At 53.6% G+C, this 115343-nt stretch carries 96 protein-coding genes and 1 other annotated feature (2 of these 97 cut by a window edge); of the genes, 63 read left to right on the plus strand and 33 right to left on the minus strand.

Annotated elements, in window-relative coordinates; translation table 11 throughout:
• From gshB to metK, 5 genes are all read right to left on the minus strand, one after another.
• Positions 1-353, minus strand: partial view of a glutathione synthase gene (gene gshB, locus J5069_RS14025; RefSeq protein WP_264644466.1) — the start only. It extends 607 nt beyond the left edge of the window; the window shows 353 of its 960 coding nt (coding positions 1-353); the start codon lies at positions 351-353; its stop codon lies off the left edge, out of view.
• A 12-nt stretch (positions 354-365) separates the two neighbouring features.
• A complete protein-coding gene (gene rsmE / locus J5069_RS14030) occupies positions 366-1100 on the minus strand; it encodes a 16S rRNA (uracil(1498)-N(3))-methyltransferase (protein ID WP_264644467.1) in 735 nt (244 codons plus the stop codon).
• A 120-nt stretch (positions 1101-1220) separates the two neighbouring features.
• Positions 1221-1919 (minus strand): deoxyribonuclease I, encoded by a 699-nt coding sequence (gene endA / locus J5069_RS14035; protein WP_264644468.1) that lies wholly within the window; start codon positions 1917-1919, stop codon positions 1221-1223.
• A 102-nt stretch (positions 1920-2021) separates the two neighbouring features.
• Positions 2022-2534 carry a SprT family zinc-dependent metalloprotease gene (locus tag J5069_RS14040; RefSeq protein WP_264644766.1) on the minus strand — a complete coding sequence of 171 codons (513 nt, stop codon included), beginning with the start codon at positions 2532-2534 and terminating at the stop codon, positions 2022-2024.
• 90 nt (positions 2535-2624) lie between these two features.
• The gene (gene metK / locus J5069_RS14045; RefSeq protein WP_264644469.1) at positions 2625-3776 is read right to left on the minus strand and encodes a methionine adenosyltransferase; all 1152 of its coding nucleotides are present in this window, start codon (positions 3774-3776) and stop codon (positions 2625-2627) included.
• A 791-nt stretch (positions 3777-4567) separates the two neighbouring features.
• Between metK and speA the strand changes: the two genes are divergently transcribed.
• Positions 4568-6544 carry a biosynthetic arginine decarboxylase gene (gene speA, locus J5069_RS14050; RefSeq protein WP_264644470.1) on the plus strand — a complete coding sequence of 659 codons (1977 nt, stop codon included), beginning with the start codon at positions 4568-4570 and terminating at the stop codon, positions 6542-6544.
• A 66-nt stretch (positions 6545-6610) separates the two neighbouring features.
• Here the strand turns inward: speA and J5069_RS14055 are convergent, their stop codons facing one another.
• Together J5069_RS14055 and J5069_RS14060 are read right to left on the minus strand one after the other, a co-directional pair.
• The gene (locus J5069_RS14055; RefSeq protein ID WP_264644471.1) at positions 6611-7198 is read right to left on the minus strand and encodes a helix-turn-helix transcriptional regulator; all 588 of its coding nucleotides are present in this window, start codon (positions 7196-7198) and stop codon (positions 6611-6613) included.
• Between the two features lie 565 nt (positions 7199-7763).
• Complete coding sequence (locus J5069_RS14060) at positions 7764-8516, minus strand: M48 family metallopeptidase (protein ID WP_264644472.1); 753 nt, start codon at positions 8514-8516, stop codon at positions 7764-7766.
• A 370-nt stretch (positions 8517-8886) separates the two neighbouring features.
• On the opposite strand from J5069_RS14060, the gene tkt reads away from it, so the two are divergent.
• On the plus strand, positions 8887-10881 hold the full coding sequence (gene tkt / locus J5069_RS14065) for a transketolase (protein WP_264644473.1): 1995 nt from the start codon (positions 8887-8889) through the stop codon (positions 10879-10881).
• 59 nt (positions 10882-10940) lie between these two features.
• Here the strand turns inward: tkt and J5069_RS14070 are convergent, their stop codons facing one another.
• Positions 10941-11804 carry an IclR family transcriptional regulator gene (locus J5069_RS14070; RefSeq protein WP_264644474.1) on the minus strand — a complete coding sequence of 288 codons (864 nt, stop codon included), beginning with the start codon at positions 11802-11804 and terminating at the stop codon, positions 10941-10943.
• A 241-nt stretch (positions 11805-12045) separates the two neighbouring features.
• Between J5069_RS14070 and J5069_RS14075 the strand changes: the two genes are divergently transcribed.
• The 15 genes from J5069_RS14075 to J5069_RS14145 all read left to right on the plus strand — a co-directional run bounded on the left by J5069_RS14075 (position 12046) and on the right by J5069_RS14145 (position 29561).
• Positions 12046-13338, plus strand: a complete 1293-nt coding sequence (locus J5069_RS14075) for a Gfo/Idh/MocA family protein (protein ID WP_264644475.1) — start codon at positions 12046-12048, stop codon at positions 13336-13338.
• Positions 13339-13679: 341 nt separating this feature from the next.
• Positions 13680-14957: an ABC transporter substrate-binding protein gene (locus J5069_RS14080; protein ID WP_264644767.1), complete on the plus strand. Its 1278-nt coding sequence runs from the start codon at positions 13680-13682 to the stop codon at positions 14955-14957.
• Positions 14958-15175: 218 nt separating this feature from the next.
• Positions 15176-16066: a carbohydrate ABC transporter permease gene (locus J5069_RS14085; RefSeq protein ID WP_264623797.1), complete on the plus strand. Its 891-nt coding sequence runs from the start codon at positions 15176-15178 to the stop codon at positions 16064-16066.
• Entirely contained in the window at positions 16059-16973 is a 915-nt protein-coding gene (locus tag J5069_RS14090; protein WP_264644476.1) for a carbohydrate ABC transporter permease, read from the plus strand. Before J5069_RS14085 ends, J5069_RS14090 begins: the two co-directional genes overlap by 8 nt.
• Positions 16974-16986: 13 nt before the next feature.
• Positions 16987-18117: an ABC transporter ATP-binding protein gene (locus J5069_RS14095; RefSeq protein ID WP_264644477.1), complete on the plus strand. Its 1131-nt coding sequence runs from the start codon at positions 16987-16989 to the stop codon at positions 18115-18117.
• Between the two features lie 113 nt (positions 18118-18230).
• Positions 18231-20210, plus strand: a complete 1980-nt coding sequence (locus J5069_RS14100; RefSeq protein WP_264644478.1) for a YjhG/YagF family D-xylonate dehydratase — start codon at positions 18231-18233, stop codon at positions 20208-20210.
• Between the two features lie 91 nt (positions 20211-20301).
• Positions 20302-21213, plus strand: a complete 912-nt coding sequence (locus J5069_RS14105) for a dihydrodipicolinate synthase family protein (protein WP_264644479.1) — start codon at positions 20302-20304, stop codon at positions 21211-21213.
• A 67-nt stretch (positions 21214-21280) separates the two neighbouring features.
• Entirely contained in the window at positions 21281-22375 is a 1095-nt protein-coding gene (locus J5069_RS14110; RefSeq protein WP_264644480.1) for a glycoside hydrolase family 105 protein, read from the plus strand.
• Positions 22376-22691: 316 nt separating this feature from the next.
• Entirely contained in the window at positions 22692-23708 is a 1017-nt protein-coding gene (epd, locus tag J5069_RS14115) for an erythrose-4-phosphate dehydrogenase (protein ID WP_264644481.1), read from the plus strand.
• A 76-nt stretch (positions 23709-23784) separates the two neighbouring features.
• A complete protein-coding gene (gene pgk, locus J5069_RS14120; RefSeq protein ID WP_264644482.1) occupies positions 23785-24948 on the plus strand; it encodes a phosphoglycerate kinase in 1164 nt (387 codons plus the stop codon).
• Positions 24949-25084: 136 nt separating this feature from the next.
• Complete coding sequence (fbaA, locus tag J5069_RS14125) at positions 25085-26161, plus strand: class II fructose-bisphosphate aldolase (RefSeq protein WP_264644483.1); 1077 nt, start codon at positions 25085-25087, stop codon at positions 26159-26161.
• Between the two features lie 149 nt (positions 26162-26310).
• Positions 26311-27174 (plus strand): small-conductance mechanosensitive channel MscS, encoded by an 864-nt coding sequence (mscS, locus tag J5069_RS14130; protein ID WP_264644484.1) that lies wholly within the window; start codon positions 26311-26313, stop codon positions 27172-27174.
• Between the two features lie 131 nt (positions 27175-27305).
• The gene (locus J5069_RS14135) at positions 27306-27953 is read left to right on the plus strand and encodes a hypothetical protein (protein ID WP_264644485.1); all 648 of its coding nucleotides are present in this window, start codon (positions 27306-27308) and stop codon (positions 27951-27953) included.
• A gap of 95 nt (positions 27954-28048) precedes the next feature.
• Positions 28049-28663: an arginine exporter ArgO gene (argO, locus tag J5069_RS14140; protein ID WP_264644486.1), complete on the plus strand. Its 615-nt coding sequence runs from the start codon at positions 28049-28051 to the stop codon at positions 28661-28663.
• Positions 28664-28835: 172 nt separating this feature from the next.
• Positions 28836-29561, plus strand: coding sequence for an oxidative stress defense protein (locus tag J5069_RS14145; RefSeq protein ID WP_264644487.1), 726 nt, complete (start codon positions 28836-28838; stop codon positions 29559-29561).
• Positions 29562-29578: 17 nt separating this feature from the next.
• Here J5069_RS14145 and J5069_RS14150 read toward each other — a convergent pair whose 3' ends face one another.
• Positions 29579-30472 carry a LysR family transcriptional regulator ArgP gene (locus tag J5069_RS14150; protein ID WP_264623785.1) on the minus strand — a complete coding sequence of 298 codons (894 nt, stop codon included), beginning with the start codon at positions 30470-30472 and terminating at the stop codon, positions 29579-29581.
• A gap of 204 nt (positions 30473-30676) precedes the next feature.
• Between J5069_RS14150 and rpiA the strand changes: the two genes are divergently transcribed.
• Complete coding sequence (gene rpiA / locus J5069_RS14155) at positions 30677-31333, plus strand: ribose-5-phosphate isomerase RpiA (RefSeq protein ID WP_264644488.1); 657 nt, start codon at positions 30677-30679, stop codon at positions 31331-31333.
• 308 nt (positions 31334-31641) lie between these two features.
• Entirely contained in the window at positions 31642-32871 is a 1230-nt protein-coding gene (serA, locus tag J5069_RS14160) for a phosphoglycerate dehydrogenase (RefSeq protein ID WP_264644489.1), read from the plus strand.
• Between the two features lie 194 nt (positions 32872-33065).
• Here the strand turns inward: serA and J5069_RS14165 are convergent, their stop codons facing one another.
• Positions 33066-34067, minus strand: a complete 1002-nt coding sequence (locus J5069_RS14165) for a zinc-binding alcohol dehydrogenase family protein (RefSeq protein ID WP_264644490.1) — start codon at positions 34065-34067, stop codon at positions 33066-33068.
• 116 nt (positions 34068-34183) lie between these two features.
• Here J5069_RS14165 and J5069_RS14170 point away from each other — a divergent pair, with 116 nt between their 5' ends.
• Positions 34184-35095 carry a LysR family transcriptional regulator gene (locus tag J5069_RS14170; protein ID WP_264644768.1) on the plus strand — a complete coding sequence of 304 codons (912 nt, stop codon included), beginning with the start codon at positions 34184-34186 and terminating at the stop codon, positions 35093-35095.
• Between the two features lie 225 nt (positions 35096-35320).
• The gene (locus J5069_RS14175; protein ID WP_264644491.1) at positions 35321-37030 is read left to right on the plus strand and encodes a methyl-accepting chemotaxis protein; all 1710 of its coding nucleotides are present in this window, start codon (positions 35321-35323) and stop codon (positions 37028-37030) included.
• Positions 37031-37219: 189 nt separating this feature from the next.
• Here J5069_RS14175 and ettA read toward each other — a convergent pair whose 3' ends face one another.
• Entirely contained in the window at positions 37220-38887 is a 1668-nt protein-coding gene (ettA, locus tag J5069_RS14180; RefSeq protein ID WP_264644492.1) for an energy-dependent translational throttle protein EttA, read from the minus strand.
• 457 nt (positions 38888-39344) lie between these two features.
• Here ettA and sltY point away from each other — a divergent pair, with 457 nt between their 5' ends.
• Positions 39345-41258 (plus strand): murein transglycosylase, encoded by a 1914-nt coding sequence (sltY, locus tag J5069_RS14185; RefSeq protein WP_264644769.1) that lies wholly within the window; start codon positions 39345-39347, stop codon positions 41256-41258.
• A gap of 98 nt (positions 41259-41356) precedes the next feature.
• Positions 41357-41686: a trp operon repressor gene (gene trpR, locus J5069_RS14190; RefSeq protein ID WP_264644493.1), complete on the plus strand. Its 330-nt coding sequence runs from the start codon at positions 41357-41359 to the stop codon at positions 41684-41686.
• Between the two features lie 49 nt (positions 41687-41735).
• Here the strand turns inward: trpR and yjjX are convergent, their stop codons facing one another.
• On the minus strand, positions 41736-42260 hold the full coding sequence (gene yjjX, locus J5069_RS14195; RefSeq protein WP_222158267.1) for an inosine/xanthosine triphosphatase: 525 nt from the start codon (positions 42258-42260) through the stop codon (positions 41736-41738).
• Between the two features lie 51 nt (positions 42261-42311).
• On the opposite strand from yjjX, the gene gpmB reads away from it, so the two are divergent.
• Positions 42312-42962 carry a 2,3-diphosphoglycerate-dependent phosphoglycerate mutase GpmB gene (gene gpmB / locus J5069_RS14200; protein WP_264644494.1) on the plus strand — a complete coding sequence of 217 codons (651 nt, stop codon included), beginning with the start codon at positions 42312-42314 and terminating at the stop codon, positions 42960-42962.
• Positions 42963-42974: 12 nt separating this feature from the next.
• Here the strand turns inward: gpmB and robA are convergent, their stop codons facing one another.
• Complete coding sequence (gene robA, locus J5069_RS14205) at positions 42975-43841, minus strand: MDR efflux pump AcrAB transcriptional activator RobA (RefSeq protein ID WP_264644495.1); 867 nt, start codon at positions 43839-43841, stop codon at positions 42975-42977.
• A 226-nt stretch (positions 43842-44067) separates the two neighbouring features.
• On the opposite strand from robA, the gene creA reads away from it, so the two are divergent.
• Together creA and J5069_RS14215 are read left to right on the plus strand one after the other, a co-directional pair.
• Positions 44068-44532: a protein CreA gene (gene creA, locus J5069_RS14210; protein ID WP_413542244.1), complete on the plus strand. Its 465-nt coding sequence runs from the start codon at positions 44068-44070 to the stop codon at positions 44530-44532.
• A 147-nt stretch (positions 44533-44679) separates the two neighbouring features.
• Positions 44680-45327: a Qnr family pentapeptide repeat protein gene (locus tag J5069_RS14215; protein ID WP_264628311.1), complete on the plus strand. Its 648-nt coding sequence runs from the start codon at positions 44680-44682 to the stop codon at positions 45325-45327.
• Between the two features lie 149 nt (positions 45328-45476).
• Here the strand turns inward: J5069_RS14215 and arcA are convergent, their stop codons facing one another.
• Positions 45477-46193 carry a two-component system response regulator ArcA gene (gene arcA / locus J5069_RS14220; protein WP_195311984.1) on the minus strand — a complete coding sequence of 239 codons (717 nt, stop codon included), beginning with the start codon at positions 46191-46193 and terminating at the stop codon, positions 45477-45479.
• 771 nt (positions 46194-46964) lie between these two features.
• Here arcA and J5069_RS14225 point away from each other — a divergent pair.
• The 5 genes from J5069_RS14225 to thrC all read left to right on the plus strand — a co-directional run bounded on the left by J5069_RS14225 (position 46965) and on the right by thrC (position 52645).
• On the plus strand, positions 46965-47648 hold the full coding sequence (locus tag J5069_RS14225; RefSeq protein ID WP_264644496.1) for a tRNA/rRNA methyltransferase: 684 nt from the start codon (positions 46965-46967) through the stop codon (positions 47646-47648).
• A 90-nt stretch (positions 47649-47738) separates the two neighbouring features.
• A complete protein-coding gene (gene thrL / locus J5069_RS24280) occupies positions 47739-47807 on the plus strand; it encodes a thr operon leader peptide (RefSeq protein ID WP_369076105.1) in 69 nt (22 codons plus the stop codon).
• Positions 47746-47862: a sequence feature (Thr leader region), on the plus strand. It overlaps the preceding gene by 62 nt.
• Positions 47863-47960: 98 nt before the next feature.
• A complete protein-coding gene (gene thrA, locus J5069_RS14230) occupies positions 47961-50420 on the plus strand; it encodes a bifunctional aspartate kinase/homoserine dehydrogenase I (protein WP_264644497.1) in 2460 nt (819 codons plus the stop codon).
• Between the two features lie 2 nt (positions 50421-50422).
• Positions 50423-51352 carry a homoserine kinase gene (gene thrB, locus J5069_RS14235; protein WP_264644498.1) on the plus strand — a complete coding sequence of 310 codons (930 nt, stop codon included), beginning with the start codon at positions 50423-50425 and terminating at the stop codon, positions 51350-51352.
• Between the two features lie 3 nt (positions 51353-51355).
• On the plus strand, positions 51356-52645 hold the full coding sequence (gene thrC, locus J5069_RS14240) for a threonine synthase (RefSeq protein WP_264644499.1): 1290 nt from the start codon (positions 51356-51358) through the stop codon (positions 52643-52645).
• 46 nt (positions 52646-52691) lie between these two features.
• On the opposite strand, the gene yaaA is transcribed toward thrC, so the two are convergent.
• Complete coding sequence (gene yaaA, locus J5069_RS14245; RefSeq protein WP_264644500.1) at positions 52692-53465, minus strand: peroxide stress protein YaaA; 774 nt, start codon at positions 53463-53465, stop codon at positions 52692-52694.
• Between the two features lie 179 nt (positions 53466-53644).
• Here yaaA and tal point away from each other — a divergent pair, with 179 nt between their 5' ends.
• Entirely contained in the window at positions 53645-54598 is a 954-nt protein-coding gene (gene tal / locus J5069_RS14250) for a transaldolase (protein WP_264644501.1), read from the plus strand.
• Positions 54599-54662: 64 nt separating this feature from the next.
• Here the strand turns inward: tal and J5069_RS14255 are convergent, their stop codons facing one another.
• Positions 54663-55754 (minus strand): GGDEF domain-containing protein, encoded by a 1092-nt coding sequence (locus tag J5069_RS14255; RefSeq protein ID WP_264644502.1) that lies wholly within the window; start codon positions 55752-55754, stop codon positions 54663-54665.
• 232 nt (positions 55755-55986) lie between these two features.
• On the opposite strand from J5069_RS14255, the gene mog reads away from it, so the two are divergent.
• Both mog and J5069_RS14265 read left to right on the plus strand, forming a co-directional pair.
• Entirely contained in the window at positions 55987-56574 is a 588-nt protein-coding gene (gene mog, locus J5069_RS14260; protein WP_264644503.1) for a molybdopterin adenylyltransferase, read from the plus strand.
• A gap of 127 nt (positions 56575-56701) precedes the next feature.
• Complete coding sequence (locus tag J5069_RS14265) at positions 56702-58078, plus strand: MFS transporter (protein ID WP_264644504.1); 1377 nt, start codon at positions 56702-56704, stop codon at positions 58076-58078.
• Between the two features lie 114 nt (positions 58079-58192).
• On the opposite strand, the gene satP is transcribed toward J5069_RS14265, so the two are convergent.
• On the minus strand, positions 58193-58768 hold the full coding sequence (gene satP, locus J5069_RS14270) for an acetate uptake transporter (RefSeq protein ID WP_264644505.1): 576 nt from the start codon (positions 58766-58768) through the stop codon (positions 58193-58195).
• 522 nt (positions 58769-59290) lie between these two features.
• Here satP and dnaK point away from each other — a divergent pair.
• The 3 genes from dnaK (at position 59291) to J5069_RS14285 (ending at position 63868) form a co-directional block, all read left to right on the plus strand.
• Entirely contained in the window at positions 59291-61198 is a 1908-nt protein-coding gene (gene dnaK, locus J5069_RS14275; protein WP_264644506.1) for a molecular chaperone DnaK, read from the plus strand.
• 108 nt (positions 61199-61306) lie between these two features.
• A complete protein-coding gene (gene dnaJ / locus J5069_RS14280; RefSeq protein WP_264644507.1) occupies positions 61307-62443 on the plus strand; it encodes a molecular chaperone DnaJ in 1137 nt (378 codons plus the stop codon).
• Positions 62444-62608: 165 nt separating this feature from the next.
• The gene (locus J5069_RS14285; protein WP_264644508.1) at positions 62609-63868 is read left to right on the plus strand and encodes a lysozyme inhibitor LprI family protein; all 1260 of its coding nucleotides are present in this window, start codon (positions 62609-62611) and stop codon (positions 63866-63868) included.
• Between the two features lie 78 nt (positions 63869-63946).
• Here J5069_RS14285 and J5069_RS14290 read toward each other — a convergent pair whose 3' ends face one another.
• Complete coding sequence (locus J5069_RS14290) at positions 63947-64543, minus strand: hypothetical protein (RefSeq protein WP_264644509.1); 597 nt, start codon at positions 64541-64543, stop codon at positions 63947-63949.
• 95 nt (positions 64544-64638) lie between these two features.
• On the minus strand, positions 64639-66021 hold the full coding sequence (locus tag J5069_RS14295) for a hypothetical protein (protein WP_264644510.1): 1383 nt from the start codon (positions 66019-66021) through the stop codon (positions 64639-64641).
• A 34-nt stretch (positions 66022-66055) separates the two neighbouring features.
• On the opposite strand from J5069_RS14295, the gene J5069_RS14300 reads away from it, so the two are divergent.
• A complete protein-coding gene (locus J5069_RS14300) occupies positions 66056-66211 on the plus strand; it encodes a hypothetical protein (protein ID WP_264629121.1) in 156 nt (51 codons plus the stop codon).
• Positions 66212-66499: 288 nt separating this feature from the next.
• Here J5069_RS14300 and rpsT read toward each other — a convergent pair whose 3' ends face one another.
• Complete coding sequence (gene rpsT / locus J5069_RS14305; RefSeq protein WP_264644511.1) at positions 66500-66763, minus strand: 30S ribosomal protein S20; 264 nt, start codon at positions 66761-66763, stop codon at positions 66500-66502.
• Positions 66764-67153: 390 nt separating this feature from the next.
• On the opposite strand from rpsT, the gene ribF reads away from it, so the two are divergent.
• The 9 genes from ribF to J5069_RS14350 all read left to right on the plus strand — a co-directional run bounded on the left by ribF (position 67154) and on the right by J5069_RS14350 (position 82199).
• Entirely contained in the window at positions 67154-68095 is a 942-nt protein-coding gene (gene ribF / locus J5069_RS14310; RefSeq protein ID WP_264644512.1) for a bifunctional riboflavin kinase/FAD synthetase, read from the plus strand.
• 43 nt (positions 68096-68138) lie between these two features.
• Positions 68139-70952, plus strand: coding sequence for an isoleucine--tRNA ligase (gene ileS, locus J5069_RS14315; RefSeq protein ID WP_264644513.1), 2814 nt, complete (start codon positions 68139-68141; stop codon positions 70950-70952).
• A complete protein-coding gene (lspA, locus tag J5069_RS14320) occupies positions 70952-71464 on the plus strand; it encodes a signal peptidase II (protein ID WP_264644514.1) in 513 nt (170 codons plus the stop codon). Before ileS ends, lspA begins: the two co-directional genes overlap by 1 nt.
• Positions 71461-71934 carry an FKBP-type peptidyl-prolyl cis-trans isomerase gene (fkpB, locus tag J5069_RS14325; protein WP_264644515.1) on the plus strand — a complete coding sequence of 158 codons (474 nt, stop codon included), beginning with the start codon at positions 71461-71463 and terminating at the stop codon, positions 71932-71934. Before lspA ends, fkpB begins: the two co-directional genes overlap by 4 nt.
• Positions 71915-72865 (plus strand): 4-hydroxy-3-methylbut-2-enyl diphosphate reductase, encoded by a 951-nt coding sequence (ispH, locus tag J5069_RS14330; RefSeq protein WP_264644516.1) that lies wholly within the window; start codon positions 71915-71917, stop codon positions 72863-72865. The genes fkpB and ispH overlap by 20 nt, the downstream gene beginning before the upstream one ends.
• A gap of 504 nt (positions 72866-73369) precedes the next feature.
• The gene (gene dapB / locus J5069_RS14335; protein WP_264644517.1) at positions 73370-74188 is read left to right on the plus strand and encodes a 4-hydroxy-tetrahydrodipicolinate reductase; all 819 of its coding nucleotides are present in this window, start codon (positions 73370-73372) and stop codon (positions 74186-74188) included.
• 447 nt (positions 74189-74635) lie between these two features.
• Positions 74636-75784, plus strand: coding sequence for a glutamine-hydrolyzing carbamoyl-phosphate synthase small subunit (gene carA, locus J5069_RS14340; RefSeq protein WP_264644518.1), 1149 nt, complete (start codon positions 74636-74638; stop codon positions 75782-75784).
• 14 nt (positions 75785-75798) lie between these two features.
• The gene (carB, locus tag J5069_RS14345) at positions 75799-79023 is read left to right on the plus strand and encodes a carbamoyl-phosphate synthase large subunit (RefSeq protein ID WP_264644519.1); all 3225 of its coding nucleotides are present in this window, start codon (positions 75799-75801) and stop codon (positions 79021-79023) included.
• Between the two features lie 212 nt (positions 79024-79235).
• Complete coding sequence (locus J5069_RS14350; protein ID WP_264644520.1) at positions 79236-82199, plus strand: serine/threonine-protein kinase; 2964 nt, start codon at positions 79236-79238, stop codon at positions 82197-82199.
• Positions 82200-82276: 77 nt separating this feature from the next.
• Here the strand turns inward: J5069_RS14350 and J5069_RS14355 are convergent, their stop codons facing one another.
• Positions 82277-82891 (minus strand): LysE family translocator, encoded by a 615-nt coding sequence (locus J5069_RS14355; protein ID WP_264644521.1) that lies wholly within the window; start codon positions 82889-82891, stop codon positions 82277-82279.
• 216 nt (positions 82892-83107) lie between these two features.
• On the opposite strand from J5069_RS14355, the gene J5069_RS14360 reads away from it, so the two are divergent.
• The 3 genes from J5069_RS14360 (at position 83108) to folA (ending at position 84933) form a co-directional block, all read left to right on the plus strand.
• The gene (locus tag J5069_RS14360) at positions 83108-83884 is read left to right on the plus strand and encodes a threonine/serine exporter family protein (protein ID WP_264644522.1); all 777 of its coding nucleotides are present in this window, start codon (positions 83108-83110) and stop codon (positions 83882-83884) included.
• Positions 83875-84345, plus strand: coding sequence for a threonine/serine exporter (locus J5069_RS14365; RefSeq protein WP_264644523.1), 471 nt, complete (start codon positions 83875-83877; stop codon positions 84343-84345). Before J5069_RS14360 ends, J5069_RS14365 begins: the two co-directional genes overlap by 10 nt.
• Positions 84346-84453: 108 nt before the next feature.
• Positions 84454-84933, plus strand: coding sequence for a type 3 dihydrofolate reductase (gene folA, locus J5069_RS14370; protein WP_264644770.1), 480 nt, complete (start codon positions 84454-84456; stop codon positions 84931-84933).
• Between the two features lie 45 nt (positions 84934-84978).
• Here folA and apaH read toward each other — a convergent pair whose 3' ends face one another.
• The 6 genes from apaH to lptD all read right to left on the minus strand — a co-directional run bounded on the left by apaH (position 84979) and on the right by lptD (position 91796).
• Positions 84979-85836 (minus strand): bis(5'-nucleosyl)-tetraphosphatase (symmetrical) ApaH, encoded by an 858-nt coding sequence (apaH, locus tag J5069_RS14375; RefSeq protein ID WP_264644524.1) that lies wholly within the window; start codon positions 85834-85836, stop codon positions 84979-84981.
• A gap of 2 nt (positions 85837-85838) precedes the next feature.
• The gene (gene apaG, locus J5069_RS14380; RefSeq protein WP_264644525.1) at positions 85839-86216 is read right to left on the minus strand and encodes a Co2+/Mg2+ efflux protein ApaG; all 378 of its coding nucleotides are present in this window, start codon (positions 86214-86216) and stop codon (positions 85839-85841) included.
• 14 nt (positions 86217-86230) lie between these two features.
• The gene (rsmA, locus tag J5069_RS14385; protein ID WP_264644526.1) at positions 86231-87049 is read right to left on the minus strand and encodes a 16S rRNA (adenine(1518)-N(6)/adenine(1519)-N(6))-dimethyltransferase RsmA; all 819 of its coding nucleotides are present in this window, start codon (positions 87047-87049) and stop codon (positions 86231-86233) included.
• Complete coding sequence (gene pdxA / locus J5069_RS14390; RefSeq protein WP_264644527.1) at positions 87049-88050, minus strand: 4-hydroxythreonine-4-phosphate dehydrogenase PdxA; 1002 nt, start codon at positions 88048-88050, stop codon at positions 87049-87051. The genes rsmA and pdxA overlap by 1 nt, the downstream gene beginning before the upstream one ends.
• Positions 88047-89354: a peptidylprolyl isomerase SurA gene (surA, locus tag J5069_RS14395; protein ID WP_264644528.1), complete on the minus strand. Its 1308-nt coding sequence runs from the start codon at positions 89352-89354 to the stop codon at positions 88047-88049. The genes pdxA and surA overlap by 4 nt, the downstream gene beginning before the upstream one ends.
• A gap of 78 nt (positions 89355-89432) precedes the next feature.
• A complete protein-coding gene (gene lptD / locus J5069_RS14400; RefSeq protein ID WP_264644529.1) occupies positions 89433-91796 on the minus strand; it encodes an LPS assembly protein LptD in 2364 nt (787 codons plus the stop codon).
• Between the two features lie 185 nt (positions 91797-91981).
• Between lptD and djlA the strand changes: the two genes are divergently transcribed.
• Positions 91982-92887, plus strand: a complete 906-nt coding sequence (djlA, locus tag J5069_RS14405; RefSeq protein ID WP_264644530.1) for a co-chaperone DjlA — start codon at positions 91982-91984, stop codon at positions 92885-92887.
• A 47-nt stretch (positions 92888-92934) separates the two neighbouring features.
• Here the strand turns inward: djlA and rluA are convergent, their stop codons facing one another.
• From rluA to J5069_RS14425, 4 genes are all read right to left on the minus strand, one after another.
• Entirely contained in the window at positions 92935-93588 is a 654-nt protein-coding gene (gene rluA / locus J5069_RS14410) for a bifunctional tRNA pseudouridine(32) synthase/23S rRNA pseudouridine(746) synthase RluA (RefSeq protein WP_264644531.1), read from the minus strand.
• A gap of 49 nt (positions 93589-93637) precedes the next feature.
• Complete coding sequence (rapA, locus tag J5069_RS14415; RefSeq protein ID WP_264644532.1) at positions 93638-96541, minus strand: RNA polymerase-associated protein RapA; 2904 nt, start codon at positions 96539-96541, stop codon at positions 93638-93640.
• Positions 96542-96749: 208 nt separating this feature from the next.
• Positions 96750-99137 (minus strand): DNA polymerase II, encoded by a 2388-nt coding sequence (locus J5069_RS14420; RefSeq protein WP_264644533.1) that lies wholly within the window; start codon positions 99135-99137, stop codon positions 96750-96752.
• An 85-nt stretch (positions 99138-99222) separates the two neighbouring features.
• Entirely contained in the window at positions 99223-100797 is a 1575-nt protein-coding gene (locus J5069_RS14425; protein ID WP_264651521.1) for a sensor domain-containing diguanylate cyclase, read from the minus strand.
• Between the two features lie 488 nt (positions 100798-101285).
• On the opposite strand from J5069_RS14425, the gene J5069_RS14430 reads away from it, so the two are divergent.
• The 12 genes from J5069_RS14430 (at position 101286) to J5069_RS14485 (ending at position 114270) form a co-directional block, all read left to right on the plus strand.
• A complete protein-coding gene (locus J5069_RS14430; protein WP_264644535.1) occupies positions 101286-102212 on the plus strand; it encodes an aminoimidazole riboside kinase in 927 nt (308 codons plus the stop codon).
• 163 nt (positions 102213-102375) lie between these two features.
• Complete coding sequence (locus J5069_RS14435) at positions 102376-103890, plus strand: carbohydrate porin (protein ID WP_264644536.1); 1515 nt, start codon at positions 102376-102378, stop codon at positions 103888-103890.
• Between the two features lie 73 nt (positions 103891-103963).
• Positions 103964-105334 carry a sucrose-specific PTS transporter subunit IIBC gene (locus J5069_RS14440; protein WP_264644537.1) on the plus strand — a complete coding sequence of 457 codons (1371 nt, stop codon included), beginning with the start codon at positions 103964-103966 and terminating at the stop codon, positions 105332-105334.
• Positions 105334-106743 (plus strand): sucrose-6-phosphate hydrolase, encoded by a 1410-nt coding sequence (locus J5069_RS14445; RefSeq protein ID WP_264644538.1) that lies wholly within the window; start codon positions 105334-105336, stop codon positions 106741-106743. Before J5069_RS14440 ends, J5069_RS14445 begins: the two co-directional genes overlap by 1 nt.
• 29 nt (positions 106744-106772) lie before the next feature.
• Complete coding sequence (locus tag J5069_RS14450; RefSeq protein ID WP_264644539.1) at positions 106773-107801, plus strand: substrate-binding domain-containing protein; 1029 nt, start codon at positions 106773-106775, stop codon at positions 107799-107801.
• 504 nt (positions 107802-108305) lie between these two features.
• Positions 108306-109388, plus strand: coding sequence for an ABC transporter substrate-binding protein (locus tag J5069_RS14455; protein WP_413542245.1), 1083 nt, complete (start codon positions 108306-108308; stop codon positions 109386-109388).
• A gap of 24 nt (positions 109389-109412) precedes the next feature.
• Positions 109413-110312, plus strand: coding sequence for a branched-chain amino acid ABC transporter permease (locus tag J5069_RS14460; RefSeq protein ID WP_264623732.1), 900 nt, complete (start codon positions 109413-109415; stop codon positions 110310-110312).
• Positions 110312-111355, plus strand: coding sequence for a branched-chain amino acid ABC transporter permease (locus J5069_RS14465; RefSeq protein WP_264644541.1), 1044 nt, complete (start codon positions 110312-110314; stop codon positions 111353-111355). The genes J5069_RS14460 and J5069_RS14465 overlap by 1 nt, the downstream gene beginning before the upstream one ends.
• Positions 111345-112124 carry an ABC transporter ATP-binding protein gene (locus J5069_RS14470; RefSeq protein ID WP_264644542.1) on the plus strand — a complete coding sequence of 260 codons (780 nt, stop codon included), beginning with the start codon at positions 111345-111347 and terminating at the stop codon, positions 112122-112124. Before J5069_RS14465 ends, J5069_RS14470 begins: the two co-directional genes overlap by 11 nt.
• Positions 112117-112812: an ABC transporter ATP-binding protein gene (locus J5069_RS14475; RefSeq protein WP_264644543.1), complete on the plus strand. Its 696-nt coding sequence runs from the start codon at positions 112117-112119 to the stop codon at positions 112810-112812. Before J5069_RS14470 ends, J5069_RS14475 begins: the two co-directional genes overlap by 8 nt.
• Before the next feature lie 200 nt (positions 112813-113012).
• Entirely contained in the window at positions 113013-113786 is a 774-nt protein-coding gene (locus tag J5069_RS14480) for a DedA family protein (RefSeq protein WP_264644544.1), read from the plus strand.
• 133 nt (positions 113787-113919) lie between these two features.
• Positions 113920-114270, plus strand: coding sequence for a YebY family protein (locus tag J5069_RS14485; RefSeq protein WP_264644545.1), 351 nt, complete (start codon positions 113920-113922; stop codon positions 114268-114270).
• A 64-nt stretch (positions 114271-114334) separates the two neighbouring features.
• Here the strand turns inward: J5069_RS14485 and ilvN are convergent, their stop codons facing one another.
• Positions 114335-114628 (minus strand): acetolactate synthase small subunit, encoded by a 294-nt coding sequence (gene ilvN, locus J5069_RS14490; RefSeq protein ID WP_264644546.1) that lies wholly within the window; start codon positions 114626-114628, stop codon positions 114335-114337.
• Between the two features lie 4 nt (positions 114629-114632).
• On the minus strand, positions 114633-115343 hold the final stretch of the coding sequence (ilvB, locus tag J5069_RS14495; RefSeq protein ID WP_264644547.1) for an acetolactate synthase large subunit. Its footprint extends 954 nt past the window's final position; only the last 711 of its 1665 coding nucleotides appear in the window; the start codon falls outside the window, past its right edge; the stop codon is at positions 114633-114635.

A 115343-nucleotide genomic window follows, 5' to 3' on the forward strand; every position in this document is an offset into this window, starting at 1 on the left:
CTTTGCGGCTTGTTGACGATCAGCGTGCCTTTTTCTTCCGCCCGCTCCAGGATATAGGTGGCATAGATGAATTCGGTATCGAACGGCGGATCCTTACGCATCAGGACCGCATCCAGTTCGTGCAGGGCGATATCCTGCTCGCCGTGGAAATCGTACCAGCCATCATAGTCGTACTGTACGCTGAGGCGACGCGTGGTGGCACGGGCTTCACCAGCATGAAGATAGAGGTCGTTCATCTCCATGTAATGCAGCTCATAACCGCGGCGTTGCGCTTCCAGCAGCATGGCAAAGCTGGTGTCTTTCTTGATGTTGATGGAATCGATGGGATCCATCACGATGCCGAGCTTGATCATGGTTTTTCTCCTTTACCCCACATCGCCGAAACGCACCTGTAAGGCGGTGATGGCGGTAAGTGCAGTCGTTTCAGTACGTAAAACGCGCGGCCCCAACAGAATGTCGGTGAAATGGTGCTGGGCCGTCATGGCTATTTCATCGGCAGACAGGCCCCCTTCGGGACCAATGAGTAACCGAACGCGCGCAAGCGGTACAGGCAGCGTGTTGATGCTGTGCGTCGCGCGCGGGTGTAAATTCAGTTTCAGGGCTTCATCGTGCTCGGCGCACCAATCCTCAAGCGTCATGGCGGGCCGGATTTCGGGAATACGGTTACGGCCACACTGCTCACAGGCGGCGATAGCGATTTTTTGCCACTGCGCGATTTTTTTCTCCAATCGCTCACCGTCCAGTTTCACGCCGCAACGCTCAGAAAACAGCGGTGTGATGACATTGACCCCGAGTTCAATGGATTTTTGCACGGTGAACTCCATCTTCTCGCCGCGCGACATCACCTGACCCAGGTGCAGATGGAGCGGTGACTCTTTGTCTTCCCCAACGCCGGGTTGCGTGCGGACGATAAGCTGCTTTTTACTGACCGACAGGATCTCGGCTGCAAAAACGTGGTTGCTGCCGTCAAAAAGCTGCAACGCGTCGCCCGGATTCATGCGCAGCACGCGGCCCACATGGTTGGCGGCATCCTCACTCAATTCGATGTCACCCCCCGTGAGCGGCACGGTCTCGGGGTGAAAAATACGCGGTATTCGCATAGGTCTATCTTGGCCTTTGGTGATTCACAAGCGCGTGTCCGGCGGCGATGTTTACGGTATCGCCGCAGTACATGTCGTGATCAGCGGCGTTGGTTGAACGCTCTATAGTAGGTAGTGGAACTAGCGCTGGCAAGCCTGCTGAACGTAAGGATTATGATTCCCCTGCTGCTCGGCAATGCGCTGGTCACGGGTGCATTCCCAGGAAGTCACGGGGTAGAGCTTGTCCCATGCGGTAAACAGCTGGGTTTGCTGGCTGGAAAGCTGCAGTTGGTAGCGATCGCGCATGTAAAAATAGGTCCGGGCGATGGCACCGCGTGCCCGCTCGGGCGGTTCTGCCAGCTTGTTTTTGAAATCAATCTTCATCGCGCATTGGCCGTACTGGCCTTCACCGCCGTTCCATTGACCATACATGAAGTTGCCGCGATCGCCATTCACCTCACCAATGCTGGGTTGCAGGTTGTGCAGATCGGTTTCCATGTCGCGATACACCTCATCGCCTGTGCAGTTTTTTCTGCCGCCGTCTTGCCAGCATTGACGTTGATGGCCGAACTGCCAGGCAGGCACCACGTGTTCCCACTCAATGCGCTGTGCGCGATCGGCGTTTTTGCGCACGGTATAACCGCAGGAGGCGAGATCGGGGGTGCCTTTTTTGCCTTCCCAGGAGATACGGCATCCGCAATAGAAGGAGCCGGGTGCATCCTGATGAATACGCACGGCAACGGCTTTGGCCTGAGTGAAATTATTGATGGTTTGCGCTGCGGCAAACGCCGAAAACAGTGCACCACTCAGTGTGGAAATAACAAGAATGTTGCGAAGCATATTCCAAATTTACCCCTTGGCGTAAAACGCGCAGAGTAGCGAACGTCGACGTATCGCGCAAATGGATACTGTACGTTTTATCGCGCCGTGAGGAGGAACGGCTTAGGTCTGTGGCGCGGCGTCGAGCTGTAGCGGCGTACCGCACTTCAGACAGCGATAAGTGGCATCGCCGCGTTGGGCCCGATAGTGGCGACGCACGCTCAACTGGTGCTGCTGGCAGGCGCAACGATAAGGATAGGTTTTGCCCTGCACGGAGGCAGTGGCGAAACGGTGGGTGCGTTTCGCCGGGGTTTGCAGAATCTGTTCCATCATCCAGCGCCACTCTTTGCCATGGGGCGCAACGCGGCCGAAGCGGGCATACACCAGCAGATGAGCCAGTTCGTGGGGAACCACCTCATCGATGAACGCTTGTTGGTTTTCCAGCAACAGCACCGGGTTCAGACGGATTTCCCATTGCTGTAGCCAGGCGGTCCCGGCGGTTGCACCGCGCTGCTGATAGCTGACGCTGGGCTCCGAGTACTGGCTGCCTAAGGCTTGATTAGCAAATTGCAGGCGTTCACGCAGACAGTGCATGACAGCGTGATGGAGAGCGATAGGAATGCGAGGCGTGTTCATGGCGTTGAGGATAGAACGAGGCAAAACGGGATGCAACTGAAAGGCGCATTCCTCTCCCGCCTTTGACCGGAGAGGAATGCCCTGTGGTGGTTACAGACCGGCAGACGCGCGCAGTTGTGCGGCCTTGTCGGTTTTCTCCCACGGGAAATGCTCGCGGCCAAAGTGGCCATAAGCGGCAGTTTCCTGATAAATTGGGTGCAGCAGGTCGAGCATCTGAATCAATCCGTAAGGACGCAGATCGAAGAACTCGCGTACCAACTGAGTGAGGCGCTCTGCCGGGATTTTTTCTGTGCCAAAGGTTTCGATCATGATTGAGGTCGGTTCGGCCACGCCGATGGCGTAGGACACCTGGATCTCACAGCGATCGGCCAAACCCGCAGCGACGATGTTTTTCGCCACGTAGCGCGCGGCATAGGCCGCAGAGCGGTCAACCTTGGACGGGTCTTTACCGGAAAACGCACCGCCGCCGTGACGCGCGGCACCGCCGTAGGTATCCACGATAATCTTGCGACCGGTCAAACCGCAGTCACCCATCGGGCCGCCGATAACGAAACGGCCTGTCGGGTTGATAAAGAATTTGGTGCTGGCAGAGAGCCATTCAGACGGCAGAACCGGCTTGATGATCTCTTCCATCACTGCTTCATGCAAATCGCTTTGCGCAATATCTTCTGCGTGCTGTGTCGACAGGACCACCGCGTCAATACCGACGATCTTGCCGTCATCATATTGGAAAGTGACCTGGCTTTTTGCATCCGGGCGCAGCCATGGCAGCGTGCCGTTCTTGCGCACTTCAGCCTGACGCTGTACCAAACGGTGAGCGTAGGTGATGGGAGCTGGCATCAGCACGTCGGTTTCATTGGTGGCATAACCGAACATCAGACCCTGGTCGCCCGCGCCTTGTTCCAGGGGATTGCTGCGATCGACGCCCTGATTGATATCCGGCGACTGTTTACCGATGGCGCTTAACACAGCGCATGAGTTGGCATCAAACCCCATCTCAGAGTTGACGTAGCCAATCTCACGTACCGTACGACGCGTGATTTCTTCAATATCTACCCAGGCGCTGGTGGTGATCTCACCGCCCACTAACACCATACCGGTTTTCACGTAAGTCTCACAGGCGACGCGCGCCTTGGGATCTTGTTCCAAAATGGCGTCAAGAACCGCATCAGAGATCTGGTCTGCAATCTTGTCCGGATGCCCTTCAGAAACGGATTCCGACGTAAAAAGGTGTTTAGCCATGCGTTTTATACCTTCAAAGCAAATGCTGTAGTAGTCGCGGTGTGTCAGTAAAACAGTATAGATGGATTAACATCTGGATGGCTATTCTAGGTCACTTGGCGGACGGATTACCAGCAGTTTTTTGTTTTTGAACGGCTATCATCGAAATTTTGTATTACCGTTTTTTTTCCGTTTAGCCGGTTGAAAAGTGATTTTCATTTTGCTTTTACCCCCACATATCGGTATAAACGGCGAGCGGTTGCAGTGTCCCGTAACGCGTAGCGGAAAGCGTATATGCTCCCTGTTTTGACCCATAGCCTGACCGCAATCCTTGCGGCGGCACGGAGGTGATAGGTTTAATGATCCACGGTTTGCCGAGTCCGTTGCATTTGCAACAGGTTTCTTTTGACGTATCGGCGTCAAATACTCAGCCTTTCTTTTTTTCTTCTCACTCTGCTGTTTCCCGAAGTCGCGTGTCCACGAGCTTAACGCAGGACTCCCGGGCAGGCTGATACGCCTATGTTCAGGGTTTTTGCCGCGTTTGCGTGCGTTGTCTTTCTACTATTTTTTAGCTGTGTAACCCAACGCGTGTGCTGCCGCCTTTGTTGCGCAGGCACGGATTGTTACGTTTTCTTTCGCGGGTGCGACGGAGTCTGATAGCGTGTTTTACTACACTAATAAAGGTCACATAACGGCGGCATACTGCATGCAGCCAGTTTTTTCACCGCTGTCGCCATCAACGTGGGTGGAAGTGACACAGCGTTTTGGGACAGGTCGTAATGTGATGAGTGGAATGAATAAAGAGGTGCGTTATGTCTGACGATATGATTGAAAATGGCTCGTCAGCGACGGGTAAACGTGAACATTTACGCTCTATGCAAGAGGTGGCCATGAATGACCGCAATGCCAGCGAGATGCTACGGACGTACAACATTGCCTGGTGGGGCAACAACTATTACGACGTGAACGAGTTGGGGCATATCAGCGTTTGCCCGGATCCGGACGTGCCGGAAGCCCGCGTTGATTTGGCGCGGCTGGTGAAAGAGATGCAGCAGGACCACCAGCGTTTGCCTGCGCTGTTCTGTTTTCCGCAAATCCTGCAACACCGTTTGCGTTCGATTAACGCCGCGTTTCGTCGTGCGCGGGAGTCCTTCGGCTACGAAGGCGGCTATTTCCTGGTGTACCCCATCAAGGTTAACCAGCATCGGCGCGTGATTGAATCGCTGGTGAATTCGGGTGAACCGCTGGGGCTGGAGGCGGGCTCAAAAGCTGAATTGATGGCGGTGCTGGGACACGCGGGTATGACGCGCACCGTGATCGTGTGTAACGGTTACAAGGATCGCGAATACATCCGTCTGGCGCTGATCGGCGAGAAATTGGGGCACAAGGTGTATCTGGTCATCGAGAAGATGTCCGAGATTAAACTGGTGCTGGAAGAAGCTGAGCAGCTCAACGTGGTGCCGCGCCTTGGCGTGCGTGCGCGTCTGGCCTCGCAGGGCTCAGGCAAGTGGCAATCCAGCGGCGGTGAAAAATCCAAGTTTGGTCTGGCTGCGGTGCAGGTTCTGCAACTGGTCGAGATGCTGCGCGAAGCGGGGCGTTTGGACAGCCTGCAACTGTTGCACTTCCATCTCGGCTCCCAGTTGGCCAATATTCGCGATATTGCCACTGGCGTGCGCGAATCCGCCCGTTTCTATGTGGAACTGCACAAGCTGGGCGTCAATATTCAGTGTTTCGACGTCGGCGGTGGGCTGGGCGTCGATTATGAGGGCACCCGCTCTCAATCTGACTGTTCGGTCAACTATGGCCTGAATGAATACGCGAATAACGTGATTTGGGGCATTGGCGATGCCTGTAATGAACACGGTCTGCCGCACCCGATGGTGATCACCGAATCCGGGCGTGCGGTTACCGCACACCACACGGTGCTGGTGTCCAACATTATCGGGGTGGAGCGCAACGAGTTCAGCGAGCCGATGCCGCCGGAAGAGGACGATCCCCGCGCGCTGGAAAGCCTGTGGTCAACCTGGCAGGAAATCAAAATGCCGGGAACGCGGCGTTCCTTGCGTGAATGGTTGCACGACAGCCAGATGGACTTGCATGATGTGCATACCCAATATACGCACGGGATGTTAAATCTGACGCAGCGTGCGAAAGCGGAGCAGCTCTATCTCAGCATCTGCCAGCAGATTCAGCAGCAGCTTGATCCTAGCAACCGCGCGCACCGTCCGATTATTGACGAGTTGCAGGAACGCATGGCGGATAAATTGTATGTGAATTTTTCGTTGTTCCAGTCGATGCCGGATGCCTGGGGGATCGATCAGCTGTTCCCGGTGATGCCGCTGGAAGGTTTGGACAAACTGCCTGAGCGCCGTGCCGTGCTGCTGGATATTACCTGTGACTCGGACGGAACCATCGACCATTACATCGATGGTGATGGTATCGCGACCACCATGCCGATGCCGCCTTATGACCCGGAAAATCCGCCGCTGCTGGGCTTCTTTATGATTGGGGCCTATCAGGAGATCCTGGGCAACATGCATAACCTGTTTGGCGATACGGCGACGGTGGATGTTTACGTGTTCCAGGACGGCTCCATCGAACTGGAAGAGTCTGATGAAGGCAATACGGTGGCAGACATGCTGGAGTACGTGCAACTGGATCCCGAAGTCCTGATGTCGCGTTTCCGCGATCAGGTGAAAGAGACCAACCTGCCTGCTGATATTCAGTCGCAGTTTTTGGATGAGTTCGAAAGCGGCCTGTATGGCTACACTTACCTGGAAGATGCCTAGTCTGAAGGCATAAAAAAGGGAGGCAATAGCCTCCCTTTTTATCTCTGTTTAATACAGGCAACACGCTTAAGGCGCATTGGCGCTGCCTTCACCCAGTTTAATGATTTGTCGTTTAAACAGAATGGTGGCAATCAGCAGCAGGGAATTCTTGTCGTGCACGCCGTATTTGTTTAACAGCCTTGCTTTGCTGTTCAGTACTGACTTTTTATTAATCCCCACCCGTTCGGCGATCACTTCCGGCGAATACCCCTCGCTCCAGTACCGAAATACCGCATGCTCGGATTTGGAGAGTTTAACCGGCTGGGCGGCACCACTTTCATGAATCTCTTCTATATTCAATATGTTAGAGAAGTATCCGATCGGCGTTGATTTAGGGATAAGCACCGTTTTTTCATCAATGCAAACGGGTTCGTGGTTTGAGTTATTAATAATGATGAAAACGGAAACAATGTCATAAAAGTGACATTTTATCGACGCGTAGTATTCCTCGAAGCCTTCACTCGCGCCATCGATGATAAAAATGCATTTTTTTCTTCCCTGGGGTATCAATGTAAATCGATTTGCAGACTTTACATGCAACGCGGGGACACGTGAAAAAATTTCACGTAAGCCGACAAGCGTAAAGTTGCATTTGCTAAAAATTCTCACATCCATGGTGTTTTGACTTTATGAGTTTATTCAAAAAAAACATATCTCAAATATTGTTGTCAATATTGCGCTCGTCGGGTTAGTCGTCCAAAAACCACTTTGAAATAATTTGAAATATTTATCTGTCTTACGAATCCGCTATCTCAAAAATAGGACTAACGAAAATAATTAGTCTATCTCAATGATAAAATTGACAAATTTTTACAACTCTCGCGTGACTATCATATCAAATTTAGGGAATTTTCCTATTAAAAAATATAATGTATTGAAAATACATGGTGTTACGCTATCGAATTAATAGGTATTAGCGAGAAGGTTAATTACTATAATTGATTGAAATTATGTAATTAATTACTTTTATTTATTTAAGTGATAACGGAACATGGATGAAGGCGAAAAACTTTTATTTATCGTGCCATCAGAGGGTGCGCCATCGTTATTATAAATTATCCATACAAATAAAATGACTTCTCTGTTAAGGGAAGATTAATAGCGTGGGGTAATTCCTTTAGCCGATAATTACAGCGACGTACCGATTCGATACATCGCTGCGGTGAGGGTATCTGTCGGGTTACTTGCCTGCGGCGATACGATCGCGAATATGTTGCGCGCGTTCTTCTGCGGCAGGGTGTGAATCAAACATGCTGCTTTGTCGGCCCGCATCCAGTTTGGCCAGTTTCTCAAAGCTGCTGGCTAATCCTTGTTGATCGATACCGCGCCGTTTTAGCAAGTCGAAAGAGTAGTCGTCGGCCTGACGCTCTTGCGTCTGCGAAAACTGGGCATTCACCAGTTTTTCTCCCATATCCGCCAATTGGGATTGTGATAATGAGGTCGCCACGCCGCCCGCCGAGGCGACGGCAGTGCGGGCCGCGCTGGTGGCATAGGCTACCTGCATCGCCTTACGGCTATGACCCAAGGCCACATGCCCCATTTCATGCCCCAATACGCCTTCGACTTCATTGTCCGTCATGATATCCATTAACCCGCTGTAGACGCGGATGCAGCCATTGGCCATGGCCCAGGCATTCACGTCTTTGGTCAGGTACACCTTGTAGTTGGCGGGGGTGCCATTGATATCGTGGCCGAGCGCATCGGCGATGTTGTTCAGCCGTTTTGTATAGCTGCTGTCGGCGGGCGCGATTTTGGCCTCTTTATCCATTTGTGCACAAGACTGTTCGCTGAGCGTTTTTACCTGCGCGTCGCTCAGCGTCGCCGCCTGAAACGCTTGCACCCCTGATTGCATCAAGGTGTTGTTATCCAGATTTTGACAGCCGCTCAGCAGGCTGGTGATAGTCAGAGCTAACAGCGGTGTTCTGATCCTCATACCCTTATCTTCCTCACTGGTTTTCAGGCTCATGCAGATTCTGCTCACGGTTAGGCAGAAATGATGTTCCTTTTTATCGACCACTATGATGAAACCCGGTTTCAAAATAGAGGAAAGCGAATGGTCTTAATATCGGAAAACGGCGAATTCACTCGCACTTTCAGCAGGCTTTGCTGCATGTAGGATAGCTAAAATCCTGTTTGGCGCAAAATAGCCATGAAATCCTGTTATTTCGCCAATGGTTCCATGTGCAATCGCCAGCATTTTCATGTACATTTATAGCCATCTCTCTTTGGTCTTCCTGGCTAACGTATTGATTATTAAACGTATGTTTGGCAAGACATCTGTTCAATCCGATCTGGAGTAAAGCATGTCCTCTCGTAAAGAACTTGCCAACGCTATCCGCGCACTCAGCATGGACGGCGTGCAAAAAGCCAAATCCGGTCACCCGGGCGCACCCATGGGTATGGCAGATATCGCCGAAGTCCTGTGGCGCGATTACCTTAATCACAACCCGGCTAACCCGCACTGGGCCAACCGCGACCGTTTTGTGCTCTCCAACGGTCACGCTTCCATGCTCATCTACAGCCTGCTGCACCTCACCGGCTACAACCTGCCGATTGAAGAGCTCAAGAACTTCCGCCAGTTGCATTCCAAAACCCCGGGTCACCCGGAGTACGGCTACACTGACGGCGTGGAAACCACCACTGGCCCGCTCGGGCAGGGCATCGCCAACGCGGTCGGCATGGCGCTGGCAGAACGCACGCTGGCGGCCCAGTTCAACCGCCCGGGTCACGATATCGTTGACCACTTCACCTACGCCTTTATGGGTGATGGCTGCATGATGGAAGGCATCTCCCACGAGGTGTGTTCACTGGCCGGGACCCTGAAGCTGGGCAAGCTGGTGGCATTCTATGATGACAACGGCATCTCGATTGACGGTCACGTGGAAGGCTGGTTTACCGATGACACCGCGGCACGCTTTGAAGCCTACGGCTGGCACGTAGTGCGTGGCGTCGACGGTCATGACGCCGATGCCATCACCCGCGCTATCGAACAGGCGCGCGCCGTGACGGACAAACCGTCGCTGCTGATGTGCAAAACCGTGATTGGTTTCGGTTCACCGAACAAGGCCGGTACTCACGATTCCCACGGTGCACCGCTGGGCGACGCCGAAGTGGCCGCGTCACGCGAACAACTGGGCTGGAAATACCCGCCGTTTGACATTCCGGCCGACATCTATGCCGCCTGGGATGCCAAAGCCGCGGGTGCGCAAAAAGAGAGCGCCTGGAGCGAGGCGTTTGCCGCCTATGCCAAAGCCTATCCGGAACTGGCTGCCGAATTCAAACGCCGTACCGTCGGCGACCTGCCGGCCAACTGGCAGGCCGATGCCCAGAAATTCATTGACGATTTGCAGGCCAACCCGGCGAAAATTGCCAGCCGCAAAGCCTCGCAGAACGCGCTGGAAGCCTACGGCAAGCTGCTGCCGGAATTCCTCGGCGGCTCTGCCGACCTGGCACCGAGCAACCTGACCATCTGGTCCGGCTCGGTCTCACTGGATAAAGACCCGGCGGGCAACTACATCCACTACGGGGTGCGTGAGTTCGGCATGACCGCCATCGCCAACGGTCTGGCGCTGTACGGCGGCTTCCTGCCGTATACCGCGACCTTCCTGATGTTTGTGGAATATGCCCGTAACGCGGTGCGCATGGCTGCGCTGATGAAAATCCGCAGCATCTACGTCTATACCCATGACTCCATCGGTCTGGGTGAAGACGGCCCGACGCACCAGCCGGTAGAGCAAATGGCGAGCCTGCGCGTGACGCCAAACATGAGCACCTGGCGTCCGGCGGATCAGGTAGAAACCGCGGTGGCATGGAAATACGCCATCGAACGCAAGGATGGCCCGACGGCGCTGATCCTGTCGCGTCAAAACCTGGCGCAGCAGACACGCACCGCGCAGCAACTGGCGGACGTGGCGAAAGGCGCTTACGTGTTGAAAGACAGTGACGGCCAGCCGGACCTGATCCTGATTGCCACCGGCTCAGAAGTGGAGCTGGCGGTAGCGGCCTACGACGTGCTGAGCGCGCAGGGCCACAAGGTACGCGTGGTCTCCATGCCGTCTACCGATGCGTTCGACAAGCAGGATGCGGCCTACCGTGAAGCAGTGCTGCCGAAAGCGGTGAGCGCCCGCGTGGCGATCGAAGCGGGCATCGCAGACTACTGGTATAAGTATGTCGGCCTGAACGGCGCGATTGTGGGCATGACCAGCTTTGGCGAATCGGCTCCGGCGGAAAAACTGTTCGAGGTGTTTGGCTTTACGGTGGATAACGTGGTGGCAAAAGCCAGTGCGCTGCTGAAATAAGCCTTAGCGTTTAATCGTACAAAACGGCGTCTAACAGACGCCGTTTTTTTATGCCTGATTTACTTCCCCAGTTGCTGGGAGATATGGGCGGCGGTACGGCACAGCGGATCGATAATCCACTGTAGCTTTGCTGGGTCGATATCTAATACCGTGCCAACCGCGCTGATGGCGGCAATGACCTGCCCGCTGCTGTCGGTTATCGGTGCGGCAAGGCAGCGAATATTGATGATATCTTCTTCGTTATCAAACGCCCATCCCTGCTGACGTACACTGATGAGATGCTGGCGATAGGCTTCTGGCGAGGTGAGTGTGCTGGCGGTTTTCGTTTGCCAGCCGATATGGCTGAGCTTTTTTTCTAAAGCCTGTTCCGGTAACCAGGCAAGCAACACCTTGCCCAGCGAGGAACTGTGCAGTGAAAGACGTTTTCCAACCCAGGTGTTGACCTGGATGCTGCTGTTGCCCTCAACCTTCAAGAGATAAACCGCTTCGCTTCCTTCCATCACGCCCAGATGGCACGTCAACTGAAGTTCCTGCGCTAAGGCCTTCAACGCGGGCAGGACAAATTCTTCAATACGTCGTTGATTTGCTGCGATGGTGCCCAGTTCAAACAGCTTCAGCCCCAGAATATATCCCCCCTGTACCGGTTGCTGCTGTAAAGCACCCAGTTGGCACAGCGTGGTTACCAGATGGTGGCAACTGCTGCTGGGGAGTCCCAGTCGGTCTTTTATCGCCGTCAGATTGAGCCCCGGTTCCTTGGCAATCAGGTTGAGTATCGCAAACCCTTTGGTTAACGCTGGTGCGGTGGATTTTGTTGCGAGAGAAAGGGCGTCGCTAGCGTCAACAGGTGCATTTACTTCTGGGTTATCAGCGGCGTTTTTCTCAACGATTTGAGACGTCACGCAGGTTTCTGGCTTTTTTTTCATCTTGTGCACCTTATTGTTGACCACTATACTGACTTTAAATTCCATATATAAAAAACTATTTCCATATGTGGAAAATATAGCGAGCGGATAGGATGCTGTCAACACATTAGATAGCGCTTGTTACACGCTGTCAGCCCTTCGCTACAGAAAGTGATATCGGGATACCGTTTTTTTTTAGATCCAAGGTGATGCTCAGCCAGGGTTCACACCAGTGAAAGCAGTTAATAACTACGGAGTCGTTATGAAAAAGTATGCCTTAGTGGGGACGGGGGGCCGCTCCGGTCTGTTCCTGACCGCAATAGCGCGTGATTACCGCCAGGAAGGTCGTCTGGTCGCCTTTTGCGACAGCAACCAAACGCGAATGGATTATGCCAACGCCATGATCGGCGAGTTTGAGCATCAGTCCGTGCCAACGTACAAGGCGGATGAATTCGATAAAATGATCGCGGAAACGCGTCCTGATTTTGTCATCGTCACCTCCATTGACCGCACGCACCATCACTATATTGTGCGCGCCATGGAACTGGGCTGTGATGTTATCAGTGAAAAGCCCATGACCATTGATGAAGAGAAGTGTCAGGAAATTATCGATGCCGTCGCGCGCACCGGGCGCAGCCTGCGCGTTACCTTTAATTACCGTTATGCACCACACCACAGCAAAATTCGCGAGCTGATTGCCGCCAACATTATCGGCGAAGTCTATTCTGTGCATTTTGAATGGCTGCTGAACACCGAGCACGGCGCAGATTATTTCCGTCGCTGGCACCGCGACAAACGCAACAGCGGCGGCCTGTTAGTCCATAAATCCACGCACCATTTCGATCTGGTTAATTTCTGGCTCAACTCTGAACCGGAAACCGTCTACGCACAGGGCGATCTGCGTTTCTATGGCAAAGCCAATGCGGAAGAACGCGGCGTGACCGAGTTTTATAACCGTTCCCATGGTAGCGAGGCGGCGGCCAACGATCCCTTTGCGTTGCACATGAAAGACAGCAAGCAACTGACGTCGCTGTATCTCAACGCTGAGCATGAAGATGGGTATTACCGCGATAAGAGCGTGTTTGACGATGGCATTAATATCGAAGATACGCTTGGCGTGATCGTGCGCTACAAAAGCAAAGCCATCATGACCTACTCGCTCAATGCTTATCTGCCGTGGGAAGGGTTGAACGTGGTGTTTAACGGCAGTCGTGGTCGTATCGAGATGAAGCTGGTCGAGAAATCTTACGTTAACGGCGGCGGCAAAAAATCAGACGAAGGCGCACTGCGCGGTTGTGAAATCAAAGTGTTCCCGATGTTTGACGAGCCGTACGTGGTGCCCGTGGTGCAAGGCGTTGGCGGACACGGCGGCGGTGATGATGTGATGCTGCGCGACTTGTTTGGTATCTCGGAACCCGATCCGCTGAACCGCGCTGCGGATTATCAGGATGGCGCACTTTCCATTCTGACCGGTATCGCGGCCAACCGCTCTTTGCGTACTGAATTACCGGTGCGGATTAAGGATCTGGCGGTAAAACTGCCACCGCGTAAATAGGTGGTTATTTAACATGATTGGCCGTCTGTCTGGATGGCCAATATTACACTGGGGGATATATCGGAGGAAATGGATAGCCAATTATACCCGTCATACTTCAAGTTGCATGCGCGTTGGCTGCACTCGCTTACCCGAATCACTTACTTATGTAAGCTCATCGGGATTCGCTCCCTTGCCGCCTTCCTGCAACTCGAATTATTTAGGGTATAGCGATTTTAAGAACAGATCTTTATCCGCACCCTACACGCAGTGAGTCCTAATACGTCTTCATCATATGACTCTGCGGATAAATGCCTGACATTGCCTATACGTATCAATGATGGAGAATGATATAAATGAAAATGAAAAAGCTCCTGCGTTATTCCGCTTTATTGATGATGCTGTCGCCAGCGCTAAGCCATGCTGACACTGAAATGCGTTTTTCATGGTGGGGAGGGAACCAACGCCATGAAGCGACGCGTGCAACCATCGATCAGTACAAAGTACAACATCCTACCGTCACGATAAAAGCAGAGCCAAGCGGGTGGGATGGCTATCTTTCCCGCGTCAGTACTCAGCTCGCGGGCTCAACCGAGCCTGATGTGATGCAGATTAACTGGAACTGGTTAGAACTTTTCTCCAAAAATGGTGAAGGGTTTTACGATCTGAATAAATTGTCTCAGCACATTGACCTGAGCCAGTTTACCGAGCAGGGGAAAAATCTGGTCACGCGCGGCGGAAAACTGAACGGTATTCCTATCGCGCTAACCGCCCGTTTAATGTATTACAACGCCAACGTCTGGCAGCAGGCCGGGTTAGAATATCCGCAAACCTGGGATGATATTCTGAAAGCCGGTCCGGTATTTAAAAGCAAACTGGGGGATGACTATTATCCGTTCTTCCTCGGTGCGGTGGATACCTCGATTCTGACCTTCCTCAATTCGTACATGGTGCAGAAATACAATATCGCCATGATCGATGAAGAGAAAAAGCAATTTAATTACACCCCGGAACAGTGGCTGGAATTCTTTGGCTTGTATAAAAAGCTGGTGGATAACCACGTTATTCCTTCCATGAAGTATTTTACCGCCTTCGGTAAAGCCAACGCCTGGGAAATCCGCCCGTGGCTGGAAGGCAAACTGGGCGGAACCTACATCTGGACCACGGAAGGCACCTACGCCGACAGTCTCAAAGCACCGTCGAAGCTGGTGCTGGGGCCGTACCCGATGCTGCCAGGGGCGAAAGATTCCGGTTTGTTCTTTAAACCTTCACAGATTTTCTCTATCGGGAATAGCGCCAAAAACCCAGAAGAAGCGGCCAAGTTCATTAACTACATGCTTAACGATCCTGCCGGCATCAAAACCATGGGGCTGCAACGCGGTATTCCGCTGAGCAAAATCGCTGTAGCGACGTTGGAAAAAGAGGGCATCTTGAAAAGCGGTGATATTCAGGCTCAGTCATTGGAGCAAGTGAATAAGCTGTCTGGCGATGTGAAAGTCTCTTCCTATTTTGAGAACCAAAAACTGCTGTCGGTATTCCTGGATTATCTCCAGCAATATGATTACGGAAAACTGTCTATCGAAGACGTTGCGACCGGTTTCCCGAAAGCAGGTGAACGTGTGCTGAAAAGAATCATCTGATGGTCTTTGATAAAATCTGACAGAAAACACTGATTTTCTGCAAAAAAATAACGCCGGGTGTAGGCAGTAATTTCACCCGGCGACAAGAGTACTTTTTTTAATTTATTACGCAGGTTCCCGCTGATATGAGTCAATCAGCGGGGATATTCAACACCAGGGCTTTTATTTGTGGCAGGGTAAATAACATTACCCTGTTACATCTCAACAGGTAAGTACCCATGAATGAAAACAAGCTATTGGGTCTGGCCTATGTCTCACCCTATATTATAGGGCTGTTGATATTTACGGCATTCCCTTTTGTCTCATCGTTTGTACTGAGCTTTACTGAATATGATTTAATGAATCCGCCGGTATTTAACGGGGTGGAAAATTACCGTTATATGCTGACGGAAGACGCCTTGTTCTGGAAATCCATGGGTGTGACCTTTGCCTATGTTTTTCTGACCATTCCGTTGAAACTGGCGTTTGCATTAGGCATTGCGTTTGTTCTTAACTTCAAACTGCGCGGCATCGGTTTTTTCCGTACCGCCTATTATATTCCGTCGATTCTCGGCAGCAGCGTGGCGATTGCCGTGCTGTGGCGCGCCCTGTTTGCTATTGATGGACTGTTGAACAGCTTCCTTGGCATTCTCGGCATTGAGGCGGTGAACTGGCTGGGCGAACCGTCGTTGGCGCTGATGTCGGTGACCTTACTGCGCGTCTGGCAGTTTGGCTCTGCGATGGTGATTTTTCTGGCCGCATTGCAAAACGTGCCGCAATCGCAGTATGAGGCCGCGATGATTGACGGTGCCACCAAATGGCAGATGTTCATCAAAGTGACCGTGCCGCTGATTACGCCGGTGATCTTCTTTAACTTTATTATGCAGACCACTCAGGCGTTCCAGGAGTTTACCGCACCCTATGTGATAACCGGCGGTGGGCCAACCCACTATACCTACCTGTTCTCGCTCTATATCTATGATACCGCGTTTAAATATTTTGATATGGGCTATGGCGCGGCATTGGCGTGGGTACTGTTCCTGGTTGTCGCTATCTTTGCGTCGGTGGCGTTTAAATCATCGAAATACTGGGTGTTCTACTCTGCCGATAAAGGGGGCAAAAATGGCTGATTTACCTCAGGGCCACGCGGGCGTGTCGTCCGCCGAAGCGATTGCCGCGGCAGAAGTGCGCCGGACGTTACGTCGTGAAAAATTCAATGCCAGCATCCGTTACACCATCCTGCTGATTGTCGGTCTGTTGATGCTCTATCCGCTGGTATGGATGTTCTCGGCCTCCTTTAAACCGAACCACGAGATCTTTACCACGCTGGGACTGTGGCCGGAAAATCCCACCAGTGACGGTTTTGTGCGCGGGTGGAAAACGGGGACGGAATACAATTTCGGCCATTACATGCTGAATACCTTCAAGTATGTGATCCCGAAAGTGATACTGACCATTATTTCCTCCACCATCGTGGCCTACGGTTTCGCCCGCTTTGAAATTCCGTGGAAGAACTTCTGGTTTGCCACGCTGATCACCACCATGTTGCTGCCCAGCACCGTGTTGTTGATTCCGCAATACATTATGTTCCGTGAAATGGGCATGCTGAACAGCTACATGCCGCTCTATATTCCGCTGGCCTTTGCCACGCAGGGATTCTTTGTCTTCATGCTGATCCAGTTCCTGCGCGGTGTGCCGCGTGATATGGAAGAAGCCGCCCAGATCGATGGCTGTAACTCCTTTCAGGTGCTGTGGTATGTGGTAGTACCGATCCTCAAACCGGCCATTATTTCTGTGGCGCTGTTCCAGTTCATGTGGTCGATGAACGACTTTATCGGCCCGCTGATCTACGTCTATAGCGTGGATAAGTACCCGATTGCACTGGCGCTGAAAATGTCCATCGACGTGACGGAAGGTGCGCCGTGGAATGAAATTCTGGCGATGGCGAGTATCTCTATTCTGCCGTCCATCATTATTTTCTTCTTTGCTCAACGCTACTTCGTACAGGGCGTTACCAGCAGCGGAATTAAAGGTTAATTGAGGATTTATCATGGCTGAAGTTACGTTTAATAAACTGGAGAAAGTGTACTCCAACGGTTTCAAAGCGGTGCACGGCATCGACCTGACCATCAAAGACGGTGAATTCATGGTGATTGTCGGACCGTCTGGCTGTGCCAAATCCACGACCTTGCGCATGCTGGCGGGTTTGGAAACCATCAGCGGCGGTGAAGTGCGTATCGGCGAGCGCATCGTGAATAATCTGGTGCCGAAAGATCGCGGTATTGCGATGGTGTTCCAGAACTATGCGCTCTATCCGCATATGACGGTGCGTGAGAACCTGGCATTCGGTCTGAAATTGGCGAAATTACCCAAAGAGAAGATCGACGAACAGGTTAACGAAGCGGCCAAAATCCTTGAGTTGGAAGATCTGATGGATCGTTTGCCGCGCCAACTGTCCGGTGGGCAGGCACAGCGCGTTGCCGTCGGTCGCGCTATCGTGAAAAAACCGGATGTGTTCCTGTTTGACGAACCGTTATCCAACCTGGATGCCAAGCTGCGTGCCTCGATGCGTATCCGCATTTCTGACCTGCACAAGCAGTTAAAGAAAAGCGGCAAGCCAGCAACCAGCGTCTATGTTACCCACGATCAGACCGAAGCCATGACCATGGGTGACCGTATCTGCGTGATGAAACTGGGCCATATCATGCAGGTCGATACGCCGGACAACCTGTACCACTACCCGAAGAACATGTTCGTGGCGGGGTTTATCGGTGCGCCGGAAATGAACATCAAGCCGAGCAAGCTGGTGGAACGGGACGGGCAGGTGGCATTGACCGTCGGAAATTCCACGCTGGCGCTCAATGCCTCGCAGCAGGAGAGGGTCAAAGCCTATCTTGGTCAGGATGTGTTTTTTGGCGTGCGTCCGGAATACGTCAGCGTCTCATTAACCCCGTTTGTCGAAAGCCACTCTCAGGGGGAATTGATCCGCGTGGAAAATATGGGCCACGAATTCTTTATGTATCTGAAGGTAGATAATTTCGAACTGACCTGTCGTATGCCTTCCGAGCAGGCCAGAGTGATTATCGCCAGCGCGATGCATAAGACGGTCTATTTCCAGTTTGATAGGGATAAGTGCCATATCTTTGATGCAAAAACGGAGCGAAATATTTCGCTGGCGTAGATCTCTTGCACCAAGTGCCGATGGCTTAACAGCCAGAAAACGCCATCGGCAGGATAATGGATTTTCAGTTGTATTTTTGGGTAAGGCATACGGGCCATTAAGGAGTTCCCATCATGTCGCTTAACGTTATCTTTAATAGCGCAGACCCCGGCATCTACAATATCAAAACGCACGCGGAAGGCCCGGCTGGGGCGCTGCCGTTAACACCAGAAATGCTGGTGGATTCACCCAGCGGCAATATTTTTGGTTTAACGCTGAATGCAGGAATGGGGTGGGACCCAAACCGTCTGCTCGGTACCGAAGTGCTGATCCTCGGTACGCAAGGGGGGATTCGCGCTGAGGATGGTCGTCCGATTGCGTTGGGATATCATACCGGGCACTGGGAAATCGGCTTGCAGATGCGCGCCGCCGCTGAAACCATCGCCAAAGAGAATGGCGTGCCGTTTGCCGCTTATGTCAGCGATCCCTGCGATGGCCGTTCGCAGGGGACCACCGGCATGTTTGACTCCTTGCCGTATCGCAATGACGCCGCCATGGTGTTTCGGCGGTTGATTCGCTCCTTGCCCACCCGTAAAGCGGTGATTGGCGTAGCCACCTGTGACAAAGGCTTGCCCGCGATGATGATTGCGCTGGCGGCGACGCACCATTTACCGACCATTATCGTGCCCGGCGGCGCAACGTTGCCGCCGACGCACGGAGAGGATGCCGGTAAAATCCAGACGATTGGTGCACGCTTTGCCAATCAGGAACTGAGCCTGAAAGAGGCTGCCGAATTGGGCTGCCGGGCGTGCGCTTCTCCGGGGGGCGGCTGTCAGTTCCTCGGCACGGCCGGTACCTCGCAGGTGGTGGCCGAAGGGTTAGGGATGGCGCTACCCCATTCTGCACTGGCGCCCTCCGGGCAGGAAGTGTGGCTGGATATCGCCAGACAGTCCGCGCGTGCGGCGCTGCTGATGCAGCTCAAAGGGTTGACCACCAAGGATATTATCACTGACAAAGCCATTGAGAATGCGATGATGGTACACGCCGCGTTTGGTGGCTCGACCAACCTGTTACTGCATATTCCTGCGATTGCCTATGCGGCGGGCTGCAAAGCGCCGACCGTTGAGCAGTGGATGGCAATTAACCGCAAAGTGCCGCGCTTGGTGAGCGTGTTGCCGAATGGACCGGACTATCATCCCACCGTCCGCGCCTTTATGGCCGGTGGCGTACCGGAAGTGATGCTGCATCTGCGTAAACTCGGGTTATTGCATGAAGATGTGCTCACGGTGACCGGCGAAACCCTGGGCGAGAATCTTGACGTGTGGGAACGCTCGAAGCGTCGACGCCGTTTCCGCGAGTTGCTGGTGGAGTGCGACGGTGTTCAGCCAGATGAAGTGATCATGAGCCCCGAGCAGGCCAAGGCGCGCGGTTTGACCTCCACCATTACCTTCCCCTCCGGCAACATTGCGCCGGAAGGATCCGTGATTAAATCGACGGCGATCGATGCCTCGGTGGTGGATGAGCAGGGTATTTACCGCCATACCGGCAAGGCCAAGGTGTTCACTTCGGAAAAAGCGGGGATCAGCGCCATCAAGCAGGGGGCGATTCAGGCGGGTGACATGATGGTGGTGATCGGCGGCGGGCCGTCGGGCACCGGGATGGAAGAAACCTACCAGCTTACGTCCGCGCTGAAACATCTCTCCTATGGCAAGTTCGTTTCGCTGTTGACCGATGCGCGTTTCTCTGGCGTATCAACCGGTGCCTGTATCGGTCATATCGGGCCGGAAGCCTTGGCGGGCGGGCCGATCGGCAAGCTACGCGATGGTGACATCATCGAAATGATCATCGACCGGAATCAACTGGTCGGCTCGATTAATTTTATCGGTACAGAAGGGCATCCGCTGTCGCCCGAAGAAGGGGCCGCCGTGCTGGCGAGTCGTCCGGTACATCCTGAATTACGAGCGCATCCCGACTTACCCGATGATACGCGTTTGTGGGCGGCGTTGCAGGCGGTCAGTGGCGGTACCTGGGCGGGCTGTATTTATGATACCGACAAGATCCTTAACGTTATCAATGCCGGTCTGAAAGCGTTAAAAGAGAATAACGGCGATTAATTTTTAGTTTTAATTCGGGCGGCCAACTGCGCGCCCACCCTCATTATAGCAATGATATTTATTTTCCACATACGGAAAAAGGTGGTGACTTATGTTTAAAACACTTGCGGGTGTTATTCCTCCGGTTCCAACGATTCTTGATGCCAAAGGTCAATTTGATCCGGAAGGCATGGGCGTATTAATTGAAAGATTAATTGACTCTGCCGTAAACGGTTTTTTATTTTTGGGGAGTGCGGGAGAGTTTGCCAATTTCTCCCAGCAGCAACGCAAAGCGATTGCTGAATTTTGCGTAGCGAAAGTGAATGGGCGCAAACCGGTGATTATCGGCACCGCATCCTGCTCCACGGCGGAGGCGATTGCATTAACGCAACACGCATCAGATATTGGCGCTGATGCGGTAATGATTGTGAATCCCTATTATGCGCTGATGTCCGATGAGCGCCTTTATAATCACTACAAATCTATTGCTGATGCGGTGGCAATTCCGCAATTATTATATAACTTCCCGGCATTGACCGGGCAAAACCTGTCCGTTGAATTAATTGGTCGTCTGGCAGACAGTTGCGCCAATATTGTCGGCATTAAAGATACCGTTGATTGCATGAGCCATATCCGCCAGGTGATCACGGAAGTGAAAGGCCGTCATCCTAATTTTCTGGTGTTCTGCGGCTTTGATGAATATGCCCTTGATACGCTGCTGCTCGGCGGCGACGGCGTGATCCCCGCCACCTCGAATTTTGCGCCGGAAATCACCTGCGGCATCTATCAGGCCTTTTTGGATAAGGATATGGTCGCGGTGCAAGCGCTGCTGCGCCGTCTGGCCGTGTTGTCGAAGATCTATACCCTGGAAGTGCCGTTTACCGGCCTGATAAAAGAAGCGATTCGTCTCACCGGTTCGTCAATTTCTGCCGCCGTGTCCGCGCCTGCGACGCCGCCCAGCCCGGAAATGAAACAGCACCTAATCGCGCTGCTGCGTGAGGCTAATATCGCCATTGGGGAATAACCTCCCCACGTTACAGAGACGCTGCCGCTGAGCGCGTCTCTGTAGCCCAACCTTCAGGAAGAAACCCATGCTGGATAAATCAGTCATTACCACAAAACTCGCCGCGTTGTATCAGGAGATCGTTGCCATCCGTGAGGATGATGCCTATCTCAAATCCATCGGTGCTTACGGTTCGGATATGTCTATCGAACTGTGGGACTGGTCGCAAGGCGTCGGGTTGTATGGCATTTGGCGCTTATATGAAGCGACCGGCGATCAGACCTATGTTGACTACCTGAGCGCCTGGTTTGAACGCCATCGGGCAGAGGCGGCAGTAAAAAATGTCAACCACGTCGCGCCGATGCTGACGCTGGTGTCGCTGCTGGAGCAACAGGAAAATGTGCAATGGCGCGCGCTGGTGAATGAATACGGCGAGTGGATTGAGCAGGGGTTGTTGCGTACCGAAATGGGCGGGTTCGCCCACACCACGGCTACGCGCAATAACGAAGGGCAATTGTGGGTCGATACCCTGTTTATGAGCGGTCTGTTCCACGTTAAGGCCGGACAACTGCTTAACAAGCCTGCCTATTGCGAAGAAGTCATCTATCAGTTCTTGTTGCATACGCAATTTTTAAGCGATCCGGTCAGCGGCCTGTGGCGGCACGGCTGGCATTTCACGGAAAAACACCACTTTGCCGGTGCGTTGTGGGGCCGGGGTAATGGCTGGGCGGCGATAACGGCGGTTGAACTGCTGGAATTGACGCGAGCAAGCCACTCTGCGTCCTCTCGCTTTATTGAGCAGAATTTTCTGCGCCAGAGTGAAGCATTGTTAAACGCTCAGGCTGATAACGGCATGTGGCACACGCTGCTCAACGATCCGCACAGCTATCAGGAGTCGTCAGCCACGGCGGCGATCGCCTACGCCTTTCTGAAAGGGTATCGGCTCGGTATTCTCGATAGCCGCTTTGCCGATGCTGGCGTTAATGCCATTGCTGCGCTGCTGGCGCGCATCGATCAACAAGGACAACTGGCGGAAGTCTCTTCCGGTACACCGGTGTTTATGACATTGCCAGAATATACCGATGTGCCGATTCGCCAGCGCTCTTATGGACAATCATTGGCGATGCTGGCGTTGGCAGAAATGTTACGCCATCCCGATCTCCTGCACACTAAGCCCGTCTGATACACCATGCTGGCATGGCAAGACGCCGTTTCTTGCCATGCCAATACCGCCTTTTCTTTGAACTGCGTCACTGTTCTGCAAGCGCTCTGGTTGAGATATTTCCTTTGCTGAAAATTTGCATTATGCTAGCTGAAGCGTTTCAGTTGGCGTAATTAGGGCGATTGATCCCGAACAGCGGCGAATTATCTCGCAGGTGGATCGTCAAGGGCAGGTGTGTTGTCCAAGAATAGTCTTACTTAACAGTTTATTCCGGTGTTGGTACTGATTATTCTATACCCTACATAATTCGAGTGTTCAGCTTGATACAGAGAATGCGATGACAATTCGTATTGCGATAAACGGTTTTGGTCGTATTGGCCGCAGCGTGTTACGGGCACTGTACGAATCCGGACGTCGGGCCGATATTAGCGTGGTGGCGATCAACGAACTGGCGAGCGCGGAAGGTATGGCGCATCTGCTGAAGTATGATACCAGCCATGGGCGTTTTGCCTGGGATGTGCGCCAGGAGTGCGACCAGCTCTACGTCGGTGATGACGCCATTCTGCTATTGCATCAGCGTGAGATTGAGGGGTTACCCTGGCGAGAGCTGGGCGTTGACGTGGTGCTCGATTGCAGCGGCGTGTACGGCAGCCGCGCGCACGGCGAAGCGCATCTGGCCGCCGGTGCCAAGAAGGTGCTGTTTTCTCACCCCGGTGCCAACGATATCGATACCACTATTGTGTTTGGCGTCAACCATGAGACGTTGCAGCCAGAACACCACATTGTGTCTAACGCCTCCTGTACCACCAACTGCATTATCCCCATTATTAAATTGCTGGATGAATCGTTCGGTATTGAAAGCGGCACGGTCACCACCATTCACTCTTCGATGAACGATCAGCCGGTGATCGATGCTTACCATAGCGATTTGCGCCGCACCCGCGCGGCCAGCCAGTCCATCATTCCGGTGGATACCAAACTGGCGGCAGGCATTACGCGTATCTTCCCGCAGTTTACTGACCGTTTTGAGGCGATTTCAGTGCGCGTGCCAACGATCAATGTCACTGCCATCGATTTGAGCGTAACGGTAAGGCAAGCGGTAAATGTTAATGAAATCAATGCGCTTTTTCAAAAATCAGCGCATGGGGCATTTCGTGGTATAGTTGACTATACGGAATTACCTTTAGTTTCAGCTGATTTTAATCACGATCCGCACAGTGCCATTGTCGACGGTACGCAGACGCGGGTCAGTGGGTCGCACCTGATAAAAACGCTGGTCTGGTGCGACAACGAATGGGGCTTCGCCAATCGCATGCTGGATACGACACGCGCGATGGCAGCCTGCGGTTTTTAGTTATATGTAACTGAATTGTCAGGGATTTTAATCTCGATCACACAACTTTATAAGAGAATCAACAAGAGGATTCACCATGTCTGTAATTAAGATGACCGATCTGGATCTGGCGGGTAAACGCGTATTGATCCGTGCGGATCTGAACGTGCCGGTTAAAGAAGGTAAAGTGACGTCTGATGCGCGTATCCGTGCATCGTTGCCGACCATTGAGAACGCACTGAAACAAGGTGCGCGTGTCATGGTGACTTCCCACCTGGGACGCCCGACCGAAGGGGAATACAACGAAGAATTCTCCCTGCTGCCGGTTGTTAACTATCTGAAAGATAAAATTTCTTCTCCGGTTCGTCTGGCGAAGGATTATCTGGATGGCGTTGATGTTGCCGAAGGTGAGTTGGTGGTTCTGGAAAACGTTCGCTTCAACAAAGGCGAGAAGAAAGACGACGAAGAGCTGTCGAAGAAATACGCGGCGCTGTGCGACGTGTTCGTGATGGACGCCTTTGGTACGGCACACCGTGCGCAGGCCTCTACCCACGGCGTGGGCAAGTTTGCTGATATCGCCTGTGCAGGCCCGCTGCTGGCAGACGAACTGGAAGCGCTGGGTAAAGCGCTGAGCAACCCGGCGCGCCCGATGGTAGCGATCGTCGGCGGTTCTAAAGTGTCTACCAAGCTGACCGTGCTGGGCTCATTGTCCAAGATTGCTGACCAACTGATCGTGGGCGGCGGTATTGCCAACACCTTCGTAGCGGCACAAGGCCACAACGTGGGCAAATCGCTGTACGAAGCGGATCTGATCCCTGAAGCGAAAAAACTGCTGGAAACCTGCGACATTCCAGTGCCGAGCGACGTGCGCGTAGCGACGGAATTCTCTGAAACTGCAACCGCAACCTTGAAGTCAGTGACTGCCATCAAAGATGATGAACAGATTCTGGACCTGGGTGATGTGTCCGCTGAGCGTCTGGCCGATATTCTGAAAAATGCCAAGACCATCCTGTGGAACGGCCCGGTTGGCGTGTTCGAATTCCCGAACTTCCGTAAGGGAACCGAAATCATCGCTCAGGCGATTGCAGACAGCGACGCGTTCTCTATCGCCGGTGGTGGCGATACGCTGGCCGCGATTGACCTGTTCGGCATTTCAGACAAGATTTCTTATATTTCTACCGGCGGCGGTGCCTTCCTGGAGTTCGTGGAAGGGAAAAAACTGCCTGCGGTAGTCATGCTGGAAGAGCGTGCTAAGCAGTAATGCCGCTTTGCCGGGGGTGTCACCCGGCAACCCGTTGCTCCCTCCTCGAGTGGGCAACGGTGGGTTCGGACGCTGTGCGTCCGGCCCGTAGTCAATTATCTCAACCCTCCACGGCCAACGAGACGGGACACGTAACATGTCTAAAATTTTTGATTTCGTAAAACCTGGTGTCATCACTGGCGATGACGTTCAGAAAGTTTTCGCAGTAGCAAAGGAAAATGGCTTTGCTCTGCCCGCAGTCAACTGCGTCGGTACTGACTCCGTCAATGCGGTGCTGGAAGCGGCAGCGAAAGTTCGCGCACCGGTTATCGTTCAGTTCTCTAACGGGGGGGCCGTGTTTACCGCAGGTAAAGGCCTGAAAGCGGAAGGCCAGAAATCCGCCATCCTCGGTGCCATCTCTGGCGCACAACACGTTCACCTGATGGCTGAACACTACGGCATTCCTGTTATCCTGCACACTGACCACTGCGCCAAAAAACTGCTGCCTTGGTTGGACGGCCTGCTGGATGCCGGTGAAAAACACTTTGCCGCGACCGGTAAACCGCTGTTCTCCTCCCACATGATCGACCTGTCGGAAGAGCCGTTGGAAGAGAACATCGAGATTTGCAGCGAATACCTCAAGCGCATGGCAAAAATCAACATGACGCTGGAAATCGAACTGGGTTGCACCGGCGGTGAAGAAGATGGCGTGGACAACAGCCACCTTGATAACTCCGCACTCTACACCCAGCCGGAAGACGTGGCTTACGCCTACGAAAAACTGCATGCCATCAGCCCGCGTTTCACCATCGCGGCGTCGTTCGGCAACGTGCATGGCGTATACAAACCGGGTAACGTGCAACTGACGCCGAAAATCCTGCACAACTCGCAGGAATACGTCTCCAAGAAATTCAACCTGCCGCACAACAGCCTGGACTTCGTGTTCCACGGCGGCTCCGGCTCCACGGCAGAAGAGATCGCCGAAGCGGTGAGCTACGGTGTGATCAAAATGAACATCGACACCGACACCCAATGGGCAACCTGGGAAGGCGTGTTGGCATACTACAAGAAGAACGAAGGCTACCTGCAAGGGCAGTTGGGTAACCCGGAAGGCGCAGACAAGCCGAACAAGAAGTACTACGATCCGCGCGTTTGGCTGCGTGCTGGCCAGGCAACCATGGTTGCACGCTTAGAAAAAGCGTTTAAAGAACTGAACGCGATCGACGTACTGTAATCTATATTAATAAGTGCATTGATAAACAATGCATGAAAATAAGAGGCTCCTTTTATCAGGAGCCTTAATTTTTTCTGGCCTGCTTTGCGGCCATTTTGGGTGTGAACCATCCCTTTCAAAGGGTGAAATGCAAAAATGGGAGAGTGCCAATGGAAGAACTGGATGTAACCGAAAGCCTGAGCCGTATGGGGCAATGGGTCGTCAATAATGAGGCTCTGCTGATCCAGTATGCGGTGAACGTGGTGGCCGCCATTATCATTTTGCTCATCGGCCTGCTGGTGGCGCGTGTGGTCTCGAAGGGCATCAGCAGAGTGATGGTGGCGCGGGGGATTGACACCACCGTAGCGGATTTTCTTGCCGCACTGGTGCGTTACGGCATTATTGCCTTTACGCTGATTGCGGTATTGAGCCGCATTGGGGTGCAAACCGCATCGGTGATTGCGGTGATGGGTGCTGCTGGCTTGGCGGTGGGTTTGGCGCTGCAAGGCTCGCTGTCAAACTTCGCGGCGGGCGTGCTGCTGGTGATGTTCCGCCCGTTCCGTACCGGTGAGTTTGTCGATTTGGGCGGGGTTTCTGGCACGGTGACACAGGTGCAGATATTCTCCACCACGATGCGCACGCCAGATGGCAAAATCATCGTCGTTCCCAACGGGAAAATCATTGCTGGAAACATCATTAACAGCAGCCGTGAACCGGACCGACGCACCGAAATTATCGTTGGTGTGGCCTATGACGCGGATATCGATCGGGTCAAAACGGTGCTTGGGGATATCGTCGCGGCAGATAAGCGCATTCAGCATGAACGTGGCGTCACCATTCGTCTCAATGAAATGGCAGCGTCTTCACTGAATTTTGTCGTATGGGTCTGGACGACCAACGGTGATGCCATGGCGGTGAAATGGGATCTGTTAGAAAGTTTTAAACGGGCGCTGGATGAACACCAGATCGGCATTCCCTATCCGCAAATGGATGTGCATTTGCATCAAACCCCGACAACATCAACCAACACGTAATTTTCGTTAGTCCTCTTTAGGCATCCGGTGCTAAGCGCACGGATGCCTAAACGCTTTCACTCGAAAAGTAAAAACACGGCTCCCCTATCGACCTACCCTAACCGCTGTTACTGGTTGATATGTGTTGTGTTATGAAATTTGATAAAACCCTGTATCCCCACACCGTGGCGATCGCAATTTTTGCCGCCTCGCTGCTTTACACTGGAAATAGACTCTTCTCCGCGCAAAGCCAGGCGGTGCTGGCGATTGAGACGTTTCAATCACTATGGCTGCTGTTTGGTGCGCTGTTCACCTGGTGCTACATCAGGCCGCTGCGACGTGAGACTGCGGCGAAGTTCTTCTGGCTCTGGAGTATCAGTTGGTGGATGTTATTGTTTGGTCGGGGAATCAGTTGGGGGCGGGATTACTTCCCTGATGAGCCAAAGCTTTACTTTCGCATTATTTCCATCGTGTTGATTGGGATGACGGCCTGTGCGCTGTTGTTGCCCGTGATTCGTCGAGAGATTATTCGCCGTTTCCGGCAAGAAAGCCTGCCCGTGTGGGATATCCTGTTGTTGGTGCTCTATTTCGTTATCGTCGATACCATCGAACACCATCGCTTCTTGGCGTTTCTCTTTGTCTACGACACATCGCGTACCGATTTGCTGGAAGAGTTGTTTGAACTGCCGTTTATGTTTTCGCTGTTTGCCGTTGCTTTCCTACTGCAACGTAATGAAAAGCAGGTTGGAGCCAAAACGCTGCCGGTTTCACCTTCGGTATTGCACGATATTCGAAATTAGATTCTCTAATGAATAATTAGAATCTTCAATTTCAATTAATGGAAAAACCGCCTTACACTCCCTCGAATTGTTCATCCGGGAGAGTGTAGAGAACCATGTTTGGCATGTATTGGCAGGGATTTTTTCTGGGCGCGGCGATGATTTTGCCACTGGGACCGCAAAACGCTTACGTGATGAATCAGGGGATTCGGCGTCAGTATCATCTGATGATTGCCCTGCTGTGTGCATTGAGCGATGTCATCTTGATCTGTGCGGGTATCTTTGGCGGTAGCGCGTTGCTGAGTCAGTCATCGCTGTTGCTGTCACTGATCACCTGGGGAGGCGTTGCGTTTCTGCTGTGGTATGGCTGGGGCGCGTTCAAGGTGGTTTTCAACCGCCAGCTTGAAGTCGTCAGTGTGGATATCGCACGGCAAAGCCGCTGGCGCGTTATCGCTAGCGTATTGGCAGTCACCTGGCTGAATCCGCATGTCTATCTGGATACTTTCGTGGTGCAAGGCAGCATTGGTGGGCAGATGGCACCCGACGCGCGCAGTTGGTTTGCCTTGGGTTCCATTACGGCTTCTTTCCTGTGGTTCTTTGCATTGGCGTTGCTGGCGTCCTGGTTGGCACCGTGGTTAAACACGCCAAAAGCGCAGCGCGTGATTAATGCCTTTGTTGGCATCATCATGTGGAGTATTGCGCTGCAACTAGCACATTCTGGTCTGCAATAGTGTTGTAAGTTGACGTTTTTTTACGGTATTCCGGAATTCACCTATAGTTAAGCCAAGCCAGCCTGTGCACTATATTTACCTATAGCCGTAGGCATAGTCATAGCACAGGCGCGCAGCCGTCATCGTGGCCTGCAACGGCGCACTATTACATGGAATCAGGAGAAACGACACTGTGAAGCTAAAAGCACTGGCGATAGCCGCCCTGTTAGGATTAAGCACGCTTCCACTGTCCGGTCAGGCCGCTGAATTGCCGAACGGACCGCACATCGTGACATCGGGCAAAGCGAGCGTGGATGCCACGCCGGACATTGCAAATTTGGCGATTGAGGTCAGCGTTTCATCGAAAGACGTGGCTGATGCTAAAAAGCAGGTGGACGACCGCGTGGCGCAATATTTTGCCTATCTGGAAAAGCACGGCATTGAAAGAAAAGACATCAGCGCCGCCAACCTGCGCACCCATCCTGAATACGATTTTCTCAAAGATGGTCGCTCTGAACTGAAAGGGTATCGCGCGGTGCGTCAGGTGGCGGTAACGGTACGCCAACTGGATCAGCTAAACGCCTTGCTGGACGGTGCGCTGCGCGCGGGGTTAACGGAAATCCGCGGCGTGGAGCTGGGGGTTGCCAACCCGGAAGCCTATCGCGATCAGGCTCGTCAGCGGGCAATAGAAACGGCGACCAGCCAGGCGAAAGCACTGGCAACCGGATTCAACGCCAAGCTGGGGCCGATTTACAGCATCCGCTATCAGGTAGCCAACTATCAGCCGGTTCCGATGGCCCGGATGTTTAAAGCGGCGGGTGTCGCGGCAGAGGCCGATGTAGCACAGACTTACGAGCAGCAAAGCATCCAGTTTGACGATCAGGTTGACGTAGTATTCGAGCTGCAACCTAATCAGTAACGCCTGCTTAACGCGCGTCAGGACTGGCGCAATACGCGATGCCCGTGCGAAAGCAGGGCATCCGTCACCTTTCTCATCATCCGACTCTCTGGCGCGAAGCGGTGCCAATAGAGCATCCGGCGCTGAAACAGGCCCGGCGTCAGATCGACCAGTTCGCTGTTTGCCAATTCTCTCTCGATTTGCAGGTGCGGGATCATACAACAGGTGGTGCCTTGTCGCGCCAATTGTACGAACGCTTCTGACGAGTTAACGATATGGCAGGGAACGCTACCGGGCGAGAGATCAAAATTTTGCTGCAAAAACGCCTGATGCATGTCGTCCAGATGGTCGAAGGCAACCGCAGGAGCGCGTAACAAGGCAGAGCGGGTCACACCGTTCGGGAAGTAGCGTGCGGCAAAATCTGGTGAGGCGACAAACAGATAGTCTAACGCACCGAGCTTATCCACCAGACAACTCGGCAACGGTTGTGGCTGGATACTGACGGCGCCGACCACTTCACCACGGCGCAAGCGTTCTTGGGTGCGGGTTTCATCTTCCACTTGCAGATTAAGACGGATAGGGGAATCGACCAGCACCGGTTGCAGTGCGGGTAACAGCCATGTAGCCAGACTGTCGGCGTTGACCGCCAGCGACAGTAACAGCGGGATATCGCTGCTGGCATCGTTGCCCAGCCACTCTTCTTCCAGCAACTCCACTTGATGCAACAGCGCCAGCAGTTTTTGCCCTTGTTCTGTGGGACGCGGTGGGATGGTTCTGACCAACAGCGGTTGTCCGAACAGGTTTTCCAACTGCTTGATGCGTTGTGAAACGGCGGATTGCGTGATGCACAATTTTTGCGCGGCGCGTTCAAATCCGCGCTCACGGATGACGGCATCCAGGGCCTGAAGTGTGCGATAGTCCGGTCGTTTCATGAAGGTGCCATTTCCTATGGATAAAACTTGGTCTTTGCACTATGCCACATTTTTCTGACGGAACACGCTAAAAATCTGTCCCATTTCACACCGATGGCCGAAAATAATCGGAGGACGCGCGGCGATTGGCGTCGTTTCCAGTGGCGCTTGCTCTATAATAACGCCTCTCTCTTCTCACTGTAATTTGCAGGCACGATACAGACCATGACACAAGATGAACTGAAAAAGGCAGTCGGCTGGGCCGCGTTGGATTATGTTCGCCCGGATACCATTGTTGGAGTGGGGACGGGCTCAACGGCCGCGCACTTCATTGACGCGCTGGGTTCCATCAAACACCAGATTAAAGGCGCGGTATCCAGCTCCGTAGCGTCGACCGAGAAGCTGAAAAGCTTAGGCATTACAGTATTCGACAGCAACGAGGTTGATGAACTGGATATCTATGTGGACGGTGCCGATGAGATCAACCCGCATATGCAAATGATCAAAGGCGGTGGCGCTGCGCTGACGCGTGAGAAGATCATTGCCGCCATTGCGCGTCAGTTTATCTGTATTGTCGATGCCTCCAAGCAGGTGGATATTCTGGGCACATTCCCGCTACCGGTAGAAGTGATCCCGATGGCGCGCGCTTACGTGGCGCGTGAGCTGGTGAAACTGGGCGGTCAGCCAGTCTATCGTCAGGGTGTGGTCACCGACAACGGCAACGTCATTCTGGATGTGCACAATCTCGATATCTCAGATGCCATTGCAGTAGAAAACCGTATCAATGGGATTGCGGGCGTGGTGACCGTCGGTCTGTTTGCCAACCGTGGCGCTGACGTTGCGCTGGTCGGTACCGCTGACGGGGTGAAAACCCTGAAGTAATTTCTCTCCTGCACATCGGGCGTTGGCATGAAGAGGCTAACGTCCGATTTTTTTTGCTTAAAAACCCCACCATTGTTAAAGTCTCACTTTTGGTACTTAATATCACTTTTTCTTATTTTGTTCCCTGCACATCTGGCGAGGCGACGCGTTGTCCTTATTTTTTACTGTAAAAGGGCGTTTGTGACGCCGTTGGCAGCATCGGGGAAGCAATCGATTGTCTTGCTGCTGGCGTAATTTTTGTTATGTTGGCAGAGGCTGTTTGGCAAATGGGTTCATTGGCATCTGAAGTCTGAATATAAGGTCGGGAAATGGCAAAGGTATCACTGGAAAAAGACAAGATTAAATTCCTCCTGGTGGAAGGGGTTCACCAGAGCGCGTTGGAAAACCTGCGCGCAGCGGGTTACACCAACATTGAATACCATAAAGGTGCGTTGGATACGGAAGCGTTGAAAGCCTCCATTCGTGACGCGCATTTCGTCGGTTTGCGTTCCCGTACTCATCTGACGGAAGAAGTGTTTGCTGCCGCAGAAAAGCTGGTTGCCGTGGGCTGTTTTTGCATCGGTACCAATCAGGTAGAACTGCCTTCCGCCACCAAACGCGGTATCCCGGTATTCAACGCGCCGTTTTCCAATACCCGCAGCGTAGCGGAGTTGGTGATTGGTGAAATGCTGCTGCTGCTGCGCGGCGTTCCGGCAGCCAACGCCAAAGCGCATCGCGGCGTGTGGCATAAACTGGCTGTGGGCTCGTTTGAAGCGCGCGGCAAAAAACTGGGCATCATTGGCTACGGTCACATCGGCACCCAGTTGGGTATCCTGGCGGAAAGCCTGGGGATGCACGTCTACTTTTACGACATCGAGAGCAAGTTGCCGTTAGGCAATGCTCAGCAGGTGCGTCATCTGTCCGAATTGCTGAACATGAGCGACGTGGTCAGCCTGCACGTGCCTGAAACCTTGAGCACCCAGAATATGATGGGCGCAGAAGAGTTGGCGCTGATGAAACCGGGTTCTATCCTGATCAATGCCTCACGCGGCACGGTTGTCGATATCCCTGCATTGTGCGAAGTGCTGCGCAGCCAACACATTGCGGGTGCCGCGATTGACGTATTCCCGCAAGAACCAGCAACCAACAGCGACCCGTTTGTTTCTCCGCTGCTGGAGTTCGACAACGTGCTGCTGACGCCGCACATTGGCGGTTCCACGCAGGAAGCACAGGAAAACATCGGTACGGAAGTGGCCGGTAAACTGGCAAAATACTCTGATAACGGTTCGACGCTGTCTGCGGTTAACTTCCCGGAAGTTTCCCTGCCAGTACAGAGCGATCGCGCACGTTTGCTGCACATTCACGAAAATCGCCCAGGCGTACTGACGGCCATCAACACCATTTTTGCCGAGCAAGGTATCAACATTGCTGCCCAGTATCTGCAAACCAGCGCGGATATCGGCTATGTGGTGATCGACGTGGAAACAGATGCGGCGAATACCGCACTGCAACTAATGAAGGCGATTCCCGGCACCATTCGTGCCCGCCTGTTGTTCTAAGTGCTCGTCGAACGGGGCTGTCAGATCGATGACAATGTCCGTTATTAGGTGAAGTGCGGCGATGGGGTCGTAGCGGCGTAAGCCGCCGGAGTGCCCCTCGTCGCGATTCGCCGAGAAACACGGACGTGGTTAACAGCACAATCTAACAGCCCCTTTGTGGGGCTGTTTGCTTAACGATATGACAACGTTAGCGTTTATAACGCGATAGTCACCTTGCCGCGCATATGCCCTTCCTGCACCTTGGCATGAGCCTGTTGCAGCGTTTCGATGCTTAACCCGTTCAACACTTCACTGGCAGTGCCTTGCAGCTTGCCCGCATCCACCAGATGCGCCACCTCTTGCAGAATTTTCCCTTGCTGTTCCATATCCGGCGTTTGGTACATGCTGCGGGTAAACATAAATTCCCAATGCAGCGAGGCACTTTTACGCTTCAGCTCGTTCTGATCCAACGGACGTTCGTTTTCCACGATGGTGCAAATTTTGCCCTGCGGTGCAATCAACGAGCCTATCGCGCCCCAGTGTCCGTCGGTGTCGTTCAGGCAGAAAATATAATCCACCTGGGTGATGCCCGCTTTTTTCAGCTCACCGACCAAATCGCGATAATCAACCACCAGATCCGCACCGCGCTGGCGGCACCATTCTGCCGAATCAGGACGGGATGCCGTGGCGATAACCTTGACCTCACTGCGCAGTGCCGCCAGTGAGATAGCCAGAGAACCGACGCCGCCCGCGCCGCCGATAATCAGCAGATTTTTCCCCGCATCCGCGTCCTGAATCTCAAGGTGCTCAAACAGTCCTTCCCAGGCGGTAAGTGCGGTCAGCGGCAGGGCAGCGGCGGCAGCCCAGTCGAGAGAGACGGGTTTGTGCGACACAATACGTGCATCAATGAGCTGGTGCGAGCTGTTGCTGCCAGCGCGCGTGATATCGCCCGCATACCACACTTCATCTCCCACTTGAAAACCACTGACGCGATCGCCAATGGCAAGCACGGTGCCACTGGCATCCCAGCCTAACACGCGCGGTTCAGCCAACCCGTTTTTACGCAACCCGGCATGGACTTTGGTATCGACGGGGTTGATGGATATCGCTTTTACCTCAACCAGCAGATCGTGCGGACCCGGCTGCGGCTGCTCTTGGGTAATGGCGATAAAACGTTCGGGATGTTGTGGGTCAACGGCAATAGCCTGTACGGTCATGATGGGTTCCTCATTGTTTCGATAAGAAAAGTGTAGAACGAACTCATCGCGCTGATAAGATGGACAATCATTAACGAAGTGTTTGTCACAGGCGAACAATTATGTTTAAACCCTCCATGTTCAGGCAGTGGCAGGATATGGCGCTGTTTGCGCTGGTGGCCGAATGCGGCAGTGTGACACAGGCCGCGCTCAAGGCTGGCATGGCCAAATCCAGCCTCAGCTTGCGTATCAGCCAACTCGAACAACAGCTTGGATTGCGGCTGCTAAACCGCACTACGCGCAAGATCAGCCTGACGTTCGCTGGCGAGCGCTATCTGATCCACTGTCAGGAGATGATGCAGGCCAGTGAACGCGCCGATCTCGCTATTCAACATTTGCGTGATAACCCGAGCGGGCGGCTTCGCATCACCAGCCCTGCCGGTTTTGGTGCCACGCTGCTGGCGCGCTTGACCACCGAGTTTCAGCGCCGCTTTCCCGCCGTGTCTCTCGAAATTGCCATCTCTGACACGCTGGTGGATCTAGTCGATGAAGGGTTTGACGTGGCATTTCGCACCGGTAAGCCGCTGGATTCTTCACTGATTGGCAGACCGTTGGGCGTTACGCCGCGCTATCTGGTGGCCTCGCCGCACTATCTGGCGCGTCACCCTGCGTTGGTGCATCCGCAGCAACTTCAATCTCATCAATGTATTGCCCATCGTGCCTGGGCGGAGTGGGCATTGCAACGCGGGAGCGAGGACTATCGCTGGTTGCTTCCGCTGACGCACACCACGGACAATCTGCTCTATGCCCGTGAATGCGCGATGGCGGGCGCAGGCATCACCCTGCTGCCGGCGTTTCTGGTCGATGGCGTCGATCTGCCCCAGCCTCTGGTGCGCGTGCTGCCTGAATGGCGTGCAGAGCCCAATGAACTTTATTTGGTTTATCCCAGCAGGAAGCTCAATTCTCCCGCAATGGCCTGCTTTATTGAATTTGTGCTGCAACATGATGCGCTGGCGGAATATGTCACGCCGACGCCATTTTCATCCTGATAGCGTAACGTATTATATAATGTGAAAATACATTTCTTATTTTTAGAAATATAATACCACTTTATTTGAAATGTGATTATGATCACGGCATCAGGGTGGATGTTTTCACGCCATTGCCGATAAAACATGAATCCGACGATGTTTTTTTAGTAACGCCGATGCTGTTTGTGATGCGTTGCGGAAGGGATATCCATACCAGCCGTTGTCGAAGTGAGAATAACAGTCATGTCCGAGATAAAAGGAAATTCAGGTTATATCAATAACATCAGACTTGTTACGCTATTTATTAGTCTGTTAACGATTATTTTATTGCTGTTCGCTATCTCCATCGGTACGGCGAGTTATTTTCTCAAACAGAGTAACGATGCATTAGACCGGGCCAATCTGGTCTCTGATGTGCGAGCTGGCATCAGCAGCAGCATGGATCAGTTGCGCGTTGCTCGCCAACTGTTGGTTCAGGCGGCCGCGACGCAACGCGTAGGTGATGCCGAGGGCTATAAAAGCGCACTGACGCAGGCAGAGAGTCGTGTAAAAAGCTCACAAAAACGCTTTGATGAATATCTGGCTCGGCCGGATAAATTCAACGCGCCCGCTGGACTGGATGATGAACTTGCTGCCAATTACGCGACCTACCGCGATAAAGCGATCAAGCTGATTGTTGAAGCGGCGAAAAGGGGCGAATTTGAAGAAGTGATTTCGCTGGAAAGCGATGAAGCACGCAAACTGGACGAAGACTACGCACTCTCGGTGCGGAAAGCGGTGCGTTATCTGACGGATAACGCCACGCAAATCAACCAGCATGCTGAGGCCAACTCTCGTCGCGGCTTTATGCTGATGGCGCTCTCCTTTGTGGCCTCCATTGTGATGGCAGTAATCATCTATGTGATTATCCGCAATGCGCTATTGGCTCCGCTGGATCGGTTGGTGACGCGCATTCAACGTATTGCCGCCGGGGATTTAACCCAGCGCGCCAGTGAGATGGGGCGTAACGAAATCGGTATTCTGGGGCAGAACGTCCAGAACATGCAGGCCGCATTGGCAGAAACGGTTAGCGTGGTGCGCGAAGGGGCAACGGCGATTCATCAGGGTTCCACGGAAATTTCCGCCGGTAACGTCGATCTCTCCTCTCGCACGGAGCAGCAGGCAGCCGCGCTGGAAGAGACGGCTGCCAGCATGGAACAACTGACGGCCACGGTAAAGCAAAACTCGGACAACGCCCACCATGCCAGCCAACTGGCGAAAAATGCTTCGACCAAAGCGGAGCAGGGCGGTGATATCGTGAATAACGTGGTGACCACCATGAGCGATATCTCTACCAGTTCACGCAAGATTGCCGACATTACCTCCGTGATTAACGGCATCGCCTTCCAGACCAACATTCTGGCGCTGAATGCCGCCGTTGAAGCCGCCCGTGCCGGTGAGCAAGGGCGCGGGTTTGCCGTGGTGGCCGGTGAAGTGCGCAGTCTGGCACAGCGCAGCGCACAGGCGGCAAAAGAGATTGAATCCTTGATCGGTGAGTCAGGTCGCCTGGTTGATACCGGCGCGCAACTGGTGTCGCAGGCGGGAGAAACCATGGGTGAGATCGTTCAGGCGGTCACCAGCGTGACCGACATCATGGGAGAAATCGCCTCTGCGTCCGATGAACAGAGTCGAGGAATCAGTCAGGTAAGCCAGGCGGTATCGGAAATGGATAGCGCAGTGCAGCAGAATGCGGCGTTGGTACAGGAAGCCTCTGCGGCAGCGGTATCGCTGGAGGAGCAGGCCGGGCGTTTAACGCAGGCGGTTGCGGTGTTCCAGATAGTCCCTTCAGCGCCTACGCGTGCGCTGGCAGGCGCGGCCGCTGCGTCAACGCCGGTGCGCAGCAACCCTGCGTTGCCTGCGGCAGGCACAAAACGGGTCAAGCCGGATGACAATCAGAACTGGGAAACCTTTTGATCGCGATTGATCGGTGAACGCCGTAAAAAAAACGCTCCGACGTCATTCCCGCGAAGACGGGAATCTCTTGCCGAAGAAACGCGTTTCTTCTTATAGAGATCCCCGGCCTACGCCGAGGATGACGAAGGGGAGAGGCCGAGGATGACGAAGCGATAACGTGACTTTGTCATCCTCGACGCTATCAGCACATTACTTCGCGATACGTTTGTACTTGATGCGGTGAGGTTCCAGCGCATCGGCACCCAGCGTGCGTTTCTTGTACTCTTCGTATTCGGTGAAGTTACCTTCGAAGAACTCCACCTTGCCTTCATCCTGATAATCCAGAATGTGAGTCGCAATACGGTCAAGGAACCAACGGTCGTGGGAAATAACCATGGCGCAGCCGGGGAACTCCAGCAGGGCGTTTTCCAGTGCGCGCAGGGTTTCAATATCCAGGTCGTTGGTCGGTTCATCGAGCAGCAGCACGTTGCCGCCGACTTGCAGCAGCTTCGCCAGATGCAGACGACCGCGTTCACCACCGGACAGTTCGCCGACGCGTTTGCCCTGATCTGTGCCTTTAAAGTTAAAGCGACCAACATAGGCGCGACTCGGCATCTCGGTAGTACCAACACGCATGATGTCCAGCCCGCCGGAAACTTCTTCCCACACGGTTTTGCTGTTGTTCATGCTGTCGCGGAACTGATCGACCGACGCCAGTTTTACCGTTTCACCCAGTTCGATAGTGCCGCCATCGGGCTGCTCCTGGCCGGACATCATACGGAACAGCGTTGATTTACCGGCACCGTTCGGGCCGATAATCCCAACAATCGCCCCCTTGGGCACCGCAAACGACAGGCCGTCGATCAGTTGGCGCTCGCCGTAGGCTTTGCTCAGGTTGGTGACTTCCACCACTTTGTCGCCCAGGCGTGGACCCGGTGGAATAAACAGTTCGTTGGTTTCGTTACGTTTCTGGTATTCGGTGCTGTTAAGCTCTTCAAAGCGAGCCAGACGGGCTTTGCCTTTGGCCTGACGACCTTTGGCTCCCTGACGCACCCACTCCAGCTCTTTCTCAATGGATTTACGGCGAGCCGCTTCCTGAGAGGCTTCCTGCGCCAGACGTTGGTCTTTTTGCTCCAGCCAGGAAGAGTAGTTACCTTCCCACGGAATGCCTTCGCCGCGGTCCAGTTCCAGAATCCAGCCAGCGACGTTATCGAGGAAGTAACGGTCGTGGGTAATGGCGACCACGGTGCCTTCGAAGTCGTGCAGGAAGCGTTCCAGCCAGGCCACGGATTCCGCATCCAGGTGGTTGGTCGGTTCGTCGAGCAGCAGCATGTCTGGTTTTTCCAACAGCAGACGACACAGCGCCACGCGACGGCGTTCGCCCCCGGACAGCTTGGCGATTTTCGCATCCCATTCCGGCAGGCGCAGCGCATCGGCAGCACGTTCCAACTGGTTATCCAGATTATGGCCGTCGTGCGCCTGAATGATCTCTTCCAGCTTGCCTTGCTCAGCCGCCAGCTTGTCGAAATCGGCATCCGGATCGGCGTACAGTGCATACACTTCATCCAGACGTTTCAGCGCACCGACCACTTCCGATACCGCTTCTTCGACGGATTCACGTACCGTGTGTTCCGGGTTGAGCTGCGGCTCCTGCGGCAAATAGCCGATTTTGATGCCAGGTTGCGGGCGCGCTTCCCCTTCGATGTCTGTATCAATCCCTGCCATGATGCGCAGCAGGGTGGATTTCCCTGCGCCGTTCAGACCCAGCACGCCAATTTTTGCGCCCGGGAAGAAGCTAAGGGAGATATTTTTTAAGATATGGCGCTTCGGCGGAACCACTTTGCCGACGCGGTGCATGGTATAGACGTATTGAGCCACGTTGCGACTTCGCCTCTCTATAGGTTAAAGGATGCAGTGCGTAGCCCGCGCTGCATCGAGGTTAACGATGAAGGTGGGGCGTCGCCCTCTTCGATTTATCGTTATACTGATGCGGAGTGTAGCTGGTTTCGCCGTGCGATCCCAGCCATCAGCCCTTACAGTCTGTCACTCTGTGAAATGGCTCCAAGGGCTGTGTTATCACGCCCCGCACCCAACCCGGAATTTCTAAACGGTTATCCTTACGTTGCTTGACATTTTATTCCCTTTTGCGACATATCGCAGCCGCGCATCCTGTGCCACACTGGAGGGCAGCAAATGTCGTCTGGATGATGCAAATTTTGCTGATGCAAACCTCGTGTTTGCACTGATGGCGGCATTCTGCGGCGAAATTTATCAGTGATGTGCACATTGCATGTCGATAACCGTTTGGGATGAGGTGGTTTGGATGAAGGGTAACATGGGGCGCTGGGCGCGCATTGCCATCCTGTGTCTGGCGGGGGTGACCAGCGCCGCCATGGCGGATTCGCTGGATGCCCAACGCCAGCGCTATCAGCAGGTTAAACAGGCGTGGGACAGTAATCAGATGGATACCGTGCAGGCGTTAATGCCAACCCTGCGCGATTACCCGCTTTATCCTTACCTGGAATACCGCGCGTTAACGCAATCGCTGGGGCAGGTGAGCAGCAGCGACGTCAGTGCATTTTCGGCGCGTTATCCAACGCTACCGCCAGCACGTAACCTGAAATCTCTGTTTGTGAATGAGCTGGCGCGCCGCGAGGACTGGGCGGGCCTGCTGGCATTTGCGCCAACCTCGCCCAAACCGGTTGCAGCGCACTGTAATCACCTCTATGCGCGCTGGGCGACGGGACAGCGTCAGGGCGTATGGGATGAAGCAAAGGCTATCTGGCTGACCGGACGTTCGCTGCCCACCACCTGCGATAAGCTGTTTGCCGTGTGGGAAGACGCCGGTGAGAAAACGCCGATCGCCGTACTGGAGCGCATTCGGCTGGCGATGAATGAAGGCAGCACCGGGTTGGTGAACTATCTGGTGAAACAGCTTCCGCCTGATTACCGCACCATCAGCGATGCGCTGATGAAATTGCAAAACGACCCCAAAACCGTAGAGCGCTTTGCTCGCAGCGTGGGGCCAACGGATTTTACGCGCAATGCCACGCTGGTCGCCTTCCGCCAACTGGCGCGACAGGATGAAGAGAGCGCCCGTGCGCTTATCAGCACATTGGTTCGGCTGCAAAAAATGAGCGAGGCCGATCGCCGCGAGATGGAAGAAGCGGTGGCCTGGCGTTGGATGGGAACCGGTGCGACGCCCGAACAGGCCGCCTGGCGTGATGCCGTGGCGCAGCGCAGCCAATCAACCAGCCTGATTGAACGCAGGGTGCGCATGACGCTCGGGGAAGGGGATAAAGCGGGGCTGCGCTTCTGGCTCGCGAAACTTCCGGCTGAGGCGCTACAGAAAGAAGAATGGCGCTATTGGCAGGCGATGTTGCTGTTAGATAACGGCCAGCGTCAGGATGGTGAAGCGATACTGCGACAGCTGATGCAGGCGCGGGGGTTCTACCCGATGGTCGCCGCGCAGAAGTTGGGTATCCCCTATTCCTTGACCATTGCGTCGTCCACCCCGGATAAAACCCTGGCACAACGGCCGGAAATTGCGCGTGTGCGCGAACTGATGTACTGGAACATGGACAATCTGGCGCGCAGCGAATGGGGAGAACTGGTGGCGAACAGCGATAAGCCGCGTCAGGGGGCGTTAGCGCGTTACGCGTTGGATCAAGGGTGGGCCGATCTCAGCGTGCAGGCGACCATTGTGGCCAAGCTGTGGGACAATCTGGAAGAACGTTTCCCGCTGGCATGGCGTGATACCTTCCAGCGAATGACGCAAGGGCGCGCCATTCAACAGAGCTATGCGATGGCGATCGCCCGTCAGGAAAGCGCCTGGAACCCTCAGGCGCGCTCGCCGGTGGGGGCGTCCGGCCTGATGCAACTGATGCCTGCCACCGCGCAGCATACCGCGAAGAAGGGCAACCTGAACGGCTATGTTAACAGCAGCCAGCTGTTTGATCCCGAAACCAATATTCTGTTGGGCACTACCTATCTGGATGATGTCTATCAGACGTTCAATAACAACCGCATTCTTGCCAGCGCGGCCTATAATGCCGGGCCTTCGCGCGTGAACACCTGGCTGAAAAACAGCGCAGGGCGTATCGATCCGGTTGCCTTTATTGAAAGTATTCCGTTTACCGAAACGCGTGGCTATGTGAAAAACGTGCTGGCCTACGATGCCTTCTATCGCTATTTTCTGCATCAGAATGACAGCGTATTGACGTCAGCAGAATGGGGGCAGCGTTATTAGGTCTTGCGTCGCCGATGGGATTTTTCACGCACGATATCGGTGATTTCCCAGTGATTATGCTATGCTGCTGTACTCGCTAACGAGTATGGCAGCCCGCTATGACCCCTTTATCACATACCGATCCTGCGCTTTCCGAACACGGCAATGAAGATTGGCTCAAGTTTGTCGAGCTATTGAAGCTTTCTGTGACGGAAGATCTGCATCACCCTCTGTTGCAACTGTTGTTGACGCCGGACGAACGCACGGCGCTTGCGACGCGTGTGCGCATTATTCAGGAGTTGATGCGAGGAGAGATGAGCCAGCGTGAATTGAAAAACGAACTGGGAGCCGGTATTGCTACCATTACGCGCGGTTCCAACAGTTTAAAAGCGGCACCGCCAGCGCTGAAACAGTGGCTGGAAACACAACTGCTGCCTGAGGGCAAATAGGACAGTGGGACGTCGCAGAGGTTAAGGGGCATCGCGCCCCTTAAACGGGTTAGCTTGGCTGGCTGTAAATCGGGTTGTGGAAAGGTACCAACGCCAACAACAGTGCCTGATAGTAGACGCTGGTGCGTGTCAGTTTACCGTCGGTGAACACCCCAATCGCACCGCCCTGATGTTTAATGTCCTGAATGCCGGTCAAACGTGCCATTTCGTCTCCCAGCTCTCTTCCTTCCTTGATTCCTTGTAATATACTTTCCGGCAGCACCAGGCTGGCGGAGCGTGATTCACCACGCAGATGTGGGTTTTCAATCACCATCCAGGCGAACGTCATGCTCTCTTCAATGCCAGCTTCAACGCCGACCCAGAAATTGGCCTCGGGCCGAACCTGACGGGCGCGCATAACGCGGTTGCGGGCTCCGGTACGTGTTTCGGTGGAACCCAAGGGCTGATGAGAAACGCCGCTGTCGACATCAACACCTTCGATGCGACAGTTTTCTTCGCCAAAGACATCCGTGAATGCGAGTGTAATAGCCTTAATTTTTGCCGGGTTGGTAGTGGCAGCGACAACATGGTACATAACGGTTCATACTCTTTTAGTTAATTTGACGCAGTATAATGGAAAAAAGCGATGTTACAGGTATATCTTGTTCGCCACGGTGAAACGGAATGGAACGTGGCTCGGCGTATTCAGGGACAATCTGACAGCCCGTTGACCGCGCAAGGCGAACAGCAGGCCTATCAGGTTGCGAACCGTGTTAAAACGCTAGGCATTACGCATATCTTTACCAGCGATTTAGGGAGGACGCGCCGCACTACGGAGATTATTGCGCAGTCTTGCCATCACTGTGAAGTGGTTGAAGACCCTAATTTGCGTGAGCTGAATATGGGCGTGCTGGAAATGCGCGACATAGACACGCTCAGCCCGCAAGAGGAAACCTGGCGCAAGCAACTGGTGGACGGTACGCCGGATGGCCGCATTCCCGAAGGGGAATCCATGGCGGAGATGGCAACGCGTATGCATCAGGTGCTCGATCGCTGTCTGGCGCTGCCGCCCGGCAGCCGTCCGCTGCTGGTCAGTCATGGTATGGCCCTCGGCTGCTTGTTAAGCACCATCCTTGGGCTGCCCGCCAGTGCAGAACGCCGTTTGCGGTTGCGTAACTGCTCGGTCTCCCGCATCGATTATCAGCAGAGCCCGTGGTTGGCGTCCGGTTGGGTCGTGGAAACCGCCGGGGATGTTTCTCATCTTGATACCCCGGCATTGGATGAACTCCAGCGTTAACGGTGTGCGCGCTTAGCGACGGATAGGGATCAGGTATTCGCAGCGGATCACTTTCGGTGGTCCGTCTTCTTTCGTCCCGTTCGGGGTGAAACGTTCTGCGTCACAGCCGTCGCGACGCGTTAGCTCGAAGGTGGGCAGGCAGGTATCGTACAGGCTGATAATGAAATCCTGTAGCGCATCAGTGGGGCCTTCATAGACGAACAACGCGTACTCGCCGCCGGGAAGCGTAATCGGCTCGCCGGGGTGAACCCCTTCCGGAACGTGTTCTGGCTCCACGGCAGTGGTATAGAGCACATCATGTTCGTCTTCTTTATCCTTGCTCGGGCGGGCGTGATGCAGACCATACAGCAAAGGGGGAATGCATTTGGCTTCGCCCAGGTATTGCCGCCAGAAATGCACGCGCATTTCCGTGCGGAAATTACAGATTTGTTCCAAAGAGCAGTTGCAGTTTTGCGTGACGCCCACCAGTTGCGTATCCGGCAGCGTGACAAACTCAGGTTGCGGCAGTGTGAATTCACCTAAACGCAACGGAGGGCGAATACCGTAGGTATTCCATTCTTCAGCACGACGGTAAGAGGCTGGCGTCTGAGCAAACTGTTTTTTGAACGCGCGCGTGAACGTTTGCTGCGAATCGAAGCGGTATTGCAGCGCGATATCGAGGATTGGCCTGCCGGTCATACACAGTGCCATCGCGGCTTTGGTCAACCGGCGTGCGCGAATATACGCGCCAATGGCGTGCCCAGTGACATCTTTGAACATACGTTGCAGGTGCCATTTGGAGTAGCCGGCTTTTGCTGCCACGTTATCCAGCGACAGTGGCTGGTCAAGATGGTTTTCCAGCCAATTGAGCAGGTCACGTATGATACTGGCTTGATCCATAGAACATCCTCGATAGAACACACAAAGCACGAAGCGCATAGAGATCAGGCATCATAGCAACTTTTTGCTGTTGTCACCGCTTAAGATTTTTGAATAATTTATACAAACAATCAGGTGAAATTTTCATACTTTAGCCCTATATCTAGTAGCGGCATCGTCAGCGGGGGAAAAACCCCTGTAACTTGTTTCCAGACAGAGAGAAATATCGATGAAAAACGCATTAATCATGGGAGCCTGTATGGCGCTGCTGAGCGTGGGCAGCGTCGCCAGGGCGGAACAGATTGGTTCTGTAGATACGGTTTTCAAACTGCTGGGGCCAGACCATAAAATTGTGGTGGAAGCCTTTGACGATCCAGACGTTGCGAACGTTACCTGCTATTTAAGCCGTGCTAAAACCGGCGGCATCAAAGGGGGGTTAGGCCTGGCAGAGGATACCTCCGATGCGGCCATTTCCTGCCAGCAGGTTGGGCCGATTACGCTGTCGGATAAGATAAAGAAAAGTGATGATAGTGGCACGGTGGTGTTCCAAAAGCGCACGTCACTGGTGTTCAAAAAACTTCAGGTGGTCCGTTTCTATGATGAGAAACGCAACGCGCTGGTCTACCTGACTTACTCCGATCGTTTGGTCGATGGCTCACCCAAAAACGCCTTGAGCGCGGTGCCGATCATCCCCTGGGGCAAGAGCGAGTAGTGTGTTAGGGAATACGTGCCGAGACAGAAAAAGCCATTTTCCCCTCGTCATCCTGAGGGGGGGGGGCGTAAATGGACATTGTCAGACTATGCGGCGACTGATATGCCTCGTTAACGCACATAAGGCATAACCATCAGGGGTTAAACGATGAATTCAACGATCTGCACAGAACAACAATTCGTGGGTAGTGCACTGACAGGGAATACCATTAGCGAATGTCGGTTCATCAATTGCGATTTCTCACGTGCAGACCTGACAGAAACCGTGTTCAATAATTGCCATTTCTATGATGATGAAAGCCAGACGGGATGTGATTTTTCGCATTCGGTACTCAAGGAAGCGAGATTTATTGGGTGCGATTTGAGCCTGTGCAATTTCCGGTACGCAGACGCGTTTGGCATTGAGATCAGAGAGTGCCGCGCGCAGGGGGCCGATTTCCGTAGCGCCAGTTTCATGAACAAAATTACAGAGCGAGTTTGGTTTTGCAGTGCTTTCATTATTAAATCAAATCTGAGCTATACCAACTTCTCAAAAACCGTATTAGAGAAATGTGAACTATGGGAAAACCGCTGGACGGCGGCAAATGTACTTGGTGCTTCCTTTGTTGGATCAGATCTCTCTGGCGGTGAATTTAACGAGTTTGACTGGCGTTCAGCTAATTTTACATTTTGTGACCTCACGGGCGCTGCATTGGGGAACCTCACTATCAGGGATACCGAGCTCGACGGTGTGAAGCTTGATATGAATCAGGCGGGTCAACTTCTGATGGATTTAGGGATTATTTTACAAGGTTAGAATGGGGTTGATGCTTTGTCGCTGAACGCAACGCGCTGGGCACGGATGAAAACAGGCATTAAAGCGATTGGCGAGAGCGGAGCCTGAGTTAAAAATAAAAGGCCGAAACCAGAGGGTTTCGGCCTGTCATGAGTCACTGAAAGCGCGTGTTAGTCTTCCAGATCGCCGCAGAAACGGTAACCTTCGCCGTGAATGGTGGCGATGATTTCTGGCGTATCGGCAGTGGATTCGAAATGCTTACGGATGCGGCGAATCGTCACGTCCACGGTGCGGTCGTGCGGTTTCAGCTCGCGGCCGGTCATTTTCTTCAATAGCTCGGCACGGGTCTGAATTTTGCCGGGGTTCTCGCAGAAGTGCAGCATGGCGCGGAACTCGCTGCGCGGCAGCTTGTACTGCTCGCCTGCCGGGCTAATCAGCGAACGGCTGTTGATGTCCAGCTCCCAACCATTGAAGCGGTAGCTTTCTACCAGACGACGCTCTTCGCTCACACCGCCCAAATTCATGGTACGGGACAGCAAATTGCGCGCACGGATAGTCAACTCACGTGGGTTAAACGGTTTGGTGATGTAATCATCCGCACCGATTTCCAGGCCGAGGATCTTATCCACTTCGTTATCACGTCCGGTCAGGAACATCAGCGCGACGCTGGCCTGTTCACGCAGTTCGCGTGCCAACAGCAGGCCGTTTTTGCCGGGCAGATTGATGTCCATGATAACCAGATTGATATCATGTTCGGACAGGATATGGTGCATCTCAGCGCCGTCAGTGGCTTCGTGAACGACATATCCTTCAGCCTCAAAGATGCTCTTGAGGGTGTTGCGAGTTACCAACTCGTCTTCGACAATAAGAATGTGCGGGGTCTGCATGTTTGCTACCTAAAATTGCCAACTAATTATAGAATTCGGAAGTACAGAAGTCGCCATCGGTCTTTTCGTGCCCGCACGCGCGGTGCGAGGTTATAGGGCTCTTACCGGAGTTTGGGGCGCAAAGGGCACGCTCACACTCGCAATGTAGACTAAAGTACGCAAATACGTTCCTGGTGCATGCCTGACTTCACCCGATGCGGCACGTTGCTACAGCAACGACATCTCCGCATATCGGTTGCCTGACGCTGACAAAATTCCGCGTGAATCAGTTGCGCGGGCAGCGCCAGTGCTTTCTACGTGATAACCGGCGATATCAGATGATAATCAGGCTAACTCAACTACGCCTAAAGTGGTGCATAGTTTAACCTTATTAACAGCAACATAACAGTAAGCGCCGATTTTGATCGCTCACAAATCTACGGTTCCGTTGACATATATCAAATTTCATTGTAGCACGTTAACTATTTTGTGAAAAATACTTATAAGATTGCCAGCTTAAGTCACAATCTGCCTGATTTGGATACGATTCAGCAGCGCAAGCGACCGCAACGAATACGGAACGCCATCTTGCGATGGTCATTATATAATGCATTGATATTAAAGCATATGTAATGATTTTTTTGGTTTTTATTCCTTTTTAAGCCTGACCCGCATTTTTTACCGTAAGGTAACGCTCGAATGTTTCATTTTTGTTAATGTAATCCAGGCTGGCGGGACGAGGCGTACCGGGTATTGCATGTCCGCCAGCCACTTTCTCTCTTTGGAGGTTTTGTGCAGTTTTTTATTGTGCTGGTCGCGCCAGCCCGCCCAGAGAACGTGGGGGCGGCAGCCAGAGCCATGAAAACCATGGGATTTCATTCACTGCGTATCGTTGACAGTCAGGCGCACCTTGAGCCCGGTGCACGTCGGGTGGCGCACGGGGCCGGTGATATTCTGGATAATGTGACTTGCTACCCTTCGCTCGCTGACGCGCTGGCCGATGTGGATTTTACCGTTGCGACCACGGCGCGCTCGCGCGCAAAATTCCACTATTACTGCACGCCCAGCGCGTTACTCGACCTGATGCAGGAGAAACAGCAGTGGGTAGGTTCTGCCGCACTGGTGTTTGGTCGTGAAGATTCTGGTCTCACCAACGAGGAGTTGGCGCTGGCGGATATCCTGACGGGGGTGCCGATGCAGGCAGACTATCCGTCACTGAATTTAGGGCAGGCCGTCATGGTCTATTGTTACCAGTTGGCGCAACTGATGCAGGTGCAGGCAGAGACCGCCGAAGCCGCGCAGGCGGGGCAGTTGGTGGCGTTGCGCCATCGGTTGGATAAGCTGTTGGTGACGTTGCAGGTAGACGATGACGAGAAACTGCGTGACTGGCTAATGCAGCGTATCGGGCTGTTACAGCAACGCGATACCGCCATGCTGCATACGTTGCTGCACGATATTGAGAAGGCACTGAAGTGAGATGAAAAAAAGAAATCCATTGACTTCATGTCGCGATTGCCTTAACTAATAGAGGATAGAAACCGATTTATTGATCGAGAATCCTTACGCATGCGTCATATCAGCCTGACCACCACCATTATTACCACCACCATTACTACCAGTAACGGTGCGGGCTGACGCGTAGAAAAGAATCTGAAAAAGCCCGCACCTAAACAGTGCGGGCTTTTTTTTTACGGCGAAGAGCAGGCTACGCCGACCCGGGCCGCCAGCAGCGGCAGCCAAAAGCGCACAGCGTGTTTTGGTGACTGAAACTCAGGAGAAGAGATAAAAATGCGAGTGTTGAAATTTGGCGGGACTTCCGTGGCGAATGCGGCGCGTTTTGCGCGCGTTGCCGATATCATCGAGAGCAATGCGCGTCAGGGACAGGTTGCCACCGTGCTGTCTGCCCCGGCGAAAATCACCAACCACCTGGTGGCGATGATTGATAAAACCGTTGCGGGCCAAGACATTCTGCCGCATATCAACGATGCCGAAACTATCTTTTCTTCTCTGTTAAAAGGGTTGGCGGAATCCCAGCCGGGTTTTCCGTATGAGCGCTTGTCCACGTTGGTACAACAAGAGCTGGGTCAGCTGAAACAGGTTCTGCACGGCATTTCACTGCTGGGGCAGTGCCCGGACAGCGTCAACGCCAGCATCATCTGCCGTGGCGAGAAACTCTCCATCGCCATCATGGAAGCGGTATTTCAGGCGCGTGGTTATAAAGTATCGGTTATCGATCCGGTAAAACGTTTGCTGGCGCAGGGCCATTATCTGGAATCTACCGTGGATATCGCTGAATCCACGCGCCGTATCGCCGAGCAAGGCATCCCTGCCGATCACGTGATTCTGATGGCGGGATTCACCGCGGGTAATGATAAAGGAGAACTGGTGGTACTGGGCCGTAACGGCTCTGATTACTCTGCCGCCGTGTTGGCTGCCTGTTTACGCGCCGACTGTTGTGAAATCTGGACTGACGTGGACGGTGTCTACACCTGCGACCCGCGTCAGGTACCTGATGCGAGACTGCTGAAGTCGATGTCGTATCAGGAAGCGATGGAGCTCTCCTACTTCGGCGCCAAAGTGCTTCACCCCCGTACCATCGCTCCCATCGCCCAGTTCCAAATTCCCTGCCTGATTAAAAATACCGAAAACCCCCAAGCGCCCGGCACACTGATTGGTCTGGACAGCTCTGATACCCAATATCCGGTAAAAGGCATCACCAACCTGAACAACATGGCGATGTTCAACGTTTCCGGCCCCGGCATGAAAGGCATGGTGGGGATGGCGGCGCGCGTGTTTGCGGCAATGTCCCGTGCGGGCATCTCCGTGGTGCTGATCACGCAGTCCTCTTCCGAGTACAGCATCAGCTTCTGCGTGTCGCAAAGCGAGCTGGCCCGTTCCAAGAAAACGCTGGAAGATGAATTCTATCTGGAACTGAAAGACGGCGTGCTGGAACCGCTGGATATCACTGAGCGTCTGGCGATCATTTCCGTGGTGGGTGACGGTATGCGCACGCTGCGCGGCCTTTCCGCCCGCCTGTTCTCCGCGTTGGCCAGCGCCAATATCAATATTATCGCGATTGCGCAGGGCTCTTCTGAGCGCTCCATCTCGGTGGTGGTGGATAACGATGTGGCAGTCACTGGCGTGCGTGTCGCACACCAGATGCTGTTTAACACCGATCAGGTGATCGACGTGTTCGTTATCGGCGTAGGCGGCGTAGGCGGTGCCTTGCTGGAGCAGATTCATCGCCAGCAGCCGTGGCTGAAACAGAAGCATATCGATCTGCGCGTCTGTGGTATTGCCAACTCCAAAGCGTTGCTGACCAATATCAACGGCATTGCGCTGGATTCCTGGCGTGAAGCGCTGAATGAGGCGCGCGAACCCTTCAATCTGGGTCGCCTGATTCGTCTGGTGAAAGAGTACCACCTGCTTAACCCGGTTATCGTGGACTGTACCTCCAATCAGGCGGTGGCCGATCAGTATGCCGATTTCCTGGCCGATGGCTTCCACGTGGTCACGCCAAACAAAAAGGCCAACACCGGCTCCATGAGCTACTACCAGCAACTGCGCAGCGTTGCCGCTAAATCACGCCGCAAGTTCCTGTATGACACCAACGTCGGTGCCGGGCTTCCGGTGATTGAAAACCTGCAAAACCTGTTGAATGCCGGGGATGAGCTGCTGCGTTTCACCGGGATTCTCTCGGGGTCGCTCTCCTTTATCTTCGGTAAGCTGGATGAAGGCATGAGCTTGTCGCAGGCCACGTTGCAGGCGAAAGCCAATGGCTACACCGAGCCCGATCCGCGTGACGATCTGTCTGGCATGGATGTGGCGCGCAAATTGCTGATTCTGGCACGTGAAGCGGGCTATAAGCTGGAACTGGCCGATATCGAGGTGGAGTCGGTGCTGCCGCCGTCCTTTGATGCCTCGGGCGATGTCGACACCTTTATGGCGCGTTTACCCGAGCTGGACGCGCAATTCAGTGAAAAAGTGGCGCAGGCGCGGGAAGCAGGTAAAGTGTTGCGTTATGTCGGCGTGATTGAAGAAGGGCGCTGCAAAGTGCAAATTAGCGCAGTGGGCGGTAACGATCCGCTGTTCAAAGTGAAAGACGGTGAGAATGCGCTGGCGTTCTATAGCCAGTATTACCAGCCATTGCCGCTGGTGCTGCGCGGTTATGGCGCGGGTAATGATGTGACAGCGGCCGGTGTGTTTGCCGATCTGTTGCGCACGCTGTCATGGAAGTCAGGAGTATAATAATGGTTAAAATTTATGCGCCCGCGTCGATCGGCAACGTCAGCGTTGGGTTTGATGTGCTGGGCGCGGCGGTTACGCCGGTTGATGGCTCACTGTTGGGCGATTGCGTGACCGTAACGGCGGCGGAGAGTTTCAGCCTGCGCAATGAAGGCCGTTTTGTCGGCAAACTGCCGAGTGAGCCGAAAGAGAACATTGTCTACCAGTGTTGGGAACGGTTTTGTCAGGAAGTGGGGAAAACCATTCCTGTCGCCATGACGCTGGAAAAGAACATGCCGATCGGCTCGGGTCTGGGTTCCAGCGCCTGTTCCGTGGTCGCCGGTCTGATGGCGATGAACGAATTTTGTGGCAAACCGCTGGATGATACGCGTTTGCTGGCGCTGATGGGCGAGCTGGAAGGGCGTATTTCCGGCAGCGTGCACTACGATAATGTCGCGCCGTGCTTCCTGGGCGGTATTCAACTGATGATCGAGCAAAACGGCATCATCAGCCAGTCGGTACCTGCGTTTGACGATTGGCTGTGGGTGATGGCCTATCCGGGGATCAAAGTGTCGACCGCGGAAGCGCGCGCCATTCTGCCTGCGCAGTATCGCCGTCAGGATTGCATCAGCCATGGCCGTTATCTGGCGGGCTTTATTCACGCTTGTCACACCCGCCAGCCTGCGCTGGCGGCGGCGTTGATGCAGGATGTGATCGCCGAGCCGTACCGTACACGCCTGCTGCCCGGCTTTGCCAACGCGCGTCAGGCGGCAAAAGATATTGGCGCGCTGGCGTGCGGTATCTCCGGTTCAGGGCCGACGCTGTTTTCCGTGTGCGACGATATGGAAAAGGCGCAGCGTCTGGCCAGTTGGCTGCAAGATAACTATTTGCAGAACGATGAAGGGTTTGTTCATATTTGCCGTCTGGATACGACAGGCGCACGTCAATTGGGATAAGGCATGAAACTTTACAACTTAAAAGACCACAACGAGCAGGTCAGCTTCTCGCAGGCGATCAAACAAGGGCTTGGACGCCAGCAAGGGCTGTTCTTCCCGCTGGACCTGCCTGAGTTCAGTTCGACGGAAATCGATGACCTGCTGGAACTGGATCTGGTTACGCGCAGCAGCCGCATTCTTTCTGCCTATCTGGGTGATGAAATTGCTCCAGAAACGGTGTATCAACGTATTAAAGCGGCGTTTACCTTCCCGGCTCCGGTTGCCACGGTTTCTGAAGATATTGCCTCTCTGGAGCTGTTCCACGGCCCGACGCTGGCGTTTAAGGACTTTGGCGGGCGCTTTATGGCGCAGATGCTGGCACAGGTCTCCAACGGGGAAAAAGTCACCATTTTGACGGCAACCTCCGGTGATACCGGTGCGGCGGTCGCGCACGCGTTTTACGGTCTGGAAAACGTGCGTGTGGTTATCTTGTATCCGCGCGGCAAAATCAGCCCGTTGCAGGAGAAGCTGTTCTGTACGCTGGGCGGCAACATCCATACCATCGCGATCGACAGCGATTTCGATGCGTGCCAGGCGCTGGTGAAGCAAGCGTTTGACGATGAAGAGTTGAAGCAGACTATCGGTCTGAACTCTGCCAACTCGATCAATATCAGCCGTTTGCTGGCACAAATCTGCTATTACTTTGAAGCGGTAGCGCAGTTGCCTGCCGCCGCGCGTCAGCAACTGGTGGTGTCGGTGCCGAGTGGTAACTTCGGTGATTTGACCGCCGGTCTGTTGGCAAAATCCCTCGGCTTGCCGATCAAGCGCTTTATCGCCGCTACCAATGCCAATGACACCGTGCCGCGTTATCTCAGCAACGGCGAATGGGCCCCCAATCCGACAGTGGCAACGCTGTCTAACGCGATGGATGTTAGCCAGCCGAACAACTGGCCGCGCGTAGAGGAGTTGTTCCGTCGTAAAAATTGGGCGCTGCCAACGCTGGGATTTGGTGCGGTGAGTGATGATGTGACCAAAGCGACCATGCATGAACTGGAAGCGCTGGGCTACACCTCCGAACCGCATGCGGCCATTGCTTATCGTCTGCTGCGCGACCAACTCCAGCCGGGCGAGTTCGGCTTGTTCCTGGGAACAGCGCATCCGGCGAAATTCAAAGAGAGCGTAGAAGCCATTCTGGGTAAAACGCTGGATCTGCCAGACGCATTGGCGCAGCGCGCGGATCTGGAATTGCTCTCGCACAACTTTGCGCCCGATTTCGCGCAGTTGCGTCAGTTCCTGATGGCGTTGCCGGAATAAGTTATGCTGTTTACCGTTCCCCGCACCGTGCGGGGAACGGTAACCCTCACTGTGCGTGGCGCTTAAAGACAAGCTCCTGCTCGGTCGCGCCATATTCCGCAAAGCAGTAACCTTCCAGATTGAAATCTTGCAGTTGCTCAACCTGCGTCAGCCGGTTTTTGATAATAAAACGGCTCATCAAGCCACGCGCCTTTTTGGCGTAGAAACTGATCACCTTGAACGTGCCGTTTTTCTCATCCAGAAACACCGGTTTTATCAGCGTAGCATTGAGCTTTTTGACATTGACGGATTTGAAGTATTCATCTGACGCCAGATTGACGAGGATGTCATCTCCCTGTGCCTGTAGCGCCTGATTGAGGTGCTGCGTGATGGTATCACCCCAGAAGTGATAAAGATCCTTGCCGGCCTGGTTCTCCAGTCGCGTACCCATTTCCAGACGATAGGGCCGCATCAAGTCCAGCGGGCGCAGTACGCCATACAGCCCGGACAACATGCGCAGATGCTGCTGGGCAAAATCGAAATCTGCTTCGCTGAAATCTTCTGCGGCAAGCCCGGTATAGACGTCGCCTTTAAAGGCCAACAGGGCCTGGCGCGCATTGTCGGGAGTGAAATGGGGCTGCCATTCGCTAAAACGCCCGGCGTTGAGATCCGCCAGTTTGTCACTGATGCTCATCAACGAGGCTATTTGTGCCGGTGTGAGCCGTTTACACAAGGCGATCAGTTCGCTGGCGTGGTCCAGCAACGCGGGCTGCGTGTAGCGCTCGGTGGCTAACGGGCTGGTGTAATCCAGCGTTTTCGCTGGCGAAATGGTGATCAACATGGCATGGCTCCCCTGTTTTTGTTGCAGGTACTGTAGCAAAAAACACAGAAAAAAGGGGCGATGGCTGTAACAGGAAAAGGCTGTCTTGCACGGGGGGCGGTGCGTGTTATTATCGAAACATAAGCGATCAGTAAGAAACACAAGACGACGTTCATATACCCACAACGAGATATGCCAACATGACGGATAAACTGACTTCCTTACGCCAATTGACCACGGTCGTGGCTGATACCGGCGATATCGCCGCGATGAAGCTCTACAAACCGCAGGATGCTACCACCAACCCTTCCCTGATTCTGAACGCGGCGCAAATTCCTGAATACCGCTCTTTGATTGAAGACGCGGTGAAATGGGCGCGTGAGCAGAGCAGCAAACGGGAACAGCAGCTTGTCGATGCCACGGACAAACTGGCCGTCAATATTGGTCTGGAAATCCTGAAACTGATCCCGGGTCGTATCTCCACGGAAGTGGATGCTCGCCTCTCTTATGATACTGAAGCGAGCGTTGCCAAAGCCAAGCATCTGATCAAGCTCTATAACGATGCGGGCATCAGCAACGATCGCATCCTGATCAAACTGGCTTCAACCTGGCAGGGCATCCGCGCCGCCGAGCAGTTGGAAAAAGAAGGCATCAACTGTAACCTGACGCTACTGTTCTCTTTTGCACAAGCGCGCGCCTGTGCGGAAGCGGGTGTCTTCCTGATCTCCCCGTTTGTGGGCCGTATTCTGGACTGGTACAAAGCCAACACCGACAAGAAAGAGTATGCACCGCAGGAAGATCCGGGTGTTGTTTCCGTTACTGAAATTTACGAGTACTACAAAGCGCACGGTTATGAAACCGTGGTGATGGGTGCCAGCTTCCGCAACAGCGGCGAAATTCTTGAGCTGGCGGGCTGCGATCGCCTGACCATTGCGCCAGCGTTGCTGAAAGAATTGTCCGAGTCCACCGGCGATGTGCCGCGCAAACTGGCTTACAGCGGTGAGATTAAAGCGCGCCTAGCGAAAATGACCGAAGCCGAGTTCTACTGGCAGCACAATCAGGACCCGATGGCCGTTGATAAACTGGCGGACGGTATCCGCAAGTTTGCTATCGACCAGGGCAAGCTGGAAAAAATGATTGAAGACCTGCTGTAATCAACGCAGAAAACGCACAAGGCCGGGTTTTCCCGGCCTTTTTTGTTATTGCTGTTTGGGCTGGCTATAGCGCAACGCGGTTACGCTCACGTTTCGCCAGATAGAGTTTCTCATCGGCACGCTTCATCACCTGGGTAAGATCTTCCTGCGCGATATGATACTCCACCAGACCAATACTGACGGAGAGCTTCATCTTCTGGCCCGAAGACGAGGCGCTGGTGGCGTTGCTCACCGCCACTCTGGCCCGTTCAGCCACCCAGTAAGCGTCATCCAGCGCGATATTCGGCAGAACGATGGCAAATTCATCCCCGCCTAAACGGCCAAAGATCTCCTCTTTGCGAAACGAATGTTTCAGGATGGACGCTACCGTTTTCAGCGCGTCATCGCCGCCGTCGTGACCCAAGGTGTCGTTCACGTTTTTAAAGTGATCGATATCGATCAGGATCACGCAGGTGGGGCGTCGGGTCACATTGGCGATTTGCAGCACCTTGTTGGCCGCATGGTAAAAGGCATCGCGGCGCAGGTAGCCCGTCAAATCGTCGTAGCGGGCGGTGGTGGGCAATTCGATCAGGTATTTTTTGGCAAACAGCGAGAGCACGCTACCCAGCATGGCAGCGAGTAGCGCCATAAACGCGGCAATCAGCAGAGACGAAAACGACCTCACAGTTTTATACAGCGTCGGTTCACTCAGTACGCCTGTGGTGCGGATGATAACGCCGTGCAACTCGTCGAGCGGCGACATCAGTGGAAAGATGGTGGTGTAGGTTCCTTTGCCAGCGTACTCTCCCATGGCGGGCAGCTTGTCTTTACACAAGCGCAGGACAGTCATGTCATTGAAGGTCAAATCCAATTGTGACAGGTGGGTGATGCATTCCGACTGTGTGTCACGCGTGTTGAAGCCCAACGTCCTGACACGCACCTGCGTAAAATCGCCCGTCAAAAAGCGCATATCGCTGTCTTTAACTTCACCACCGGTGTTATAGGATTGATAAATATTAATGATGCTATCAAGGTTGTGTCGCTGAGTATTCCACTCAGCCTGACGATCGTGGTAGATAACGAACAGAGCGGCAGAAAAAACCACGGAACCAAAGAAAAAGAAGGCGGATACCGGATGAGAGATGAGTTTGAGTAATTGATATTTCAGACCGGCCATGAACGTTTCCTTGGTACTCGCGCGTACAGTTGCCGCCAGCAATGCGCTAACATACTCAGTGTCGGCGCTAAGTGGCCGTGACTTTAAATATAAACGCAATCTTTTTTCTATGAGGGTCTAAAAAGCTACTTATCTCACATTATTACCGATCGCGCTGATTGTTAAACGATGTGCAGGCCTCATGCGTTAAAAAGATTGTTAAAATCAGATTTTAACTGACAGAGACGTTGTTATGAATGAATTGCGAATTGGCCTGTTATCCGTCTCCGACCGCGCCTCGAGTGGGGTATATCAGGATAAGGGCATCCCAGCGTTGCAGGAGTGGCTTGCTGCTGCGTTGACGACGCCCTTTGTCGTGGAATCTCGCCTCATTCCCGATGAGCAGCCGTTAATTGAACAGGCGTTGTGTGAGCTGGTGGATGAACGTCAGTGTCATCTGGTGCTGACCACCGGTGGTACGGGACCAGCACGGCGCGATGTCACGCCGGATGCCACGCTGGCGGTGGCCGATCGAGAAATGCCGGGCTTTGGTGAACAGATGCGCCAGATCAGCTTGCGCTTTGTGCCTACGGCAATTTTATCGCGTCAGGTGGGGGTTATTCGTAAACAGGCATTGATCCTGAACCTGCCGGGGCAACCCAAATCCATCAAAGAGACGCTGGAAGGGCTGAAAGACGATGCGGGAAACGTGGTACTGCCAGGGATTTTTGCCAGTGTACCGTATTGTATACAGCTGCTGGAAGGACCTTATGTCGAAACAAATCCGCAAGTGGTAGCAGCATTTCGCCCAAAGAGTGCGATCCGCGACACAAAAAGCTAACGTTAGTCCATTTTAAGCATAAGCTACAGCTTTGCTGGAGTGTAAAATTTTAGTCGTTATAGTAATCTTAGCTTTACACAAAGACGGCGAATTATTTTTCTCTCACTCTGGCCTTATTCGGTAACTTATGAACGGTGATAACGCTCCATCACAATCATTTTCAGCACAACAATCGTCAGCGCGACCATTGCCGCAATCACCACAACACCAGCGCCAACTGAACGGGCAGGACTACAAAACGCTCTCCCTGGCGGCGCTGGGTGGCGCGTTGGAGTTCTACGATTTCATTATTTTCGTGTTTTTCGCCGCGGTGATTGGCGAGCTGTTTTTCCCGCCTGATATTCCCGAGTGGCTGCGCCAACTGCAAACCTTCGGCATCTTTGCCGCAGGTTATCTGGCCCGCCCGTTGGGGGGCATCATCATGGCCCACTTTGGCGATCTGGTGGGCCGTAAAAAGATGTTCAGCCTGAGCATTTTCCTGATGGCGGTGCCTACGCTGGCCATGGGGATGTTGCCCACCTATGAAAGCATGGGGATTGCTGCGCCGGTACTGTTGCTGTTGATGCGTATTTTACAAGGTGCTGCGATTGGCGGCGAAGTGCCGGGAGCCTGGGTGTTTGTCTCTGAGCATGTGCCACGTTCCCGCATTGGGCTGGCGTGTGGCATTCTGACGGCGGGGCTGACGCTCGGTATTCTGCTCGGTTCTGCCATTGCGACACTGCTCAATAGCACGTTAACCCCGCAGCAGATTATCGGCGGCGGCTGGCGTATTCCGTTCTTCCTTGGAGGTATCTTTGGTTTCTTTGCCATGTATTTGCGTCGCTGGCTGCAAGAGACACCGGTGTTTATGGAGATGCAGGCGCACAAGCGTCTGGCGGATGAATTACCGCTTAAATCGGTAGTGATGAAACATAAAACGGCTGTCGTGGTATCGATGTTGCTGACCTGGCTGCTCTCTGCCTGCATCGTGGTGGTGATCCTGATGGCACCGACCTATTTGCAAAAAGCGCACGGTATCCCCGCTTCTATGGCGTTGCAGGCCAACTGTCTGGCGACCATCACCCTGATGATTGGCTGTGTGGCCGTCGGGCTGATCGTCGATCGCGTGGGCGCTGGCAAGACGTTTATTTTTGGCAGCATTGTGCTGGCGGCGGGCTGCGCTTTCTTCTATCTGGTGGCCGCGCGCGATCCTTCGCTGCTGTTCTTAGGGTATGCGGTTGCGGGATTATGCGTTGGCGTAGTCGGTGCGGTGCCTTATGTGATGGTGCAAGCGTTCCCGCCAGAAGTGCGTTTCTCGGGCATCTCTTTTTCTTACAACGTCTCTTATGCGATTTTCGGCGGCCTGACGCCGATAAGCGTCACGCTGATGATGCAGATTACCCCTATCGCACCCGCCGTTTATGTGCTGGCGTTGTCCGGGCTTGGCTTGCTGCTGGGGCTTTATCTCTATCAGACACAGTCGCGTCGTCGCGTGGCGCTGACTGAGTCGGCACAGAGCCTGTAGCGTTCCGGTGACAACACAATAAAAAAGCCCGGCGCATGCGCCGGGCTTTTTATTGCAGGCTTTTTATTGCAGGCTTTTGATTGCGGGCTTTTTATTGCAAGTAATGCGAGGCGCTTAGTGTGCCGCGCCGCGTGCACCAATCGGCAGTACCGTACGGCCAAACTGCCCGTTCAGCACTTCAGCCATCGCCAGGTAGATGGCGCTGGCACCGCAAATAATGCCTTCGTAGCCCGCGATGGTCAGCAGACCGTGGTTACCGGTGAAATTACCGATAGCCAGCAAAGCAAACAGCAGCGTCAGGCTGGCAAATACGAACTGCAATGCGCGGTTAGCGCACAGCGTGCCGAAGAACATAAACAGGGTGAAAACACCCCACAGACCGAGGAATACCCCGAGAAACTGTGCGTCGCTGGCTTCTGCCAGACCCATTTTCGGCAGCATCAGAATGCCGACCAGCGTCAGCCAGAATGCACCGTAAGAGGTGAATGCGGTCACGCCAAAGGTGTTGCCTTTCTTGTATTCCAACAGCCCTGCGATGATCTGGGCGATGCCGCCGTAGAAAATCCCCATGCTGAGAATGATGGAAGAAAGTGGGAAAAAGCCTGCGTTATGCAGGTTAAGAAGAATGGTGGTCATCCCGAAGCCCATCAGTCCTAACGGACCGGGATTCGCCAGCGAGTTCGTTTGCATAAATCCTCAGAATACAATAGTGGAGTTGTGTAGCTTGCTCGATGCCGCGCTCTGTCGGTATTTCCTGATCTCTGGCGAGCTGTCCTTGCTCGTCGTCCCGATAGACCCTTGCGATTTAACTGTGAAAGCTCGGTAACAGTAAAAACAACGCAACGGTGAAATTTTCAAAAAAATGTAAATTGCGGCGCGGCATAATAGCGGGACGATTGCGCGGATACAACAAGGCGCAAGAGGAATAGTTTGATCATAAAGGGGATCGCCTGCATTTTTTTTTCGCTCCCCCCCTTGATGAGGAAATTGTTGTCCCCATCTTATTTCCAACCGAAACGGTTTGACCTCTTGTAACGGGATGTGCTGGGCAGCGTGAGTTTGCCGAGGCATCGAAGAACGCCGTGTGGATGAGGAGACCTCGTGAGGGCAAAAATTGAATAATTGCACCTTGTTGAGTTGAAAATCCCCTTTTCGCCCGCATAGTAGGTTGAACGACCACACCGAATACGACTTTTTAGTGGAGATGTTTAGATGGGTAAGATTATTGGTATCGACCTGGGTACAACCAACTCTTGTGTAGCGATTATGGACGGTACGCAGGTTAAAGTACTGGAAAACAGCGAGGGCGATCGCACAACGCCTTCTATTATTGCTTATACGCAAGATGGTGAAATTCTGGTTGGCCAGCCCGCTAAACGTCAGGCTGTGACTAACCCGAAAAATACCCTGTTTGCTATCAAGCGTCTGATTGGCCGTCGCTTCAAAGATGAAGAAGTGCAGCGTGATAGCAATATCATGCCGTACAACATCGTTGCGGCAGATAACGGCGACGCTTGGCTGGAAGTGAAAGATCAGAAAATGGCACCGCCGCAGATCTCTGCTGAAGTGCTGAAAAAAATGAAGAAAACGGCAGAAGACTACCTTGGTGAAACCATCACCGAAGCGGTTATCACTGTGCCGGCGTATTTTAACGATGCGCAACGTCAGGCGACCAAAGATGCGGGCCGCATTGCGGGTCTGGAAGTAAAACGTATCATCAACGAACCGACAGCGGCTGCGCTGGCCTATGGTCTTGATAAAGAAGTCGGCAACCGCACCATTGCGGTTTATGACCTGGGCGGCGGTACGTTTGATATTTCCATCATCGAAATCGATGAAGTTGACGGCGAAAAAACCTTTGAAGTACTGGCAACCAACGGTGATACCCACCTGGGTGGCGAAGACTTCGACAGCCGTATGATCAACTATCTGGTTGATGAATTTAAGAAAGAGCAGGGCTTTGACCTGCGCAACGATCCGTTGGCGATGCAGCGTCTGAAAGAAGCAGCAGAAAAAGCGAAAATTGAGCTTTCCTCTGCGCAACAGACCGACGTTAACCTGCCGTACATCACGGCGGATGCCACCGGTCCGAAACACCTGAACATCAAAGTGACTCGCGCCAAGCTGGAGTCGCTGGTAGAAGAGCTGGTGACCCGTTCACTGGAGCCGCTGAAAGTCGCATTGCAGGATGCCGGGCTGTCCGTTTCTGACGTACAGGACGTGATTCTGGTGGGTGGTCAAACCCGTATGCCGCTGGTGCAGAAGAAAGTGGCTGACTTCTTTGGCAAAGAACCGCGCAAAGACGTCAACCCAGATGAAGCTGTGGCGATTGGTGCCGCGGTGCAGGGCGGCGTGTTGGCCGGTGACGTTAAAGACGTGCTGCTGCTGGACGTTACTCCGCTGTCGCTGGGTATCGAAACCATGGGTGGCGTGATGACACCGCTGATCACCAAGAACACCACCATCCCGACCAAACACAGCCAGGTGTTCTCTACGGCGGAAGATAACCAGTCCGCTGTAACCATCCATGTGTTGCAGGGTGAACGTAAACGTGCGCACGACAACAAATCACTGGGTCAGTTTAACCTGGATGGGATTCAGGGCGCACCGCGCGGTATGCCGCAGATCGAAGTGACGTTTGACATCGATGCCGACGGCATCCTGCACGTTTCCGCTAAAGACAAAAACAGCGGCCGCGAGCAGAACATCACCATCAAAGCGTCTTCTGGCTTGAATGAAGATGAAATCCAGAAGATGGTGCGCGATGCAGAAGCGAATGCGGAAGCTGACCGTAAGTTTGAAGAGCTGGTACAGGCGCGTAACCAGGGCGATCACCTGCTGCATAGCACCCGTAAGCAGCTGGAAGAGTCTGGCGACAAGCTGGCCGCTAACGATAAAACCGCGATTGAAGATGGCCTGAAAGCGCTGGAAAGTGCACTGAAAGGCGAAGATAAAGCGGAGATCGAAGCGAAGATCCAAACGTTGATCGAAGCGTCTGCCAAACTGCTGGAAGCATCGCAACAGCAGGCACAAGCTGGCGCAGGCAATGCAGATGATGCGGCGCGTAAAGAAGACGACGTTGTAGACGCTGAATTCGAAGAAGTGAAAGACAAAAAATAATCGCCCTTAGGCGGGCGCAACAACGGTGATAAGCCGTTGCTGGCAAACCAGGCACGGGCGTCGAGGAAACTCTGCGCCCGTGCACGCATGTTGAGGGCAGGAAAAAACATGGCGAAGCAAGATTATTACGAAGCGCTCGGCGTTGCCAAAGACGCCGATGAGCGGGAGATCAAAAAGGCCTACAAGCGCCTGGCGATGAAGTTTCACCCGGACCGTAACCCCGGTGATAAAGAAGCTGAAGCAAAATTCAAAGAGATCAAAGAAGCCTATGAAATTCTGACGGATGCGCAGAAACGGGCGGCTTACGATCAATACGGCCACGCGGCGTTTGAACAAGGTGGTATGGGCGGCGGCGGGGCTGGCGGTTTTGGCGGCGGCGCAGATTTTGGCGATATCTTTGGCGACGTATTCGGCGATATTTTTGGCGGTGGACGTCGTCAACGTGCCAGCCGCGGGGCCGATTTACGCTATAACATGGAGTTGACGCTGGAAGAAGCGGTTCGTGGCGTCGCCAAAGAGATCCGCATTCCGACGCTGGAAGAGTGCGACTCCTGTCATGGCAGCGGTGCAAAACCGGGCAGCTCGCCGGTCACCTGCCCAACCTGTCATGGCAACGGTCAGGTGCAGATGCGCCAAGGGTTCTTTACCGTTCAGCAAACCTGTCCGCACTGTCATGGGCGTGGCAAGATCATTAAAGATCCTTGCAACAAGTGTCATGGTCATGGCCGTGTTGAAACCAGCAAAACGCTGTCGGTGAAAATCCCTGCGGGCGTGGATACGGGCGATCGTATCCGCTTGTCCGGTGAAGGCGAGGCCGGGGAGCACGGTGCACCATCGGGCGATCTGTACGTTCAGGTGCAGGTAAAACCGCATCCTATCTTCCAGCGTGAAGAGAACAATCTCTATTGCGAAGTGCCTATCAACTTTGCGATGGCAGCCATGGGCGGTGAGATTGAAGTGCCGACGCTGGATGGCCGCGTGAAATTGAAGGTGCCAGCGGAAACGCAAACCGGAAAACTGTTCCGCATGCGTGGCAAAGGGGTGAAATCGGTACGCGGTGGTGCGCAGGGCGATCTGCTGTGCCGCGTGGTGGTTGAAACGCCGGTTAATCTTAATGAGCGCCAGAAGCAACTGCTGAAAGAGCTGGAAGAGAGCTTTGGTGGACCTTCCGGTGAGAAAAACAGCCCTCGCTCTAAAAGCTTCTTTGATGGCGTGAAGAAGTTTTTCGATGATTTGACCCGCTAACGTTGCAGGTTGAGACAAAAAAACCGGTGATGTATCACCGGTTTTTTTACGCCTGCCGTTTCACTCAATATGCCCCTCATCGGCTAAATGTATATCCCTGCTCTTGCTAATGACTTCTTTGAACCGATATCATTGGATTTTATAGGGAAATAATCAGGGAAAAAGATGAAACTGGGAAAAATCGTGTTTTTTTTGGCGCTATTAGCCTGCTATGCCAATGTTCAGGCCGCCGGATTTAACTGCTCGCTCGAAAACCTCAATGAAACCGAAAAAACAATATGCAGCACGCCTGCGCTGAGTGGCATCGACTCCATCGCGAATCGGCGTTACACGATTGCCATAGATAATAGTGTGGCTAAAGGCTCTTTGATGAGGGAGCAACGCGAATGGTTGGCACGAAGAAATGCGTGCGGCACTAACGTTGACTGCATAAAATCTGAATATCAGCAGCAGATTCGCTATCTTGAAATGGTTCATCAATTTTCTTCTGTCAGAAATTTGTTTGGCAAATGGTTGGATAAGCCGTTAGAAAAAGGGATGAAAACCGCGTCAGGCTTCGCCATCGAGGAAGCGCCGTGGAAGATAAAAAGGCTGTTTCGTTTTCGCGGTGAAATGCGTAAGTATGATGAAAATAATGATGGTTACTGGCGTTTGCTAACGCACCGGATTATCAATGGTGATTTGGCCATCTTTTTTGCGGTAGCGAATTCGACCAATACCAAAATCTACATGTACACCGATTCGGTGCCTCACAGCAATGACTTAAAACTGGTTGCGCTTTTTGATTACAAGATGAGCACCGTATATACCCCGGTGGTGAGCTATCATGTTACGGACGACAATATCCTTAGCTATTCCATCAGTTACGGTCGCGGTGATTACCATTATGAAAAGCAGTTTGAGATAGAAGTATCGGATAAAGGACTGTCGGCCCCCAAAGAAGTACCCGCAACCACCGTCAGAGACTACGATGAAGAAGGTAGTGAAACGTGGACGGGATATTGTGGTATTGTAACCTGTACCAGCCGAGGCGGTTCTCCCGATGGGAAATGGCGTATTGCGGCGACTGACAGTATTTTCTATTTTCCTTCAGATCGCCCCGATCTCGGTGTTGATGTTTTCCTGCCTCAATTAGATCCCAATGAGAATAAATCATCCCAATGGGAGTATGATCGTCGCTATACCTGGGGGGATAAAAACGCGTTCTATTTTGACAATGACGGCGGTGTTGCCTGTGTTTGGAAAACCGATATCGAGAAGAAAACCACGACAAGAATATTACCCGTTGAAGGCCTGGTGCACCCTTACTATATAAAATACAAGGGTAAGGATTACATTGTTGCCAGACACCTATCTTATGAGGGTGAGTATGGTAACAGGGGCAGCGATGGTTATCTTGATGGATACTATATCGCTACGGAATAGTTAAGTAATTTATAGGTAATAGAAAGAGCCTTTTCCGGCAATGGCGCGAGATTTCGCGCCATATTTATTTGAAACGGTTTAGTGGCTTGCTTCCTGTGCTCTATAGGATGAGGCTTCAAATCTTTTTTTAAGCTCATCCATGACGGAGTTATATTTCGGTGTTGTTTCGGGTTTAATGCTCTTCTTTTCACGTACCATTGGTGCTGAGTTTACTGTATCCGTCTGGATGATTCTTGGCGGTACATACGATGCCGGCGGCATAGGGGGTGGCGGCGGTATTCCCGTTTTACTCGGTGTTACGGGCGCTGGCGGGATGAATGTGCTCATCGCGATAGGCGCTGGCGCAGGAGTTGCGACGAGAGGTTTTTTAATCGGCGAAGGGGTACCTGTGGCTAAATTACGGCTCAGAAGCTGTAGGAATTTACTGTGTTCGCTCGCGAAATTATCTGACTGTTTCCGCGCATAAATAATGCTGAGTTCACTGAGCGGCAGTTGTTTGGTCGGCACGGTAGATGATGCATAGGATGAAGGTGTAAATTTTATTGCGCTGTTTGATGCTTTTTTAACATCATGTTTAATAACGCCAACAGCTGTATTTTTTGTCAATGATGGCGGTAAGGGTTGCATGAAATTTTTCATTAATGTGCTAATGTTCTTTGATATTGCTGCTCGCATGTGGTCTCCTGAGTGCTGGATGAATATTGAAGGTTAAGCAGAATATTAATTAAGTGAGCGTTATGCCGCTTCAATAATCTGCTGAACCTATAGTCTTAATAAGAAACGAATCCTTCAAAACGCGTAGAAATCTTCGTCAGGCTGTCGTCGAAACGATCGGGGGAATATTTCATTAAATTTTGTAGTTTAGCGTTTAATGCCGAGTCGTTATCACTATCAGCGGATGGCAAGCTCTCAAGCTTGGGTTTTAAATTCCTTGATAACGTCTCTATTTCTGCCATTAGCTGGTGATGAGCATGTTTTGACAGTTGGTCTTTAATTTCCTGGTTCATCAATGCGTCGGGATAGTGTTGCGTTACCGCGTCTAAGGCTGGTCTGATATACGGATTCGCGCCAGCTCCCTTCGGTGTGAAGGCTTCATCGCTGTGTGGTGTCTCGCCGGAAAGGCCTGCATCCTGTGCGGCGCTGCCTAAGGTATGCAGATAGGCGTTACGAATGCCGTCACAAAGCCCTTTATGGTAGGCAATTTGCGCGGCGGCCGAGAGAACGTTTCCATCATGGCGTGCGTGGCCCTTGGTTTTTAAGAGATGATTGAGCACGGCGTTGTGGGTAACGGTTTCAAGCTCGGTGTGTGGATACGGCATGCTACTTGCGCGTGCGTCAGCGGAACCCCGTTGATGCTGTGTGATTTCTTGCTTTACGGCGTTAAGCGCCTTTAGCGATCCCGTGGCCAGACTGGCATTGCGTCCTTTCTGATAGGCTGTGGCAACTGCGTCTTGCAGACTGTGATTGAACAAACTGCGGCCCGCAATGTTGACTATCCCTTTTTGCAGCACATTGACGATGTGGCCCATTCCCAACGCTTTCACGAATGGTTTGTTTTTTAGTTGCTCCAGCTTGTCTAATGCGCCTGTGACTTTGGTATTGGGGTGTTGTGGCGGTGAGGTGTGAGCACCAGAGAGCGCCTGGCGAATGGATTGCTGTGTGTCAGCGGGGAGGGGGCTGAGCAGTTCATCCTGAACCGGTTTGGCATTTTGCTCCAGGCGCTTTAAGAAGTTGTCTTTATGGTTGCTATAGACGGCGCACAGGGCTGAGTCGATAGCCTGACTGGCATAGTGGGCATCTGCCATGCCTTTCTCTACGATCCCAAACTCCATGACGGCGCTATCGACAATCGTTTTTGCTTTTGTGAGCGTTTCCCCGCTGGTGGTGTTGGTTGTCGGTGTGGTTGCCGCATGCTGAGTAAGTGGCTTACCCAGAATCGGTCCCGAGATGGCTTGTCGGGTCAATCGTTTTCCCGCGCCCGCTTTGCGTAAATGACTTTTATTGACCTGCTGCTCGGCTTCCTGTGCGAGGGTAGCCATGATTTTTTGTCGGGCTGAGTGGGGATAGGCTGGCCTTGCTGCGCGGGTCTGTTGCGCTGTATCGGGTGTACGCGACGCGGTTGCGGCGTGTTTTGACTGATTAAATCTTGCCATCGCGCGCACATTGATACACTGCGTGAAGGGGTTGATGCACTGTAATAACGCGTTATTTTTTAGCGGCGTGCTCACCACCTCTGCTGCGGGTCTGCCGTTCGGCGCGCAGGCGTGTTGTGCTCTGTTGCCAAGCCCGTTCAGGGTGTTTAACGCAGAAGGCTGTGATGATGTTATCGGTGACGCCTGTTGAGCTTTTGGCTCCAGGTTCGTCAATACGATGGGAGAACATTTTTTGGCTACTGGCGCTACCATAGAAAACCTCATGAATAGTGGATGCGATATGCGCGCCAGCATAAAGTAGCGGTTAATTCCGGCTATAAAAAAAGCGCCTTACAGATTGAATCGGCATAAAGCGAGGATTGATGACGAGATAGCGGCAGGGGGAACCTGGGGGATGCGGTTTAAACGAGCAGAAACAAAAAACCGGCCAGAGCCGGTTTTTTCTTACAACGAGGAAGACAGATGTCTACGCAGGCAATTATTGCAGCGCGTTGATCTGAGCAGCCAGGTTGGATTTATGACGAGATGCTTTGTTCTTGTGGATCAGACCTTTGCTAGCCTGACGATCCACAATCGGTTGCATGTCGTTAAACGCTTTTTGTGCAGCTTCTTTATCGCCAGTAGCGATCGCGGCGTATACTTTCTTGATGAAAGTACGCATCATCGAACGACGGCTAGCGTTGTGCTTGCGACGCTTCTCAGACTGTACGGCGCGTTTCTTAGCTGATTTGATATTAGCCAAGGTCCAACTCCCAAATATATTCTTTCGAGGACAATTCAAAGGCCGAGGAATATGCCCGTTTAGCCTTCGTTTGTCAATGGATTTGTGCAAATAAGCGCCGTTTGTACGCCGACGCTTGTTACGTTGTGATGGCGCAGGATTTTAACAGCTTCGCGCTCGGGAATACAGCGTTTCCCAACAGAAATTCACGTTTACCTGACGAACTTTTGATAAGAAAGAGGAATTTCCGCTCACGCGGGGTAGCGCCGTGCAGGCGGTGCACGGCGCGATCGGTAGGCACTGCCGAGCAATTGCGTGACAAAAGGCGTGAATCGCGCCTTAACCTTAACCGCTGTACAAGGTATAATCCGCCGATTTCCATATCGTTAACCAAACTGTTCCTGAGTCGCCATGCAGCTAATCCGCGGTATACACAATCTCCGGGCACGCCATTATGGTTGTGTGCTCACCATCGGCAATTTTGACGGCGTACACCGTGGGCATCAAATGCTGCTTGAGCGATTAAAGCAGGAGGGGCTGGCGCGTCATTTGCCGGTGATGGTGATGACTTTCGAGCCACAGCCGCTCGAACTGTTTGCTGCCGATCAGGCACCTGCACGGCTTACCCGGCTGCGGGACAAGGTGAACTATCTGGCGCGCGCAGGCGTTGACGCGCTATTGTGCGTTAAGTTTGACGCGGCGTTCGCCGCACACGATGCGCAAGATTTTGTGCGCCACCTTCTGGTGGAAAAACTGGGTGTGAAATTTCTCGTTGTGGGGGATGACTTCCGCTTCGGGGCTGGTCGCAGCGGCGATTTCCTGTTATTACAGAAGGCGGGGCAGGCCCATGGTTTTGAGGTCATCAGCACCACGACGTTCTGCAATGGCGGTAGGCGCGTCAGCAGTACCGCAGTACGTGATGCGCTGCTGCATGACGATCTGCCACTGGCGCAGGAATTGTTGGGCCACCCTTACAGTATTTCCGGGCGCGTGGTGCATGGTAAAGCACTGGGCAGAACGTTGGGATTTCCGACCGCGAACCTGCCGATGAAACGCCAGGTATCGCCGGTCAGTGGGGTGTATGCCGTTGAAGTCTACGGCCTGGGCCCGACGCCGTTTCCCGGTGTCGCCAATATTGGCACCCGGCCAACGGTAGACGGCGATAAACGCCAGCAGTTGGAAGTGCATCTGCTGGATGTCGCCATGGATCTGTACGGGCGTCACATAGAAGTGGCGCTGTGTAAGAAAATACGAAATGAGCAGCGGTTTGCGTCGCTAGAAGCATTGACGCAGCAAATCGCCGAGGATGTGGTGACGGCCCGGACGTTTTTCGGGTTAGCAGCACCGGTGTAATATTCATACCCCAAGGTATGGCCGAAACTAAATCGAGAATCTAATGAGTGACTACAAAACTACCCTGAATTTGCCGGAAACAGGGTTCCCGATGCGTGGCGATCTGGCCAAGCGTGAACCTGACATGCTGAAACGTTGGTATGAACAGGATTTGTACGGAATTATTCGTCAGGCGAAAAAGGGCAAGAAAACCTTCATTCTGCATGATGGCCCTCCGTATGCGAATGGCAACATTCACATTGGTCACTCAGTTAACAAGATTCTGAAAGATATTATTGTCAAATCCAAAGGGCTGGCTGGCTACGATTCGCCGTATGTGCCGGGATGGGACTGCCACGGTCTGCCTATCGAACTGAAAGTTGAGCAACTGATTGGCAAACCGGGCGAGAAGGTGAGCGCGGCGGAATTTCGTCAGGCCTGCCGCAAGTATGCGGCGGAGCAGGTTGAAGGGCAGAAGAGAGACTTTATCCGTCTCGGCGTGCTGGGCGATTGGGATCGCCCGTATCTGACCATGGATTTCAACACCGAGGCGAATATCATTCGTGCGCTCGGCAAGATCATCGACAACGGGCATCTGCACAAAGGGGCTAAACCGGTGCACTGGTGTGCCGATTGCGGCTCTGCGCTGGCGGAAGCCGAGGTGGAGTACTACGACAAAACCTCTCCGTCTATTGATGTCGCTTTTACTGCCGTCGATGCAGCAGTGGTTGCGGAGAAATTTGGTGTCGCTTCCGTTGCTGGCCCGATTGCACTGGTTATCTGGACCACCACCCCGTGGACGCTGCCAGCGAACCGTGCGATTTCGCTGAATGCTGATTTCGTTTACCAACTGGTGCAGATTGACGGCAAAGCGTTGATCCTGGCCGCCGAACTGGTGGAAAGCGTGATGGCGCGCCTGGGCGTGACAAGCTGGACCGTGCTGGGTGAATGCAAGGGTAGCGATCTTGAACTGCTGCGTTTCAATCACCCGTTCCTGAATTTCGATGTGCCTGCGATTCTGGGCGACCACGTCACGCTGGATGCCGGTACCGGTGCGGTGCACACCGCGGGCGGTCACGGCCCGGATGACTATGTCATCAGCCAGAAATACCAGCTCGAAATTGCCAACCCGGTGGGGCCGAACGGTTGCTATCTGCCGGGTACGCACCCAAATCTGGACGGTAAGTTCGTCTTCAAAGCCAACGACATCATCGTTGATATGCTGCGTGAAAGCGGCGCGCTGCTGCATGTGGAAAAACTGCAACACAGCTATCCGTGCTGCTGGCGTCACAAGTCGCCGATCATCTTCCGTGCCACGCCGCAGTGGTTCGTCAGCATGGATCAAAAAGGGCTGCGTCAGCAGTCGCTGTCTGAAATCAAAGGCGTGCAGTGGATCCCGGATTGGGGTCAGGCGCGCATCGAATCCATGGTTGCCAACCGCCCAGACTGGTGTATCTCGCGCCAGCGTACTTGGGGCGTGCCGATGTCGCTGTTTGTCCACAAAGAGACCGAAGAACTGCACCCACGCACGCCAGAGCTGATTGAAGCGGTGGCGAAACGCGTTGAGCAGGACGGTATTCAGGCATGGTGGGATCTCGATCCGGCCGATCTGCTGGGCGCTGATGCTGCCAATTATGTCAAAGTGCCGGATACGCTGGATGTGTGGTTCGATTCCGGATCGACCCACGCCTCTGTGGTGGATGTGCGCCCGGAATTCGCAGGGCATGCGGCCGATATGTATCTGGAAGGCTCTGACCAGCATCGCGGCTGGTTTATGTCCTCGCTGATGATCTCTACGGCGATCAAAGGCAAAGCCCCGTACCGCCAGGTGCTGACCCACGGCTTCACCGTCGATGGTCAGGGCCGCAAGATGTCCAAATCCATCGGCAACACCATCGCGCCGCAGGACGTGATGGACAAGCTGGGCGCGGATATTCTGCGTCTTTGGATCGGCTCCACCGACTATTCCGGTGAGATCGCCGTGTCCGATGAGATCCTCAAACGCTCTGCCGATGCTTATCGCCGCATCCGTAACACCGCGCGTTTCTTGCTGGCGAACCTGAACGGGTTCGATCCGGCATTGCACAGCGTGAAGCCGGAAGACATGGTGGTGCTGGATCGTTGGGCGGTAGGCTGCGCGCAAGCCGCACAGCAAGAGATCGTTGAGGCCTATGAAAGTTACGATTTCCACCGCGTGGTACAACGCCTGATGCAGTTCTGCTCCATTGAAATGGGCTCGTTCTATCTGGACATCATCAAGGATCGCCAATACACCGCCAAGCACGACAGCGTGGCGCGCCGCAGTTGCCAGACCGCACTGTTCCACATTGTGGAAGCGCTGGTACGCTGGATGGCGCCGATCATGTCCTTCACCGCCGATGAAGTCTGGGGCTACCTGCCGGGTGAACGCGCGCAGTACGTGTTTACCGAAGAGTGGTATGACGGCCTGTTCGGGCTGGCGCAAGAGGAAACCCTGAACGATGCGTTCTGGGCTGACATGCTTAAAGTGCGTGCCGAAGTGAACAAGGTGATTGAGCAAGCGCGTAATGACAAGCGCATTGGTGGTTCGCTGGAAGCGGCGGTTACGCTGTATGCCGACGCTGAACTGTCCGAGAAGCTGGGTCGTCTGCAACAGGAGTTGCATTTTGCGTTGCTGACCTCCAAGGCGCGGGTTGAACGCTATGAAGATGCCCCGGCGGATGCGCAGGCAAGTGAACTCTCTGGTCTGAAAATTGCCTTAAGCAAAGCGGATGGGCACAAGTGCCCGCGTTGCTGGCACTATGAGTCCGATATCGGTGTGGATGCTGCACACCCAGAGGTATGCGGACGCTGTGCCACGAATGTGGGCGGTAATGGCGAAGAGCGTAAATTTGTCTGATGAATAAATCGATCTGTTCAAGCGGGTTGCGCTGGCTGTGGCTGGTGCTGGTAGTGTTGGCGGTGGATCTTGGCGTCAAATACTGGGTGCTGGCAAATTTTGAGTTGGGTGAAACCTGGGCGCTGTTTCCCTCGTTAAACCTGCACTATGCCCGTAACTACGGCGCAGCGTTTAGCTTCCTGGCAGATAAAGGCGGCTGGCAGCGGTGGTTCTTTGCCGGTGTCGCCATCATGATCGTGGTGGCGCTGCTGGTAATGATGTACCGCAATCGCGCCGACCAGAAGCTGAGCAATATTGCCTATGCGCTGATTATCGGCGGCGCGCTGGGGAACCTGTTTGACAGAACCTGGCACGGCTTTGTGGTCGATTACATTGACTTCTATGTCGGTGACTGGCACTTCGCGACGTTCAATCTGGCAGATACGGCCATTTGTATCGGGGCCGGTCTGGTGGTGCTGGAAGGCTTTCTGGCACCTCACGACGCCTCGGCGAAGCCGAAGGGGCAGGCATGACGCAGAGCGTACAGAATACCAGCGCCGTACTGCTGCATTTTGTGCTGACGCTGGAAGATGGCAGCGTCGCGGAATCGACCCGCGAACGGGGCAAACCCGCGCTGTTTCGCCTGGGCGATGAGAGTTTGTCTCCGGCACTGGAACAGCAACTCCTCGGCTTGTGCCGGGGAGATAAGCACCGTTTCACGTTGCCGCCGGAATCGGCCTTCGGGCCGTCCAATCCGGATTTGATTCAGTTCTTTCTGCGCCGCGATTTTGCCCAGACCGGCGTACCGGACGTGGGCACCATCATGCTGTTCAGCGGTGTGGCGGGCAATGATATGCCCGGCGTGATCCGTGAAGTGGCGGAAGAATCGATCACGGTCGATTTCAATCACCCGCTTGCCGGTCATCACGTCAGTTTTGACGTAGAGGTGATCGATATCGATCCTGTGGCGCAGGAGGTTGAGCGTGCAAATCTTACTGGCTAATCCGCGCGGTTTCTGCGCGGGCGTCGATCGCGCCATCAGCATTGTTGAGCGTGCGCTGGAAATTTACGGCACGCCGATTTATGTGCGCCACGAAGTGGTGCATAACCGCTATGTGGTGGATGGCTTGCGTGACCGCGGCGCGATCTTTATTGAAGAGATTGGTGAAGTGCCTGATGGGGCGATCCTGATTTTTTCTGCGCATGGCGTGTCTCAGGCCGTGCGGGCGGAAGCGAAGAATCGCGATCTGACCGTCTTTGATGCCACCTGCCCGTTGGTGACCAAGGTGCATATGGAGGTGGCGCGTGCCAGCCGCAAAGGGGTAGAAGCTATCCTGATCGGCCATGCGGGTCACCCTGAAGTAGAAGGCACCATGGGGCAGTACAGCAACAATGACGGCGGCATGTATCTGGTGGAGTCGCCGGAGGACGTGTGGAACTTGCAGGTTAAAGATGAGGGTAACCTCTGCTTTATGACGCAGACCACGCTGTCGGTGGATGACACCTCTGCGGTGATTGATGCACTGCGTGAACGTTTTCCACAGATTATCGGCCCGCGTAAAGACGATATCTGCTATGCCACCACTAATCGTCAGGAAGCGGTGCGCTATCTGGCGGAACGCGCCAACGTGGTGCTGGTGGTCGGGTCGAAAAACTCCTCCAATTCCAACCGGTTGGCAGAGCTGTCCCAGCGTGCTGGCATACCCGCTTACCTTATCGACTCCGCGAATGATATACAGGAACGCTGGCTGACAGACGCGGCGTGCGTGGGTGTGACGGCGGGGGCTTCTGCGCCGGACATTCTGGTTCAGCAGGTGATTGAGCGCCTTAAATCCCTGGGTGGAAAAGTCGCACTCGAGCTGGAAGGCCGTGAAGAGAATATTGTCTTTGAAGTACCGAAAGAGCTGCGCGTAGAAGTGAAGCAGATCGATTGATATTGGCGTGAGGCAGGGTAAAAAATAGCAGGGTGATATCCCTGCTCAGACTGATGACAAAGTCACTTTACCCCTTGTCCTCCTCGGCTCCCCTCCCGTCATCCTGCGCTCCCCTCCCGTCATCCTCGGCGAAAGCCGGGGATCTCTGTGAGGATAAACGCATTTCTTCGGCAAGAGATTCCCGCCTGCGCGGGAATGACGGTGGGACTAGGGCGGTTTGTCAGCAATTTCAGCAGGGTGATATCCCTGCTATTTTTTTGCCTGAGTTTTCACCTCTTTCCAATGCATAAAAACTGCATGATTATGCGTAATTACCTCTCTTGCCTATTCGGTCGAATTTGCCTGTCCCTGTGCTTCGAACGGCTTCTGGGGGATAGCTTTTACTGATTACTCGCCCTTTTTGTCAGAAATTTCTAATCCTGTGTGAAATCCGCTGGCAGCCGTCGCGTTGGCCCGCTAACCTGAGAACGTTTTTACGGCGCAAGTGAAAAAAGAGAGATAACGATGAAGGATGCAATACGTGTAGCGATTGCCGGTGCCGGTGGTCGAATGGGGCGTCAACTGATCCAGGCGGTTTCGCAGATGGAAGGCGCGGTGCTCGGCGCGGCGCTAGAGCGCGAAGGTTCATCGCTGGTTGGGGTTGATGCCGGTGAGTTGGCGGGGCTGGGCACGCTGGGCGTTACCGTGCAGGATTCGCTGGCTGCGGTAGGTGATGATTTTGATATCTTCATCGATTTCACGCGTCCTGAAGGCACACTGGTACATCTGGCATTCTGCCGCCAGCATGGCAAGGGCATGATTATCGGTACCACAGGCTTCGATGATGCGGGCAAAGCGGCTATCAGCGCGGCTGCTCAGGAGATTGGTATTGTGTTTGCCGCCAACTTTAGCGTAGGTGTCAACGTGATGCTGAAATTGCTGGAGAAAGCGGCCACGGTGATGGGCGACTACACGGATATCGAGATTCTTGAAGCGCACCACCGCCATAAAGTCGATGCCCCGTCAGGGACGGCGTTGGCGATGGGGGAAGCCATTGCGGGAGCGTTAGGGCGCGATCTGAAAACCTGCGCGGTCTATGCGCGTGAAGGTCACACCGGCGAACGTGTGCCAAACAGTATCGGTTTTGCCAGCTTGCGTGCCGGGGATATCGTCGGTGAGCACACTGCCATGTTTGCGGATGTCGGCGAGCGCATTGAGATTAGCCATAAGGCTTCCAGCCGCATGACCTTCGCTAATGGTGCGGTTCGTGCCGCAATTTGGTTGAAAGCTAAAAAATCAGGTCTTTTCGATATGAGAGATGTGCTTTCTCTGAACGATCTTTGATTTTATTTTTTTTGTTAACTCAGTGAATGGGATGGCTTATTTGTCATCCTTTTTATTATTTAGGGTTGTTTTGATTTTTATATATCGTAATTGGTAAAAATTGCTATTTCCCCCGGTTTTTACTGTTTTTGGTGGCGTTTTTTTAACCCGCCATTGCCCGATCAGGCGCCTGCTGGTCAAATATTCCCTTCTGGCTAATAATGTTGCCAGGCAACCGTTTACTTTGCCTTTTTGAGGGCTGTTTTTGTGGCTGTAGCCAGTCAGTGACGCTGTAAGCCATAAAAAATGGAGAAAAATGTCGGTTAGAGTGGACAAGTTGAACGGCCATCATTAAAATGCGCGCAATTTGCCAAAAGTTTACCTAAAAGGTAATTTTTGCATTGATTTGGAGTGACTAATCTGAATTAATATGCAGATAACATGATTGTTTATTCCTTGGAGGGTGTTTTGATTAAGTCAGCGCTATTGGTTCTGGAAGACGGAACCCAATTCCACGGTCGTGCCATCGGGGCAGAGGGAACGGCAGTGGGGGAAGTGGTCTTCAATACGTCGATGACCGGTTATCAAGAAATCCTCACTGATCCTTCCTATTCCCGCCAAATTGTTACTCTCACTTATCCCCATATTGGTAATGTCGGCACTAACGCCAGCGACGAAGAATCCCCCTCTGTTCATGCTCAAGGCCTGGTTATTCGCGATCTGCCTCTGATTGCCAGCAACTACCGTAATGAAGAGAGCCTCTCGGATTACCTGAAACGCAATAACATCGTTGCCATCGCCGATATCGATACGCGTAAGCTGACTCGCTTGCTGCGTGAGAAAGGGGCGCAGAATGGCTGCATTATTGCCGGGGATGCGCCGGATGCCGCGCTGGCGCTGGAAAAAGCTAAGGCGTTCCCTGGCCTGAAGGGCATGGATCTGGCAAAAGAAGTGACGACGCAAGAACCTTATGGCTGGACGCAAGGCAGTTGGACGTTAGCCGGTGAACTGCCTGCCGCCAAAGCGGAAAGTGAATTGCCGTACCACGTGGTGGCTTATGACTACGGTGTGAAGCGCAACATTCTGCGTATGCTGGTCGATCGTGGCTGCCGTCTGACGGTTGTGCCTGCCCAGACCTCCGCAGAAGAGGTGCTCAAACTGAATCCGGATGGCATTTTCCTCTCCAACGGTCCCGGTGACCCGGAGCCGTGTGACTACGCCATTAAGGCAATCAAAGCCTTCCTGGAGACCGACATTCCGGTATTTGGTATCTGCCTCGGTCATCAACTGCTGGCGCTGGCAAGCGGTGCTAAAACGGTCAAAATGAAATTTGGTCACCATGGTGGTAACCACCCGGTGAAAGATCTGGATGCAGACTGCGTGATGATTACCGCGCAGAACCACGGTTTCGCCGTGGATGAAAACTCACTGCCTGCGACGCTGCGCCCAACGCACAAATCGCTGTTTGACGGCTCCCTGCAAGGGATTCATCGCACGGATAAAGCGGCATTCAGTTTCCAGGGGCACCCGGAAGCCAGCCCTGGTCCGCACGACGCGGCCCCTTTGTTCGATCACTTTATCGAACTGATTCAATCTTATCGTGCCAATGGTAAATAATCGGGAGCAGAAAAATGGCAAAACGTACTGATATTAAAAGCATCCTGATCCTTGGTGCTGGCCCGATCGTTATCGGTCAGGCCTGTGAATTCGACTACTCTGGCGCGCAGGCGTGTAAAGCGTTACGTGAAGAGGGTTATCGCGTCGTTCTGGTGAACTCCAACCCGGCGACCATCATGACCGACCCGGAAATGGCCGATGCGACGTATATCGAGCCGATCCACTGGGAAGTAGTGCGCAAAATCATCGAAAAAGAGCGTCCAGATGCGGTGCTGCCGACCATGGGTGGTCAGACGGCGTTGAACTGTGCGCTCGAGCTTGAGCGTCAGGGCGTGCTGGCGGAATTTGGCGTTACCATGATCGGTGCGACCGCCGATGCTATCGATAAAGCGGAAGATCGCCGCCGCTTCGATATCGCCATGAAGAAGATTGGCCTGGAAACCGCGCGTTCCGGTATCGCGCATACCATGGAAGAAGCGCTGGCCGTGGCCGCTGATGTGGGCTATCCCTGCATTATCCGTCCCTCCTTTACCATGGGCGGCAGCGGTGGCGGCATCGCGTATAACCGTGAAGAGTTTGAAGAAATTTGTGCACGCGGTCTGGATCTGTCACCGACCAAAGAGCTGCTGATCGATGAATCCCTCATCGGTTGGAAAGAGTACGAAATGGAAGTGGTGCGCGATAAGAAAGACAACTGCATCATTGTCTGTTCCATCGAAAACCTGGATGCCATGGGTATCCACACCGGTGACTCCATTACCGTTGCGCCAGCGCAAACCCTGACGGACAAGGAATACCAAATCATGCGTAACGCCTCCATGGCGGTACTGCGTGAAATCGGGGTAGAAACCGGCGGTTCTAACGTGCAGTTTGCGGTCAACCCGAAAACCGGTCGCCTGATCATTATCGAAATGAATCCGCGTGTATCGCGCTCCTCGGCGCTGGCCTCCAAGGCGACGGGCTTCCCGATAGCCAAGATTGCCGCCAAACTGGCCGTAGGCTACACGCTGGATGAGTTGATGAACGACATCACCGGCGGTCGTACCCCGGCGTCGTTCGAGCCTTCCATTGACTATGTTGTCACCAAGATCCCGCGCTTCAACTTCGAAAAATTTGCCGGTGCCAACGATCGCCTGACCACTCAGATGAAATCGGTCGGCGAAGTGATGGCGATTGGCCGCACCCAGCAAGAGTCGCTGCAAAAAGCGCTGCGTGGTCTGGAAGTCGGCGCAACGGGCTTCGATCCGAAAGTGGATCTGGACGATCCGGAAGCGTTGACTAAAATCCGCCGCGAGCTGAAAGACGCAGGCGCTGAGCGTATCTGGTACGTCGCGGATGCTTTCCGCGCTGGCATGTCTGTGGACGGCGTGTTTAACCTGACCAACATCGATCGCTGGTTCCTGGTGCAAATTGAAGAACTGGTGCGTCTGGAAGAGCAGGTTGCCGAGAAAGGCGCGACGGCGCTGACAGCCGATTTCCTGCGTACCCTGAAACGCAAAGGCTTTGCCGATGCGCGTCTGGCGAAGCTGGCCGGTGTTTCTGAAAACGAAATCCGTAAACTGCGCGACAAATATGATCTGCACCCGGTCTACAAACGTGTCGATACCTGTGCGGCAGAGTTCGCCACCGATACCGCGTATATGTACTCCACTTACGATGAAGAGTGCGAAGCTAACCCGAATCAGGATCGCGACAAGATCATGGTGCTGGGTGGCGGACCGAACCGTATCGGACAGGGCATCGAGTTTGACTACTGCTGTGTGCATGCGGCGCTGGCGTTGCGCGAAGACGGTTATGAAACCATCATGGTTAACTGTAACCCGGAAACGGTCTCAACCGATTACGACACCTCTGACCGCCTCTACTTCGAGCCGGTAACGCTGGAAGACGTGCTGGAAATCGTCCGTATCGAGAAACCGAAAGGCGTTATCGTGCAGTATGGTGGTCAAACGCCGCTGAAACTGTCGCGTGCGCTGGAAGCCGCGGGTGTGCCGGTGATTGGTACCAGCCCGGATGCCATTGACCGTGCCGAAGACCGTGAGCGTTTCCAACAGGCGGTGAATCGTTTGGGTCTGAAACAGCCGGAAAACGCCACCGTCACCTCCATCGAACAAGCGGTGGAAAAAGCGCGTGGTATCGGTTATCCGCTGGTGGTTCGTCCTTCTTACGTGCTGGGCGGTCGTGCGATGGAAATCGTCTACGACGAAATCGATTTGCGCCGTTACTTCCAGAATGCGGTCAGCGTGTCCAACGATGCGCCGGTACTGCTGGACCGTTTCCTCGATGATGCCATCGAAGTGGACGTGGACGCTATCTGTGACGGCGAACGCGTGCTGATTGGCGGCATTATGGAACACATCGAACAAGCGGGCGTGCACTCCGGTGACTCAGCCTGTTCGTTGCCGGCTTATACGCTGAGCAAGGAAATTCAGGATGTGATGCGCCAGCAGGTAGAAAAACTGGCGTTCGAACTGAGCGTGCGCGGGTTGATGAACGTGCAGTTCGCCGTGAAGAACAATGAAGTCTACCTGATTGAAGTGAACCCGCGTGCCGCGCGTACCGTGCCGTTTGTCTCCAAGGCGACCGGTGTGCCGCTGGCGAAAGTGGCCGCGCGCGTGATGGCGGGCAAGACGCTGACGGAACAGGGTGTCACCAAAGAGGTTATCCCACCGTATTACTCCGTGAAGGAAGTGGTGCTGCCGTTCAACAAGTTCCCCGGCGTTGACCCGATTTTAGGGCCAGAGATGCGCTCTACCGGTGAAGTGATGGGCGTGGGCCGCACCTTTGCCGAAGCGTTCGCCAAGGCGATGCTGGGCAGCAACTCGCCGATGAAGAAATCAGGACGCGCCTTGCTCTCGGTTCGTGAAGGGGATAAAGCACGCGTTGTGGATCTGGCAGCCAAGCTGCTGAAACACGGCTTTGAACTGGATGCAACCCACGGCACCGCCATTGAGTTGGGGGAAGCGGGCATCAATCCGCGTCTGGTGAACAAGGTGCATGAAGGGCGTCCGCACATTCAGGACCGTATCAAGAACGGCGAGTACACCTATATCGTCAACACCACCGCAGGGCGTCAGGCGATTGAAGATTCCAAACTGATTCGCCGCAGCGCATTGCAGTATAAGGTGCATTACGATACCACCATGAACGGCGGCTTCGCTACGGCGATGGCGCTGAACGCGGATCCGACCGAGAAAGTGACCTCGGTGCAGGAAATGCACGCGCAGATTAAAGGTTAATCAGCGCTAACCAAGAAGCCAGCGCGAGTGCGCTGGCTTTTTTTATGGGCGAAGATAATACAATTATTCACATCTTAAACGTGTTTTAATAATAAACACTCCCTCAAAGAAAGGACGAAAATAGCGTTAATCCTTAATTGAGATTTTTTTTTAATAACGATGGCATAAATACGATGCCTATAGTCCATTCTTTTTTTGAATGGAGTCAAAGAATGCCTGTTTCAGCTCTGCAATATCGTTTGTCTACGGAATGTTACCACGATAAATCGTGCAATAAAAAAAGTGAGAAAGCTTTAAAATCAATTAATTCAAATTCATCTGTTAATGTTCAGGGTTTCAGTTCTCAAATTAACCATGTCGAAAACTCTCCGAGAATATTCAACACATCATCAACCTTTCTTCCTGCTCGGAAAAGTGCAATAGCAACAACGGTTCAACTTATGCTGTTGTTGAATTTTTTGCACAGATCGGATGCTGCTTCGTTTGCTTATAAAGAGAATCCATTATCAAACCTGGATAATGATCTCACCCTTGCTAATCGTAGTGACTCCTTTGACAATTATCCGATTTCCATGTCTCTTGTTGACGATGGGCATGTTTCCCAATCGCCCTTATTGCTGCCAGAAGTAAAGCGGGAAGTGACATATTATGATAATAGTAATGGCACGCTTTTTATCAATGAAAACAGCCACATTCTTTCTGATGATGAAAAAAAGGATGCGCTGATTTCGGCCATTAAGCACTATCTGGTGTCTGATGGGCAATTAACTGCCGAACAGGGTCAGGATTTTGAGCTGTCATTGAAGCAGTGGGCAAAAGCCGGTCCTCTCTTTATTACTCCACTGGCTGAGAGCACTGATCGAGTGAAGCGAGCATTGATGCCTGAGTACGATCCTCGAACCGCAGAGCATATAAAAGAACACTGCGCCTTTGAGGAAGAAATACTCAATGCTAAAGGCGAGAACGAAGGAAAACTGCTTTTATTTCAAGCCCAGAGAGCAGAGAACCCCTTCAGGATGATTTATGATGACACGGAGGGGGGCCCACGGCCTGAAGCTCGGGGCGCCGCCGAGGGATTAAATATTGTGACGGACATACTGACGCTGGGGATAAAACCGTTAATTGGTAAGCTCATTGCGAATGCAAAACGCCGTGAGTACTATAAAAATCAAGGTGATGAAATTTGTGCTGAACGCTTTCGTCGACTAACCATTGCTGAGATTGCGACCTCTCTTGATGTTGATGGTATCGCGTTCAAATTCCGCGGTGTGGCCCGTAAAGTGAAACCGACTGAATTGCTGCATACCACTCCGGGTCAGAAAAGGGCGGCTTATTATGTTCAGAATCCGCGCAGCGGGATTAAGAAAGAAATTTTACTAGAACTTAAACCGGGGAATACCGCTATCCATACCGAAGGTGGGGAGATCTTCCTGAAACCAACGGATAATCCCAATGAATTTATGACATATCACCCTTATGCTACCAGACCTGAGTTATTGCAGAGAAAGGTGATTGTCGATGAGGAGACGCTTGCGTGGCGATATGCTGACACCTTCGATGCCGCCAATCTTAATGTTGAGGTGAGGGAAGGGAAAAAGCAGATACCGTTGTACGGCGAATATTACGATCTGAACAAAAATGGAGAGGGAAAGTTTGAGATCGTGGTACGAAAAGCCTCAGGCTCCCACGAGTTTGTACCGGTATACCTTGAACCATTATCCAACACCTGGCACATGCGAACGCATAACCAGCATCCAGTGTTTACCCACGAACAGGAAAATATCATTAACACGCTCCGCATCGAACCAGACAGGGGTTTCAACTATATTCCCTGCACCAATAATAACCCACGGTATTATGGCTCGGGAAAGATATATCGTGCAGAGAAAATTGACGACACTTCACATTATCCCTGGGGGCGATATATTGAAATGAACGGGGAAGTTGTGCCAGTGAGAGAAGTGGTTTCTCCCGGGCGAGGCGTTCATTATGAGGTGTATAATAGTCATTATCCTGATAAAGAACATTATCTGGTATCCTGGGACGGTGGGCGCTGGGTATTTGAGCGTCCAACCTCTATTCATGTGTCGAGTACGCTTGAAAAACAGATTACCTCGGATATGTTTACCAATAATATCGATGTAACGCAGTTGTCCTCTCCGGATAAGAATGGATTGCGATGGGATGAAAATAACAAGAGCTATTTGAATGTTAACAACCAATTTATTCATGTGAAAAAAATGGGCAATAACCGTTTTCTGCTGATGAAACCGGTGCATGGCCCTAAGACAGTTCTTCGACTGAAGAATAATAAGTTTTACCAGGAGAATCTCGCCGAAAGGTTGGAGAATATTATGACAGTAGGTCTGGGCGGTAGAAAAAGAAAAACGGCACTCAGCGTACTGAAAGAGGTTGACGGTTTTACCGAGGCGTCGGCGGAAAAATTACTCTCTGAGTATCGTTTTCAGGAAAAGGGGCTCTTTAATGACTATGCCTTTGCGTTGGAAATTGAACAAACGGGTACAATTCCCCCATGGGCTAAAAGATTAAAAAAAGACGCGCCTCTAGAGCCAGGAACGTCAAAAATTATGGATACCATTACCTTAATGAAGCCCGATTTCCCCGTGCACAAAGTTGATTTTCATGTAGGTAAGCTCATCGGTGAGGGGACCAATGGGGAAGTTTTTATTGATGCAGATGATAATGCATATCTCATAAAGGTTTACCTGGCCGATGAGGGGGAGTCGATCGCAGAGATTGCCAAACATGAGGCCGAGGTGTTTAGGCGCTATTACGGAGAAGACGCTGCCATGCACCTGGTGGATGATGAGGGCGTTTCATATGTCAGAATGTATAAAATTCCTGGTGAAACGCTGAGTTCCTTACCACCCGGTTCGTTGCCGAATAATGCCGAGGAAAAATTTGTTGATATGATCGAGAGACTCAACAAGCTGGGCATCATGCATGATGACCTTCATACTGAAAATGTGCTGTGGGATTCGAGCTCGCAATCCTTTTTCCCGATAGATATCAATAATATTAAAGAAAAATATTTCAGTTCAGATATCAATGAAAAAATAGCCATAAATACCTATGACCAAAGAAATTGGGCTTCTGTATTGCAATGTATAGCGCAGAAGAAAAGCGTGCCAACGTCTGCGGATGGGGGGGAATAAAAGCAGGGAATTGGTACGTGATTAAAAAACCAGCGTGTAAGCGCTGGTTTTTACTGTCAGGGCGGTGAGGGGATGTGTTACCCCAATGCCACCTTGATGCCGAGTGCAATCAACACGGTGCCCAGCAGTTTATCTACCAGCTTTTGCGCTTTTTCCAATGCACGACGTACCGGGCCGCTTTGGAACAGCAGTACCAGCAACGGCCACCAGACGACGGCAAGTGCCCAGATAATAAAGGCATACCACAGTTTCTCCCCGACGCTGGAGTGGGTGCTGAGTACCTGAGTGAACATGGCAAGAAAGAACAGGGTGGCTTTCGGGTTAAGCAGATTGCACAGATAGCCTTGCAGGAAGGCTTTTTTCAAGCTGACTTCCTGGCGCGGTAGTGAAGCAACATTCAGCTTGCTGCCACCCCGCGAGAGTAATGCCTGAATACCGATCACGATCAAGTAAAGCGCACCTGCATACTTTAAAATGTTGAACAGCCACGGCGTGGTAGTGATTACCACCGCTAATCCTGCGACGCAATAGGCCATGTGGGTTGCGACGCCCGTGATAACGCCAAAGGCGGTCATCATGGCTGGCAAACGCGCATAGCGTGCGGCGTTTTTAATCACCAGAAAGAAGTCGGGGCCGGGTGAAAGCATACCCAGCGTCGCGATGGTGGCGACAAACAGTGAGGTTTCAAGCATCAACAGCGTCCAAATGGGTGACGAAGCGGAAAAAGTGTGTGCGGTCGATCTTAACGCGGTAACGCGCGTGATGCACTCATAAGATTTTATTCTTACCAGCAATATTGGCAATCGGACCGCGTTGTGTTAACAAGTCTCCTTGCTTTATTTATGGTTATACCCGTTATCATTTCAAATTATTCAGTGTGTCTTAATTTTATCAGTCAGGGTCTTCGTATGGTCAGTGAAACACCACAGCAACGGGAAATCACCCGGCTGTGTATCCAATGCGCGCTGATGCTGTTGCAGCACGGCGCGGAGAGCACGGTCGTTGAGCAACTCTCTTCGCGCCTCGGGATGGCGCTCGGGGTGGATAGTGTAGAAAGCTCCATTTCGGCCAACGCCATTGTCCTTACCACCATCATGAATGGACACTGCCTGACGTCGACGCGCAAGAACGTCGATCGCGGCATCAACATGCATGTGGTGACAGAGGTGCAGCACGTGGTGATCATGGCTGAGCACAAGCTGCTGGATGTCGCTGGCGTTGAAAAACGCCTGACGGGCATCAAGCCGCTGCGCTATCCGCGCTGGCTGGTGGTGACTATCGTTGCGCTGTCGTGCGGCTGTTTCAGTAAGCTCAACGGCGGCGGTTGGGATGCCTTTGTGGTCACCATGCTTGCCAGCGGTGTAGCAATGTACGTGCGTCAGGTATTGACGTCGCGCCATCTCAATCCCTTGATCAACTTCTGTATTACCGCCTTTGTCGCCACGTCGGTATCCGGGCTGTTGCTGCGTGTTCCGACGTTTCATCAAACCTCGACGGTGGCGATGGCGGCCAGTGTGCTGCTGCTGGTGCCCGGTTTTCCGCTGATTAACGCGGTAGCGGATATGTTTAAAGGGCATGTGAATACCGGGCTGGCGCGCTGGGCAGTTGCCAGCCTGCTGACGCTGGCAACCTGCATTGGCGTCGTGGCTGCAATGGCAATATGGGGGTTACGCACATGGGCTTAACGCTGCTGTGGGGGCTATTGCAGGATGTCTTGCTGGCGGCAGTGCCTGCGCTGGGTTTTGCTATGGTGTTCAATGTGCCGGTCAAGGCGCTGCCTTATTGCGCACTGCTGGGTGGCGTGGGGCACGGTGCGCGTTTCCTGTGCGTGCAGATGGGCATGCCTGTCGAATGGGGATCGTTTTTGGCGGCCATATTGATCGGGGTGATCGGGATCCGCTGGTCGCGCTGGCTGCTGGCGCACCCGAAAGTGTTTACCGTTGCGGCGGTGATTCCGATGTTCCCCGGTATTTCAGCGTATACCGCGATGATTTCGCTGGTGGAGCTTTCCCATCAGGGATACAGCGAAGCGTTGATGCGCGTACTAATCACGCATTTCCTTAAGGCTTCATTTATTGTCGGTGCGCTGTCGATTGGGTTGTCTCTTCCGGGGATTTGGTTGTATCGCAAACGTCCTGGCGTGTAGCGGCATTAAGATTTTGCTTATTTTGCCCATCAGAAAATCGCCGTATCGACGTACCCATCACCTTTACGTATAGTGTCTGCAATTTTTGAGCTATAGGGCTTTACCATGGTGATTAGTTTGATTGCAGCACTGGCGGTAGATCGTGTTATCGGCATGGAAAACGCCATGCCGTGGCATTTGCCGGCGGATCTGGCGTGGTTTAAGCGCCAGACGTTAAATAAGCCCATTATTATGGGGCGTAACACGTTTCGCTCTATCGGCCAGCCATTGCCGGGAAGGAAAAATATTGTCGTCAGCAGCCATGCCGGCGACGATGAGCGTGTGACCTGGGTGTCGACCCTGGAGGCGGCGTTGGAAGCGGCCGAAGGGGCGGAAGAGGTGATGGTGATTGGTGGCGGCAGTATTTATCAGCAAATGCTGCCCCAGGCTTCACGTCTGTATCTGACGCACATTGACGCCGAAGTGGAAGGTGATACCCATTTCCCGGAGTACGAACCGGATGCCTGGTCATCGGTGTTCAGCGAGTTTCATGATGCTGATGAGAAGAACTCGCACAGCTATTGCTTTGAGATTCTCGAACGGCGTTAACTGAATAGGCGCACGCGTGGGTCAATCTGGCCGCGCGTGTTTTACTTATTCTGCGCCGACTGCTGCCATGCCTTGTGCCAATGACGGCTGAGTAAAGATCTGCTTATCCTCCCAGCGCAACATCGTCAATTCGCCTCCCCAGCAGCAGCCCGTATCCAACGCATAAATGTTATCCGGCGTCCACTTTCCTTCCAGAGAGGCCCAGTGGCCGAATGCGATGGCATAGCCCGGCGTTTCTGCATTCCCTTCTACGACCGGGCTGGGCAAGTAAAACCACGGCTTGAGCAATGAAGGTGCCTGTGACGGTGCCTCTTTGCATATCATGTCTAGCTGCCCGCCCGAGAAGCAGTAGCGCATGCGGGTGAATACGTTGGTGCTAAAGCGCAGACGCGGCAAACCACTCAGTTCCGGGCTCCAGTGATTGGGCATATCGCCGTACATGGCGTCCAAAAACAGTGGATAGCTGTCGCTGCTGAGTATGGCTTCCACTTCCCGTGCGCACATTTGCGCGGTGGCCAGATCCCACTGCGGCGTTACGCCAGCATGGGCCATCACCAGTTTGAGATCGTCGTCGACCAGCATCACCGGTTGGCGGCGCAGCCAGTTAATCAGGGTATCAACATCCCGTGCGTTCAGCAGATCGTTAAGCCTGTCTTTCGGCTTGTTCCTGCTGATACCCGCATAAACCGCCAGCAAATGCAGATCGTGGTTGCCCAGCACCGTCTGTGCGGCCGAGCCTAACGAACGCACATAGCGCAGCACCTCCAAGGAAGCCGGACCGCGTGCCACCAGATCGCCAGTAAACCACAGCCGGTCGTGCGCCGGATTGAAAGAAACCTGCGCCAACAGTGCCATTAGCTCGTCAAAGCAGCCGTGCACATCGCCAATTAAATAGGTAGACATAATCAATGAATCAGTGAGGGGATCGCTAAACGAAAAACAGAAATAGGAACCTGAAAGGCATCGCCCTGATGATCGATCATGTGGTAATGACCTTCCATCGTGCCCAGCGGCGTTTCCAGCACCGTACCGCTGGTGTACTGAAATTCACTGCCAGGTTCGATCACCGGTTGTTCCCCGACCACGCCTTCGCCCTGAACTTCAGTTTGACGTCCGTTGGCGTTGGTGATCATCCAGTAACGCCCAAGCAGTTGGACAGGATTACGCCCCAGATTGCGGATTGTGATGGTGTAAGCAAAGACAAAGCGGCTCTCATCGGGCTCGGACTGCGCTTCAACATAAAAACTCTGAACCTGAACACAAACACGGGGCGTATTAATCATCGCGACACTTCCAGTTATTCCTGCGTTGGCGGATGCTCAGACAGCCAGTTGGCCAGCCGGCAGTATTGCTCTACAGAGATATTTTCCGCACGGGTGGTGGGATCAACCTCTAACGCGATAAGCTGCTCGACGCTGAACACATTGCCCAGACTGTTGCGCAATGTTTTGCGGCGCTGGTTAAATGCGGCTGTGGTAATGCGACTCAGCACGCGGACATCAGCAACAGGATAAGGCTGTACGGCATGCGGAACAAGACGCACGACAGCAGAATCCACTTTGGGCGGCGGCGTAAAGGCGGTAGGCGGCACTTCGAGTACCGGAATCACCTGGCAATAGTATTGTGCCATCACGCTTAACCGACCATAGGCTTTGCTGTTCGGACCAGCGACAAGGCGGTTCACCACTTCTTTTTGCAACATGAAGTGCATATCGCGAATAGCGTGAGTATAGCTAAACAGATGGAACATCAACGGCGTTGATATGTTGTAAGGTAAGTTGCCAAAAACGCGTAACGGCTGACCAATCTGTTGTGATAGCTCGGAGAAATTCACCGTCATGGCATCTTGCTGGATAACGGTCAGCTTATCTTTGAGCTGCGGATGTACCGTTAATCGAGCCGCCAGATCGCGGTCCAGTTCGACAACCGTAAACCGGGTCAGGTGTTCGGCAACGGGCAGCGTTAACGCGCCGAGGCCGGGACCAATCTCCACCATGGCGTGATCGGCCTGGGGATGAATGGCGGAGACAATACTCTCGATCACGAACTGATCGTTTAAAAAATTCTGCCCGAAACGCTTACGGGCAAAGTGGCCTTGATGGACGCGATTATTCATTACGGTGTTTCGTTATGGTGTTGAGTCATGTTGATGGCAAGCTGCAATGCCGTGATAAAGCTGCCCGGTTCTGCGTCACCGGTTCCCGCCAGCGAGAGCGCGGTGCCGTGATCGACAGAGGTTCGGATAAAGGGTAAGCCTAGCGTAATGTTAACCGCTCGGCCAAACCCCTGGTATTTCAATACCGGCAGCCCTTGATCGTGATACATCGCCAGTACGGCGTCTGCTTCTTTCAGGTATTTGGGCTGGAATAGCGTATCTGCGGGCAACGGGCCCACCAGATTCATCCCCTGTGCGCGCAGCTCATCCAGCGCAGGAATGATGATATCCAACTCCTCACGTCCCATATGGCCGCCTTCGCCGGCGTGTGGATTAAGTCCACACACGTAAATGCACGGACGGGCCAGACCAAACTTCTGCTGGAGATCGCGCTGCAAAATCGTAATCACCTCATGCAGGCTGTCGCGGGTAATGGCACGGGAAACGTCAGCCAGCGGCAGGTGCGTGGTCGCCAGCGCCACGCGCAGTTCCTCGGTTGCCAGCATCATCACCACTTTTTTGCAGCCGCTGCGATCGGCGAAAAACTCGGTGTGTCCGCTGAAAGGCACACCGGCATCGTTGATGATACCTTTATGCACCGGCCCGGTTACCAGTGCGGCAAACTCGCCGCTCAGGCAGCCATCACAGGCGCGAGCCAGCGTGTTTACCACGTACAGGCCATTGTCGACGTTAAGCTCGCCGGGGGAAGACTCTGCGGATAATGACACCGGCAATATCGTCAGCGAGCCCGCACGTTGCGCGCTGGCTTGGGTATCGGGTTGGTAGTCTCGCAGCGTTAACGGCAGACTCAACTGCTTCGCTCGGCTACGCAGCAACGCGGGGTCGGCGCACACCACCAGTTCTACCGGCCAGTCGCGCTGAGCCAGTTGAATGATGAGGTCGGGACCAATCCCGGCGGGTTCGCCGGGGGTGATCACGATACGAGACGTGGTTGTGGTCATTGTGCTGAGCTGCTGTCGCTGCCGTTAACGATCTTCACGTAAGCGGCTGCACGTTGTTCCTGCATCCAGGTTTGCGCCTCTTCCGAGAATTTACGGTTAAACAGCATGCGGTAAGCACGATCTTTCTGCGCCGCGTCGGTTTTGTCTACCTGACGTGTCTCTAACAGTTGAATCAAGTGCCAGCCGAAGGAGGAGTGGATCGGGGCGCTGATTTCCCCTTTGCGCAGTTTCATCAGCGCATCGCGGAATGACGGATCGTACATATCCGGCGTTGCCCAGCCCAGATCGCCGCCCTGATTGGCCGAGCCGGGATCTTGTGAAAGCTGTTTTGCCTGAGCGGCAAAGTCGGTGGTTCCCCGTTTGATCTGCTGCGCAACCTCATCCAGTTTAGCCTGTGCCTGGCTGTCGTTCATCACGACAGACGGTTTCAACAGGATGTGGCGTGCATGCACTTCGGTAACGGAAACGGATTTGTCGCCGCCGCGAATATCGTTAACGCGCAAAATGTGGAAACCCACGCCGGAACGGATCGGACCGACCACCTGGCCTTTTTGGGTCTGTGTCAGACGTTCGGCGAACAGGGACGGGATCTCCTGAAGTTTACCCCAGCCCATTTGGCCGCCTTTCAGCGCCTGTGAATCCGCTGAATGTGCGATAGCCAGTTTGGCAAAATCGGCCCCGCCTTGCAGCTGTTGTACCAGCGATTTAGCCAGGTTTTCAGCGTCATCCACTTGTTGCTGTGACGGATTTTCTCCCAGCGGGATCAGAATGTGGCTCAGGTTCAGTTCAGCGTCTTCACCGGTCTGGTTAGCGATCTGTTTTGCCAGCGCGTCAACTTCCTGAGGCAGGACCGTAATGCGGCGACGCACTTCGTTATTACGGACTTCGGCAATCGTCATCTCTTTACGAATCTGATTGCGATAGCTGCTGTAGGTCAAATTCTCATAGGCCAACTGGCTTTTTAGCTGGTCGAGCGTCATGCGGTTTTGAGCCGCAATATTATTGATGGCCTGATCCAACTGCGCATCACCAATCTGGATATTCATTTTTTTTGCCATTTGCAAAATGATGTTATCCATAATCAGACGATCGAGGATCTGGTGGCGCAACGTACTCTCATCCGGTAACTGTTGTCCCGCTTGCTGCGCATTCATCTTCACGGACTGTAAAAGCGTGCTGACATCACTTTCAAGCACGACGCTGTTGTCCACGACGGCGGCGACTTTATCAACAACCTGTGGCGCAGCAACCGCTGCATTGGCGCTGAGGGCCAGCCCGAGGATAAGCGTTTTCCAGTTCTTCATACCTTTCCCGTTAGTTTCACCCGCAAGGCGGATTAAAAGTTGATGTGTTACCGTTTATTCCACGCGCGCACGACCGCATCAGAATGCGCGCTGATAAGGCAGAATACCGGAGCGCAGCATTTTTTGCGCACCCAGCGTTTCATTGCTGCTTAAACCCCGTAGCTCGATGTTGATCGAGAACTTGTTATCGTACTCACTGGATTGCCGATTGGTGTTCCAGTCGGTAATTTTCCGCTCGTAGCCCATATTGACGGCCCAGCAACAGGTATTGTATTGAAAGCCGATACGCTGGTTGGCGGTTTGATTCGCTTTGGTGTCGTAGTAATACGCACCGACCACTGACCACCGCTCGGCAATTGGCCACGCTGCGGTGATCCCCACCTGCGAAATGCCCTGTTGATAGGCTTGGCTCGGCAACAGATTCTGTACCGAGTTTTGAATATATTCCCGGCTGGCATAGCGGTAGTTTAACTGCACCAGTTTCTCGCTATCCTGACGGTATTCCAGCACCGCGTTGCCCTGAGAAATGCTCTCAAGGCGGGTGTCATATTGCAAACCGCCGCGCATGCCCCACACATCGTTAATCTTCCAGTAGCTGTCACCGGCCCACACCAGGCTGCCGTTATCGTCGTTTTGGTCCATGACCGTGGTGCTATCCCCGGTTCTGGGGCGATCGAAGTAATAGATTTGACCGACGGAAGCATTAAAACGTTCCACCAGATTTTGATCATAAACGCGGGTGGTCAAACCGGTCGCAATCTGATTGGCCGACGCGATGCGATCCAACCCGCTGTAACTGCGGTCGCGGAACAGGCCGGTGTAGTCATTTTGCAGCAGCGTGGAGTCATAGGTGTAAATGCTGCGCTGATCGCGGTAAGGCACGTACAGGTACTGGACGCGCGGCTCCAGCGTTTGGGTAAAGGCGTTGGACCAATCCATTTCGCGTTCAAACACCAGTTTGCCGTCAACTTTGTACTGCGGCAAAACGCGATTGACCGAGTCTTTCAGCGCATCACTGTCAATGTCATTTCGCTTGTTGGGATAGGTACGAAAACGTTCCAGATTGGTTTGCTGGTAATGGGTGGCCATCAGCTTCGCTTCGGTGTTCAGGCTACCCCAGCGGTTGGTCAATGGCAGACTGACCGTTGGCTCGGCATGGAAACGCGTCGCTTCGGGGAGGCTGTTGTTCATGTTGGTAAATTTTACCGCCTGCCCATAAAGATGCATGTCGAATGGGCCGATATCCTCTCGGTAGTAGTTGAGGTCGAGTTGGGGTTCGGCGCGGTAAACATCATTGTTGGTGTTGGCTGCCAGCAATTGGAACTGTTTATTGGATAACGTGGCGTCCCAATTCTGGTTGGCATAGCCGACGCTGAATTTTTGGTTCACGTAGCCGCTGGTCGTGGAGCCGTAAGAAGAATCGAGGTCTTTGAAATAGTTAATATCGCTGACCTTGGTGTAATCGCTGTTAAAGCGCCACACCTGATCCATGATACCTTCGTGCTGCCAGTGGAACAGCCAGCGCGTATCTTTGTCGTCCATATTGTCGCGACGATAGGCTCTGTCATTCGGCAACCAGTCCAACTGCACTGTACCGGAGCCCGGGGTGGCAAGGTAACGGAACTCGTTTTGCAACTGTACGCCGCGCTTGGTCAGGACGTGCGGTGTAATGGTCGCATCCATATTGGGTGCGATATTCCAGTAATAGGGCGTGATCAGTTCAAAGCCGCTGCTGCCGCTGTAGCGGGCGTTGGGAATCAAAAAGCCGGAACGGCGTTTGTCACCCACGGGCAGTTGCAGGTAAGGGCTGTAGAAGACCGGAACGTTGCCAATTTTGACGCGCGCATTCCAAATTTCAGCAACTTGCTCATCCCTGTCATGGATCACTTCCGAACCGACGACACTCCAGCTATCATCACCCGGCAGACAGGTAGTGAAAGAGCCGTTTTCCAGAATGGTGTAGCGACTGTCACCGCGCATTTGCATTTTATCGGCATCGCCACGGCCCTGACGGTCAACCATCTGGTAATCGCCCTGAAACACGTCGGTATCTCGCGTATTCAGGTTAGACCAGGCTTTGGGGCCTTTCAGGATGACCAGGTTGTCATCATAATTGACATTGCCGGTGGCGGTGATGGTGCGAACCGGGGCACCCGCGGTGTCAGTGCCGGTCTGGCGCAGTTCAACCTGATCGGCCTGCAAACGGCTGTTGCCTTGCTCGATATTGACGTTACCCAGGAAACGGGCGTTATCCGGATAGTTGGCTTCGCTTTTGTCCGCCTGAATATGCACCGGGAGCGTATTGGGCTCGCCAGTGACCAGCGGCCGTGTGAACGTAGGAACGCCAAGCCGGCACTGGGCGGCAAGATCGGCCAACGCGTGTTGGCTGTAGAGCGCCGACCCAATCAAGGTGGCCAGCAGAGTTGGAAAACATTTTTTCATACGCGGTATCGGTGTTCCGTCATCAAGGGCATCATGCCGGCAAACGGTCAGAGACTATATCACTGGCTTACGTTGCGCCAGTGTAAATTCCCCACTGTTTCTCTGCTCTGCCGTTAGGTGCAACGCTAAATGACGGGTATGATAAAGCAATTTTTGGCCGACGGCATGAGGATTTGAGGAAGTATATGCGCTATTGGGGCAAGTTGCTGGGCTTGATACTGGGTATTATGTCCGGCGGCGGCGTGTGGGGAGTGATTACGGGCGTGCTGATGGGCCATATGGTTGATCGAGCCAGGGCTGCGCGTCGCCGTGATTTTTTCTCCGCACAGTCTACCCGACAGTCGCTGTTTTTTCTCACCACCTTTCAGGCCATGGGGCACCTGACCAAATCCAAAGGACGCGTCACCGAAGCGGATATTCATGCTGCCACCTTGATGATGGACCGGCTGGAGCTGTTTGGTGAGGCACGTCTGGCGGCGCAGAAGGCCTTTCGTGAAGGGAAATCCAATGCGTTCCCGGTACGCACCAAGCTGCGTAAGCTGCGCGATGCCTGCCTGGGTCGCTTCGATATGATCAGAATGTTTCTTGATATCCAACTTCAGGTCGCGTTTAACGACGGTGCACTGCACCCGAACGAACGCCGGTTACTGTACGTGTTTGCGGATGAACTGGGCGTGACGCGTGAACAGTTCGAGTTTTTCATGCGCCATATGGAAGGGCAGCAGCGCCAGTCTCAGCAACAGGGCCAATCGAAGCAACATCAATCGAGGCAGAATGGCAAATCCTACCAGCGCCGCAATCAATCCTACGGCGGACAGTCGTATGGCGGGCAATCGCAGGGCGGGCAGCGTCAGCAGCCGCCTTATACGCGCGGGCCTACGCTTGAGAGTGCCTGCCGTACGCTGGGCGTGCGCACCAGTGATGATGCCGCTACGGTAAAACGCGCTTATCGTAAACTGATGAACGAGCACCACCCCGATAAACTGGCGGGTAAGGGGCTCTCTCCGCGCATGATGGACATGGCAAAACGCAAGGCGCAAGACATTCAGGCGGCCTATGAATTTTTGAAGAGCAGCCACGTCGCCAAGTAACCCCTCTCCGGTTTTTCCCACGTTTTTCTCGACGATTACCCTAAAAATCAGAAATCAGGCTCACAGCGAAAATGTATCGGTGTACCAAAAGCAGGGTGCGTGATAGCCAGTTCCTGCGCGTGCAGCAGCAGACGCGGTGCCAGCGCTTTGGCTTCAGGGTGAGCGTAAAAACCATCACCGAGGATCGGGTGTCCGAGTGCCAGCAGGTGCACACGCAATTGGTGTGAACGCCCGGTAATCGGCATCAGCTTCACACGCGTGGTGCCATCGGCCTCGCGTGCCAGAACCTGATACTGGGTTTGCGCCGGTTTTCCTTCTTCAAAACAGACCTTCTGTTTTGGGCGATTGGGCCAGTCGCAAATCAGTGGCAGATCGATCAATCCTTCATCGTGCTCCAGCCATCCCCATACGCGTGCGATATAGGATTTTTTGGGTTCGCGTTCGCGAAACTGGCGTTTCAGCTCCCGCTCGGCCGCTTTGGTCAACGCCACGGCAATCACACCGCTGGTGGCCATATCGAGACGGTGCACGGATTCCGCGTGGGGAAAATCCCGCTGAATGCGGCTCATCGTGCTGTCGTGGTGCTCAGGCGCTCTGCCGGGCACGGAGAGCAAGCCGCTGGGCTTGTTGACCACAATAATGTGTTGATCCTGATACAGCACGTGCAGCCAGGGATCGAGGGGCGGGTTATAGGGTTCCATGATGGCTCCTGCGGCGGCAACGGAGGGCCGTTGCCGCTGGCATTATTGACTACTGGTGAGAGACCACCACCAAACGAATGGCATCCAGTCGCCAGTTGGCCTGATGCAGATTGAGCAATACCTGCTCCCGCTGTGTTTCCAGCGCCAGCAACTCATCGTCACGGATGTTCGGGTTGACCGCTTTCAGGGCTTCCAGACGTTCGCGTTCGCGGCGCAGTTGCAGATCGGCCTGCTGTTGCGCCTCGATAATCAACTGTTGTGCCTGAGCGGCAACCAGCGGTTCGGCCTGTTGCAACATACTGTGGACGTCAGCCTGCACGGCGTTCACCAACTTGCTGGAAGTATGACGGTTCACCGCGTTGAGCTGGCGGTTAAAGCTTTCAAACTCGACCTGCGGTGCCAGATTTTTACCGGTGCGATCCATCAGTAAACGCAGCGGTGTGGGCGGCAGGAAGCGGGTCAACTGCAACTGCTTCGGTGCCTGTGCTTCCACCACGTAGACCAGTTCAGCCAGCAGCGTCCCCACGGGCAGCGCTTTATTTTTCAGCAATGATACGGCACAGCTACCGGTATTGCCGGACAAAATCAGATCCATGCCGTTGCGGATCAGCGGATGTTCCCAACTGACAAACTGTGCATCTTCCCGCGACAGCGCCTGCTCACGTTCGAAGGTGATGGTGCAGCCATCCTGCGGCAAGCCGGGAAAATCCGGCACCAGCATATGATCGGAAGGCGTCAGAATAATCAGATTATCGCTGCGATCTTCCTGATTCACGCCGACGATATCGAACAGATTCAGGGCGAAAGTGACCAGGTTAACGTCGTTGTCCTGTTCCGCGATGGATTGGGCGAGCCCCTGCGCGGCTTCACCGCCGTTAGAGTGCATTTCCAACAGGCGGTCGCGGCCGAGTTCGAGCTGTGCTTTCAGCGCATCATGTTGTTGACGGCAGGCATGAATAAACTCATCCAGCCCGTCGCTTTCACCGGGAGCGCTCAGGCGCTCAATCAGCGTGCTGTAATGGGCATCATAAATGGTGCGGCCCGTTGGGCAGGTATGTTCGAAGGCATCGAGCCCTTCGTGATACCAACGCACCAGCAGCGCCTGCGCGGTGTTTTCCAGATAGGGCACCAGCACCTGAATTTCTTGCGTTTGTCCGATACGATCCAGACGGCCGATACGCTGCTCCAGCAGATCCGGATTAAACGGCAGATCGAACATGATCAGATGGCTGGCGAACTGGAAGTTGCGTCCTTCAGAGCCGATCTCAGAGCAAATCAGCACCTGTGCGCCATCCTCTTCCGAGGCAAAATAGGCCGCCGCGCGATCGCGCTCAAGGATAGACAACCCTTCGTGGAAGACGGCGGCGCGAATCGCTTCACGCGTGCGCAGCACCTGCTCAAGCTGCAAGGCGGTGGCCGCTTTGGCGCAAATCACCAATATTTTTTTGTCACGATTGGCGGTCAGGTAGCCGAGCAGCCACTCAACGCGCGGATCGAAGTTCCACCAGGTGGCATCGTCCCCTTCCAGCATTTGGTAAATCTGCTCCGGGTACAGCATGTCGCGCGCGCGCGCTTCCGGCGTTTTACCGCCGCTCATGATGCCGGAGACTTTAATGGCGGTCTGGTATTGCGCGGGCAGCGGTAACTTGATCTGATGCAGCACCCGCTGCGGGAAGCCCTTTACGCCTTGGCGCGTATTGCGGAACAGCACGCGGCTGGTGCCGTGCCTGTCCATCAGCATGGCGATCAGTTCCTGACGCGCCGTTTGGCGATCGTCGGTGTCGCTATTGACCGCTTTGAGCAGCGGTTCGCAGTCTTGCTCGCTCAGCAGTTCGGTGAGCAGGTTCATCTCATCTTTGCTGAGGTTTTCACCGGCAAGCAGTAGCGCAACCGCATCTGCCACCGGACGATACTGCTGCTGCTCTTTTACGAATTCACGGTAGTCGTGGAAACGGTTTGGATCTAACAGCCGCAAACGAGCAAAGTGGCTCTCCTGACCGAGTTGCTCAGGGGTTGCCGTCAGCAGCAGCACGGCAGGAATGCGCTGCGCCAACTGTTCAATCGCCTGATATTCAGGGCTAGGTGCGGCTTCGCTCCAGGAGAGGTGATGTGCTTCATCGACTACCAGCAAATCCCAATGTGCCGCCAGCAATTGTTCAAAGCGCGCCGCATTTTTCTGAACAAAACTCAGGGAGCAGATGATCAACTGCTCGGTTTCAAACGGGTTGCTGCTGTCGAGTCTGGCCTCGGCATAACGCTCATTATCAAACAGGGAAAACAGCAGGTTAAAGCGGCGCAGCATCTCCACCAGCCACTGATGTTGCAGGGTTTCCGGCACCACGATCAGCACGCGTTCAGCGCGCCCGGCCAACAGTTGCTGGTGGATAACCATCCCGGCTTCAATGGTCTTGCCCAGACCCACTTCATCGGCCAGCAGCACGCGTGGCGCGTGGCGCTGACCCACTTCGCGCGCAATGTGCAACTGGTGAGGGATCAGGCTGGCGCGCATGCCGCGCAGGCCGCCCCAAGGCTGCAACGCCTGAGCCTGTTGGTGCAAACGCGTGCGATAGCGCAGGGCAAAACGATCCATACGATCGATCTGCCCGGCAAACAGGCGATCCTGCGGCTTATTAAAGGTCAACTTGCTGTCCAGCATCACTTCGCGCAGTTCTGCCGGGGTGCCGTCATCAAGGCGTTCACCGATATACACGATCAACCCGTTTTCGTCGCGGGTTTCAGTGACGCTGAGCTGCCAGCCTTCGTGGCTGGTGACGGTATCGCCAGAATTAAACATGACACGAGTTATCGGGGCATCGCTTCTTGAATAGAGGCGGTTTTCTCCGCTTGCGGGAAAAAGCAGTGTGACCATGCGTACATCCAGAGCAACAACCGTGCCCAGTCCCAGCTCGCTTTCCGTATCGCTGATCCAGCGTTGACCAAGTGTAAAAAGCATAAATTCGTAGCTCGATATTTGTCATTGTCGGGCATGTCGGACAGGGAAAAGCCTGTCGTTAATCCCTTTGGAGATGAATGGTTAGTGGTGGTAATGCATACCCGTTTTCAGTCAGGCAGATCCCCGCCTTCCTGCAACGCGAATTATTTAGAGTATTGAAAGGGGTGTATGGTAATGGAAGGCGCGGCATTCGTCATCCATTCAACGCTTAAAATAATCCCATCTGGCCGGTAATCAGGCTGGAAAAATCATCCTGTAAAAACGGCAGGATGGCATCGGCCACCGGTTGCAGTTGGCGCTCAACATAGTGAGTATAGTCCAGCGTCGAGTGGCGGGTTTCCATCGGCTCCGGGCCGCTCTGCGTCATCACATAGCTGATCCAACCGCCGTTCTGGTATTGAAGCGGGCGACCTATCTGGCGGTTGTAGTCGTCAGCGAGTCGGGCGGCACGCACGTGCGGCGGTACGTTTTTCTGGTAATCACTGAGCGGGCGACGCAGTCGTTTACGGTAGACAAGCAGATCGTCAAACTCGCCGTTCAGGGTTTTTTCGACATAGTCACGCAGCCAGGTTTGATAAGGCTGCTGGCGGAAAATACGCGCATACAGCTGTTGCTGAAACTGCTGCGCCAGCGGGGTCCAATCGGTGCGTACCGTTTCCAGCCCTTTGTAGACGATTTTTTCCCCGTCAGGCGTCTGCGCCATACCCGCATAGCGCTTCTTGCTGCCCTGTTCCGCACCGCGAATGGTCGGCATCAGAAAGCGGCAATAGTGGGTTTCAAATTGCAGCTCAAGCGCGCTGGTCAGCCCTACTGTTTGTTGCAGGTGGTTTTGCCACCAGTGATTGACCAACTGGGCCAGCTTACGGCCTATCTCGATGGCCTCATCATTATCGTGCGCGCGTTTCAGCCAGACAAAGGTGGAGTCGGTATCACCGTAGATCACCTGATAGCCCTGCGCCTCAATCAAGGCGCGGGTTTGCTGCATAATCTCGTGGCCGCGCAGGGTGATAGAGGAGGCCAGACGCGGATCGAAGAAACGGCAGCCGCTAGCCCCCAGCACGCCATAGAAGGCGTTCATGATGATTTTCAGCGCCTGCGACAGCGGTTTATTTCCGGCGCGCTTGGCGGCATCACGTCCCTGCCAAATCTGCTCGACAATGGCGGGTAGGCAGTGCTGCTGGCGCGAGAAGCGAGCGCCGCGAAAGCCGGGCACCGAAGCATCGTCATCCGGCTGCTGCATGCCGCAAACCAGCCCCACCGGGTCGATCAGAAAGGTACGGATGATCGAGGGATACAGACTTTTATAATCAAGCACCAACACCGAGTCATACAGCCCAGGCGCTGAATCCATCACAAAGCCACCGGGGCTTGCCTCCACGGCAACCTCACCCAGATTGGGAGCCACGTAACCAAGACGATGCATGCGCGGCAGATACAGGTGGCTGAATGCGGCGACCGACCCGCCGCTGCGATCCGCCGCCAATCCGGTGACGGTGGCGCGCTCCAGCAGGAACGACATCAGATCGGTTTTTTCAAAAATGCGCGTGACCAGCTCGCAGTCCTGAAGGTTATAGCGGGCGAGAGCGGGTTTGTCGTGTGCAAAACGCTGCTCGATTTCATCCATGCGCTGGTAAGGATTATCCGACAGTTTACCTTCGCCCAGCAGCGTCTGGGACACGTACTCCAGACTGAATGAGGGAAAATTCCAGGTAGCAGATTTCAAGGCTTCAATGCCGTCTACGATCAGCCGCCCTGGCGTACTGGCAAAGAAATGCCCCTGTTTGAATCCGTGCTCGCGCCACTCCAGTTCCTGATTGCCGCGCCCCAAGCGCAGCGGGATGCGATAACGCTCGGCGTGTTTTTGCAGCACGCGCAGGTCAAACTGCACCAGATTCCAACCGATGATCACATCGGGATCGTGCTCTGCAAACCAGGCGTTAAGTTTCTCCAGCAATTGCGGGCGACTGTTGACATATTCCAGCGCAAATTCAGGCGCAAGCGGCGCATCGTCGGGTTCTGGCCCCAGCATATACACCTGACGCTGTCCGCACCCTTCCAGCCCGATGCAGTAAAGCTCGCCATGGCGGCTGGTTTCGATATCCAGCGACACCAGTTTTAACCGGGGTCGATAGTCAGGGCAGGGCTTCATCTGGGCTTGAACCACCGCGTTCGGCCCGGCGGGTTGACCGCTGAACCACACCGGTGCGGTGATAAAGCGCTCCATCAGATAACGATCGGGCGGGCGGATGTCGGCTTCATAAACGGTAATGCCCGCTTCCTGTAATCGCTTTTCCAGCGCCAGCAGTTGGCGGTAATGGGAGCAATAGAGGCCCAGCAGCGGCTGATGGTGAAAATCATGCAGGGTCAGGGGGCGCAACGAGGGGGGACGCTGCTTACGCGGCGCGGAGGTATCGGCATTCAGCAGCACTTCAGCGCGCGCCTGCTGCTGCGCGGGAATGAAGGCCACCGCGTGTTGAGGTGGCAAAGCAACCAGCACCGGACCACCGTCGGTGGCGAGCCAGAGATCAATCTGAATGCCAGCGGGGGTGTCACGCCAGTGGCGGGTAAGAATAAACCCCTGAGACGCCTGCGCCACGCTTGAATACCTCAGCCAAGAGAGAAGTATTAAGTATGGTTATATATACAGTTATAGTCTAGTGTTATCTTCACACCCGCTATCTTCAAGCACCCGGAGCCAGCACCACGCGATTACGGCCTTCCTGCTTGGCGCGATAGAGCGCCTTATCGGCCAGCTTGAGTGCCTGGTCGATGGTAAAATCGCCGTTTTTGTCCGCGCGCCACAGGGAAACACCCAGTGAAATGGTGATGTTACCCGCAGGCGATGCCATTGCCTCCGTGCTGGTGCGCAGCCGTTCGGCGATCTGCTCGGCAATATCCTGCGACGTTTCCGGGAGCAGCACTAAAAATTCCTCGCCGCCGCTGCGGCACAAAATATCGCTGTCGCGAGAACCGGTTCTTAACTGTTCTGCGATAAACGTGATGACCGCATCCCCCGTATCATGACCGAAGGTGTCGTTAACCCGTTTAAAATGGTCGATGTCCAGCGCGATAATGGCGAAATCCCGGTGCAGGGTCTGCCAATACTTCAGAATGGTATCCAGTCCGCGGCGGTTGTACAGGCCGGTCATGGGATCGGTTTGCGCTTCGAAACGCAGCTTGCCAATCTTTTGCTGTAACAGATTGATGCCAATCAGCATGGCCTGTTTGAGCTGTGTCGCCTCAAAATACCAGGATGAGATCTTGTTGATGTCTTCAGAAATGTCGTTGGCATCCATCTTATTGGCGCTGCGCGCCAGCAACCACAGCGGCTGGGCAATCAAACGGGCCAGCAGCCAAACGCACAAAATGGTCAGCAACGCCATCGGTAGCGTATGACGCAGCACGTTAAGCATCAGGCCATCGAGTGGCTTCAGCGTCTCTAACGTTGGCCGCAGCGCAACAACTTCCCAGCCGGTGGCCGGAACGATAGCAAAACCTGCCAGCATCTTTTCACCGACGTAATTCACCATCTGCTGGCTGCCGTTGGTCGGGCCTTGATGGGGGACCACCAAATTGTTGGTTTCCGTTTGCCCTATACGCACGTTGTCTCTGTGATAGAGCATGCGTCGTTGGCTGTCGGTGACATAAATATAGGAGCCGTCACGGTAGTAGTGTTGCCCGAGCAGGGTATTCAGGATGCTGGTTTTTTTCAGATAGATAGAACCACCAACAAACCCCAGATAGCGCCCGGACCGATCGAAAATCGGGCTGGATATCAAGACAATCAGATTTTCCGCCGCAGAGATATAGGGTTGGCTGATCAGCGGCACGCGCTCTTTCAGCGCCGCCAGTGCGCCCTCGGTCGTCAGCTTCTGTCCGATAAGCTGGAAGGTATCCGGCGAGGTGGCGCGCACCACGCCTTTGGCATCCGCCACCAGCACCGAATTAAAACTGTGGGTTTGCAAACGTAGCCGATCGGATTCTTGCACCAGATTGACCGTGTCGCTAAAGTCTTCTGCCAGGATCGTGGCGCTGTAGGCCAACTGCTGTTGCGCATTCTCAAAAAAGATCTGCGTTTCGGCGGCCAGCTTGCTGGCGTAAACCCGGTTTGATTCCAGCGTATTGGTAATCAACAGATCGCGCTGCACGCGGTAGGTGGCGTAAAAGCTATTCGCGAGCGTGATCAGGGCACTCATTACCGCCAATAAAAGGATTAAACGGCGTAATCCGACATGGTGAAATACGCTAGAAGACATAAATAGGGACAAAAAGCCTGGCGAAAAGGTTATTCATGATAAGGGTTGTTGCCTATTATGTATACCTTCTCTTTTGCTGGGACGGGGGCATTATTGCTGTTTTACTTTGCCGCCAATGTGTTTCGATAACCCAGGTGTGGATGCCATTTTTTATTTAAAATCTGTCAGATAGGTAATAATTTGAATTGCATCAATCCTGCTATTATCACGAAGCGAGAAAATGGTGCAAAAGCGTCATTTATCGGTAACAAACGTAACATTTTTTGAACACGGCAGAAGTGAAAATAATTTAGATAATCACGGCGTTGTATTAAAACGTTATTATGTTCTGCCTCTCATTATTATAATAATTCATGAGTGCTCCTTTCTGTGTATTGTGATTCTCATCACAATTTTCAGCTCATCCTTTGTCGCGTTGTTCTGTCTGTCTATTGCATAGCTAAATCGTTTTAATTAATGTTTAGCTTGCGGTTTATTAGGAGACTATCATGACGGCAAGAGTATGGGTGCTGGGCGATGCAGTGGTGGATTTACTCCCTGAAGGCCAGGGACGTTTGTTGCAGTGCCCCGGCGGTGCGCCTGCCAATGTGGCCGTGGGCATCGCACGGCTTAAGGGATGTAGCTGTTTTATTGGTCGCGTGGGGGACGATCCCTTTGGCCATTTTATGAAGCAAACATTACACGATGAGCGCGTGGATATCCGCTACCTGCGTTGCGATCCCGCGCACCGTACTTCAACCGTGGTTGTTGCTCTGGACGAACAGGGTGAGCGCTCATTTACCTTTATGGTGCGCCCGAGTGCCGATCTGTTCCTTGAAACCGCGGATTTGCCGGTATTTCACCGCGGCGAATGGCTGCATACCTGCTCGATAGCCTTGTCTGCCGAGCCATCGCGTACCGCAACCTATACCGCGATGACGCGTATGCGCGCCCAGGGCGGTTTCGTCAGTTTCGATCCGAATATCCGTGAAGATCTCTGGCCGAACAAAACGTTACTGCGAGAGTGTCTGCGGCAGGCGCTGCCTTTGGCTGATGTGGTGAAGCTGTCGGAAGAGGAACGGTTGTTTATATCCGGCAGTGAGGACGTACCGCATAGTATGGCCAGGCTTGCGCAGGAAAATGGCATCAGACTGCTGTTGGTTACTCAGGGTAAGTCTGGCGTACTCGCGTGGTTTAACGGTGACATTCACCATTATGCAGCGCGACCCGTAGTGAGTGTGGACACCACGGGCGCTGGAGATGCTTTTGTCGCCGGGCTGCTGTGGGGATTGGCTGAACACGGTTTGCCACATGACGTTACTGCGCTCAGCCGCCACCTAAGCTATGCACAACTCTGCGGTGCACTGGCAACCACAGCAAAAGGCGCAATGACTGCGCTGCCTTATCTTGAACAACTTCAGCAACAGCTCCCCTGAGGAACCTTGCATCTGATCGGCATTTTGCGACTTGCTTCACAATGACTAAACCGGTTTAGCAAATTTCATTGCGCGGGAAAAATAACCCTGTCTATGATTTCAACCTAAACCGGTTTAGCTAATTAATGTACCGATACATATGCTTCCTTAGGGAGACACAATAATGAAAAAAAGTACTCTTACCCTCACCCTCGGCTTGTTAATGGGCTCAGGTACGGCGATTGCTGATGCAGGCAAGAGCAGTATTGAAGCGCGCCTGATGGCGCTGGAGCAGCGACTTCAGGCTGCGGAGCAGCGTGCGAGCATGGCGGAAAACCGGGCTGATGCGGCGGAAAAGCAGGCGCGTGAGCTGGCTACCGTACAGCAGAAAACGCAAACCACCACGGCGCAGGTTGAACAGCGCACGGCCAAGCTGGAGCAAAAGGCCAGTGACAACGGCGGTTTCGAATTTCATGGCTATGCGCGCTCCGGCCTGTTGATGAATAATTCAGCGGCAAAAACGCAAGGTGGCCCCTCGGTGACGCCTGCGGGAGAAACTGGCGGTCATGTCGGACGTCTGGGCAACGAGCCGGATACCTACGTTGAATTAAACCTTGAACATAAACAGACATTGGCGAGCGGTGCCACTACCCGATTCAAGGTGATGCTGGCCGATGGACAGCGCAGCTATAACGACTGGACGGCATCCAGCAGCGATCTCAATCTGCGTCAGGCGTTTACCGAACTGGGCCATTTGCCGACGTTCACCGGGGCGTTTAAAGACAGCACGGTATGGGCGGGGAAACGCTTCGATCGCGATAACTTCGATATCCACTGGATTGATTCCGATGTGGTATTCCTCGCAGGGACCGGCGCGGGTATCTACGATATGCGCTTGGATGAGAACGCGCATAGCAATTTCTCGGTTTATGGCCGCACTTTCGGGGACATCGAGAACAGTGAGAATACAGCGCAGAATTACATTCTCAGCCTCAATCATTTTCAGGGGCCGGTTCAACTGATGGTCAGCGGTATGCGTGCTAAAGATAACGATGCGCGGCGCGATGTGGATAACCATCTGGTGAAAGGCGATGCTGCTAACAACGGGGTCCACGCGCTGTTGGGGTTACACAATGAGAGTTTCTATGGCGTGCGCGAAGGCTCATCCAAGACTGCGTTGCTGTATGGGCACGGGTTGGGGGCTGAGGTGAAGTCGATAGGCTCTGACGGTGCGCTGTTGCCAGAGGCGAATACCTGGCGGCTGGCGAGCTACGGCATCACGCCACTCGGCGGCGGCTGGCACATCGCGCCCGCGCTGTTGGCGCAAACCAGCAAGGATCGCTACGTAAAAGGGGATAGCTACGAGTGGGCAACCCTCAACCTGCGGTTTATTCAAGAAATTACCCGTAACTTTGAAATGCAATATGAAGGCAGCTATCAATATATGGATCTGCGGCCGCAGGGCTACAACAGTCGCAATGCGGTAAGCGGTAATTTCTACAAGCTTACCGTCGCACCGACGCTAAAAGCCGGAGACATTGGCGAATTCCTTAAACGCCCAGAGATTCGTCTGTTTGCTACCTGGATGGATTGGGACCACCGGCTGGATAACTATGCCAAAAGCGATAGTTTTGGCAGCAATGGCTTTGTCGCCGGTGGCGAGTGGAACTTTGGCGTACAGATGGAAACCTGGTTCTGATTGATATCACCCTGGCGGAGGCGGCTTCGCCAGGGGCACTGACAACGAAAATAATGAAAACACAGAGGTTGCTATGGACGTTGAACAGATTGCCCGGTCATTGTTGCCGTTGCTGGGCGGAAAAGAGAACATTGCCAGCGCCGCGCATTGCGCGACGCGCCTGCGCCTTGTCCTGGTGGAAGATGCCAAGGCGGATACTACTGCGATCGGTAAAGTGGACGGGGTTAAAGGGTGTTTTCGTAATGCCGGACAGTTGCAGGTCATCTTCGGTACTGGGATCGTCAATAAGGTCTACGCCGCGCTGATTCAGGTGGCAGGGATTGGTGAAACCAGCAAAGCCGACGTAGCGAAAATCGCTGCGCGTAAACTGAATCCGCTCCAGCGTGTGGCTCGCTTGCTGTCTAACATCTTTGTGCCGATTATCCCTGCCATCGTCGCCTCCGGTTTACTGATGGGCCTGCTCGGCATGGTGAAAACCTACGGTTGGGTGAGCGCGGATAATGCGCTCTATATCATGCTGGACATGTGCAGTTCCGCCGCGTTTATCATTCTGCCGATTTTGATCGGCTTTACCGCAGCGCGTGAGTTGGGTGGTAACCCCTATCTCGGGGCTACGCTTGGGGGCATTTTGACGCACCCCGCGCTCACTAATGCCTGGGGGGTTGCTGCCGGTTTCCATACCATGGATTTTTTCGGCATTGAAATAGCGATGATTGGCTATCAGGGCACGGTCTTTCCCGTCCTGCTGGCGGTGTGGTTTATGAGTGTCGTGGAGCGGCAATTGCGTAGGGTGATTCCTGATGCGCTCGATCTGATTCTGACGCCTTTCCTCACGGTGATTATCTCCGGGTTTGTTGCCTTGCTGATCATCGGGCCGGCGGGCCGTGTACTGGGCGATGGCATCTCGTTTGTGCTCAGCACGCTAATCGCGCACGCCGGTTGGTTGGCGGGATTGCTGTTCGGTGGGCTCTATTCCGCTATTGTTATTACCGGGGTGCACCACAGTTTCCATGCCATCGAAGCGGGACTGCTCGGCAACCCGTCGATTGGCGTCAACTTTTTGTTGCCCATTTGGGCAATGGCCAATGTGGCGCAGGGAGGCGCTTGTCTGGCGGTATGGTTTAAAACTCGGGATGCGAAAATCAAAGCGATTGCGCTGCCTTCTGCATTTTCGGCGCTGTTAGGCATCACGGAAGCGGCCATTTTCGGTATCAATCTGCGCTTTGTGAAGCCGTTTATTGCTGCATTGATCGGCGGAGCGGCAGGCGGTGCCTGGGTGGTCTCGGTGCATGTGTACATGACGGCGGTGGGATTAACCGGCATACCGGGTATGGCTATCGTGCAGGCCAGTTCGTTGATGAATTATATCATCGGGATGGTCATCGCTTTCGGCACGGCCTTTGTGGTTTCTTACCTACTTAACTATAAAACGGATTCAGAGTAATGACGCTACAGCCTCTGCTGCCTGACATTTTGCAGGCAGTGATGAAAGGTCAATCACGGGCTCAACAAGACAGTCACTATCCCGGCTGGCATTTGGCTCCGGTGACCGGATTACTGAACGATCCCAATGGCTTTATTCACTTCCAGGGGCGTTATCACTTGTTTTATCAGTGGAATCCCCTGGGTTGCCAGCATGCCAATAAATGCTGGGGGCATTGGAGTTCGCCGGATCTGTTGCACTGGCAGCATGAGCCTATCGCGCTGATGCCGGACAGCGAGTACGACCGCAGCGGCTGTTACTCTGGCTGTGCGGTGGATAATCACGGCGTGCTGACACTGTGCTATACCGGCAACGTCAAGTTTGATAACGGAGAGCGCACGGCCTGGCAGTGTCTGGCGGTACAAAATGCCCACGGCGGTTTCGACAAGCTGGGGCCGGTTATCCCATTGCCGGAAGGGTACACCGGCCACGTGCGCGACCCGAAAGTGTGGCATCACCAGCAGCATTGGTACATGGTGCTGGGGGCGCAGGACCAGCAAAAACAGGGAAAAGTGTTGCTCCTGCGCTCTGACGATCTTATGCAGTGGCAACCGTTGGGCGAGATCGCCGGCAGCGGCATCGGCGGGCTTGGCGATGCCGGATTCATGTGGGAATGCCCGGACTTATTCACCCTGGATGAGAACGATTTTCTGATTGTCTGCCCGCAGGGTGTGGCGCGGGAAGAAACGCGTTTTCTCAACAGTTACCCGAGCGCCTATGTCTCTGGTGAGCTCGATTACCATCGGGCCTGTTATCGCCACGGCCCTTTGGTGGAAATGGATGCCGGATTCGAGTTTTATGCCCCGCAAACGGCCCTGAGCGCGGACGGGCGACGCTTGCTGGTGGGATGGATGGGCGTACCGGATGGCGAGGAGATGTCTCAACCCACCACCGCGCAGGGTTGGATCCACCAGATGACCTGCGTGCGTGAGCTGTCGCAACACAATGGTAAGCTTTACCAACGTCCGATACGTGAATTGCAAGGATTGCGTGAGGATGAGCAACACTGGCAGGGCCTGGCGGATGACGCCCCAGTGCTGGAAGCGCAGAGCCTGGAACTGGAACTTGCCAGCCAAGGGCCGATAATGCTCAATTTTGCCGATACGCTGATACTCACCTGGCAATCCGATGGCCTGCGTCTGGCAAGGCTTAGCCGGATAACCGGTGAGTGGCAATACCGCTATTGGCCGGGAGACGTGCGCGAACTGCACATCTTGTGCGATCGTTCCAGCGTAGAAATCTTCATTAACGGCGGCGAAGGGGTGATGAGCAGCCGCTATTTCCCCGTGCATCCCGCCACGTTGGCATTGAGCGGTGGTACGAATCTGCGAGCGCGCTACTGGTCGTTGCGATCATGCATGGTAGAATAAGGGATTATTTTACTAAATGACGCACTGTTGTGAGAAAAACCAAACGCATCACCATTAGTGATATCGCCGCGCTGGCGGGAGTATCCAAGGCAACCGCCAGTCTGGTGCTTAACGGGCGCGGTAAAGAGCTGCGTGTCGCACAGGAAACGCGCGAACGTGTGCTTACCATTGCTCAACAGCAACACTACCAGCCGAGTATTCATGCGCGGCTGCTGCGCGATAACCGTAGCCATACGCTGGGGCTGGTGGTGCCGGAAATCACCAACTATGGTTTTGCGGTTTTTTCTCACGAACTGGAAAATTTGTGTCGGGAAGCGGGGCTGCAATTATTGATCTCCTGCACCGATGAGAATCCCGGTCAGGAAACGGTGGTGGTGAACAACCTGGTTTCACGGCAGGTAGATGGGTTGATTGTGGCTTCCAGCATGTTGAGCGACAGTGATTACATTAAGCTTAATGAACAACTGCCGGTGGTGCTGTTCGACAGGCACATGAATGACACCACGCTACCGCTGGTGATCACCGATTCCATCACTCCCACGGCGCAACTGGTGGAGCGTATTGCGCGCCAGCACCCTGATGAGTTTTATTTTCTTGGCGGGCAATCTCGCTTGTCGCCAACGCGAGATCGGTTGGAAGGGTTTCGCCAGGGGTTGGCACGTGCCGGTGTTGAGCTGAAACCGGAGTGGATTATTCATGGCAATTACCATCCCAGCAGCGGTTATGAAATGTTTGCATCATTGTGCGCACGGCTCGGGCGCCCACCTAAAGCTTTGTTTACCGCCGCCTGCGGTTTGCTAGAGGGGGTATTGCGCTATATGAGTCAACACAACCTGCTCAATAGCGATATCCATTTGGCGAGTTTCGACGATCACTATCTGTATGATTCGCTGTCTATTCGTATCGATACCGTGCAACAGGATTGCCGCCAACTGGCCTATCACTGCTTCGAAATGATTACCCAGTTGGTTAATGATGAAGAGCCCACTGCGTTGCAACGTTATTTGCCCGCAACCTTACAGTGGCGACATGAAGCAGAAAATAAAAATAGGGATTAATGGTGTTTTTGTAGCATTTAAAAATTAAAAACCAAATTAATACTGCCAGTGTTGAAATATAAACGTGATAACGAATTAGCACTGGCTCAGTGATTATCGGTTTTGCAAATAAGAGAAATGTCTATAAGCGCTAAAAAGGTTAATTGTTTTTTAATAGAAAGTTATATTTTCATCCACTGCACTTTTAGCTGGCACGCACGAATCGAATTGGTGCAATGTCCTTGACGGCGCTTTTTCAATGACCGGCTTTTACACCTTCTCTCCTGAATTTTATCCATATTTATCAATTGATTGATTGCCGTTTTTTACTTCTGGCACATTTGTTGCTGATTCTTTTCTCGCTAACAGAATATATCCCTGTGGCACGCTCACTGATCGACGTACTGGGCCAACTCTGTGGCTCCATTCTACTAAAGGGACGTAATCTCTTATTACTGATGAGGCGATGATATGAATCACAAACTGGTCAAACTGACGGTAGCAGCAGCATTGGTTTCCTCTGTCATGGGTGCCGCCAACGTGATGGCGGAAGAAATTAAAATCGGCGTAGTGTTACCGTTAAGCGGCCCGCTCAGCGGATATGGTCAGCCCTCTCAGAAAGGCGTTGAGCTGGTAAACAGCATGGAGCCGAAACTGAAAAATGGCGATACCATCAAACTGATCGTTATTGATGATAAGAGCGACAAGGTAGAAGCGGCTAACGCCATGCAGCGTCTGGTCTCAAGCGATAAAGTCGACGCGGTGATCGGTGAAGTGACCTCCACCAACACCCTGGCGATGACCAAAATGGCGGAAGATACCAAAACCCCGCTGGTTTCTCCCACCGCCACCAACGACCGCGTCACCCGTGGCCGTCAATATGTGAGCCGCGTGTGCTTCTCTGACAGCTTCCAGGGCATCGTCGGCGCTAACCTGGCATCGCGCGATCTGGGGGCCAAAACTGCGGCCATCATGTATGACAGCAGCAACGACTACTCCGTTGGCCTCGCCAAAGCGTTCCGCACTCAGTTCCTGAAAAATGGCGGCACCATTCCTATCGAAGTGCAGGCTCCGGGCGGCAGCAAAGATTTCAAAGCACAACTCTCCTCGGTCAAAGCCAAGAATGTCGACATGATTTATATGCCGATCTACTACACCGAAGGCGCGCTGATTGCGGTGCAGGCCAAACAGCTGGGCTTAAAAGTACCGGTAGTCGGCGGTGATGGTCTGGCGGCGGATCCGGTGTTCTTCAAGCTGGGTCAGGATGCGGTAGAAGGTTACATGACCACCGATTACTACTCGCCGAACGCCAAAGAGCAAACGCCGGAAGGGGAGAAATTCATCAAAGCCTGGACGGAAAAATACAGCGAACCGACTCACACCTGGGGCGCGATGACGGCGGATGCCTACAAGATGATCGTCAATGCCATGAACCAGTGTGATAACCCGAAAGATCGTGTCTGCGTCAACGACAAAATTCGTGCTACCAGCGGCTTCACCGGCATCACCGGCACGCTGACGCTGAAAGATGGCGACGCCATCCGCAGCGCGGTGATCAACGAAGTGAAAAACGGCGAACTGGCGTTCAAAACGGTGGTAAACCCGTAATCGCGGGAAAATAAGGATTAAAAAATGGATGCAGCCATTTTCTTCCAACAGGTGGTTAACGGCATGAGTTTGGGCAGTATGTACGCGTTGATCGCCATCGGTTATACCATGGTGTATGGCGTGTTGCGTCTGATCAACTTTGCTCATGCCGATATCATGATGGTGGGGGCATTTCTTGCCCTGTTTGGCACCACCTATTTTGCGCTGCCCTTCGGGGCAGCAATTCTGTTTGCCGTGCTGTTTTCTGCGCTGCTTGGGGTCTGTATTGACCAGATTGCCTATCGGCCACTGCGCGGCGCGTCAAAAATCTCCATGCTGATCACCGCCATCGGTGTCAGCTTCTTTTTGGAAAACCTGTTCAACGTGCTGTTTGGCGGCAGCCCGCGTTTCTTTGAAACGCCGCCGTTTTTCAACCGCACGATCACCTTCGGCAGCATCATCATCACCAACGTGGCCTGGATTGTGCCGCTGGTGACGCTGGTATTGCTGGCCGGGATCTTGTTCATTCTCTACCGCACCCGTCAAGGTATGGCGATCCGCGCCGTGGCTTTTGATGTCAACACCGTGCGCCTGATGGGGATCGATGCCAACCATATCATCGCGTTTGTGTTTGCACTCGGCAGCTCGCTGGCGGCACTCGGCGGGATCTTTTACGCCACCAGCTATCCCACCATCGATCCGTTGATGGGGGTATTGATCGGTCTGAAAGCCTTTGCCGCCGCAGTACTCGGTGGGATCGGCAGCGTTACCGGCGCGGTGATCGGCGGCTTTATTCTGGGATTCACCGAAGTGGTGGCGGTTGCTGCCGTGCCGGAATTGGGTGGCTATAAAGATGCCTTTGCATTTATGTTTTTGATTTTGGTTTTGTTATTCAGACCGGTCGGCATCATGGGCGACGAACGGTTGGAAAGGAGTCGCTTCTGATGAAAATGCCAGCCACGTCTCTCTCTCAGCTTTTTTGTTACGCCGCGCTGCTGATTGTCAGTGTGTTGATGCTGAGCGTTTTTCAGAACTTGTTTAACGACTACATCCTTCGCATTATCTGCAACATCTTCATCTTTATGATCCTGGCGGTGAGCTACAACCTGATTAACGGCGTTACCGGGCAGCTCTCGCTGGAGCCAAACGGCTTTGTTGCGGTAGGGGCCTACGTGACCGCGATTTTGCTGTTAACCGCCGATGCCAAAACCAACATGTACGAAATGGCCGCGCCTAGTCCGTTCATTTTAGCTATCCACACCTCGTTTTTACCGGCGCTGTTGATCAGCGGCCTGTGTGCTGCTGTGCTGGCGGTGTGTCTCTCGTTTCCGGTGTTCCGGGTGCGCGGCGACTACCTGGCGATTGTGACCCTGGGTTTTGGCTTTATTATCAAAATTCTGGCGATCAATAACCCGCAAATCACCAACGGTGCCATCGGCATCAATGAGATCCCGCAGGCCAGCAATATGCTGTTCTGGTGTGGGTTGGTGGCGCTGGCGGCCATCGTGCTGGTGTTGCAGGTGGTGTATTCCAAATACGGCCGTGCCATGAAGGCAGTGCGTGATGATGAAGATGCGGCGATTGCCATGGGCATCAACACCTTCCGCATGAAGACCTATGCCTTTGCCACCAGCGCCTTTTTCGAGGGTATCGGCGGTGGCCTGCTGGCATCGTTACTGACCATTATTTCGCCCGATCTGTTTGACTTTATGCTGACCTTCCAACTGCTGATTATCATCGTGCTGGGCGGTTTGGGCAGCACCACCGGGGCGATCCTCGGCACCATTATTGTGATTGGTAGCGGTGAATGGCTGCGTTTCCTCGATCAGCCGCTCAACCTGTTCGGTCAGGATCTGGGCTCGCATCCGGGCTTGCGCATGGTGGTGTTCTCTCTGGTGTTGCTGATCATTATGCTGTTTGCCCGCGAAGGGCTGCTGGGGAAACAGGAGATTTGGGAAATCAACAGGAAGCGCCGCCATGGAAAATAAAACGGTTCTTAACGTCGACAACATCGTGATGCAGTTTGGCGGGCTGCGCGCGATTGATGGCGTCAGTTTCAGCATCAATGAAGCCGAGATCTTTGGGCTTATCGGCCCAAACGGCGCGGGCAAAACCACCCTGTTCAACGTGATCACCTCGAACTACAAGCCGACCTCGGGCTGCGTCAGTTTAGGGGATACCACCATCACCGGGCTTAAACCCAACGTGGTGGTTAACAAGGGGATTGCGCGCACCTTTCAAAATATCCGCCTGTTTGGCTCCATGACGGTGCTGGAGAACGTGCTGATCGGTTTCGACCGCGCGATTCACTACTCATTTATCGAAGCGGCACTGCACGTGGGGCGTTTCTTTTCGGCAGAACGCAAAGCCAAAGAAGAAGCGATGAAGATTCTGGAGTATATCGGTATCGCCCAGCATGCCAATGCCTTGGCCACTAACCTCAGCTACGGGAACCAGCGCAAGGTGGAGATCGCCCGCGCACTGGCGACCTCGCCGTCATTGCTGCTGCTGGATGAACCCGCCGCAGGCATGAACCCGAAAGAGACCAACGAACTGGCGCAGTTGATTTTCAAAATGCGCGATGACTTCAAACTGACGGTGCTGTTAATCGAACATGACATGTCGTTTGTCAACACGCTGTGTGAACGCGTGATGGTGCTGGATTATGGCAAACCGCTGTTTAGCGGGAAGACGCAGGAGGCGATCAATGACAAAGCTGTGATCGCCGCCTATCTGGGGGACATCGACTATGCTTAAGGCCGAAAATCTACAGGTGTTTTACGGGTTGATTCAGGGATTGAAAGGCGTCGATATCGAGGTTAACAACAGCGAAATCGTTACGCTGATCGGCAGTAACGGCGCAGGCAAAACCTCAGCGCTGAGCGGCATTCTGAACATGGTGAAATCGTCGGGCACGGTCACCTTCCTCAATGAAGAGGTCACACACAGCCAAACGCACCAGATTGTGCGCAAAGGGCTGGCGCTGGTGCCGGAAGGGCGCAAGGTGTTCACCAACCTGACCATTGAAGAAAACCTGAAAATGGGTGCCTACAACAACCCGGTCAATTTCCATTATCTGTGTGAAAAGATGTACGCCCTGTTTCCACGCTTAAAGGAGCGTCGCCATCAGATGGCGGGCACCATGAGCGGCGGTGAACAACAGATGCTGGCGATTGCCCGCGCCTTGATGAGTGAACCGGTATTGCTGATGCTGGATGAACCCAGCCTCGGGCTGGCACCGAAGATTGTGGGTGAGGTGTTCAACATTATCAAACAGTTGCAGAAGGAAAATATCACCATTCTGCTGGTGGAACAGAACGCGACGGCGGCATTGAAAATCGCCGATCGTGCCTATGTGCTGGAGAATGGCAACATCGTGCTGCACGGTGTAGCGGCGGATATTCTCGCCAATCCTGAGGTGAAACGGATGTATCTCGGGGGATGACCCTGCGCGAGTGCCTGTCTACTCATGATTTCCGCGCACGCGGAAATCATGAGATTGCCCGTAATTGTTGGTATAGAAAAACCCGCCATTGACGCCGTCTGCTATGATCCTGACAATGCTCTCCCCTTTATCCAACGTACTGTTTATCGAACATACTGTTTAGTAAACCAAAGGTGCCGTTAATAACCCGGTAGGACTTTATGGAAGCGTGGCTGGATCATTTTGTGACCCAATCTGTCACTTATTCACTGATTGCGGTGATGTTAGTGGCTTTTTTAGAATCGCTGGCGCTGGTGGGGCTACTGCTGCCCGGCACGGTGATGATGGCGACGCTGGGCGCGCTCATCGGTAGCGGGCAACTGAGCCTGTACGCGGCGTGGGGGGCCGGGTTGGTGGGCTGCCTGCTCGGCGATTGGATATCCTATTTCATCGGCTGGAAATTCAAAACACCGCTGCACAACTGGTCGTTTTTAAAGAAATACCAGACCTTGCTGCGTCGCACAGAGCACGCCTTGCACCAACACCCGATGCCCACGGTGATTATCGGGCGCTTCGTGGGTCCAACCCGCCCATTGATCCCGATGGTGGCAGGGATGCTGGCACTTCCCCCTGCGCGCTTTGCGCTGCCGAATATCATCGGTTGTGTTGTCTGGCCGCCGGTCTATTTTATGCCGGGCATTCTGGCGGGCGTCGCGTATGACATTCCTTCCGGTGGCAACAGCGCGTCATTTCGCTGGCTGCTGCTGGGGGTGGCAATCGTGGTGTGGCTTGCCGGATGGCTAGGCTGGCGCTGGTGGAACAGCCGCAAGCAAACCAAAAGCCATAACCGTTTGAAGTGGTTAACCATAGCGCGCTTGCGCTGGTTGGCACCGTTGACCATGACGGCCGCCGTCGCCGGGGTGGTGATGTTACTTCAACACCCGATGATGCCGGTATACAGCCATCTGCTCGGGAAAGTGATTTTGCGTGGTTAATTAACCTGTTGATACGTCACGAAAGTAGATCTGTTTGAAACGTTGTTTTACTATCATCCCCGCGTGAAGGCAGCGGCAACCCAGTGGGTTGCCGTTGTTCACGTTACTATCATAACCAATGGATGGAAAAACAATGAAAAAGATCGTGATTACGGCGCTGGTGCTGTTGATGAGCGCAGGGGCTTATGCCGCTGGGGATAAAAGCAAAACGATTACGGCAAAAAGCTACGGGGATAAGTGGCCGTTTACCTTTGAGAAAGGGGAACTCATTTGTTCGACGGGCATCGTGGTGCTGAAAAACAGTAAAGATGGCAAGGTGTATGCGCTTAATGGTATGGCAAATGCGCTGGCTGATTCAGGTCGTAAACTGGGCAAGGCAACCATTTTGAATAACAAAGCCGTTACCAAGCCGGATCCGAAAGTGGCGGGTTATCAAATGTCTACCGTCGATATCATGATGGAAGGCCGCGAACTCTGTAATTAATCGCCATGTGCCCGCTAGCAGGATGACTCAGCGCATCCTGCTAATCGCGGTAATGGGCCGAGCGTTAACGATAAAACTCAGCCACCTGATCAAAAATGCGCATTTCGGCACCGTGGCGGCGCACCTGTAGCACATCCTCCAGCTTTTCCACCTGACTTATCATCTGCGGTAGTCGGCTGTCTTCCTGCACCAGAAGCCAGATACGGCTCTCTTTGCCCCCGGCCAGCGGCATACACAGAATGCCTTCCACGTTATAAGCGCGACGGGCGAACAGTCCACACACATGAGACATTACGCCTGGGTGGTTGCGTACCGCCAGTTCTAGCGTTACGTGAGACGAAGTTGATTGATTTTGCATGGTATCAGTCTCCAATCATGTCGGTGTTGGCCCCGCCCGGCGGCACCATCGGGTATACTTTTTCGTTAGCATCGATAGCCGCATGAATCAGCGCCGGACCCGGCGTGTGCAGGGCATCTGCCAGCATTGCAGCCGGATCGTCTGCGTTATTCAGATCGTACGCCGCGAAGCCAAAGCCGCGAGCGATGCTGACGAAATCCGTTTGGTAGCGGTAATCCGCAGCGAAGATGCGCTGCCCATAGAACAGGTCTTGCTGCTGGTGCACCAGCCCTAATGCCTGATTGTTCATCAGGATGATCTTAACGTTAAGCCCTTCTTCGGCCGCCGTCGCCATCTCTTGAATGTTCATCATGATGCTGCCGTCGCCGGAAAAGCACACCACAATTTTGTCGGGCTCTGCCAGCGCAGCACCCATTGCAGCGGGCAAACCAAACCCCATGGTGCCGAGACCGCCGGAGGTCAGCCACTGGCGCGGCCGACGCAGCGGATAGCTCTGCGCCACCCACATCTGATGCTGGCCCACGTCGGTGGCGATGATAGCATCGTCCGTCAACGCCCGTGCGGTCGCCTGCACCAGCCCGTAGTGGCTCAGCGGATCGTCAGCGCCCGGCATGCGGAACGGATAGGTTTGCTGTAGCTCGGATACCGTCTGATGCCATTTCTCGCGTTTTTGCGGCTCAATCAACGGCAACAGTTGTGTCAGCGCTTCACCCAC

Origin of the sequence: Candidatus Symbiopectobacterium sp. NZEC127 (genome assembly GCF_025962675.1) — a bacterium.
GTDB lineage: Bacteria > Pseudomonadota > Gammaproteobacteria > Enterobacterales > Enterobacteriaceae > Symbiopectobacterium.

Excerpts from the sequence above, each read along its gene's own strand:
- J5069_RS14105 (WP_264644479.1), top strand. The coding sequence starts at position 20,302 with ATGTTTAAAACACTTGCGGGTGTTATTCCTCCGGTTCCAACGATTCTT.
- arcA (WP_195311984.1), bottom strand. The coding sequence starts at position 46,193 with ATGCAGACCCCGCACATTCTTATTGTCGAAGACGAGTTGGTAACTCGC.
- J5069_RS14090 (WP_264644476.1), top strand. The coding sequence starts at position 16,059 with ATGGCTGATTTACCTCAGGGCCACGCGGGCGTGTCGTCCGCCGAAGCG.
- sltY (WP_264644769.1), top strand. The coding sequence starts at position 39,345 with ATGGGGCGCTGGGCGCGCATTGCCATCCTGTGTCTGGCGGGGGTGACC.
- J5069_RS14360 (WP_264644522.1), top strand. The coding sequence starts at position 83,108 with ATGGTCAGTGAAACACCACAGCAACGGGAAATCACCCGGCTGTGTATC.
- J5069_RS14475 (WP_264644543.1), top strand. The coding sequence starts at position 112,117 with ATGCTTAAGGCCGAAAATCTACAGGTGTTTTACGGGTTGATTCAGGGA.
- rluA (WP_264644531.1), bottom strand. The coding sequence starts at position 93,588 with ATGGAACCCTATAACCCGCCCCTCGATCCCTGGCTGCACGTGCTGTAT.
- lspA (WP_264644514.1), top strand. The coding sequence starts at position 70,952 with ATGAATAAATCGATCTGTTCAAGCGGGTTGCGCTGGCTGTGGCTGGTG.
- J5069_RS14265 (WP_264644504.1), top strand. The coding sequence starts at position 56,702 with ATGAACGGTGATAACGCTCCATCACAATCATTTTCAGCACAACAATCG.
- J5069_RS14440 (WP_264644537.1), top strand. The coding sequence starts at position 103,964 with ATGGACGTTGAACAGATTGCCCGGTCATTGTTGCCGTTGCTGGGCGGA.
- J5069_RS14300 (WP_264629121.1), top strand. The coding sequence starts at position 66,056 with ATGCACTGTAATAACGCGTTATTTTTTAGCGGCGTGCTCACCACCTCT.
- J5069_RS14085 (WP_264623797.1), top strand. The coding sequence starts at position 15,176 with ATGAATGAAAACAAGCTATTGGGTCTGGCCTATGTCTCACCCTATATT.
- speA (WP_264644470.1), top strand. The coding sequence starts at position 4,568 with ATGTCTGACGATATGATTGAAAATGGCTCGTCAGCGACGGGTAAACGT.
- mog (WP_264644503.1), top strand. The coding sequence starts at position 55,987 with ATGAATGAATTGCGAATTGGCCTGTTATCCGTCTCCGACCGCGCCTCG.
- J5069_RS14485 (WP_264644545.1), top strand. The coding sequence starts at position 113,920 with ATGAAAAAGATCGTGATTACGGCGCTGGTGCTGTTGATGAGCGCAGGG.
- dnaK (WP_264644506.1), top strand. The coding sequence starts at position 59,291 with ATGGGTAAGATTATTGGTATCGACCTGGGTACAACCAACTCTTGTGTA.
- mscS (WP_264644484.1), top strand. The coding sequence starts at position 26,311 with ATGGAAGAACTGGATGTAACCGAAAGCCTGAGCCGTATGGGGCAATGG.
- creA (WP_413542244.1), top strand. The coding sequence starts at position 44,068 with ATGGGAGCCTGTATGGCGCTGCTGAGCGTGGGCAGCGTCGCCAGGGCG.
- ribF (WP_264644512.1), top strand. The coding sequence starts at position 67,154 with ATGCAGCTAATCCGCGGTATACACAATCTCCGGGCACGCCATTATGGT.
- thrB (WP_264644498.1), top strand. The coding sequence starts at position 50,423 with ATGGTTAAAATTTATGCGCCCGCGTCGATCGGCAACGTCAGCGTTGGG.
- surA (WP_264644528.1), bottom strand. The coding sequence starts at position 89,354 with ATGAAGAACTGGAAAACGCTTATCCTCGGGCTGGCCCTCAGCGCCAAT.
- J5069_RS14365 (WP_264644523.1), top strand. The coding sequence starts at position 83,875 with ATGGGCTTAACGCTGCTGTGGGGGCTATTGCAGGATGTCTTGCTGGCG.
- J5069_RS14430 (WP_264644535.1), top strand. The coding sequence starts at position 101,286 with ATGACGGCAAGAGTATGGGTGCTGGGCGATGCAGTGGTGGATTTACTC.
- J5069_RS14080 (WP_264644767.1), top strand. The coding sequence starts at position 13,680 with ATGAAAAAGCTCCTGCGTTATTCCGCTTTATTGATGATGCTGTCGCCA.
- J5069_RS14480 (WP_264644544.1), top strand. The coding sequence starts at position 113,013 with ATGGAAGCGTGGCTGGATCATTTTGTGACCCAATCTGTCACTTATTCA.
- rsmA (WP_264644526.1), bottom strand. The coding sequence starts at position 87,049 with ATGAATAATCGCGTCCATCAAGGCCACTTTGCCCGTAAGCGTTTCGGG.
- rsmE (WP_264644467.1), bottom strand. The coding sequence starts at position 1,100 with ATGCGAATACCGCGTATTTTTCACCCCGAGACCGTGCCGCTCACGGGG.
- J5069_RS14060 (WP_264644472.1), bottom strand. The coding sequence starts at position 8,516 with ATGAGGATCAGAACACCGCTGTTAGCTCTGACTATCACCAGCCTGCTG.
- J5069_RS14075 (WP_264644475.1), top strand. The coding sequence starts at position 12,046 with ATGAAAAAGTATGCCTTAGTGGGGACGGGGGGCCGCTCCGGTCTGTTC.
- pgk (WP_264644482.1), top strand. The coding sequence starts at position 23,785 with ATGTCTGTAATTAAGATGACCGATCTGGATCTGGCGGGTAAACGCGTA.
- ileS (WP_264644513.1), top strand. The coding sequence starts at position 68,139 with ATGAGTGACTACAAAACTACCCTGAATTTGCCGGAAACAGGGTTCCCG.
- J5069_RS14150 (WP_264623785.1), bottom strand. The coding sequence starts at position 30,472 with ATGAAACGACCGGACTATCGCACACTTCAGGCCCTGGATGCCGTCATC.
- satP (WP_264644505.1), bottom strand. The coding sequence starts at position 58,768 with ATGCAAACGAACTCGCTGGCGAATCCCGGTCCGTTAGGACTGATGGGC.
- apaG (WP_264644525.1), bottom strand. The coding sequence starts at position 86,216 with ATGATTAATACGCCCCGTGTTTGTGTTCAGGTTCAGAGTTTTTATGTT.
- J5069_RS14135 (WP_264644485.1), top strand. The coding sequence starts at position 27,306 with ATGAAATTTGATAAAACCCTGTATCCCCACACCGTGGCGATCGCAATT.
- J5069_RS14165 (WP_264644490.1), bottom strand. The coding sequence starts at position 34,067 with ATGACCGTACAGGCTATTGCCGTTGACCCACAACATCCCGAACGTTTT.
- J5069_RS14465 (WP_264644541.1), top strand. The coding sequence starts at position 110,312 with ATGAAAATGCCAGCCACGTCTCTCTCTCAGCTTTTTTGTTACGCCGCG.
- dapB (WP_264644517.1), top strand. The coding sequence starts at position 73,370 with ATGAAGGATGCAATACGTGTAGCGATTGCCGGTGCCGGTGGTCGAATG.
- serA (WP_264644489.1), top strand. The coding sequence starts at position 31,642 with ATGGCAAAGGTATCACTGGAAAAAGACAAGATTAAATTCCTCCTGGTG.
- J5069_RS14460 (WP_264623732.1), top strand. The coding sequence starts at position 109,413 with ATGGATGCAGCCATTTTCTTCCAACAGGTGGTTAACGGCATGAGTTTG.
- fkpB (WP_264644515.1), top strand. The coding sequence starts at position 71,461 with ATGACGCAGAGCGTACAGAATACCAGCGCCGTACTGCTGCATTTTGTG.
- thrA (WP_264644497.1), top strand. The coding sequence starts at position 47,961 with ATGCGAGTGTTGAAATTTGGCGGGACTTCCGTGGCGAATGCGGCGCGT.
- J5069_RS14455 (WP_413542245.1), top strand. The coding sequence starts at position 108,306 with ATGGGTGCCGCCAACGTGATGGCGGAAGAAATTAAAATCGGCGTAGTG.
- trpR (WP_264644493.1), top strand. The coding sequence starts at position 41,357 with ATGACCCCTTTATCACATACCGATCCTGCGCTTTCCGAACACGGCAAT.
- J5069_RS14350 (WP_264644520.1), top strand. The coding sequence starts at position 79,236 with ATGCCTGTTTCAGCTCTGCAATATCGTTTGTCTACGGAATGTTACCAC.
- yjjX (WP_222158267.1), bottom strand. The coding sequence starts at position 42,260 with ATGTACCATGTTGTCGCTGCCACTACCAACCCGGCAAAAATTAAGGCT.
- J5069_RS14055 (WP_264644471.1), bottom strand. The coding sequence starts at position 7,198 with ATGGATGTGAGAATTTTTAGCAAATGCAACTTTACGCTTGTCGGCTTA.
- metK (WP_264644469.1), bottom strand. The coding sequence starts at position 3,776 with ATGGCTAAACACCTTTTTACGTCGGAATCCGTTTCTGAAGGGCATCCG.
- J5069_RS14295 (WP_264644510.1), bottom strand. The coding sequence starts at position 66,021 with ATGGCAAGATTTAATCAGTCAAAACACGCCGCAACCGCGTCGCGTACA.
- carB (WP_264644519.1), top strand. The coding sequence starts at position 75,799 with ATGGCAAAACGTACTGATATTAAAAGCATCCTGATCCTTGGTGCTGGC.
- lptD (WP_264644529.1), bottom strand. The coding sequence starts at position 91,796 with ATGAAAAAATGTTTTCCAACTCTGCTGGCCACCTTGATTGGGTCGGCG.
- J5069_RS14110 (WP_264644480.1), top strand. The coding sequence starts at position 21,281 with ATGCTGGATAAATCAGTCATTACCACAAAACTCGCCGCGTTGTATCAG.
- J5069_RS14215 (WP_264628311.1), top strand. The coding sequence starts at position 44,680 with ATGAATTCAACGATCTGCACAGAACAACAATTCGTGGGTAGTGCACTG.
- J5069_RS14100 (WP_264644478.1), top strand. The coding sequence starts at position 18,231 with ATGTCGCTTAACGTTATCTTTAATAGCGCAGACCCCGGCATCTACAAT.
- J5069_RS14355 (WP_264644521.1), bottom strand. The coding sequence starts at position 82,891 with ATGCTTGAAACCTCACTGTTTGTCGCCACCATCGCGACGCTGGGTATG.
- J5069_RS14255 (WP_264644502.1), bottom strand. The coding sequence starts at position 55,754 with ATGGCCGGTCTGAAATATCAATTACTCAAACTCATCTCTCATCCGGTA.
- J5069_RS14040 (WP_264644766.1), bottom strand. The coding sequence starts at position 2,534 with ATGAACACGCCTCGCATTCCTATCGCTCTCCATCACGCTGTCATGCAC.
- J5069_RS14170 (WP_264644768.1), top strand. The coding sequence starts at position 34,184 with ATGTTCAGGCAGTGGCAGGATATGGCGCTGTTTGCGCTGGTGGCCGAA.
- J5069_RS14435 (WP_264644536.1), top strand. The coding sequence starts at position 102,376 with ATGAAAAAAAGTACTCTTACCCTCACCCTCGGCTTGTTAATGGGCTCA.
- rapA (WP_264644532.1), bottom strand. The coding sequence starts at position 96,541 with ATGCTTTTTACACTTGGTCAACGCTGGATCAGCGATACGGAAAGCGAG.
- J5069_RS14290 (WP_264644509.1), bottom strand. The coding sequence starts at position 64,543 with ATGCGAGCAGCAATATCAAAGAACATTAGCACATTAATGAAAAATTTC.
- J5069_RS14470 (WP_264644542.1), top strand. The coding sequence starts at position 111,345 with ATGGAAAATAAAACGGTTCTTAACGTCGACAACATCGTGATGCAGTTT.
- J5069_RS14095 (WP_264644477.1), top strand. The coding sequence starts at position 16,987 with ATGGCTGAAGTTACGTTTAATAAACTGGAGAAAGTGTACTCCAACGGT.
- ilvN (WP_264644546.1), bottom strand. The coding sequence starts at position 114,628 with ATGCAAAATCAATCAACTTCGTCTCACGTAACGCTAGAACTGGCGGTA.
- robA (WP_264644495.1), bottom strand. The coding sequence starts at position 43,841 with ATGGATCAAGCCAGTATCATACGTGACCTGCTCAATTGGCTGGAAAAC.
- djlA (WP_264644530.1), top strand. The coding sequence starts at position 91,982 with ATGCGCTATTGGGGCAAGTTGCTGGGCTTGATACTGGGTATTATGTCC.
- apaH (WP_264644524.1), bottom strand. The coding sequence starts at position 85,836 with ATGTCTACCTATTTAATTGGCGATGTGCACGGCTGCTTTGACGAGCTA.
- yaaA (WP_264644500.1), bottom strand. The coding sequence starts at position 53,465 with ATGTTGATCACCATTTCGCCAGCGAAAACGCTGGATTACACCAGCCCG.
- argO (WP_264644486.1), top strand. The coding sequence starts at position 28,049 with ATGTTTGGCATGTATTGGCAGGGATTTTTTCTGGGCGCGGCGATGATT.
- tal (WP_264644501.1), top strand. The coding sequence starts at position 53,645 with ATGACGGATAAACTGACTTCCTTACGCCAATTGACCACGGTCGTGGCT.
- J5069_RS14285 (WP_264644508.1), top strand. The coding sequence starts at position 62,609 with ATGAAACTGGGAAAAATCGTGTTTTTTTTGGCGCTATTAGCCTGCTAT.
- J5069_RS14425 (WP_264651521.1), bottom strand. The coding sequence starts at position 100,797 with ATGTCTTCTAGCGTATTTCACCATGTCGGATTACGCCGTTTAATCCTT.
- tkt (WP_264644473.1), top strand. The coding sequence starts at position 8,887 with ATGTCCTCTCGTAAAGAACTTGCCAACGCTATCCGCGCACTCAGCATG.
- thrC (WP_264644499.1), top strand. The coding sequence starts at position 51,356 with ATGAAACTTTACAACTTAAAAGACCACAACGAGCAGGTCAGCTTCTCG.
- pdxA (WP_264644527.1), bottom strand. The coding sequence starts at position 88,050 with ATGACCACAACCACGTCTCGTATCGTGATCACCCCCGGCGAACCCGCC.
- gpmB (WP_264644494.1), top strand. The coding sequence starts at position 42,312 with ATGTTACAGGTATATCTTGTTCGCCACGGTGAAACGGAATGGAACGTG.
- J5069_RS14445 (WP_264644538.1), top strand. The coding sequence starts at position 105,334 with ATGACGCTACAGCCTCTGCTGCCTGACATTTTGCAGGCAGTGATGAAA.
- J5069_RS14070 (WP_264644474.1), bottom strand. The coding sequence starts at position 11,804 with ATGAAAAAAAAGCCAGAAACCTGCGTGACGTCTCAAATCGTTGAGAAA.
- endA (WP_264644468.1), bottom strand. The coding sequence starts at position 1,919 with ATGCTTCGCAACATTCTTGTTATTTCCACACTGAGTGGTGCACTGTTT.
- J5069_RS14175 (WP_264644491.1), top strand. The coding sequence starts at position 35,321 with ATGTCCGAGATAAAAGGAAATTCAGGTTATATCAATAACATCAGACTT.
- rpiA (WP_264644488.1), top strand. The coding sequence starts at position 30,677 with ATGACACAAGATGAACTGAAAAAGGCAGTCGGCTGGGCCGCGTTGGAT.
- fbaA (WP_264644483.1), top strand. The coding sequence starts at position 25,085 with ATGTCTAAAATTTTTGATTTCGTAAAACCTGGTGTCATCACTGGCGAT.
- dnaJ (WP_264644507.1), top strand. The coding sequence starts at position 61,307 with ATGGCGAAGCAAGATTATTACGAAGCGCTCGGCGTTGCCAAAGACGCC.
- epd (WP_264644481.1), top strand. The coding sequence starts at position 22,692 with ATGACAATTCGTATTGCGATAAACGGTTTTGGTCGTATTGGCCGCAGC.